Genomic DNA, 115343 nt, shown 5'->3' on the forward strand with positions numbered 1-115343 from the left:
AGTCTTCAGGAAGAGTTACTGACAGAACTAGAACAATTAGCGGACGAAGCACCTGAAATATGGCGATTAGATGCGATTGCATATGTGTATGGAGCGATGGATGAAATAGATAAAGAACAAGCACAGATTGAAGAGGCACTTCAATTAGATAGTGAGCATATAGAAGTTCTATATCATTATGCCAAAGTGTTAGTGAAAAAAAGAGATGAAAAAGCAATTGAAATTGCAATGAAAGTTATACAAAAAGATGCAAATAATGAACGAATATTTGATGTGTATGTAAAAGCGATAGAACAACATAAGAAATTGTCTAACATACGAGATTTTCTTCATACATTAAAGGTGAAGAAGGCAGAAAGAAGTATGGCATTTATGTATGCTGCATCTGCGGTGACGGAAAGATGGATTGAACGTCAACAAAATGAACAGCCGAAGAAATCCATAATTACGAGAGCTTTTTATCGTATGAAAAACCGTGCGAAAGAAATTTCGATTATTACTACAATCATTGATTTGTATGAAATTTCGTTAAAGTTAAATCAAAAAAATAGTATGGCAGCGCAGCGATTTTCACTATTTTACGAGAATGTGGCGATGTATAAAGAGGCGAAAGATGTATTGCAAACATCGTTAGAAAATAAATGGGATTACGATGTAGCGAAGCAACTTGTAAATCTTTTCATAGCGTGTGAGGAAGAAGATATGTTACGGGATGCTTCAGAAATAACGAAGCAAATGGTTCGAGAGTTACCAGATGATTATGATACGCTTCTTTTACAAGCGCAAGTATTCTTTAAAATAGGAGAAGAAAGAAAAGCAGAAAAGATTACCTTACAATTAACGGAGCAAACACCGTTTGTAAGTAGAGCGTTTCTTGCTTTAGGAGAAATGTATCAAAGTCAAGAAAGGTTTGAAGAGGCAATTCATATACTAGAAAATGCTTCTATACATCATCCAAATGAAGCAGCAATTCTTCTTTCTTTAGCATCTTCATATCATGATACCGGCCAAACACTAAAGGCAGAAAAAATAACAAATGATGTATTAACAATAGATGCGAGTGATTTGTTAGCAAGATACGATCGCGCTTGTTATTTAGCACAGTTAAACAGAATTGAAGAGGCGAAGGAAGAGCTTGAAATTGTTCTTCGTGAGGATGAATCAGGATTCTTTGCTGAGCTTATTGAAGAAGATGAAGATTTAGCTGGAATACAAGAATTTGAGAAATAATTGTATAGGAATAGTGAAAAAAGGATATAAATAAATATATATTTCGAATTAGTTGACAATTCATTGCCCAATGGCATAAAATAGCTTTTAATAAAGTATACAAATCTGAAGACGAGAACGAGTAAAATAATGAATTGTTCCCCAGAGAGCCGGTGTATAGCTGAAAGCCGGTGTGCAGACATTATTTGAAAATCATCTCCGAGGAGCCGAGGCTGAAAATAAGTAAGCCCGGACGGATGTCTACCGTTACAAAGAACACGTATGATAGTACGTTGCTAAGTGCTATTAGCGAAGAGCTAATAGAATTAGGGTGGTAACGCGGTTAAACCCGTCCCTACTTCATAGGGACGGGTTTTTTGTGTGCTTTTAAACATTCAAAGGAGTGATTGTAGATGAAGAAAGTAGATGTAAAAGAGTCAGCTGTAGGGAGAGAAACACGTATTCGTAAGCAGTGGAACGAGCAAAGTATTTTCGAGCAATCAATTCAGAATCGAGAAGGCGCACAGTCTTTCGTATTTTATGAAGGACCACCAACGGCGAATGGATTACCGCATGTAGGTCATGCGCTTGGACGGACAATTAAAGATGTAGTAGCAAGATATAAAACGATGGCTGGTTATAAAGTGCTACGAAAAGCGGGATGGGATACACACGGTTTACCTGTAGAATTAGGTGTTGAGAAGCAACTCGGTATTTCTGGTAAACATGAAATCGAAGAGTATGGAATTGAGCCATTTATTCAGAAGTGTAAAGAAAGTGTATTCACATATGAGAAGCAGTGGCGTGAATTCACTGAAAGCATCGGTTATTGGGTAGATATGGATGATCCATACGTTACGTTAGAGAATCCATATATCGAAAGTGTATGGCATATTTTAGGAACGATTCATGAAAAAGGATTATTGTATAAGGGACATAGAGTTTCACCATATTGCCCAAGTTGTCAAACTTCACTAAGTTCACATGAAGTTGCACAAGGGTATAAAACAGTAAAAGATTTAAGTGCAACAGTTAAGTTTAAAGTGAAAGATAGTGAAAATGAATATTTCCTAGGTTGGACAACAACACCTTGGACACTTCCAGCAAATGTTGCGCTCGCTATACATCCAAATATGGAATACGTGAAAGTGAAACAAGAAGGTCATGTATACATTGTTGCGAAAGAACGTGTAGAAGATGTATTAAAAGAAAACTATGAAGTATTATCTGTTCATAAAGGTGAAGAATTAGTAAACACATCTTATATGCCGCCATTTCCAATGAAGGAAGTTACAAATGGCTATCGAGTTATCGCAGCCGATTTTGTCACGGCAGATAGTGGTACAGGACTCGTTCATATCGCTCCAGCATATGGGGAGGACGATTATAGAGTCGTTCAAAGTGAAGGATTGTCATTCTTGCATGTTGTAGATGAGAAAGGTGAATATACAGAAGCAGTACCATTTTTGAAAGGGAAATTTGTAAAAGATTGTGACGTGGATATCGTTCGTTATTTAGCGAAGGAAGGCTTACTATACCATAAAGAAAAGTATGAACATAGCTACCCACATTGTTGGCGTTGTGATTCACCACTTCTTTATTACGCAGGAGAGAGTTGGTTAATCCGAACAACTGCAATTAAAGATACATTTTTACAAAATAACGATTCTGTTACTTGGTATCCAGACCATATGAAACATGGACGATTTGGTAAGTTTTTAGAAAATATGGTGGACTGGAATATTAGCCGAAATAGATATTGGGGAACACCATTAAACGTATGGGAATGTGAAAGTTGCGATCATCAATTCGCGCCGAAAAGCATTGCTGACTTAAGAGAGCATAGTACGAAAGAAACACCTGAAGATTTGGAATTGCATAAGCCGTATGTAGATGAAGTGCAAGTTTGCTGCGAAAAATGCGGAAGTACAATGAATCGTACACCAGAAGTAATTGATGTTTGGTTTGATAGTGGTTCCATGCCATTTGCGCAATATCATTATCCATTTGAAAATAAAGAGTTATTTGAAGAACAGTTTCCAGCGGATGTTATTGCAGAAGGCATTGATCAAACACGCGGCTGGTTTTATAGCTTATTAGCAGTATCAGCACTATATACAGGAAAAGCTCCATATAAACGAGTGTTATCACTAGGGCATGTATTAGACGAAGAAGGACAGAAAATGTCTAAAAGTAAAGGGAATGCACTAGATCCAGTTGATTTAGTAAATCAGTTTGGTGCAGATGCATTAAGATGGGCGCTACTCGTGGACAGTGCTCCGTGGAATGCGAAACGTTTCTCGGAAAGAACAGTACTGGAAGCAAAATCTAAATTTGTAGATACATTAGTCAATGTGTATAGCTTCTACGTCTTATATGCAAATTTAGATGAGTATAACCCGAATGAAACGTATGATGTAAAGCGAACGAAATTGGATGAATGGGTATTATCAAGATTGCATAGCACAACGAAAAAAGTGAGAACAGCACTTGATGATTATCAATTTACGAATGCGGCTCGTGAAATCGCGGCGCTTGTAGATGAAGTAAGTAACTGGTATGTAAGACGATCACGTAATCGTTTCTGGGAATCTGGTATGAATGCTGAAAAAGCAGCTGCATATGAGACACTACATGAAGTACTTGTAACAATTAGTAAATTAATCGCACCATTTACACCGTTTGTCGCTGAAGATATTCATTTGAATTTAACTGGAAGTAGCGTTCATTTAGAGGATTATCCAGTTGTAAATGAATCACTACTTCAGCCGGAATTAGAAGTGGAAATGGATGCCGTTTTACAAGTTGTTGAACTTGGAAGAAGTAACCGTAATCAACATTCTTTAAAAGTAAAACAGCCGTTAGCAGAACTTGTATTACTAGCGCATAATGAAAATGATATGGATTGGGAATCTTATCGTGATATCGTCATGGATGAGCTAAATGTCAAAGCATTTCATGTTGAACTCGATGAAACGAAATATACGTCCTATCAATTAAAGCTGAATTTTAAAACAGCTGGGCCGAAGTTTGGTAAAAATGTGAATGCATTAAATGGATGGTTAAAACAATTATCAAAAGAAGAAGTACAACACTTTGTATCTACAGAAAGAGCAGTTTACGAAGCAGCATCAGGAGAAGAAGTAGTTGTAACAGCTGAAGATGTAGTAGTAGAGAAAGTCGCGAAATCAGGATTTTCTAATACGACAAACGGACAATATACAGTTATGTTAGATACGAATGTAACAGAAGAGTTGTTACAAGAAGGAGTGGCGCGTGAATTTATTCGAGCGGTTCAAGAATATCGTAAGCAGTTGAATTTACCGGTTAATTTACGAGTCGATGTTATTCTTGATGCAGAGGAAGAACTAAAGCGAACATTAACGAACCATAAAGATTTATTGGAAGAAAATTTACTCGTTAAGCAATTTACATTTGATCACTTAACGAATGAAGACGATGAACTATCTTTAGGTGAAGCGAAAGTTCGAATTAAATTAAGCGCGGCTCATTAAAGCAAAAAGGAAGTTGGAATCATTCCAACTTCCTTTTTGTATGATGGAAATTTATCCGGCTAATTTTCTCATAATCCATTCGATAGGGCCTCTAGAAAATTTCTTTCTAAAGTATTGTTTTTACTTTACACATAAATATTGAGAAAATTTCACTCACCCTAAATGGAAAGGTAATAGAATTGTTTATAGAGAATTACTCGTAGATTCAATTTTTATCCTCCCATTTTGTGGGAAATGATTACCTAGTGGTAATGGGATAAGGTTGAGCTACTTAATTAGGGGGAGTGGTTCTATGTTTAATAAAAAAATGGTGGCAATGGCAATGACTGTGCCGTTAGTAATGGGGACGATTTCTACGGTTTCGGCATTGGAAAAACAGCAGCAAGTAAAGCTAGAAGCTTATTCGCCGCAGAAAAAAGCAACTGAATATTTAAAAGAAAATGCTGCGCAGTATGGATTGAAAACAGACCTTTCAGACTTGCAATATATTTCTACAACAGAAACGTCAGTAGCTTCATATGTTAGATTCCAACAAGTTGTTAATGGTGCGCCTGTATTTTCAAAACAAATTACAGTTACTCTTAACGGAGAGGGAAAGGGAGTACTTGCTGTATCTGATTATCAATCCGTTAAAGGTGTTAAGGAAGTAACGACAAAAATTAGTGAAAAAGATGCAATTCAAAAATCAATGGCGTATGTAGGAGAAGCAAGTGAGCAAAACTTATGGGCACCTACAGAGAAAGAATTCGGATATATTGTGGAAGAGGGAATTGCTCGTCCAGTATATAAAGTTGTAGTCCACGCTAATAATCCATTTGGTGCATGGGAAACATTTATTGATGCAGAAAATGGGAAGTTAATTAAAAAAGTTGATATAAACCGAAAAGCTGAAGGGACAGGAAAAGTATTTTTACCTAACCCAGTCGTATCTAGCGGTAGTAAAGTAGGCTTGAAAGATAATAACGATGCAGATTCAACGGCGTTAACGAATCAATTGAAGGCTGTTACGTTAAAAGGTTTAGATGGGACAGGATTTTTAATTGGAGAGTATGTAACGATTTCTTCAAAAGCAAATACAAAATCTACAAACTTACAATTTAACTATACACGTGCAAATGATAGCTTTGAAGATGTTATGTCGTATTATCATATCGATACAATACAACGTTACATTCAAGGGTTAGGTTTTAAAAATATTAATAATCGCTCTATTAAAGTGAATGTAAATGGAACGACGGCGGATAACTCATTTTATTCTCCGACAACGAAAGCTTTAACTTTTGGTACTGGCGGAGTAGATGATGCAGAAGATGCTGGTATTATCGCACATGAATACGGGCATTCGATTCAAGATAACCAAGTTCCTGGCTTTGGTAGTTCAGCAGAAGGCGGAGCGATGGGAGAAGGGTTTGGCGACTTCTTAGGTGCTACGTATGAAGATGCAGTATCGACAACAGGGTACGGAAAAGCATGTGTTGGAGAATGGGATGCGGCTGCTTATTCTAGTTCAGATCCGACGTGCTTGCGCCGATTAGATACGAATAAAGTGTATCCGAAAGATATTACAAATGAGGTACATGATGATGGGGAAATTTGGGCACAAGGCCAATACGAAATGGCACAAGCTTTTGGACGTGATGTAGCAACGAAAATTATTTTACAATCGCACTGGTCATTAACACCAAACTCTAAATTCAGTGATGGAGCAAAAGCGATTAAGCAAGCGGATGCTCTTTTATATGGCGGACAACATGCTGCAGATATCGATCGTATTTGGGCAGCAAGAGGAATTAGTACGAATTAATATAAAAAGTCGTGGCATTTATAAGCCACGACTTTTAAATTTGCTTAAGCACTGGTACTAGTAAAGGTAGCTAAATGAATGATAGTGTGAATTTATCCGCATTCTATTTATTTTTTTCATCTTTAAAAACAAAATGCTCTTTAAATTTTCTAGACTCAACTTTTTGACCGTTTCTCATGGAGCGGAAAGGGTGTTCTTGCCAAGTAATGATTACATCAACTTCATCTGCTTTTGTAGCAACTGGAAAATTAGCATGTTCAAATCCAGTTTTTCCACTTGCTAAGCGACTTTCCTTTCGTGAGAAAAGTTCATATTTCGTTTTCGTTTTTGGCTCGTTGCGGAATACTTCGACTTGTACGTTATATACTTCACTGTTACCAACATTTTTTACTGAAAATTGATATGTTTTAAATTCATCTTCTTTAGCTTGAAGCATATTTTTATCTATGTTCTTCGGTTCATCAATATTCACTTTCCATTGATCAGAGTTTTGGGAGATTGGTAAAGATTTTGGTGAATAGGCGTATGTTTCATTCACTGCAATTAGGCATAACAACAGAAGAAAGAAACTAATCGCTTTTTTCATATAAACACCTCGCTATAAAATTTTTATCCCGCATTAACGGGCAGTAAGACCCTCCACCTCAAAATTCAGGGAAAGCAAAGAAGTTAGGTGGGGGATCAACTGCCCGTAAAAGCCCGATTGGTGAGGGCTGATAATCAGTGGGGAGGAACAAAATCCCCACTGATTAAAGTTTCACTTTATCAATATGCGTAAATGAAACGGAAATTATGTAATAAAATGGAAAAATGTGATAGTTTGATTCAAATGAATTTGAAAAAACTTGAAGAAGTAGTAGGTGGTGAAGGGTTACAAGAATCGTTTCATCACATAGAGATACATGGTGTCTGCATAGATTCCAAAAGCATGAAAGAAGGAAATTTATTTGTTCCAATCATTAGGGTGAAAGATGGACATGATTATGTGAAAGAGGCATCCGATAATGGAGCTGTCGCTTCCTTATGGAAAAAGTCTTACGGCACTCCGCCAAAAGGGATGCCAATTATATTTGTTGATGACACTTTGTTTGCTTTGCAACAATTGGCACAATTTTATCGAAAAGAGCTAAATGTAAAAGTAATTGGAATTACAGGTAGTAATGGTAAGACAACGGTAAAAGATATAATAAGCACGATTTTAAGTACAACTCATCGTGTGCATAAAACAAAGGGCAATTTTAATAGTCAAATCGGTTTACCATTAACAATTTTAGAGATGAAACGAGATACAGAGTTTTTAATTCTTGAAATGGGGATGAGTGAAAAAGGACAAATTCGAAACTTATCAATAATAGCACAGCCAGATGTAGTGATCATTACAATGATTGGACATTCTCACTTAGAGACGCTTGGATCAAAAGAAGAGATTGCGAAGGCTAAATTAGAAATTATTGACGGGTTAAAAGGAAATGGTTTGTTTTTATATAACGGTGATGAACCATTGCTTTTGCAAAATAAAAATCTATCGAGTATAAATTGTAAGACATTTGGTGAAAAGTATACAAATGATTTGTTTCCAACAAACGTGCAATTAGATGAATATGGTGTTCATTTTAAATTAAATGATTCAAAAATACAGTACGATGTTCCCTTGCATGGAAAACATAATATTTTAAATACGATTGTCGGAATCGCTGTAGGTCAATATTATAATGTCCCTACAGAAAAAATACAGGAAGCATTACGACAAGTAAATATTACCCATATGCGCTTTCAATTTTTAACTGCTAAAACAGGATTTACGGTTATTAACGATGCATGGAATGCCAGTCCTTCTTCAATGAAGGTTGCAATTGAGACGTTACAGAAATTAAATGCCTATGAGAAAAAAATGATAGTGATTGGGGATATGTTGGAGTTAGGAAAGAAAGCTGAAACATATCATAGAGAAATTGGCAAAATGTTAAATGAAGAGAGCATTCAATATGTATTTACCTATGGAGAGTTAGCTGAAATTGTAGCGGAAGAAGCAAGAAAGAAATATGATACAGGAAAAGTACAGTCATTTAATAATAAGACCAAGATAGCAGAGGAAATATTGAAAATTATTTCGAAAAAGGATGTTGTATTACTGAAAGGCTCACGTGGTATGGCTTTAGAGGAGATTGTACAAAATTGGATTTGAAAAATCAAAATATATTTAAAAAGGCTTGCGTTTTATAATACGAAGAGATAGAATACTCTGTAAATATAAAAAGTGAGGATCAGGAAAAGTACATGATGCAAAGGTCTACAGAGAGCAATCGGTTGCTGAGAAGATTGCGATACCGCATGATGGAAAGACACCTGTGAGTGTTGCTTTGAACGTGATAATTAGTAAAAGCAAACGGTACCTACCGTTATCAGGGCTAAGATGGTCATTATGACAATTTGGGTGGTACCGCGGAAAAATCCGTCCCTATTTATAGGGGCGGATTTTTGTATTCTTTGAAAGGAGGTGAGTGACCGTGGATGATGACGATGACAACAATAACGTAAATAAATATAAAATTACTGGAGGGAAAAATAATGGAGTTAATAATGAAGCGTTCACTCACAAAAGAATGTACGGTACAAAGCGGAAAGGTTGTATTACTTCAAGGATGGGTAAAAAAGATTCGTCATCTAGGTAATGTTAGCTTTTTATTAATAAGGGATCGATCAGGAGTTATGCAATGTGTATTAGAAAATGAGTTAGCTGGATATAAGGTAGATGTGGAAAGTGTCGTTCAAGTCGTTGGTGAAATTGTAGAGACTTCGAAAACAGAGTTAGGGGTCGAAGTGCTTGCTCACGAAGTGAAAATATTAAATGGCGCAGAACCACTTCCATTTGAAATAAATAAAAAGAAATTACAAGTTGGCTTAGATCAACTACTGAATGAACGGGTATTATCATTAAGACATGAGCGAACCGCGGCGATATTTAAAGTGAAATCTACGCTCGTTCAGAGCTTTAGTGAATTTCTTATAGAGAACGATTTTACACGTGTATTTACTCCGAAAATTGTTTCACAAGGGGCAGAAGGAGGAGCGAATGTTTTTAAACTTCCATACTTTCAAAAAGAAGCTTATTTAGCACAATCACCACAGTTTTATAAACAGATGATGGTAGCTGGAGGGTTAGAACGTGTTTTTGAAGTTGCACCTGTTTACAGAGCGGAACATCATAATTCTTCCCGTCATTTGAATGAATATATATCGTTAGACGTAGAACTTGGATTTATTCATGATTTTCATGAGGTAATGCAATTAGAAACGGATGTTTTACGATATATGTTTCAACAAGTAGCAAAAAACTGTGAAAAAGAACTAAAACTATTACAAATAGAAGTACCTGTTATTACAGAAATACCGAAAATTACATTGTTAGAAGCGCAAGAAATTTTGAAAAATAAATACCGGAAAGAGTCGCCAATTGGGGATTTAGATACAGAAGGTGAAAAGCTACTAGGGAAATATGTGAAGGAAACATATAAGAGTGAGTTAGTTTTCATTACACATTATCCGAAAGAAGCTAGGCCGATGTATACGATGCCGAATAATGAGAATCCGTCTATTACTGATTCGTTCGACTTACTATATAAAGGATTAGAAATAACATCAGGGGCACAGCGAATTCATGATTATGAAATGTTACTTGCTTCTTTTAAAGAAAAAGGGTTACATCCAGATACATTTCAATCTTATTTAAATACATTCCGATACGGTTGTCCCCCACATGGTGGTTTTGGAATTGGATTAGAGAGAGTTGTATACAAACTATTAGAATTAACAAATGTACGAGAGGCGAGTGCCTTTCCGAGAGATTGTATGCGTCTTATACCGTAATAATAAACCCCTTCTATAGTATGAAGGGGTTTATTCCTTTCAACATATGTTAAAAGGAATAAATTTTTTGTGTGAAAATATGTAAATTATATTAAGAACATTTTATAATGAATTGAGAAAAAGAAAATTCATAAGTTATAATGAAATATGAATATAAAAAAAGTTCATATAATAATGTATGGAAGGGTATGAAACATGTTATATCAAACTCAAGCAACACAGCAAACACCAGCTTATATAATTTATCTTCTTGATGTAAGCGCATCAATGAACCAAATGATGGATGCAGGCGGAGAAGAAAAAAGAAGAATTGATATTGTAACGGATGCTCTTTCTTTAGCGATTCGCCAAATGGTATTTCGTTCAACAAAAGGTAGTCGCTTGCTTCCGAGATATAAGTTATCTATTTTAGCCTATAGCGATCATGTTTTTGATTTATTGGGTGGTGTGAAAACAATAGATGAGGTAGCAAGACTTCGCCCACTAGAAAAAATCCAAACGCATCGTTTAACTGATACAGCAAAAGCTTTCTCTGTAGTGGAGAAGTTATTGCAAAAGGAACTACCAAATTTACAAGACGGGCCAGCTCCTATTGTCTGTCATATGACAGATGGGGCATCAACTGGTGAAGATCCAGAATTAATTGTACGAAGAATTATGAATATGTCTGTACCTGATGGAAACGTACTAATTGAAAATATTTTTATTTCAGATGAAATTATGCAAGAACAAATTTCTAATATAAAGAAGTGGGAAGGAATTATGCCAAATACAGAGATTACAGATGAATATGGTGCAAAGTTGCAAAGACTTTCATCGCCTATCCCTCAAAGCTATCGTGAGATGATGATGGAACATGGGTTTCATATTGCAGATGGTGCTGTGATGATGTTTCCTGGGACAAATGCGGACTTAGTATCACTTGGATTTCAAATGTCTGCTGCAACGCCGGTTCGATAGGAGAGAAGTATGATGAAATATATTCTATCTCAAGAGAAAGAAACGGTATTGCAAGAAAAGGAAACGAAACATTTTACTTATCGATATAGCTATGTAAGAGCAAAAGAAACGCAGGATTTAAACGAGAGTGGAGAAGACTTTCTAGTATTTCTAGATAATGGAACTAGCTTCATATTTGCGTTATGTGATGGTGTAGGGCTGTCTTTTCATGGTGAAATTGCTGCAAAATTTCTTGGTATGAAGTTAGTAAACTTGTTTGAAACATGTCAAGAAAGTGGACTGGATATTGCTACATTATTAAATGAACAGTTAAAAAATTGGATAGAAGAAGCTTCAGAGGAAGTGAGTGCATTTCGATTGCCAGAAGAAACACCGTGGTTACTACGCGATGTTTTGGAAGAAAAGCGAAAACAAGGTAGTGAAACGATGTTTATTGGAGGGAAAATAGAACTTATTTCAAATCAAGATAAAGCAAAGATAACGATAGTTACACATGGCGATTCATTTGTACAGTTGTTTCAAGATAAGGAGAATTGTTCGAATGTAATGAAGTTTAAGAGAAATATAGAGAAAAGATGGTCTACACAGCGAGGCATTATTGGTGGGGAATTGGCGGTTTTTTCAAAGACATTATCAAGACAAGAAGCTAATCGGATAGTTATTCACTCAGACGGACTTGTACCGCTTAAGCAGTATAACTTTGAGGAAGTGTTAAAAGAAATTGAGAGGGCACAGAACTCTCCGACAAGCGATGATATTTCATTTTTAGATGTTTCTTGGTAACAAACATGATGGAAAAAAGGTGAATAAACGTGGAAGAGATTATTGTGACATACATAAAACAGTCAAATGAAGAAATTGATATTGCAATTCCAAATGACGTGAAAGCGGTACAAATTATTGAAGCAATTTTACATCATGAAAAAATAGATGAAGCATTAAGCGGGATCTATGAAATTAGAGTGGCAAAAGATAAAGAAGAGTGGCATTCTATTCGAAATGATGAAACGTTGCGCGATAATGATGTGTGGGATGGACAATATGTAATACTACATAAAAAAGGGACAATTATCCCTTCTTTTGAAATGATGCCGGCAGAAGAAGTTTATAATGAACCTGTTAAACAAGGTATGTCTTCTAGTGAAGAAGATTATGTATGGAAAATCATTGAGTAATAGTTTTTGGATGGGGAAGGAGAAATGTTTTGTGCAAAAATCACCGTATTTTCAACGCTCTCCGCGTGTGAAAGTAGATATACCGACAGGGGATGTTATTATTCATGATCCACCGAATATACCGGAGGAGCCGAAGTTTTCAATTGAAACAATGTTACTGCCTGCAATGATGACGGTTTTAACATTGGTATTATATTTTGTAATGATGAAATTTATGAAGATGAATTCAAGTTATATGCCATTAATGATGGTTTCAAGTATTCCGATGTTGGGGTCATATATAATTACAACGATGGGGCATTTCCGTAAAAAGAAAGAACATCGTCAAATGGTTGAACAATTACAAACAAGGTACTTAGAGCAAATTCAAAAGCATCGAGTGGAATTAGATACGTTAAAGGTTGAACAAGCAAAATATTTAATTACACAAAACCCAAGCCCATTAAAAAGTGTACAAAGAATTGAAAATCGGGAAAGTAATTTATGGGAGCGTACACCTGAAAGTCCAGACTTTTTAGATATTCGTATTGGTACAGGAGAAAGACCATTCCTTGTAGAATTGAAGGTGCCTGAGCAGAAAGGTTATGAAGAAAATCCATTAGTTACAGAAGCGCAAAATGTGAAAAGGGATTTCAATACGATACCAAATGGACACATTTCAATTTCTTTGAAAAAAAACGATGTAATTGGTGTAGTTGGAAATAAAGAAGATAGACTAAACTTTATTCGAATTGTAACGACACAAATTATGACGCATCATGCACCAAATGAAGTGAAAATAGCAGCATTTTATCATGAAAAGGAAAAAAAACAATGGGATTGGATGAGGTGGCTTCCTCACGTATGGGATGAACAGAGAAGTATGCGCTTTTTATCTGAAAATCAACAAGATGCACAGAAACTAGCAGAAGTATTATTTACTCCACTTAATATGCGCAGAATATATAATTCTTCTGCGCAAGCGGATGCAAAAGTTCCTTTAATTCCGATGTATGTCTTTTTCTTATCAGCGAGAGAATTTTTAGAGGATGATCCTTTAACTCCAATGTTACTTAGAGAAGGTGAAAGTGTAGGAGCTTCTACATTTATTTTTGCAGAACAAAGGGAAAGGTTACCGATGGAATGTGATCTTGTAATAAGTTTAAATGGAGAAAATGGAGAGTTAGTAGAAACGTTTTCAAGTTCAGCTGAAAACAATGGAACAACGCGTGCGAGTTTTAAAGTAGATCGACTTTCATTCGAACGATGTGAGCTAGGAGCGCGAAACATTGCTCCAATTCGAATGAAAAGTTCTACAGCAGCCAACATTCCGAAAGTATTAACATTTTTAGACCTGTTTCAAGCTAAAAACATGGAAGAGTTACAAGTGCTAGAGAGATGGAAAGAAAATCGGTATCCGACTTCATTACCGGTTCCAATTGGTGTAAGAGAAGGAAGTAAACCTGTTTTTCTAAATATTCACGATAAAATAGAGAAAAAAGGGCATGGCCCGCACGGTCTAATGGCTGGTACAACTGGATCAGGAAAAAGTGAAGTGATTCAGTCTATAATAGCCGCGTTAGCGGCAACCTATCATCCTCATGAGATGGCATTTATGCTTATCGACTATAAAGGTGGTGGAATGTCAAACACATTTGCGGGATTACCGCATATTATTGCATCTATTACGAACTTAGAAGATCCAAACTTAATTGAGCGTGCCAGAATTTCATTAAAGGCAGAATTAGAGCGGAGACAAAAATTATTCATTCAGGCTGGAAATGTTCAGCATCTAGATGAATATTATGAAACAAGCTGGCGTGAAAAAGAACCTTTACCACATTTATTTATTGTTATTGATGAGTTTGCTCAAATGAAAAAGGAACAACCAGACTTTATGGACGAGCTAATTAGTGTCGCTGCAATAGGAAGGACGTTAGGAGTTCATTTATTATTAGCAACTCAAAAACCTTCAGGGGTTGTAAATGACAAGATTTGGAGTAACTCGCGTTTTCGAATTTGTTTACGTGTACAAGATGATGCGGATAGTCGTGAAATGTTAAAGATTCCAGATGCATCTAAAATTAATGTACCAGGACGAGGGTATCTCCAAGTTGGTAGCAATGAAGTATTGGAATTATTCCAGTCTGCATGGAGTGGAGCACCTTATAATCCAGATGAAGAGAAAGTTCTTGATATTGTTGATTTTACAGAAGTTAAGCTCTCGGGTGAAAGAATAAAAGTGAAAAAGCGTCCAAAACCAATGACAAATAGTCCGAAACAATTACAAGCTTTTATTCAATATGTACAGAGCGTATCAGAAAAAGAAAATATTAAAGCATTACCAGGACCTTGGCTGGATCCATTACCGGAAAAATTATTGTTAAAAGAATTTTATGCTATGGAAGATTGGACAATTGGTGAGTGGAATAAACCGAAAGAATATTTACAAGTAACAGTTGGATTAATTGATGATGTTGCAAAACAAGCACAATTTCCGCTGAAGTTAGATTTACAAGAAGGGCATTTAAATATTTATGGTATGCCAGGTACAGGAAAAACAACGATGTTGCAAACTATTATTATGTCTCTAGCTGTATCTCACACACCAGAAGAAGTGAATTTCTATGTTATTGATTTTGGTCGTATGTTTTTAGATTTTAGAGATTTACCTCATATTGGTGGGATTATACAAGAAGGCGAAAATGAGAAAATGAAACGTCTATTCGGATTTTTAAAGAAGGAAATCACGCTTAGAAAAGAGAGCTTTTCTAATATCGGTGCAAAGTCATTCTCTATGTATAACCGAATGGTAGAAAAGAAAATACCAGCTATAGTAGTAATGGTAGATGGTTATATAAGGTTCAAAAATGAATTCGAGAAAGAAAATGAAGTATTAGAATTATTATTGCGTGAATCAAGTACATACGGTGTATATTTCTATTTCTCTCTGAATCAAACAATTGATATGTTTGATCGTGTTCGTAATAATATACCGATGGCACTTACATTTGAATTACAAGATGGAACAGAATATCATAACTTAGTTGGCAGACCTAAATTCCCATTAATTGAAGTTCCTGTTGGCCGTGGGTTAATGAAAGGACAACCGCCGGAATTATTCCAAGCAGCATTGCCGTTTATTGGTGAAAGTGAACTTGAGTACTCTCAACAATTAAAAACAATTATTCGAAAAATGAATGGAGAATGGGATGGTGAAAAAGCAAAAGCCATTCCAATGGTACCTAAAGAAATATTTGTAGAGCATATGGTTGAAAAATTGGAAACAGCCCAAATTTCAGCAGGTATGGAAACAGAGGATATTCAATTACAAAGTATTTCTTTAGATGAAATGAGTCATATATTTGTTGGGGGAAGAATAGAAGGTGGAAAAACATCGCTTTTACAAACACTTCTGTTCACTACTACATACCAATACTCTCCTGAAAAGGTTGAGCTATACTTAGTAGACCTTGGTGAAAGGCCTACAGGCATATTAGCTCTTGGAGATTTACCTCATGTGAAGAAGAAAGTTACAGATGGTATGCAATTAAAAGAAATGTTAGATGAATTGTTAGAGCTAATAAATAATAGAGAACCAATAATGCCTTCTATAGATCCAAACGCAACAGTGGAGATTCCATATAAGAGAATAATCATTGCGATTGATGATATCGATCAAATGTTAACTATATTATCTACTGATTATGAAGCAAAAAACAAAATGGAACTAATTGTCCAAAACTGTAAAAATAAAGGGATTCACTTTATGACAGCTGCTACAACTTCTAGCTTAAATAGCTATTCTCATGAAAAATGGTTTGCGGAAATTAGAAAGAGAAGTATTGGATATTTATTGGGAACGACACAAAATAATGATGTGTATTTCTTTAATATGAAACTGCCACATACTGAAATGGATCAAGAATTATTAAGTGGGGATGGGTATTGCATACGTAGAAAGCCAATAAAAATAAAATGTGCATATACACCATTACATTTACTTCGCACGATGACAGATAAAATTAGTGTGAAATGGTCTGAATTAAAAGTGAAATAATATTAAAATAGGGTTAAATTACTAGAAAATAGAATATTTTTGTAATTAAACCCTTTAAAAATTGTATGAATATAGTTTATAATCTAATTGTTGTATTATTTATGATTTGAAAGGGGAAATTATTAAGATGGCAGAAATTAAAATCACACCAGAAGAACTTGAAAGAATCGCAGGAAACTTTAAAAACGCAGCAGGAGAAGCACAAAGTCAAATTAATAGACTTGAAGGCGATATTAATAGTTTAGAAGGACAATGGGCTGGGGCAACACAAGCAAAATTCCGTGGAGAATTTATGCAATCTAAACAAGCAATGCAACAATACATTCCAATTTTAGAAGGTATTTCAACAGATTTAAAACGTATCGCTGATAAATTCCGTAATACAGATAACGCATACTAAGAATAGAACAATTGCAAAAGACCAGGAGCTATTGTTCCTGGTCTTTTTTTGAAAAATTGTTATACGAGAGTAAGGGGATAAAATGGGATTCCGACCAGAAGTAGGAGAAAAAATTAGCCTTAATAAAGATGTTTATCGTTTTGAGAAACACCCAGCTGTAATTGGTATTGAGATGCCCTATGGTCAAGAGGGAAGACAAGGAACGGTTTATCAATTACAACAGGAAAATGGTGTTGAACGAATTGCATTAAAAGTTTTTAAGGAACGCTATCGCGAAGAAAAACATCAACTAGCATTTTTGAAACCACTATCTTCCTTAGTGGGTCTGAAAGTATGTTCACGTTATATCGTTACTAAAGAAGAACATACATCTGCTATCGAAAAATCAGAAGATCTTGCTAATAGTATTGTAATGCCTTGGATTGAAGGTCCAACATGGGCTGATATAATACAAGAACAAAGAATGTTATCAAAAGAACAATGTTTCTTTATTGCAGAAGCATTTCTTACAACACTTAAAATGATGGAAGAAAATGAAGTTGCTCATAATGATTTATCGTCTAGCAACGTACTCGTACCTTTCTTAAGTGAAAATCTAATTGAAGGTCAACACAATATCGAACTTGTTGATGTTGAGCAAATGTATGGCCCGAAAACGAAAAGACCTTCATTATTGCCAGCAGGTTCAGCGGGCTACGCACCGATGTATTTAAAAAGTGGAGTATGGCAAAAAGAAGCCGATCGATTTGCAGGTGCTATTTTATTAGGAGAAATATTAAGTTGGTGTAGTGAGGAAGTTCGAAATAAAAAATGGACGGATGCAAGTTACTTTAAAACGGAAGAAATGCAGACAGAATGTGAAAGATATACGTTACTTCAGCAAGTATTACATAATCAATGGAACGGGGAGATTGCAAAATTATTTAGGCAGGCATGGAGTAGTAACTCTTTCGCAGAATGCCCAAGCTTTGCGCAGTGGTACGATGTCTTTAATAGCGCGAGAGAAAGAATGAAAATTGATGCGGAAAGGCAGTCAACAGAAGAACACTCTCTTTTTGTATCAAAATGTTTGGAAATTGCAAGATTATTAGAAGAGAGAGGATTTAAACAAGCGGCATTATATGAATATAAAATAATTTTCAATTCACTCAATCCATCAACAGCTCTGCAAAAAGAACTCGCATATATCATTCAAACTATGGAGAGTCAAGAGCCTGAAATAAATAATAAAATGGTCCTACAACATTATTTGGAATTAGCTACTGAATTGGAACGAGAAAACAATGCAGCATTTGCTTGTTTCGTCTATTCACGAATCGTACAATTTCCAAACATTGACCAGGCGTTAAAACAGGAAATTGAAAGCATTATTGAAGAGATAAAAGAAGAGCAAGGAACACAGTCGCAGCAAGAAGTAGCAGCTACAATTACAGTGCCAACTAGCATTCTACAGAGCCGGAAACAAACGAAAAAACAAGTGGAATATGATGTAGATGATGAGATTTTAAATGCAAAAGCATCAAATCAACCACTTACAATAACGCATGAGCAAAGTGAACCGTCGGCCTTTTCTAAATGGTGGAAAAAGAATAAAAAACGGATTTTGATTATTGGCTCAACTGTAGTTGTTGTTATAGGTGGTTCAACGTTATTTTATTTCTACACAACAAACGCTAAATATCAAAAGTTTATGGAACAAGCACGACAAGCCTATCATGATAAAAAATATACAAAAGCTGAAGAAGCTGTTGAACATGCAATTGCTGTAAAGGGTAAAGACGAGGCTTATCTTCAATTAGCAACGATTTACGTTGCTGAAGGAAAAAATAAAATTGCAATCGATTATATTACAAAACTAATAAAAGATAGAGAAATCGATAAAGAAAATAATGAAGCTGCTTATCTATTAGCTTCAGCAAATTTCCGCATTGGAAAATATCAAGAAGCAGTGCAAAATTTTGAACAAGCGTTAGCGAATAATGCAAAAGGAATTGAACCATACAAAAAAGATGCAATGCGAGATTTAGCTGTATGTCATATGAAAATGAAAGAATTTGAAAAAGCGGAAGATGTTATTGTCAAAATGAGTACGAAGACAAATGAAGATAAAGCAATTGTTTCGTATTTAAAAGGTCAATTATCAACCGCAACGGTACAGTTAGACAAAGCAGAATCTTTCTTTAAAGAAGCTATTATGCAAGATTCAAAGAATGCCATATATACAATTGAACTTTCAAATCTATATGTGCTTTGGAATAAAACAAATCTAATTGATAGTGCGAAGAAAGAAATGAATTATCAACAAGCATCTCACATTTTACAAGTAGCGATTCAAAAAGATATGAAAAATATTGAGTTGTTAAATCAACTAGGAATTGTGTATTACGAAGCGGGTCAATTTTATGAAACGCGAGATGGTGCAAAGAGTACTGCCGCATATCAGCAAGCGTTAGAAGCTTATAATAGAGTTGTCAGCAGTGGAACACGCGACATAAATACGCTTGTAAATATAGGGATTTTATACGATAAAGTGGGACAAGGAAATGAAGCAGAGAAGCTTTTCACAGAAGCATACTCACAAAACGATGAAAATCCACATGTGAATTTTGCATTCGGGATGTTTAAAATTAAACAGAAAAAATACGAGGAAGCAAGTCGTTTCTTAAGAAAAACAGTTCAAGCAAATGAAAATGAATCCGAAGTAAGAGCTGCGCAAGAAAAATTAACAGAAATGAAAACAAACGGTTGGATTCAATAAAGATAGGAAAAGGGGAAAAGGACATGGAGGAAAACAATAATAACTTAGGGAAAAAAGTCGCTATATCAGTAATGTCGGTAGCATTACTAGGAACATCAGGATATCTTGTGTATGACAAAGGCTTTAAGACAGCAGGAAAAGAACAAGTAAAACTAGCAAGTAATACAGAAGAGAAAAAAGATGATCGTATTACAGGGGGCGATTTACAGTCTATGTTCCCAAATTTAGTCGCTGATCCTGCAAAAAAAGATGAAAAACCTGGCGAAAAACCAACTATTAATTTAGCGGACTTAATTGGAAATAATAAATCACCAATTACGCCAGTAACGTATAAACCTGATGAAGTATCGGTCGAAAAGAAAGATCCACAAATCAAATTATCAGATGCACCAACTCCGCAAAAGCTAGATTTGCCAACGAATATGGGGGGGCCTGTGGTGGAACCGAGTAAAAATTTTCCGGATAGTTTGGTGGACCCGGGGAAAACATCAGGTGGTGATAAGGAACTAGAAAAACCAAAACCGGATGGCGATAAAGAACCAGAAAAACCAAAACCGGATGGCGATAAAGAACCAGAAAAACCAAAACCGGATGGCGATAAAGAACCAGAAAAACCAAAACCGGATGGTGATAAAGAGCCGGAAAAACCAAAACCAGATGGTGATAAAGAACCAGAAAAACCAAAACCGGATGGTGATAAAGAGCCGGAAAAACCAAAACCGGATGGTGATAAAGAACCAGAAAAACCAAAACCACCAGTGCCACACGATCAAATTACAGTATCACCAATAACGGGAGATATTTTAGTTGAGTGGTATGCTGGAAATGGAGAGAAATATTCATCTGTATTCTTTAATGAGTATTACGGGAAAGAGCAAGACTCTAATAAATTAGATATGTTAGCTGAATATTCCGAGGAACTGAAAGATTTGACACTTATATCTCAATTAAATAAGGAGTCAAATGCAAAAACGTTGGCTAATCATAGATTAACATTGGAAAATTTGGGGGAAATTTTAGCTAATAAGGATAATCATTCCAATCAAAGTGCATTATTCTATTTACGTAATCAAATGAATACACTTAAGGAAAAAGTTACAACACAACAAGAGTTACAAAAGTATTTAAATGAAAACCAGAAAGAGTATATTCAATTTGTTGGAAAGTTAACATATGATAAAGCTGTGTATGAGGAAGGGATTTGGTTGGAAGATCCGTATAATCCGGAGAATCTAGTCTATTTAGAACAAGCTTTAAGTAAATATTATTTAGTCACATCAGTGCTCGAAAGTGTGGATCCCAAAATAGTAGAATCTGCAAATCAACGTGTAGAGAAGATTTTTTACAAACTATTAGAAGAAGAATTAAAGAATATTAACATCGACAAACCGGTAGTGACATCTAATAATGATACCAAGGAAAACGTAGGTACAGAGGAAGCACTTGTAACTAGTAGTAATGGAGAAAAAGCGGTTAAAGAAGATAATAAGGTTGAAATTGAGGCGTCAGAAATAGCTAGTGAAAAAGATAAAAAAGATCAATTAATTGAAAGTGAAAAAAGCAATATAGAAAACAAGGAAAAAATAGAGCATAAAAATAAAGATAGCAAAGATACAGTTGATCAAATGAAACCGGAAAAATCAGAAAAAGAAAAAAGAATTGATCAAGCAATTGAGCAAATCGAAACATATTTAAATTCTGAAAATCCACAATATGAAAAGACATTAATATTAGTAAATGAATCGATTGCTGATGCAAACAATCAACAAAAAGAAAAATTAGATCAGCAATTTAGTATGGCTGTAGAGGGACTTCAAGGACAAATAAACGCTCCTACTACTTCAGTGGAAGTTGCTCTAAATAAAGCAAATTTATTAGCAAATACAGCAAAGGTTGAAAAATCCGTTCAAGATGAAGCTAAAAAATTATTAATGCCACTTATGTTTGAAAGAAAAGCAATTGAGGCTGCGAATATGGGAGAGTATTATACAGCTGTATTGAATATTGCGAATGCAATTCGCACAAAACACCCATTAGAACGTTCAAGAGAAGAAATGGTTAATTATTCGAATAAATTATGGGTAAAGACAGAAAATGAATGGAATGAAATGAATGGAACAACAGGGTGGCAAAATAAGGTAGAAAAAACAGTGCTACCATCATACACATTACTGGCACAATTAAAGGATATCGATAAGACTATTGGCCAAATTAACGGAATGGGTATGATTGATAGTGCGTCAAGAAAGATGGAGGGAATTCAGCTAATACAAATAGCGAGTGCAAAAGCGAATGAGCCAGGAAAACTTTTTGATGCTTTACATTACTTCGGACAAGCTTCAAATCGCGGGGTAGACGATGAAAAAGGATTCACTAAAGTTGCAAATGAAGTATTATATGCAGCGGAGCAAGCGGAAAAAAGTAATTATTTATCAGCATTAGAAATTTATCAAATTCTTTATAAGACGCCAGGTATTGAACTGACTGGAATGAAAGATAAAGCCAAAGCTGCCATTGAATATTTAAGTGCATTTGATGCTGCAAATAAAAGGGCTAATCATGTAAGCACTATTGAAGATTTAGCATCAGTAATTGAATTAACACATCAATCAATCATGCTAGGGTATCAGCAGGAGCCTGTAAATAAATTTATGAAGGCTGTTTCTGAAGAAATGTTAGAGACAGGTGAAAAGTATTTAAAGAAAAATGATAGTAATAATGCATATAAATGTTTCGAGTTTTTAACTCGACCAATATATTCAGCTACAATTGATGGAGAATTGCGCCAAAAAGCAATGAAACAATTAAACGAAATTAAAGCTATAAACGTTCAAAAATAATTAGATTTAACATTCGCCATCTTACTTTGCGTAAGATGGCGAAATTATTTCACATAAGGAGTGAAGTTCAATGAGTTTACTAGAAATTTGTCCATTAGATGGGGCGCTAGTGGAAGCTTTACAGAATGAAGAAAAAAGATTTCGTTTTTATGAGATATTACAGAAATCAAATTTGTACGTTGTTGCTTCTGTAGAGGGAGATACAAATGTAGATGAAGAAGGGAATTTGATTTCAACTGAAAATACACAATTGCAAATTCATTATTTTGAAATGGAAGAAGGATTAATGTTACCACTGTATTCTGATTTGAAACATTTAGAAATGGTTATTCCAGAAGAATGTCCATATGTCTCTATGAATGCGATTGAATTATTAAAGACGATAGATTTAGAAGCAAATGTAATATTAAACCCAGGAACAAAATTTCAAAAATTATTTGTGAAGGAAGAAATTGAAGCGATTTGTGATAACAGTATTTTTGATGTTTTTTCTAAAGGGAACAAGTAAAAATTGATGCAGTTTTATTTCTTTTTGGTATAAAATAGAGGAAGGTGGGAGAGGGTTTGGAGATCAAGGTCAAACCTGAACAACTCGAACAAATTGCCAAAAACATATCAGAGATGCAAACACACAGCCAGAACATACAACAAAATCTCAATCAATCTATGTTTAGTATTCAAATGCAATGGCAAGGAGCAACGAGTCAGCATTTTTATGGGGAATATATGAGATCAATGAGACTCATGGAATCTTACATACGTAACTTACAAGTTACAGAAAAAGAATTACGGCGTATCGCTCAAAAGTTTCGTCAAGCAGATGAAGAATATCAAAAGAAACAAAATGAAAAATTGAAAGAAACCCATAAAACAGAAAAGAAACATGTAAAATCATGGTGGGAAAAGGGAGTAGAAGGAGCAGCTGAATTCATTGGAATAAATGATGCAATTCGTGCAGTTACCGGTAAAGACCCTATTACAGGAAAAGAATTATCATCAAAAGAAAGACTCATCGCCGCAGGATGGACGCTCCTAAACTTTGTTCCTGTTGGAAAAGTGGCAAGTCTTGCTGGAAAAGGAATAAAGTATGTCGCTTCTAGCTTTGGGAAGACAATTGTAAAAGCAGGAAAAAGACTAGGCGAAGGCGTAACAATGGTAGCCGGAAAAGCTGGAAAAGCAGCTGTTGATGGCATAAAAACAGCCAGCCACAAAGTAACAGAAGGTGTAAACTTTGTAGCCTCGACAGCAAAAGGCTTTGCCGATAAAATCGGAAGCCTATGGAACAAAGGTGCCACAACCGTAAAAACAACTTTCTTGCAGGGAAATGAAAAGATCCAGCACGCAGTAAAAACATTGCTGGAGTACAAATGGATCCCAGGTGAGGGAAAAGGCTTCGCCATGGCTGGAGTAGGAAATGTCTCAGGGGGAGGACAGTATTCTCTGAAAGAGGCTTATCAGTATATGGAGAGTAAGGTTGTTAAGGGTACGGGTAAAATTGATTACGATTTAGCTAAAGATTATATTAGAGATGTAGAGTCAAAAACAGGATTGAAGCTTCATAAAAACCAAGTAGAACAATTAAAGGCTGCTCTAAGGGAACATAAGTATGAAAAAATGACGCCATTAGAAACGTTAAAACACAGAAATAAATTTAACAGTGTGAAAAACAAATTGATAAGTGAATGGGAAGAAAAAACAGGGCAAACATGGCCAAGATATACTGAGGAAGTTTATGATAAAAAAGGTAGAGTAGTAAGGGATATTGGGCAACCCTATGATGCACATCATATTATAGAGAATAATTTTGGTGGGCCTCATGAATGGTGGAATATACATCCTGCTAAATTTCCTGATGAACATCAGGCAGGAATTCATGGTAAAGGGTCACCATCAAATAAATTATTTCCAAGGAGGTAGTTTTAATGGCTGCATTTGATTTTATAAAAAATAGTCATCATAAGTTTTTTAAATTACAAGAAAATGAACTTATAGTGGCAGAAAAGAGACTTGGATTTGCGTTTCCTAATGAACTTAGAAATTTTTACTTAGAAGTTGGCTATGGTTTTATAAAAGGAAATAATGTGGATGCAATAAATAGAATAATGGATCCAGATACTATAGCAGATATTACATTGAGAGAAGGTATTTACGAGTTTGATCCAGATTTAGAGGGGATATACGAGGAAGAAGATAAATTGGTTTTTTATGAAGTAAACGAGGGTGTATATTTAACACTTGATTTGAATACTCCTCAACAAACTCCTGTATATTTTTTTGAGACTCAAATAGCTGATTCATTGGAGGAATTTATACGGAAAATTAATCAGGATACTGAATACTTTGTGAATATGGTTGATTAATACTCTAGTATAGATTAAAAGTCTACAGTAATGAGTAAACAAACGAGAATGAAGAAGTTCGTGGTGCTAAAGTTAAATATACACTGACACATAAGACAAGCAAACGAAAAAGCACTTATTTTTGAAGTGGACAGAAAAAGAATAGGCTGTTAGAAAGTACGTACTTCATGATGGTTGGACCATCATGGGGTACTGTGTGCAATGATAGAATAGAAAACAAAGTACGAGCTTAGGCGAGATGACATTTTACCGGGCGATAAATATAAACACATGGAATGGACATTAAACTAACGAACTCGTACAAACTCGTAAGTTTTAACGTAGTAGTTGTCATGACATGTAAAAGGTGTCATACTGTTACTAAAAAACTTACAAATTTATGCTACTTAAAACATATGAACTTAAAGCGCTTGATTGTCTCTGAAAGGCAACAAGTGCTTTTTTCGTCTTAGTATAGAAATAAGATATAATAAAAAAGTTAATATTTTGTTAGATTGAGAAAATAAAAAGTATCTACTAAAAAGCAGCCGTCGATGGTATAAAAACAGCTAGCCACAAAGTAACAGAAGGTGTAAACTTTGTAGCCTCGACAGCAAAAGGCTTTGCCGATAAAATCGGAAGCCTATGGAACAAAGTTGCCACAATCGTAAAAACAACCTTCTTGCAGGGGAATGAAAAGATTCAGCACGCAGTAAAAACATTGCTGGAGTACAAATGGATCCCAGGTGAGGGAAAAGGCTTCGCCATGGCTGGAGTAGGAAATGTCTCAGGGGGAGGACAGTATTCTCTGAAAGAGGCTTATCAGTATATGGAGAGTAAGGTTGTTAAGGGTACGGGTAATAGAGAGGCTGAAGTTCCACCTGCTTTTAGACAAACTGATTTTGCTAGTTCTTATGAAGCAAGGTATAATCAGACACCTTCACCAATTAATTCGAAGGTTGAATTTGAAGGAATCAGAGGAGAATCTTTAAGTACGCTTAAACCACCACCAGACCCTAAATTGAAACGTATATTAGATGAAGCTGGCATTAAAGGTATTCAATATAAAAACGGAGTTCCTGATTTTTCGCCAGTATTAAAGGCTCAAATTGAAATTGACTATATGCTTGGAGGAAAAGGAAATTATGGTACAAAGGCTAGGACATACAATTTTGCTCAAGCAGACCAAAAGTTAGCAGATAAGCTAAATGACTCAGGTGAACTAGCTCGCCAATTTGGAATGGAACCTGGTGGGATTACCGCGAAAGACATAGACAAATATCGAACAAAAAATCAATTAACATGGCATGAAGTAAATGATGTGAAAATAATGCAACTTGTACCGACAGAGATAAATAAAAGATTTGGGCATCTTGGTGGAGTAGGTGAGATAAACGCAGGGGCGTTTGAGCCAGGAGGATTTGCTAAAAAATAAAAAGGAGAAGTAAGATGAAAATAAATGATGCGGTTTTTGGTGAGCTTGAATATGATTTTGTGTGGTCTAAGGATACTAGCATTAACTTTTTGGGAAATGAAGTCGAGATAGCACTAATAGTAAAAGGTGATGAGGATGGTAAGTTTGATGAAGAACAATATGTAGCATATACTTCACTTATGCAAAATTGGGAACAATTACAACAAAGCTTTTTGCAATCAATATTAGACTATTACAAACAAGAGCGTCAGGAACTAGGTTATGATATTGAAGTAAATGAAAACTATCCATTAGTTGAAACAACTAATGAAATATTAGAAATGATAAGTTTAGATGGGATTGTTGTTCCCTATGCAGGTATTTTTGACGGTCGGGATATTGGAATTACATTTAATTGTACATGGGATACAGAAAATGGGCTAGGGATTCGTTTGTTAAATGAAAAAGTAACTGAAGTAGGTTATCAAGACGTTGCAATTTAAAATAGGCTGTTAAAAAGTACATACTTCATGATGGTTGTACCATCATAGAGTGTTATGTGCAATGATAGAATAGAAAACGAGGTACGAGCTTAGGCGAGATGACATTTTACTGGGCGATGATGATAAACACATGGAATGTATATTAAACTAACGAACTCGTACAAACTCGTAAGTTTTAACGTAGTAGTTGTCACGACATATAAAAGGTGTCATACTGTTACAATAAAACTTACAAAATTAATGCTACTTAAAGCACTTGATTGTCGACTAAAGGCAACGAGTGCTTTTTTGTGTTTTAACGTGAAAGTTTAAAAGAGGATTATAATTTTATAAGTGCATTAATTGTTAAATTTTATAGATTGTAATGGCTTTGTACAGTATACGACGATAGTAGAAGAAAAAATAAAGGGTTGTATTATGTTTTGAAGTCATCGTAAAGTACGTTTTAACGGATTTAAGTTATGGACACGTTATCCGCAAAGAACAGGTAAACGTTACAGGGACTAAAATTACTGTAACGGGAGGGAATTTATAATGGGAGAGAAAGTAGTTGGTTACGTACGAGCTTCAACGGAAGGACAAGTACGTAATTGGTATAGTTTAGCGTATCAAGTAGAAGAGATTGAACGTTACTGTAACGAAAATAATTTAGAACTACTTCGTGTGTATGAAGATAAAGGAATCAGCGGAGCGACAGTAGATGAAGATGGATTAACAGTTGAACGTGATGGGCTACAAGAGCTATTGTCTGATATGGCGTATAAACAAGTAAGCTATGTTGTTGTGTTGAATACATCACGATTGTGGCGCTCTGATATGGCGAAAGTATTGATACAATGAGAACTAAAGAAACACGAAGTAGATGTGAAGACAATTGCTTGTTGAGTACAGGAAACGCGAAATCATACAAGTATTGTCCCGTAATAGAGAAATAAAATTGAATAAAGAGTAAAGGAATAAATCCGTTGTACTATTTCATAGTACAACGGATTTTTTAGATCACAAAACTCAGCACTTTCTCACCAAATTTTAATGTAAGCTTAATTGTGCTCTCTTTTTTCACCTTTAGTATAAGCCTTAGAAACGAAAGAGATATACAAGGTGAAGGGAGAAATATTACATGCGTATTTTAGTTGTACCATCAGGATTTAAAGAAAGTTTAGGGGCGAAGGAAGCTGCTGATATAATGAAAGAGGGGATTTTAAAAGTCATGCCGTTAGCTACTGTAGAGACTTTACCAATGGTTGATGGCGGGGAAGGTTTTACAGAGGCAATTATAAATATTACTGATGGAACAATGTATAAAGTACAAGTAACGGGACCTGTTGGAGAAAAGATACAATCTTATTTTGGAGTTTTTGAAACGAGAAATGGTGAGCGTACAGCTGTTATTGAAATGGCTGCTGCTGCGGGGCTACGACTTGTACCGAGAGATTTACGTGATCCTAGAAAAACGACTACTCATGGTGTTGGGGAGTTAATAGAATTAGCCTTAAATAAAGGGGTAGATCGTATATTAATTGGATGTGGTGATTCAGGAACATCTGATGGAGGAGCTGGTATGGCTGAAGCTTTAGGTGTAAAGTTTTTAAATGAAGCTGGAAAGGAAATACAAATTCATGGTGGAACCTCTTTATTACAAGTTTCAAAAATAGATACATCACAAGTAGATCCTAGATTAAGGCATGTTCAAATCGATGTTGCCTGTAATTGGTTTAATCAATTATGCGGCGAACAAGGAGTAGCGCGAGTATTCGGTCCGCAAAAAGGTGCTAACAAAGCACAAGTAATAGAACTAGAAAAAGCACTGGAGCGCTATGCTTCTGTTATAAAAAAAGATATGGGTATAGATGTACATCATACACCAGGAAGCGGTGCATCTGGTGGGCTTGGTGCTGGATTACAAGCTTTAATTGGTGCAACGCTTCATCCGAGATACAATATTATTATGAAGTATATGGATTTAAATAAACTATTGTTAGCGTGTGATCTTGTATTTACTGCGGAAGGAAGTATAGATTTTCAAACACCACGTGGGAAAATTCCAGCTGAGGTGGCTAAATGTGCAAAAAAATATGGATTACCAGTAATCGCATTAGTAGGGACAGTCGGTAAAGGTGCACGTATCAATTACGATTATGGAATTGATGCATATACAAGTATATTGCCAATGCCATCTTCATTAGAAAATGCATTTTCTAATGCGGAGAAATGGCTTCGTGATTGCACAGAGAGTACGATGCGTACAGTTTTAGTCGGTTATCAAATCGCTTCTCGGTTGAATAACAGTGGGTACGTATCATGATTGAAAAAAATGTAGTGGAATTACATGTGAATAGTACCGATAATCCGAAAACTAAGCCATCTTGGGTTTTGCCCGTAGCACTTATAGTAATGGTAGAAATAGTTCTTTTGCTTCCATCGTCATTAACGATGGAAGCAAAATGGAGTTTGTTTGGATTTTGCTGTGCAATTATTTTATGGACAACAACAACGATAAATTCGGCCTATATCGCACTAGGGTCTGTCTTATTTCTAATTATTTCAGGAACAGCAAAGCAAGATCTTTTATTCGATTCGTTAGCTTCAGATGTTATTTGGCTGATGATCGGTTCCTTTATTTTAGGAAGGGCACTTCAAGTTACCGGTTTAGCTGAGAAAATGACGTACTTTGTTGTAAATCGTGCTCGGAATATAGCCGGTTTGTGCGGGATTTTGACAATGATTATTCAAATACTCGCCTTTTTTATTCCATCAACATCTGGACGCGCAGCGGTTGTATTACCTGTTTTTCAAGCTATCTCAAAAGAAATTGGGAGTAGAAGAATTACGAAAGCATTAGCAATTTTAATGCCTACTGTTATTTTAGTATCAACAAGTTCTACAATTATTGGGGCAGGCTCACATTTAATCGCCCTAGATATGTTAAAAGAATTTAATAATAAAACCATTACATTTGTAGAGTGGTTAATATGGGGGTTCCCATTTGGAGTCATAATGAGCTGTATAAGTTGTCGCGTAATATTATTTTTATTTTTAGACAAAGAGGAAGTAAAAACAAAACTGAAACAGAAAAAAATTAAGTTTGAATTATCGCGAAATGAGAAGTATACAATTAGTATTTTAATAGCGATGGTAGCTTTTTGGTTAACAGAGTCGCTACATGGTTTGGAAATTGCAACTGTTACGATAATCGGAGTATTTTTATTAACTTTACCAAAACTCGGCGTGATGCAGTGGAAAGAAAGTTTAAAAGGTGTCTCGTGGAACTTAATTCTATTTGTTGGAGCAGCAATTGCATTAGGGAAATCTTTAATGGAGAGTGGTGCAGCGCAATGGATTATGCAAAAGTTATTTTTAGTAACAGAACTAATTAATAAGCAATCCATTTTTATCGTGTTACTCGTAATTGTTATTCTTTCAGTCACATCACATTTATATATTACATCTCACACGACGAGAGCGGTAATTTTTATTCCGCCATTACTATATTTTGCTAGTAGTCTACAGCTTAATGAAGTAGCTGTACTATTTTTAGGGATTGTTGGCATGAATTATTGTTTAACCTTTCCAGTCAGTTCTAAAGCTTTACTTTTATTTCAAGAAAGTGATAGAGAAACTTTTCAATCGCAGGATTTATTAAAGTTAAGTAGCTATTTAAGTGTTATATATATGCTTCTAATGGTCTTATTTTACTATGCATATTGGCAATGGGTTGGATTGTCTCTCTAACAATCAGGAATATATTTCGTTCCTCATTTTTTTCATTAAGTCGGACAGAATACTGGGCATTATTTCTTTTTGAGGAAAGTATTACTTGTTATACTGGAATGGTATGAAAAGATTATATAATGCGGGAGGCTTTTATGGGAGAAAGGATTTTAATTGTTGAGGATGAAGAAAAAATTGCGCGTGTCGTACAGTTAGAACTAGAATTTGAAGGATATGAAAGTGAAATTGCTAAAACAGGAACAGAGGCAATGGAAAAGTTTCACGATAGTAAATGGGATTTAATTTTACTTGATGTAATGCTTCCAAACATAAGTGGATTAGAAGTACTTCGAAGGATACGTTTGAAAAATGCTGTAATACCTATTATTTTATTAACCGCTCGTGACTCAGTTGTTGATAAAGTAAGTGGCTTAGATCAAGGAGCAAGTGATTATATTACAAAGCCATTTCAAATAGAAGAACTTTTAGCGAGAATTCGTGCATGTTTAAGAATTTCAAACGTAAGAAAAGAAGAGGAAAATAGTAGTTATCAAATTGCAGATTTATATTTAGACGAGAAAACACGAGAAGTGAAAAGAGGGAATCATTTAGTGGAATTAACACCACGAGAGTTTGATTTATTACTATTTTTAATGAAGCATGAAAATCAAGTGTTAAATCGAGAACAAATCGTAACGAATGTTTGGGGATTTGATTATTATGGTGATACAAATGTTGTCGATGTATATATTCGATATATACGTAAAAAAGTAGATTGTAATGTGGACGTACCACTTATTCACACTGTTAGAGGTGTTGGGTATGTCTTAAAGGTATAGTATATGAAAATTAAAAATAAAATATATTTATTCTCTACAGTATGGTTACTACTTATTTTGTTACTTATTAATAGTTCTATATACTTTTTGTTTTATAAAGTTACAACGAACGGAGAGTTAGAACGTTTAAAACGTGAGGCAGTACATATTATAGAAGGAATGAATGCTGAATCAGCAAAAGAAATAGACGCAGTAAATCTACTACAGCCATACTTACCTTCAAACGGTATGATTAGAGTTATTAATGAAAATTCAAAGGTAATGATTAGACAAGAAGTGGATAGTGCAAAACCAATCCCAGCAGTAAATACGAAATTTGAAAGAAAAGAATCGGCGGGAATTTATGAGAAGAATGGTGGGAAATTCGCTTATATAAAAATGCCAATTATTTGGAATGATGGGAAAATCGTATCATTAGAAATGACAGAACGTTTAGATAGTTTGCAAGAGAATTTAAATATGTTAAAAAATGTATTAGTTATTGCGTCGCTTTTCGTTTTAATTCCGTCTTTTTTTGCGGGGAGAATGTTAAGTAAACTCATTTTAAAACCTGTAAATTCTTTAATACAAACAATGGAGCATATACAAGATAGAGGGATATTCAAAAAAATACCACTTGAGAAAAAATCAAAAGATGAATTGCATAAAATGGGGACAACATTTAATAAAATGATAGATTTATTACATCAAAACTTTGAAAAGCAGCAGCAGTTCGTTTCAGATGCTTCACATGAATTGAGAACACCGTTAACAGTTATTGAAAGTTATGCAAAATTATTAAAAAGATGGGGAATGAAAAAACAAGATGTTTTAGAAGAATCTGTAGAAGCGATATACTCCGAGGCAATAAGAATGAAAGGCATGACAAATCAAATGTTACTGCTTGCCAACAGTAGTGCAGAGTGGAAGTTGGAAACGAAAGAATCAGATTTAGTTCGGTTATGTAAGATGACTGCGGAACAACTAGAAAAAACATATAATCGGGATTTTCGTGTTATTACAGAGGAAGAAAAGATTGTTGTAAATATTGATGAACAAAAAATAAAACAAGTATTAGTAGTATTATTGGATAATGCAATGAAATACAGTAAAGATTCAATCGATTTGATAGTAGGAATACAAAAGGAAAGAATCTTTTTTTCTATTCAAGATTACGGTATGGGAATTCCTAAGGAAGATATACAGAAAGTGTTTGATCGCTATTTTCGAGTTGATAAAGCGAGGAGTAGGGAAACAGGAGGAACAGGTCTAGGATTGTCGATTGCGAAACAGATTATTGATGCTCATGAAGGAAATATACAACTGGAAAGTGAAGAGGGAGAATGGACGAAAGTTACCGTATATTTGCCTCGTTTTTTATAAAGAGATAGGAGTTTGAAAATGAAAAAGAAATGGAAGGTTGCATTGTTACTTTGTTTTGTGCTTGTAAGTGTAGCTTTTGTATCACAACGTATTGTTTCTAAGCAAGGAGAAAAAATATTATCTGAAAAACAAATTCAGAATATTGTGTCTGAACAGTATCCTGGAAAAATAAAAAATATGAAATTAGTAAACAAAGGGGAACAAGATGTATATAAGGTAAATCTTTTAAATGAAAAAGGCTCATATGAAATAATAGTAGATGCTCAAAGTGGTAACATAAAACGTGCAAAAGAAATATCATTAAAAAGTAATACAATAACGAAAGAAAAAGCGGAAGAAATGGCACTTCAGAAAGTACAGGGGATCATTAAACAAACTATATTAGAAAAAAGAAAGGGGATAGAGGTATTTGTAATATCGGTAGAAACAAATGCTACTCAAAGTACAATAGTTGAGATTGAAAAAACTACCGGGAAAATTCAATTGTTACAGAAACAAACGACAAAAGTTACAGAGCAGCAAGCAAAAGAGATTGCAGTGCAGCAAGTACAAGGGAATGTGAAAGGGATAAGACTAGAGAAAAAGAACGAAAAAAATGTATATGTAATAGAGATAGAGAAAAGTGCAAATGAGAATGTAATGGTAGAAATTGAAGAAGCGACGGGTGCTTTTATTGGTACTTCACAAATACAAAAAGTCGTTACAGAAGAGCAGGCGAAAGAAGTTGCGTTACAAAAAGTACCAGGCGGTTTTATCGAGAAGGTAAGTGTAGTCGATATAAATGGTATGTCTACCTACCAAATTATAATAAAAAAACAAACAGAAACGGTTGATGTAAGAGTACATACAATAACAGGTGAAGTCATGTCTACTACAGCGGTAAATAATGCTATTCAGCAAAAGGAGTCATCTCAACAACAAGATGACGATGATCAAGAAGAAGGTACTGATGATCACGGTGATGATGATGAAGGATAATGAAAAATAAAAGGGGTTTCTCATCAAATTTTAATATAGCCCTTGACAGTTATAAATATAACCGATATACTTCATATTAATTTCAAAAGAAAATATATTCTAAATATTAAAATGTGTTGAATAGGAGTAGTAAGGTCGTATATTTGTACAGAGAGCTATGGGTTGGTGTGACATAGTCAAATGACATCCTGAACTCGCCTAGGAGCAGTAAGGTGGAACGGAATCACATTCTTAGTAAATCTTAACGGTTAACCTTCGATATTAGGTTTGTAATCAAACGATTACTACTAAGGTGGATTCATAATGGAATCAATAAGGGTGGTACCGCGTTAAGTAAATGGCTTAGCGTCTCTTTATATAGAGACGTTGAGCCATTTTTTTATTTTATGGAAATAGAAATGGAGGGTTTATTCGGATTGGTTTAAAAAATTTAATTATTTATATAAAGTAATTTAACTAGGAGGAAAATAAGATGAAACAGACGGAGCAATGGACTTCGAAATTAGGTTTTATAATGGCTGCAGCAGGATCAGCAATTGGACTAGGCGCAATATGGAAGTTTCCTTATATCGCTGGGAAGAGCGGGGGAGGAGCATTCTTTTTAATCTTTATATTATTTACGGTATTAATTGGACTACCACTACTTATAGCTGAATTTATGATTGGGCGCAGTACACAGAAACAAGCAGCTGGAGCATTTAAAAGTATCGCACCTAATACAGGATGGCACTGGATTGGACGCCTTGGCGTTGGAACATGTTTTATACTACTTTCGTTTTATAGTGTTGTAGGTGGATGGGTGTTAATTTATTTATTCAGAGGAGTAACGGGACAACTTATTACTCCGGGACAAAATTATGGAGCATTATTTACTGAAACAATTGGAAATCCCGCTTGGGCGATTATGGGACATTTCGCTTTTATGTTCATTACGATTTGGGTTGTATCAAAAGGTGTACAAAATGGAATTGAGAAAGCAAGTAAATATATGTTGCCAGCATTGTTCGTATTATTTGTTGCTCTTATTGTTCGCTCACTAACACTTGATAACGCAATGAAAGGTGTGAAGTTTTTCTTACAACCAGATTTCTCAAAGATTACTTCAGAAAGTATTTTGTTCGCAATGGGCCAATCATTTTTTGCGATTAGTATCGGGATTTCGATTATGGTCACGTATAGTTCCTATTTAAATAAAAAAGAAAGTTTACCAAAATCAGCAATAACAATTGTTGGATTGAATTTATTTGTTTCATTATTTGCGGGTCTTGCTATTTTTCCGGCCGTATTTTCATTAGGAATGGAACCAACAGAAGGGCCTGGGTTACTATTTATCGTATTACCATCTGTATTTAGTCAAATTCCATTCGGTGGGTTGTTCTTAACGGTATTTCTTGCACTATTTACATTTGCGACATTAACATCGGCATTTTCTCTACTAGAGACAGTTGTTTCAGCATTAGTAAATGGTGAACAAGAAAAGAGAACGAAATTATCATGGATGATCGGTTTCGGCATTTTCTTAGTAGGTATACCATCAGCATTATCATTTGGAGTATGGGGTGATATTACGATTTTCGGAAAGAATATTTTTGATGCAGTAGACTTCTTATCTAGTAATATATTAATGCCACTTGGAGCACTATTTATTAGTATTTTCGTTTCATTCAAAATGGAAAAGAAGGTGCTAGAAGCAGAGTTTTTTGTAGGTGGAAATTATGGAAAGAAAGTATTTATTTGTTGGGCGTTTTTACTTCGATTTGTAGCACCACTTGCAATAATCGTTGTCTTTTTAAATGTAATAGGGATTATTTAACAGAAAATGTTATAATATTCAGTAAAAAAAGAAGGTGATGATTATAAAGACGAATTTGATAGAAGTAGGGAAACACATGAACATTAGAGGGAAAAAGCTATACGTTGAAACGCATGGAAATCCTAAAAATAAACCGGTCTTATACTTGCATGGTGGACCAGGAGAAAGTTGCTATGATTTTTCATTTTATCAAGCGGAACGTTTAAAAGATTCTTTATATGTAATAATGATAGATAAAAGAGGTGTTTGTCGCTCAGAAGAAATTACTGAGGACGAAGCTTTTGGATTAAATGATTTGATTGAAGACTGTGAGGAACTAAAAAAAGTATTACAAATTGAGAAATGGTCTGTCATTGGACATTCTTTCGGTGGATATGTAGCATTGTTATATGCGTCGATATATCCAAGTTCAATAGAGAAAATCATATTTGAAGGGCCAACTTTCGATTTTGCGTTAACAAGTAGAGCTTTGTTACAAAAGACAGGGAATTTATTACAAAAGTATGAAAAAGAAGAAGTAGCAGAGGAGTCCCTTACTTATTCAGCTAGCGATGCTACTTCAGAAGAGTTGCTAGAAGCCTATACAAGATTAAGCGATGAATTAAAAGAAAAAAGAATGGAGATTTACAATTATAAGGAAGATGTGACAGATGAGAGTTTATATAGTGATGATGAGTGGGAAGTATTTTCAAATCGTTCCAAAATTCATTTTGATAGATTGAAATTAGAAGGAGTATTCCACACTTCATTATTACCTAAGATACAAGATATACAAAATCCAATGTTATTAATTGTAGGAAAACATGATGTAGTAACGTGTGAAAAACAAATTGAAACATTTAATAAAGATGCTCAAAATGGGGATTATATTGTATTTGAAGAGAGTGGTCATACACCGCATTATGAAGAAGCAGATCGATTTGCTGAAATAGTCATTCAGTTTTTGAAATAAAGTAGAAAAGGAGCTTCGTGTAATGCGAAGCTCCTTTTCTTACATTTTGGGATAAGTGATTGTAATATTAGGCCATTTGTTTTGCCAGTTCTTTTTATTAACTCTAGTGTTGTATATATGTAATCGTTCTTTTGTTTCAAGAAAAGGAGCTGTTGGTCTCACTTGTAAGGAAAGAACATCTTCAATACCACATGGGGCTGTTAATATAACTTTGTTTTTTTCGTCTAATGTAACCCCTAAAGCGGTTGCTGTTTCAGGAAATTTAGAAATAGCATCAACAGAAGAAGAGTACGGTGGCATATTATTCACCACATGCATACGAGCTTGATTCTTTACCGACCAAGGGATAGTAGCATCAATATTCTTTAATTTCGTTTCTAATGATTGTTCGTATATCTCATCTTTATGTAGACTATTATAATAAATTACATCAACATCAGGCATAGTTGTTCTAGCTTCATAGTTATGTAAAGTATCCCAAATTTTAGAGCGAACAAATCCGGCGCAAATCCACCAATCAGGTAACTCTAGTGATTTTGCCATTTGTAATACGTTCATCATCCATTCGTCGTTTTCTATTAAGCGAATTATATCTTGCTCTGTTTGTATAGTCATTTGTTATCCCACCTACTATTTTTATAGAGGACTAATTCATCAGTTTAATAATCCATGTGATCCAGTAAGCACCTGGTATGAATAATAGTTGTGCTAATAACGTACCAAAAAGTCTAGAAATCATTAGCCAACCATACATTTTACTCATTGCTTCTGCACCTTCTTCTGATTGAAGAGCTCGCTCTGTTAAAAGAGCGATACGTGGATCAAGCAGCACTGTTAATAAAATAGTAGCAAACCCATTAATAAGGCCAGAAGCTGTAGTAGCTTTTGTTGCGTAATCTGGAAGTAAAAAGGAAGCGTATAGGGCTGAAAGAACACCAGCTGTATAAATAGCAGTAGCAAACATGTTAATAAGCATAATACGTTTTGGAATACCACCAATGCGTAGTCTATGAATCATTTCTAATTTTGGGAAGCGTACATATTTTTTTGTGTACTTTAATTTTTGAATGTTATTTGTTCTCATCATTCGAATGAAAGAACCGTCTGTTTCAAAGTTTTGAATGACATATCCAAATAGTTTGGTTAAAGTTGGATACAGTATAATCGCAATCAATGTACCGACAGAGGCGGATAATAGAACGAGCCGTATAATATGTTCTAAATTAATGGATGCGTCTCGTTTTGCCTCATCGACAAACCCACTGATTAAAAAGGCTTGTAGCATGTTAGATGTTCTTGAAATGAGTAACACCATGCCTACGACAGACAAAGCAACAGCAATTCTCTTTAAACGCACTCCAGCTAATCGAATACTATAAGAGCTTGTTTCAACCGCATGAATAACAATTGTGAAAGCCATTATAACAATTAACGTAATTGACATTAGATTCACCAGTTTCTATTAAAATAATTGTAACTTTTTTACTTTATCATATGTATTACATTTTGTAACTGAAAGTATGTGACATAGAAGAAAAAATTTCGAAAAGATAAATAATGATAGTATAGTAAAAGGTGGCCATGAAAAAGCCTTCCATATAATATGTAAAGTAAATAGGAGCGGGGGATTAAATGTGTATACAACATTTCTATTTGATTTAGATGGAACATTGACGGATCCGAAAGAAGGAATTGTAAATTCAGTATTGTATGCATTAAAAAAGCTTGGAATTGAAGAATTACATGTAAATGAGTTAGACTCATTTATCGGTCCGCCCATCCAACAATCATTCGTAGAGAGGTACAATATGAATGAAGGGGAAGTTGAAAGAGCTGTTTTTTATTTCAGAGAGTATGTAAAGCAACGTGGATTGTTAGAAAATAATGTGTACGATGGTATTCGAAATCTTTTAAAACAATTAAAAGATACCGGAAATCGTTTATTTATAGCAACTTCCAAGCCTACTATATTTGCTGAACAAGTACTAGATCATTTTCAACTAACGAATTATTTCGAAAGTATCATTGGAAGTAACTTAGATGGTACGAGAATAAAAAAAGAAGAAATCATTGCTCATATTTTACAAACAAATGAAGATTTTAATAAAGAAGAGATTGTTATGATTGGAGATAGAAAACACGATATAATCGGTGCGAATTATAATGGAATTTCCTCAATAGGCGTTTTATATGGCTATGGTAGTGAAACAGAATTGACTGAAGTTGGTGCGACTTATATAGTAAATGATGTAAAAGAACTACGGCATTTTTGTGCAGAAAATAGTTTGGTAAAGAAGTAAATATAGAGACTAACAATCCCTTTATAACGTATGACGATGAAATCGTTTATGTTTAAAGGGATTTTTCATATGTAATCGAATACTTATAATTAGACATTTTTAGCATGAAAAATTTGTATGAATAAGAGGAGGGATGTCAAAATCAAAAGATTAGTAGAATTATATTTATAAAAGTTTGAATTTTCTGTTTAAATGGAGGGGTATAATTGGAGCTAGTTATTATATTATTAGCACTTAGTTTACTAATGTTTGTAGCATATAGAGGGTTTTCTGTTATTTTATTTGCACCGATTTTTGCTTTATTTGCGGTATTTTTGACAGAACCTAGTTTTGTATTACCTTTCTTTTCGAATATCTTTATGGAGAAAATGGTAGGTTTTATTAAACTATATTTTCCTGTATTTTTACTTGGTGCAATATTTGGTAAAGTAGTAGAAATGTCAGGAATTGCGGACTCGATTGCAAAAACAATTATAGAGTTAGTTGGTGAAAAACGTACGATTTTAGCGATTGTATTAATGGGTGCTATTTTAACGTATAGTGGTGTTAGTGTGTATGTAGTAGTGTTTGCTGTATATCCGTTCGCAGCTAAGTTGTTTCGCCAAGCGAATATTCCAAAGCGTTTAATCCCTGGAACAATTGTTCTTGGAGCAGTTACGTTTACAATGGATGCGCTACCTGGATCACCACAAATTCAAAATGTAATACCTACAACCTTTTTTAAAACGGACATTTATGCTGCGCCGATACTTGGTATTGTAGGGGCAATTTTTGTACTCACGTTAGGTTTACTATATTTAGAGAGTAGACGTAAGAAGGCGAAGGTAGCAGGAGAAGGGTATTTTGGTTTTAACGATGGGAATACTGAAATGGCAGCTTCTTTGCAAGTAGAACAAAAAGATATGCCGATGCTTAAAAGTATTGAAATTACAAGAGTACAGCAAGTGATTGCTTTTATACCACTTATTTTAGTAGGTGTAATGAATAAAGTTTTTACTATTATGATACCGAAGTGGTATCCGAATGGTTTTGATTTTTCTGCAATTGGTATGAGAGCATTTGGAAAAGTAGAATTAAGTGCAGTAGTTGGAATTTGGTCAGTAGAATTAGCACTTATTATAGGTATTGTAACAACGTTATTATTATATTGGAAACGAGTAGTAACAGGATTTCAAGCTGGATTGAATACAAGTATTGGTGGAGCGTTACTTGCAACGATGAATACAGGTGCTGAGTTTGGATTCGGTGGGGTAATTGCAGCACTTCCAGGTTTCGCGATTATGAGAGACGGCATTTCTGCCACATTCACGAATCCTTTAGTGAATGGAGCAGTAACGACGAATATTTTAGCTGGAATTACAGGCTCTGCATCAGGAGGAATGGGAATTGTTTTAAGTGCGATGGGAGATAAGTTTATTGCAGCGGCCAATCAATTTGATATTCCATTAGAAGTAATGCATCGTATCGTGTCAATGGCATCGGGAGGAATGGATACATTACCACATAACGGGGCTATTATTACTATTCTTACAGTCACAGGTTTAACACATAAACAGTCGTATAAAGATATTTTTGCTATTACAATTTTGAAAACGGTTGCTGTATTTTTAGTAATTGCATTCTATACTGCAACAGGAATTTATTAAGTCGATATTTTATAAACTAAAATATAAATTAGGGTAAGAAGGGGTGGAGTACTTGCAAGATGTTGCTGAGTTTCGTATGCCGAAGTCTGTATTATATGGAAGAAATTCGCTTGAAAAGCTGGGGGAACAATCTAAGAAGTTGGGGAAAAGAGCGTTTATAGTTACGGATACAATTATGGAGGATTTAGGATATGTTGAGAGGTGTATACAACAATTAAATACGAAAGGTATAACTGTTATTACATATAATAAAGTAAATGCTGAGCCTACAAATATACACGTGTTAGAAGCGTTAACACTTTGTAAAGAAGGAAAGTGTGATTTTATTATCGGTATTGGTGGTGGAAGTTGTATTGATGCTGCGAAAGCAGTTGCGGTGTTATATACAAATGGTGGAGAAGTGGAAGATTACGTCCAAAAAGATATGGAAATAGAAAACGATCCGCTACCACTAATTGCAATCCCAACAACTTCTGGTACTGGATCGGAAGTAACAAGTGTAGCAGTAATTACGAATAAACGAACAGATGTAAAAATGATGATGAAGCATCCGAGTTTTACCCCACAAGTAGCGATTATTGACCCAATTTTAACGCGTTCGGTACCACCTCATATTACAGCAGCAACAGGGATAGATGCATTATGTCATGCAGTCGAAGCATATATATCTAAAGTTTCACAATCGCTTACCGATGTACTTGCACTTTCCGCTATTGAAAGTATTATGAAATATTTACGTATTGCATATGAAGATAGAGAGAATATGGAGGCAAGAGAAGCGATGATGATTGCTTCCTTACAAGCTGGAATCGCATTTTCAAATGCATCTGTTACGTTAGTTCATGGAATGTCAAGGCCGGTAGGAGCGTTATTTCATGTACCACATGGTATATCGAATGCAATACTATTACCTACAGTTTTAGAATATACAAAAGTTAGTGCAGTAAAAAGACTAGCAGAAATTGGACGTTGTATAAATAAAGATTTGTATTCCTATTGTGATGAAGAAGTAGCCGACTACACGCTGAGGGAAATAAAAAAACTTTGTTTTGATCTTCGTATCCCAAATTTAAAAGAATACGGAATTGGTGAAGTTGAATTTGAAACAGCTATTTCTAAAATGGCATTGGATGCAATTGAAAGTGGAAGTCCAGCAAATAATCCACGTGTGCCATCATATGATGAAATTAAACAGTTGTATCGAGAATGTTTTCATTATCAATATGAAGATTCTATAAAAACATCCAATAATTAATTTCGGAATATTCTTATAAAATTTCCTTGGAAATAGTTAAAACAAGACTTTATATTATAAACGTAAAGTCTTGTTTTATTATGTATAATATACATAATAAAATGTTGTGATTAGTTTTATAAAACAGTATAAGGTGGGTTTGTTGTAATGAAAACAATAGGTTTAATTGGTGGTATGAGTTGGGAATCAACTTCTGAATATTATCGAATCATAAATGAAGAAATAAAAGAGAGATTGGGAGGGTTACATTCAGCAAAATGTATGATTAATAGTGTGGACTTTGAAGAGATTGAGCGATTCCAGTCTAACGGAGATTGGAATGGAGCAGGAGAAATATTAGGAAATGCAGCATATTCGTTACAGAGGGGAGGAGCAGATTTTATAATTATTTGCACAAATACAATGCATAAAGTAGTTGAGAAAATAAAGAAGAATATTCATATTCCAGTCTTACATATCGCTGATGCAACTGTGAAAGAAATTAAAAGGAAAGATATTCAAAAGGTTGGTTTGCTTGGAACTAAATATACAATGGAGCAAGATTTTTATAAGTTACGCATAGAAGAGAATCATATAAAAGTAATGGTTCCATCAGAAAAGGATAGAGATAAAATAAATGAAGTAATATATAAAGAATTGTGTTTAGGAAAGATAACATCCCAATCTAGAGAGTATTATAAAAGAGTTATAGAAGAGCTAGTAAAAGAAGGGGCACAAGGAATCATATTAGGTTGTACAGAAATAGGGTTATTAATAAAACAGGAAGACATATCCATTCCGGTATTCGACACAACTTATATACATGCAGTTGAAGCAGTTAATTTCGCTTTACGAACTAGATCATAATTATATTATGTAATCTAGTTCGTGTTTGTGGAAAACATTCTGAAAATACTTTATAATGTAAGTGGTTACATTTAAGGAGGAATGCGTATGTTTTCAGTTCAACCAATCGCATTTGTACATAATAAAAGAAAGGAAATAAAAGATGATGAGTGGGGAGAAGTAAGATCCTATATTACTTTAACTGAAATATATACAGAGGAAAGTATACAAGGGATTGAAGATTTTTCTCATATTGAAGTTGTTTTTTATTTTCATAAAGTAACTGATGAACAAATTCAATATTTTGCTAGACATCCTAGAAATAATAATGATTATCCTAAAGTAGGCATTTTTGCACAGCGCGGGAAAAATCGTCCGAATCGCATAGGAACCACAATTGTAAAGGTGATCAAAAGAGAAGGTAAATCAATTATTGTTGAGGGATTAGATGCTATTGATGGCACCCCTATATTGGATATAAAGCCGATAATGAAAGAGTTTATGCCCAAAGAAGAAATTGTACAGCCTAAATGGGCAACAGATATAATGAGAGAGTATTGGAAGGGGAATGGAGTAAAATGAGAATATATGAGGCAACAATTGCAGATTTAGATGGACTAGCATCAGTTTTTAATAACTATCGTATGTTTTATAGACAAGATTCCGATTTAGAAGGAGCAAAAGTATTTTTGCGAAATCGAATAGAGAGAAAAGAATCCGTTATTTTTGTAGCAGTTGAAGACGGTGAATATATAGGCTTCACACAATTATATCCATCATTTTCTTCCATTTCGATGAAAGAATTATGGATATTAAATGATTTATTTGTACAAGCCACTAAGCGCGGAGCAGGAACAGGTAAAAAATTACTAGAAGCTGCTAAAGAATTTGCATTAGAAAATGGTGCAAAAGGTGTAAAATTACAAACGGAGATTGATAATTTATCAGCACAGCGATTATATGCTGAAAATGGTTATTTGAGAGATAATCGTTATTTCCATTATGAATTAACGTTTTAAAAAAATATAAGATTAAAAGAGATGCTTTCATTGTGAAAACGTCTCTTTTAATTTGTATTATTGTTGATTTAAAATCCAATTTGTAGCATCTTCAAAGTTTTCTGCAATGTAGTTTGGTTCAATATGTGCCCATTTGTCTCGGTACGTATGTAAAGCATCATATCCAGCGCCTGTTCGAACTAATATCGTTGTCGCATGTACTGTTGCTCCTGCAACGATATCAGTCCAGCGATCACCAATTACAGCGCATTTTGTTAAATTAAGCCCGTGTTTTTCAGCCGCTTGCAGCAGCATACCTGTACTTGGTTTACGGCATTCACAACCATCACCGTGTTTATGAGGACATACGTATATATCATCAAAACCGAAGCCTTCTAATTCTTGTACAAAATCAGCTACAGTCGCTATCCCATCTGCGATACCTGGTTGATTTGTGAAAGAGAAAATTTTTATATTTTGAGCTTTTAGTTTTTGCAGAGCTGCTTTTGTGAAAGGAAATAATGTAAAAGAGCCTGGATAATGTATTGTAGTGTCACCGCCAATTGTACCGTCACGATCAATAAAAATAGCTTCGATGTTTGTCATAGTTTTAGTCCTTTCCATTTATAAGTAGTTTAAAAATGTTTTACAAATCGATATCCATTTACTTCATATCCTAATTTTTTGTAAAAAGGATGTGCTTCTACTCTTTTTGTTCCACTGACTAGCCATGTGCCGATACAATTATGTGTCTTTGCTAATTGTTCTGCATAATCCATTAATACTTGTCCAATGCCTTTCCATCGTATTGTAGAATTAACGCTAATAATTGAAATCTCCCCATAACGAGTTATATCTTCTAAATTTTCACGTATACGAAACCCAAGTAATCCACATATGGTTTCTTCTTCCTCATAAACATATAAAAAATCAAAAGGACTCATTTGTACGAATTGCAATCGGTTGTTCATATCTTCATAGGAAATAGAAGAACCTTTTAATTCTTTCGCTAAAGAACAAAGTGCATCTATATCGTCTATTGTAGCTTCGCGAATTTGAAAAGACATATAATCCACTCCAATAAAATGTAATCAAACATTAAATATTCTGTTAAAAAGTATGTATTCCTGCTATGAAAATAAATATTTTATAATGATATATAGATAGTTATATGTTATTCTTTTCCTTGATTTTATTGGAAATGGAAAGAAGGGGAATGTATGTTAGACGTGAATATTCGCTCTGCCGGATATGATATAGGGGAAAAGACAATTCATGATATTGCCTTTTCAATTGAAAAAGGTGAATTAGTTGCACTTATTGGTGCGAATGGTGCTGGGAAGAGTACGACGATTAAAACGATGCTCGGTTTACTTGTAAATATGAATGGTGAAATATCATTTGGTGAAAAGAAAAATCCTTATGCATACGTGCCGGAACACCCGACATATTATGATTATTTGACGCTTTGGGAACATATCGAACTATTAATGGATGCTCGCGAGAACGAAGTAGGAAGCTGGGAAAGAAAAGCAGAAGAGTTATTACATATGTTTCGAATGGATAAACATAAACATGAGTATTTATCAAAGTTTTCAAAAGGTATGAAACAAAAATCGATGCTCATTTTGGCATTTTTAACTGAACCAGATTTTTATATCATTGATGAACCTTTTATCGGTTTAGATCCAGTAGCTACGAAAGAGTTTTTAAGTTATTTATATAAAGAAAAAGAACGTGGCGCAGGTATTTTACTTTGTACGCACGTATTAGACACAGCTGAAAGAATTTGTGAGAGATTTTTACTCATTTCACAAGGTACATTAGTCGCAGATGGAAATCTAGAATCTATCCAAGCGTTAGCAGAAATGCCAGGGAGTTCATTATTAGACTGCTTTGATGTAATAGTAAGGCGTGAACAGCATGATTAAACAACAATTTTATAAAAGATTGCGCCATGAACTGGGGCGTAAATGGAAGTCCATACGTTCTATAACGGATTGGACGGTTGCACTATATATTATTATTCCTGCACTTATATTTATAGGGATTTATTATCGTTCACTATGGATGGAAGAATTATCGATGGGAGAGACAGTTTATTTCGGATTAGGTTTACTCGCATTTTATGTGATTACATATTCTAGAGGAGTTCGCTCATTTTTTGAACAAGCGGATAGTTTATTTTTAATTTCTTATCCCGCTCACATGCAAAAGTTAATCCAGTATGGCATGACATATACGTTAATTCGAATAGCGATAACGAATGTAGTGGTAGTAGTTGCTATGTTACCAGTGTTGATGAAAAGTATTGGAGTGGCGCAGGTACAAATCATATTATTTTGGCTATTTTTTACTGCATTTCGATTTATGTTGTCGTTGTTAACGAGATTTATTCATATACGTGTGGGGAAACGATGGCTACTATGGATTGTAAAAAATGTGATATTTTCTATAAGTCTATCCTTTTTTGGATTGAGTCTGTTTCTTATTTATAAAAATTCCTTTTATTCTATACTATGTATCGGTCTAGCAGTTTTATTAATTATCGTATTGATAAAAGAAAAACTAAATTATAAAAATTGCTTTTTTAAAGAAGTTGAGAAAGAGAAAGAAGAAAGTATGCGCTGGACGAGTGGGATTATGCAAGTTGGTGGTCATGCGGCTAAACCGAGTAGTTCGAATAAAAAGCCGTGGATGTTTCCATGTTCTAAAAAGTTTTTAGGGAAGAAAAAAGATTCTCGTATTGTTGAATCCTTTTTAAAAGAATTTTTCCGTACAAGTAGTGCACGAATATTTTATATTCAAATTGTATGTATAAGTACTGTAAGTATTATCATGAGTCCGAGGTGGATTGTAGCTATTATTCTTGTATTTTCTTTAGTTGCAATTTCTCGTTATGCGCGCGATTATTGGAATGAATTTACGAAAAAAATGTTTCTTCATTTATATTGTGATGAAGGAAAATTACTACTGTTAAGATGGAAGGCAGATCGCTATTTATTACTTCCAGTACTGCTTTTGTATGGAATAGTTATACTTTCTCATTTTTATTTATTACCTGCTGTAATTGCCGGGATTATTTTTATAGTATGGATTGGTTGGATTGTATTTTTACCATAGAAAAAGAGCCGGAAAATGGCTCTTTTTTTAATCTGTTACACATTGATAAAGGAAATATACTAAAACGAGTATGCTTGCGGCGGAATACATGACATCTAAAGTCATCTGATTGCCTCCTCATTGTTGTTGTACTTATATTGTATGAAATCTTACAATTTCATATTCAAGTGAAAAATATGTGAACGTTAACAAAATTGTAAAGTGCAAAAATTACAATCATTTTGTATAATAGAAGAAACAACCGTTATATAAAATATAATGAGTGAAAGGGAGGGAACATAAATGCCAAATTGGTTTAGAAAAACCTTAGTCGCATTAATTACCGTATTTACATTTGGTTTAGTGACGCCTCCTTCCATATTGCTTGATAATGCCAAAGCTGCGGACAAGCCTACGAGTACAGCTGGGCAACAAAATTTGGAGAGTACGTCCTATACATATGAAGAAACGAATGACAGGTTAACCACCGATACTTTTATTACTTATGCAATGCTAGAAGCAGAGAAGCAGTCGATGCAAAAGTTTGGCACTAAAATTGGTCCAGTAATTGAAGATGAGTTTAAAGATGTAATATTACCGAAAATTGAAGAGGCAATTGCTCAGCTTGCCAATGATGTACCAGAAGATTCGCTGCAATCATTAGCGATTTCTCAAAGGCCAGCTGGCGGAAATAATGAAAAGATTTTTCATGTGTATGACACGAAATCAGGAAATGACTTATTGCGATTTCATGTAAGAAGAGATCATCCACCGCAAGATGGTTACTATTTTAATTTCCACTATCATCGATTTGATGATGGGTACTCAGGACACCATGAGTTAGGAAATATTTATTGGAATACGAATGTACCGCCAAAATGGCTTTCTTAAAAAGAACAAGAGAAAATCTTGTTCTTTTTTATGCTTATAGAAGGGTAAGACAACTATATTGTTGAATAAAATAGGTTTAGGAAAAAAGAAGTAAGGGAGTATGGGAATGCAAAAATATATTGTTTTTGACTTTGATGGCACATTAGTAGATTCACAAAATATATTTGTACCAATTTATAACCAGCTTGCTGAAAAGCATGGATATAAAACCGTAAGGGAAGAAGAAATTGAGTATTTACGTAAATTAACGATGCCGGAGAGATGTAAACAACTCGATGTACCACTGTATAAACTACCGATATTAGCATTAGAGTTTTATAAATTGTATCAACCTGCTATAAAAGATCTCATTTTGTTCCATGGGATGAAGGATGTATTAGATGAACTACATAAGAAAGGCTACGGAATTGCAGTCATATCATCGAACTCAGAAGAGCATATTCGAGCATTTTTACACAATAATGATATAGAAAATATTCAAGAAGTGTATTGTTCAAAAAATTTGTTCGGAAAAGATAAAATGATAAAACGGTTTTTAAAATCCAAAAAGATAACAGAGAAAGATATGTTATATGTTGGTGACGAACAGCGAGACGTAGCAGCATGTAAAAAGGCTGGGGTAAATGTAATTTGGGTATCTTGGGGATATGATGTCATTGAAACAGTGAAAAAAGATGCACCAGATTATATGGTCAATACACCGATGGAAATTGTACAAGTAGTACAAGGGGCGTATTCTTAATATGAATACACTTCGAGCAGGTATTCATCATATTGAATTTTGGGTAGCAAATTAGAGGAGCCCATTTCTTTTTACGATCCGAATGGTTTTATAATAGAAGTAGCGTATACACCAAATGTAGAAATGTAAGGGGAATATATATGAAGACAATTACAGCATGGCAAAACAATATACAAATAGTAAAGGATGCAGTTAATATTGAAGAAATCTCCAAAGGTTTCTCACCAGATAAGAAATATATAATTACGTGTGCGAATAACGAAAAATATTTATTGCGGACAGGCGATATGAAAGAGTATGAAAGAAAGAAAATAGAGTTTCAAATTTTAAATGAAATGCAAAACCGTAGTGTGCAAGCACAAAAACCAATTGAAATGGGTTTGTTGGCAGAAAAAGGTTTATGCTATGGCATTTTTTCATATTTAGAAGGGGAAGATGCGAAGAAGCTATTGCCTACGTATTCACCAAAAGAACAATATGAAATTGGTATAGAGGCAGGAAAAGATTTAGCAAAAATGCATACATATGAAGCTCCTAAGGATATCCTTCCATGGTATGAAAGAGCAATGAAAAAACATCGAAAATATGTAGAGGCATATAAAACATGTGGAATAAGAATAAAAAAAGATGATAAAATCATTAAGTTTATAGATGAAAATGAAATATATTTACAAAACCGCCCAAATCGATTTCAACACGATGATTTTCATTTAGAAAATATAATTGTACGTGATGCGAAATATGTAGGTGTTGTTGATTTTAATGGCTACGATTGGGGCGACCCACTTCATGATTTCGTAAAAATTGCACTATTTGCAAGGGACATTAGTATTCCGTATTCAATCGGACAAATAGAAGGATACTTTAACGGGAGAATACCAGAGGAGTTTTGGAAATTATATGCGGTTTACGTTGGCATGACGGTTTTCTCTTCAGTTGTCTGGAGTTTACGAGCAGCACCGCACATGTTAGATGATACGTTAGGGCGTCTTACTATAGTTTTAGAAGATCATAAAGACTTTGAGTCATTAAAGCCAATTTGGTTTCAACCAGAAAAATTAATATGAAATAGAAAAGGTAGGTGTGATTCACATCTACCTTTATTTTTTTACCATTCTTCGTTTTGAAGCAGTTGTAATGCTAATTTTAAATCAACATCTTCTTGTAGATGTTCCGGAGTCCACGGGATATGTATATGCGGCTGTATACCAATTCCGGACATTCCTTCGCCTTTATCTATAATAGAGAGCCGTGAAGTAGGGTAGTAAAGTGCAAATGTATCAGCCCATTCCATTACCGCTAAATTAGAATAATCATTTAAACCAGCAGTAGGACGACCAATTACTTTTACTTTCAATGATTTTTTTGCTACTTCTACAAAAGAATCACCAGAACTTCCACATGTAACATCTGTTAATATAACTACTCTACAAGGTGATTTTCGTCCGTGTATTTTTAATGATTGAAGTTCTTTTGGTAACTCAGAAGTATCAAATGTAACGAATCCTTTTTTATAATTCTTTTTTAAATTTTGAATAAATATATCTGTGAATATTTTGGAAAGTTCGTCTAAAGAATCATAATCTTCCATTTCGATGTCTTTCATGCGTAAATGAAAGTTTCGTTCTGTATGATTTAATTGCATTGTATCTGAAGAATCTAAAAGGGAAATCTCTTTGTCTTCGAATAAGTAAGGAAGTAATTTAAAAAATGCATCATCACTCCCGCCACGATTCAATCGCACATCTATTATTAAGTTCGGAAAAGTATTAAGCTCATCTTTATGTAAGTCTAATAATTTATTAATAGCATCAGTATTTGCGAAATCCGTCAAAGTAATTAAGAGTGTATCTTTATTCTGCTGTTTAAATGAATAAATAGGCGTATATTCGCTTTGTTTATACTTTTGTAAAGTAATGGTTTCGGTTACGCCATTTTCATCTATAAGTGTACAATTTGATGATTTTAATAAAACATAATCCCATTTTTCACGTTCATATGTATTCTCATTTAAATACTTCTTATATTTTATTAATAACTCTGGAATTTTCATATTATCTAATGCTAGAATAGTCTGTCCTTTTTTCACTCTTATTTCTTGTGAATTGGATGTAATATATAGGCGGTCTTCGTATCTTTTCACCTGGAAGCCAACACTGTTAAGAGGTTGATTTTTAGAGTGCATTTTGAAAAACATATGATTATCTTTAAAGTCTAGTAAGTAATCACGTACAATTTCAGTAAATTGTACTGGTGTTAGTTCTCCTTGTCTCTCTAGTTTTTCAACTGTCTGTAAATAAGTAGCAGGATCGTCCCATCCTTCCTTATCTATACAACCTGAATAATCGTGATGAGTAATCGAAACAATTTCTTTGGAAATTTCTGTGTACACAGCTTTTCCTCCTGGTAATTTAATTAGTTGAATAATAGAATTCTGTATCCTTTACGTATTATCCTTTTTTTTGGATGGATAATTTAAAGGGAAATAGAGGGAAGTGTTATCTTCCCTCTATTAAAATATTTATTTAATTTTCTTAAATGCAAGCGGCTGCGTGCTTAACATAGTTGGTACATGTAACTGAAGGGATGGGAATTCACCACTAACACTCATTTCATAAGCCAATAATAAACTCATTTTCATTTGGAATAAGTCAACTTTTGCAGAGAAGATGTCGTAATGATGATGCGCTAATTGAATGTCCATCTCCATAAATTTTACAAATAACGACTCATCTCGTTTGTATACTTGTAATGTTCCATATGCAGGATGCTCGAAAGTACCGGTATAATCTTCTAACTTGTGAGAAGGTGTAGTCCCTTTAATTTGTTCAGGAATGGATTCAGTTGCTTCTTTCATCATTTCCTTCATTTTTTCAGTATCTTCTACAGCACGTTTATGCCAATCAATGGATTCTAATTCAAGTAGTTCGTCATAAATTTGATTAGCGAGATAAGTAGGTAGTAATGTACCTCCAGCATTCGTTAAAATGACAAGGCCTATGTTTTCTGTTGGTATGAATGAAACAAGCGCTGAAAATCCATCAATATTACCACCATGATGAATCACCTTATTACCACGATAAGCGCTAATAAACCAACCAAGGCCGTAACTATTTAATGGAGATTCAGGTAGTGATAAAACCGGTTGATCTGGAATTGAATTGTGCGGTGTATACATTTGTTGTAATAATTCAGGAGAAATTAATTCATGCTCTCCAAATTTCCCTTGTTTTAAGTGAAGAAGGACCCAATTGGCCATATCTTCAATTGTAGAATTAATACAACCAGCAGCGCCAACCGTATCAATATTGCGGAATGGAACTTCTTTTATTTCACCTTCATTTTCAATGTAAGGTAAAGCATAATCATCTGTAGTTTGTGAATCTGTAACAGAGAAATTTGTATGTCTCATATTTAAAGGTTCTAAAATATGTTCTGTAGCGTATTGCTCCCACGTTTGATTTGTAATGTTTTCAACAATGTAGCTAATTGTTGCATACATTAAGTTGTTATAAAGAAATGCTGTGCGGAACGGTGCATCAAGTTGTAAATGTTTTATTTTTTCAACGAGATCTTTTCGAGATAAGGAAGAGCTGTACCAAAGAGCCTCATGACGGCTTACACCAGTTCGATGAGAAGCTAAATCTCGTCCGGTAACTTGTGAGCTAGCAAGTAGTTCAGATAAAGAGAAGTTAGGTATATAAGACTGGACAGGAGTATCCCAATTAAACTTATTTTGTTGTGCTAACAAGCTTAATGAAAGTGTACCAAAAGCTTTCGTTGAGGAACCGATTGCGAACCGAGTATTCGGTGTAACAGTGTCTTTTGTCCCTAAATTTCGATAGCCAAATCCTTCTGAAATAATAACTTCACCGTCTTTTATAACAGCTACAGCAGCTCCAGGAACATTTAAATCCTTCATCATTTTTTCAACCGTTGTTTGTAAAGAAGTCATAACAGGAGTTTCAATTTTAGACATACTTCTAACCTCCAAATATAAATTTTGTTCTACCGCACTATACTTTCGGTAATAGAAAATGAAAACCTTTATAAATTTGGAAAGTTAATAATTTTGTAAGAATGAATGAAATTATTATTTGTTTAGAATTTTATTTTTATTATAATTAATTTAAATTAAGATATAGAAAAGATGGTGAAGAAGTGTGCTAACAATAAAGAGAGTACTTTGCGATAATAAAAAAAATCCGATAGGTATAGATTCAAAAGTTGTTAAAATGAGTTGGCTGCTTGAGTCGAGTAACCGAAATGTAAAACAACTTGCTTATCAATTGCAGGTTGCGAAGGATAGAGATTTTGAAATTATAATGTTTGATTCGCGAAAAGTAGAAACAGATCAAAGTTTACATATACCAATCAATTCATTTTCATACAGAGCGGAAACGCGTTATTTTTACCGGGTAAAGGTATGGGATAATTACGGAGAAGAATCATCTTGGTCAGAAGTAGCATTTTGGGAGACTGGATTACAAGGGCAAGATAACTGGAGCGGGAACTGGATTGCTGCGAAAAAAGAACGAACGCAAGTTATGTCTTTTAATAAATTTTTTTCTATTACAAAAGTAGTTAAAAAAGCGCGTTTATATATCACAAGTTTAGGATTATACGAGGCTTCTATAAATGGAGAGCGCATTGGAGATTGTTATTTTACCCCTGGATGGACAAGTTATGATAAGAGAGTACTGTATCAAACGTATGATATAACGCATTTATTAAAGGTTGAGCAGAATACTATTTCGGTTCTGGTAGGTAATGGCTGGTATAAGGGACCACTTACCATGCATCATGTACGTAATTATTACGGGAGAAGACGAGCAATAATTGCTCAATTACATATAACGTATGAAGATGGAACGAAAGAAAAAATTGTAACGGATGAAACATGGAAAGTAACTCCAAGCCCTATTTTGTATTCGGAAATTTATGAAGGTGAGGTTTATGACGCTAGGCTAGAAGAAAGTGGGCAAGAGCTAGAAGGTGTTGAAGTAACTGAGCATTCTAAACAAATAATTGTTGCACAAGAAAATGAATCAATTCGTAAAATGAAAATTATAAAACCGATTTCTATTTCAAAACTACCGAATCACGAATGGCTCATTGATATGGGGCAAAATATGGTAGGGTGGGTTCGATTTATAGTCCGTCATGTTTATATTGGGCAAAAGATAGAATTGCATCATGCTGAAATATTAAATAAAGATGGTAGTTTTTATACTGGAAATCTCCGAAAGGCAAAACAAAAAATAGTGTATATAGCAAAAGGAGAAGAAGAGGAAACGTTTGAACCACATTTTACATATCAAGGCTTTAGGTATGTGAAAATAAGTGGATTAACCCAGCCACCTCAAATAACAGATTTTGAAGGGATTGTATTACATACGGATATGGAAAAAGCGACTGAATTTGAAACGTCTAATCCATTAATCAATCAACTTCATCATAATGTGGAATGGTCTCAAAGAGGGAACTTTTTTGATGTGCCAACAGATTGTCCGCAGCGAGATGATCGACTTGGATGGACCGGAGATGCACAAATGTTCATTGGGACAGCTACGCAAATTATGAATGTACAATTGTTCTTTAAAAAGTGGCTCCAAGATTTATCATTAGATCAAAATGTTAATGGAGCTGTGCCTTTAGTTATTCCAGATGCTTTTGGGAAAAGAGCGGATTTTGATTTACATACTTCTGGTGGTTGGGGCGATGCAGCAATTATATGCCCGTGGGTTCATTATTTACATTACGGAGATGTATCGATTTTAAAAGAACAATATAACAGTATGAAGAAGTATATAGATTACATACGTTCACAAGGTGAGAACGAGTATTTATGGGATACAGGCTATCATTTAGGAGATTGGCTTGCATTAGATACGAAACCAGATGTATATGAAGGCGGAACAGACAAGCATTTTATTGCGACAGCTTATTATGCGTATTCTACATCGCTTTTACGAAGAATTGCTGAGATTTTAGATGAAACTACAGATGCTAAGTTTTATGCAGAGTTACATGGAAATATTGTTCAAGCGTTTCAAAATGAATTCGTTACACCGAATGGAAGGTTAATTTCAAATACCCAAACAGCCCACATATTAGTACTTCTTTTTGAACTAGTGAAAGATGATGTGAAGGAGAAAGTATTTAATCGCTTAATTGAGCTATTAAAAGAAAATAAAAATCATTTAACAACAGGTTTTTTAGGAACACCGTATTTGAATTTAATATTAAGCAAGTTTAACAGGCATGACCTTGCTTGTAAGCTTCTATTTTATGAAGATTATCCATCATGGTTATACCAAGTGAAAAAAGGTGCCACAACGATTTGGGAACATTGGGATGGCGTGAAAGAGGATGGAACACTTTGGAATGATAGTATGAATTCTTATAATCATTACGCATATGGCTCTATCGTTGAATGGATATACCGATATATTATTGGATTAGAAATGGATGAGACAAAACCTGCATATAAACATTTTTATGTACAACCACATTTTGATTCGAATTTAGAATGGATTAGAGTAAAACGTGAGACAGCTTATGGAGAAATTAAGATTGAGTGGCGTGTAGAAAATGAACAAGCCTTTCTCAAGATTTCTGTACCACCAAATACAAGCACTACATTGCGGATAGACGAAACGAATTGGAAAGCAGAACATAACATTGAAAAGGATTTAGGATCAGGCGATTATAAATTTACCTTTTGTAAAAATATAAAGGGGTAGAATTCTGTTAATATAGAAATATTTTTTATTGATTAGGATGATTAAATTTACTATTTTTCATGTTATGATAAATTTCATACACGATTGAAAGAAGGTTTTACTACATATGAAACATGCTGAAAATGAATACTTAAATTTATGCCGCCATGTAATGGAGCATGGTACGAAGAAAGAAGATCGTACAGGGACAGGCACTGTATCTGTATTTGGATATCAAATGCGTTTTGATCTAAGTAAAGGTTTTCCTTTATTAACGACAAAGAGAGTGCCGTTTCGCCTTGTAGCAAGTGAACTGCTTTGGTTTATGAAAGGTGATACAAATATTCGTTATTTATTGCAGCATAATAATAATATTTGGAATGAATGGGCATTTAAGAGCTGGGTAGAAAGCGATGAGTATACTGGTCCTGATATGACTGATTTCGGTCTTCGCTCACAACAAGATGAGGAATTTAAAGTGCAGTACGATGAGCAAATGGAATTGTTTAAAAAGAAAGTTTTAGAAGATGATGATTTCTCAAATAAATATGGTTATTTAGGAGACGTATACGGTAAGCAGTGGCGTGCTTGGAAAACGACAGCTGGTGAGACACTTGATCAATTAAAAGATGTAATTGAAATGATTAAAAAAACGCCAGACTCACGTCGCCTAATTGTTTCTGCTTGGAATCCTGAAGATGTACCAAGTATGGCATTACCGCCTTGTCATACGCTATTCCAATTTTATGTAGCGGATGGCAAACTTTCTTGTCAGCTATATCAAAGAAGTGGAGATATATTCCTTGGAATTCCATTTAACATTGCAAGTTACTCATTACTAACACATTTAATCGCACATGAATGTGGTCTTGAAGTGGGAGAATTTGTTCATACAATTGGAGATGCACACATTTATACGAATCATTTTGAACAAGTAGAAAAGCAATTGGCACGTAAACCACGTCCATTCCCGGAACTTACATTAAATCCAGATGTGAAATCTGTGTTTGATTTTGAAATGGAAGATTTAACGATTGAAGGATATGATCCACACCCAGCAATTAAAGCACCGGTTGCAGTATAATTGTAGAGGAGATGAAAAAATGATTGTTTCATTTATGGTCGCAATGGACGAGAATAGAGTAATTGGCAAAGATAATAATTTACCTTGGCGTTTACCGAGTGAATTACAGTATGTAAAAAAAACAACGATGGGCCATTCACTTATTATGGGCAGAAAGAACTACGAAGCGATTGGTAGACCACTGCCTGGAAGACGTAATATTATTGTAACTCGTAATGAAGGGTATCATGTTGAAGGTTGTGAAGTAGCACATTCTGTAGAAGAAGTGTTTGAACTATGCAAAAATGAAGAGGAAATCTTTATTTTCGGCGGAGCACAAATTTATGATCTCTTTTTACCTTACGTAGACAAGTTATATATAACAAAAATCCATCATGCATTTGAAGGAGATACATTCTTCCCAGAAATGGATATGACAAATTGGAAAGAAGTTTTTGTTGAAAAAGGTTTAACGGATGAAAAGAATCCGTATACGTACTATTATCATGTATATGAGAAGCAACAATAATAATAAGGATTGATGTGAAATTCACATCAATCTTTTTATTTGTATTCGTTAATATAAGTTTATAGATGATATTCAATAGTGCTATAATGAAATCTAGCATGTAAAAATGCTGAAATTTTCAAAAGTATTCATATAGAAAGAGGAGGAGAATCGATTGAGAAAGATATGGGGGATTCTTTTTCTTTGCTTAACGTTCATGTTAGTTGGATGTGGTAAAGAAGAAAAACCACAAGAAGCGTTTGATACATATACAAAAGCATGGAATAAACAAAAATTTGCAGAAATGTATGATCAATTATCCGAAAAGGCAAAAAAAGATATTTCAAAGAAAGAGTTCACTGAGAAATATGAAAAAATTTATTCTGGCATTGAAGTGAAAAACTTAAAAGTAGAAGTAGGAGAACTAAAAGAAGATAAAAAAGATGAAGGTCCTGTTCCTTTTAAAGTAAGTATGGATACAGTTGGTGGTAAAATCACTTTTGGTCATGAAGCAAAAATGGTGAAAGAAAAAGATGGAGATAAAGAATCTTGGAAAATAGATTGGACTCCTGATTTTATATTCCCAGGTATGACAAAAGATAGTAAAGTGCGTATGCAAACAACACAACCAAAACGTGGTGAAATATACGATCGTAATGGAAAAGGTCTTGCGACGAATGGGAAAGCTTCTGAGATTGGAATTGTTCCAGAAAAATTAGATGAAACTGCTCCGCAAACGAAAGAAGCAGTAGCGAAGTTGTTAAATATGTCTGTAGAAGAGATTGATCAAAAACTAGCTGCGAAATGGGTAAAACCAGGGTATCTCGTACCAATTGGAATTTTGCCTGAGGGAGCAACGCAAAATACGTACATCAATTTACCAGGTGTTGCAGCAAAACCTGTAAATGTTCGTACATATCCGTTAGGGGAAGCAGCAGCGCATCTTACTGGTTATATCGGAAAAGTAAATGCTGAAGATTTAAAAACGCTTCAAAAGAAAGGCTATCAAGCCGATGAGCCAGTTGGTAAGGCTGGATTAGAGCAAGTATTGGAAGAACAGCTACGCGGGAAAAAAGGTGGCCGTGTCTTCATGGAAGATGCACAGGGAAAAGAAATTAAAAATTTAGCGAAGACAGATGCTGTTGATGGAGAAAATGTAACTTTAACTATCGATAGTGTTGTTCAAGAAAAAACGTATAATGAAATGAAGGGAGAAGCTGGTTCAAGTGCGGCAATTAATCCGAAAAGTGGAGAAACTATTGCTCTTGTAAGTAGTCCAGCTTATAATCCTAATTTAATTGCACGAGGAACATCAAAAGCACAACGCGAGGCTTGGAATAATGATCCGAAAAAACCGATGACGAATCGATTTACACAATTATCGGTACCAGGTTCTGTATTTAAGCCGATTACAGGTGCAATTGGTCTTGAAACGAAAACAATCGATCCAAAAGAAGAATTGAAAATTGAAGGACTGAAATGGACGAAAGATTCTTCTTGGGGCAATTATTACGTAACACGTGTAAAAGATGCGAATCCGATTGATTTTGATAAGGCAATGAAATACTCGGATAATATTTATTTCGCACAAGAAGCTTTGAAAATTGGAAAAGATAAATTTATGGCTGAGGCGAAAAAATTCGGATTTGATGAGAAATTACCAATTGAATACGGATTCCCAGCTTCTAAAATCGCAAATGATGGAATTAAAAATGATATTCAAATGGCAGACACAGGTTATGGACAAGGGCAAGTATTAATGACGCCACTCCATCTAGCGTTAACGTACGCACCAATTGTTAATGATGGAAACATACCTTCTCCATATATTATTAAAACAGATAAGCAACCAAAAGTTTGGAAAGAGAATGTAATTTCAAAAGGCAATCAGGATATATTAAAGACTGCTATGACGAAAGTAATTAATGATCCAGATGGTACTGGAAAAATTGCTAAAATTGATGGTAAGACGCTTGCTGGAAAAACAGGTACAGCGGAATTGAAAGTATCAAAAGAGGCCGAAGGAAAAGAACTAGGCTGGTTCGCTGCATTTGATTTAAATTCACCAGATATGGTCATTACAATGATGATTGAAGATGTAAAAGGTAGAGGCGGAAGTAATATTCCGGCTGAAAAAGTGAAACATGTGTTTCAAAAATAACATGTAATAAAAGGCTATCTCTATAATTTGTAGAGATAGCCTTTTTGTATGAAAAAATTCTTAATATCTATATACTGAATTTTAAAGAAACAAAATAAATCATTAACTTACGAAAAAAAAGTAGCTATTTTTTATTGACATCACACACGACTTTTTGTATTATACTTACATAAGGTAAGTTATTTACTTTCGAATTATAAATCTCAAATTAAAGATAAAGTGTGTAAAAGGGAGAGAATACAATGACAAAAGTACTATTTATTACAGCAAATCCAAATTCAGCAGAAGGTTCTTTCGGAGTGGCAGTAGGGGAAGCTTTCATCGAAGCTTATAAAAACGAACATCCACAAGACGAAGTTGTAACAATTGATTTATTCAACACTACAGTACCAGCAATCGATGCAGATGTATTCGCTGCTTGGGGTAAATTTGCAGCAGGTGAAGGCTTTGAAACTTTAACTGAAGTTCAACAACAAAAAGTTGCAGCAATGAACACAAACTTAGAAACATTTATGCATGCGGATCGTTATGTATTCGTAACTCCAATGTGGAACTTTAGCTATCCACCAGTAGTAAAAGCATACTTAGATAACTTAGCAATCGCAGGTAAAACATTCAAATATACTGAAAATGGACCAGTTGGCTTATTAGAAGGCAAAAAAGCACTTCACATTCAAGCAACAGGTGGCATTTATTCTGAAGGAGCGTACGCAGCTGTAGACTTCGGCCGCAATCACTTAAAAACAGTATTAGGATTTATCGGTGTAAATGAAACTGAATATATTGCAGTTGAAGGTATGAATGCAAACCCTGAAAAAGCACCAGAAATTAAAGAAGCAGCAATTGCTAATGCTCGTGAATTAGCAAAACGTTTCTAATATAGAATACTTAAAAATGTCCAAGCACTTGTTGTTTGGACATTTTTTCTTCTTTTTCCTTCGTTTGTCTAGTATAATGAAGGTCGGAATGATAATAGGTGGGGGTTCTGTATGATTCAAACGTTTTTTAAAATCTTTTATTTAATTTTAATCGTAATTGCGATTACACCGAGAATGTGGCGTCTGAAAAAACAAGTAAATACGATGTCGCCACAAGAAAAAGATAATGTTGTGTATAAAACGACAAATTGGTTTGGTAAGAAAATGGTACGTGTAGCTGGTGGGGCAGTTGAAGTAAAGGGACTTGAAAATGTTCCTAAAGATAAGCCGGTACTAGTTGTAAGTAATCATCAAAGTAATATGGATATTCCCGTATTATTAGGTTACTTAAATAAGCCAATTGGATTCGTTTCAAAAGCAGAGATTAAGAAGTTTCCAGTTGTACCAACTTGGATGGAACTTATGAATTGTGTATTTATGGTTCGTAATAATCGTCGTCAATCTCTTCAAGCGATTAAAGATGGAATTGAACTATTAAAGAATGGACATTCTATCGTAATTTTCCCAGAAGGGACGAGAAGTAAGGGTGGCGAAATCGGAGAGTTTAAGGCTGGGAGTTTTCACCTTGCAGTAAAATCTGGTGTAGCAATCTTACCTGTAACATTAGATGGGACATATAAAATGTTTGAAGCGAATGGCAACCGTATGAAACCAGCTCATGCAACAGTAACAATTTCTAAGCCGATTACACCTGAAGAGTATGCGAATATGGATATTAAAGAGTTAACGAAACATACACAGGACGTTATCGCATCACAATTACATAAGTAATAAAAAAGGTTTCAGCTTACATTAAGCTGAAACCTTTTTATTACGCTGTAGGTAAGACATAAAAGAGTACGCAGAAGAACATCATCGCACTACCACCTAAAACGAAAAGATGCCAAATGGCATGATTGAAAGGTAATTTTTCCCAAAGGAAGAATATAGCCCCTACAGAATATAAAATTCCGCCTGCTAAAAGTAGTGAAAAACCATGTCCAGTTAGATTTTCATAAAGTGGTTTAATAGCAACGATTATGAGCCATCCCATTATGATATAACATAATGTTGATGCTTTAATAAAGCGACGTACAAAGAAAATTTTGAAGATGATACCCCCGATTGCTAGTGTCCATATAATAGCGAGTAACGTCCAGCCTAATGGTCCACGAAGTGTAATCAGTAAAAAAGGAGTATATGTGCCAGCGATTAATAAATAAATGGCTGAGTGATCTAGTATAGTAAATAATTTTTCTACTTTTGGATGGTGAATGCTATGTAACAATGTAGAAAACAAGTACAGTAAGAACATGCTTACACCATAAACCGTAAATGCAAATACAGCAGATGCAGTACCATGCTTAGAGGCATGAATAATTAATATAATTAAGGCAGGGATGCTTAAAATGGCACCGATACCATGTGTAATTGCATTTGCAATTTCTTCTTTCACAAATTGCGTCATTCGTGTCATTTTTTCAGTCATAATGCAAATCCTTTCTACTATCATAAAATAATATGTCGTTTCCCTTACCATATCATACACAAGGGCAATAGAAAATGAAATTTGTATAATTGATTATATTTTTGAATTTTTTTGACAAAAGGCAATGGATTTGTTGACGTTTTCAAACTTTTTTGACAAAATAAAATTATGCAATAGTAGGACAAGGAATCTACTAATAAAGGGGATGGAGAAATGTTTTCAAATATTGGCTTTCCAGGATTAATTTTAATTTTAGTAGCTGTACTTATTTTGTTTGGGCCGAAAAAATTGCCGGAAATCGGAAAGGCTTTAGGGGAAACGTTAAAAGAATTCAAGAAATCAACGAAAGAATTGACTGATGATGCATTTCAAGACAAGGAAAAGAAAGAAAAAATGTAATGGATTTTCCTCGAAATGGATAAATAAAGTGTGGTGAACGAGATGGAAGATCGGGAAATGAGCGTAGTAGAACATATTGTTGAGCTTCGCAAACGAGTAATATATACAGTGCTATCCTTTGTCCTATTTTTAATTATCGGATTTACTTTTACGAAGGATATTTATTTTTGGCTAGTAAAAGATTTACCAATGAAATTAACAGTTCTCGGTCCAAGTGATGTATTATGGATTTTTTTCTCGATTGCTACAGTATTTGCTATCGTTTGTACAATTCCTTTTGCTGCTATACAAATTTGGTTATTTGTAAAACCGGGTTTACATCCAAATGAACAAAAAATGACAGTAATGTATATACCGGTATTGTCTATATTATTTATTGCAGGTTTATGTTTTGGATATTTCGTTGTAATGCCGTTTTTATTTCATTTTTTAACTACGATAGGTAATGAAATGTTTAATACGATGTTTACGACAGAAAAGTATTTTCATTTTGTACTTAATTTAACAGTTCCATTTGCTGTGATTTTTGAATTACCTGTAGTTGTCATGTTTTTAACGAGTATTGGACTGTTAACGGCGGAATTTCTAATAAAAATAAGAAGGTATGCTTACGTAGCATTGATTATCATTGCATCGTGTATATCACCGCCTGATTTTTTATCTCATAGTTTAGTAGCGGTACCGCTTATTTGTATTTATGAAATTAGTATCGCTTTATCAAAGATTGTTAATAAGCGAAAAAAGAAAAGAGAAGAAGAAATACAGTCGAAAAGTGCCTCGTTATAAAGGCACTTTTTTTATTTATTTGTTATACTTTAGATGTAAACGTATACAATATATAGAAGAAAAAAATTATAGAATCTCCAAAATTTAGACAAACTTTGCGCTTTGCTAAGTTTATACTAAAATTATTAAGCAATATACGGATAACGGGATTCCTGTCTTATCGGATATTTAGGACGGAGGATGAATAGAGTATAAATCTTCTAACCAAAAGGACTACAGGGATTGACTAAGGATACTTTTGTATTCATAGAAGTCTCCACTTTAAACAACGTGTTACAGCGTAAAGTAGAGGAAGTTCAAAAATCCAATGAAAAAGAGGATTGATATTGTGATTACGAAAAGTTTTTATTTCACTCATTCAACAGGGGATTGTATTAAAATATTCGAAATCCCTGTCCTACAGGCACAGCATCCATTATCGTTTCTAATTCAGTCTCGTCTTCAATTATTTATTGCAAAAATTCAAAAACAAAAGCACCCAAGATTTTCGTATTCTTTCCGTGAATATTTGCAAAATTGTTTGAAGTGGAATGATTATTTAAATGTATATAAAACAAATACCCTTGAAAAAAATGCATGATACAGAGTATGGACAGGGTTAGTAAACTCTGTCTTTTTCATTTTAGGTATAAAAATATAATTAATTTGGTGAAATTTGTTCGAAATTGTTGAAAGCACAGGGAATGCTAGTATAATAACAAGGAGAGCGTATTGGAAAGGGAAGAATATAATATGCAAAAAATTAAAATTGTAACAGATTCAACTGCGGATTTAACGCAGGATGTAATCGAAAAGTATGGCATTCATGTGCTACCATTATCAATCTCTGTAAATGGACAAACATATTTAGATCGCGTTGATTTACAACCTGATGAATTTATTGAAGAAATGATTAAATCAGAGGAATTACCAAAAACATCACAACCGGCAATGGGTACATTTGTAGAAATGTATGACAAGTTAGGTGAAGATGGAAGTGAAGTACTTTCCATTCATATGACAAGTGGAATGAGTGGTACTGTGGCAACTGCCAATAGTGCTGCATCAATGACCGACACAAAAGTAACAGTTGTTGATTCTCAATTTATTACACATGCTTTAGCATATCAAGTAATAGAAGCTGCGAAAATGGCAAATGAAGGACGCTCACTAGAAGAAATTTTAAAACGTGTAGATGAAGTGAGAAAGAATACTCGTTTATATGTAGTAGTAGATACATTAGAAAATTTAGTGAAGGGTGGGCGTATCGGTAAAGGAAAAGCGTTTATCGGTTCGCTACTTAATATAAAGCCAATTGCTAGCCTTGAAGATGGTGTTTATAACCCTGTTACGAAAGTGCGTAGCCAAGGTCAAATTGTAAAAACGTTAGCTAAGTTATTTGAGGAAGATACAGCTGGAAAAGTTGTAAAAGCTGTTGCAATTCCACACGCGAAAGCAATTCCTTTAGCTGAAAATGTAAAAGCGGCTGTTGAAAAAGTGAGTGGATTTGCTCAATCAGAAATTTTCTTTACAACGCCTATTATTAGTACTCATACAGGTCCGGGTGCGATCGGATTTATGTATTTAGCAGAGTAATAAAAAAGCTACTTGAAATGAATTTTCAAGTAGCTTTTTTATGTGAATAGAAAGTAAGAAATAAGAAGGGTTATACAGGCACTCCCGCTAATGATATAGCGAGTCTGTAAATATTCATTCATAGAAAACACCCACTGATTAAAGTTTTACTTTATGATTTTCTATAGTATATGTTGGATATAGAAAATAAGTAGTTACGTTATACGTGTAATGTTTCAATTTTTTCATTTACTTGCTTATCGTTTGTTGCGCTATTATAAGTAAAAGTTTGGCCTAAAAAGAGTACATGCAGTTGTTCCCACGGTAACATACGTAAATTCCAATTATTTCGGAGCTTTGTTACTGCCTCGCGGGGTGTTTCATCGGCGAGGGCAAAGGCTCCGTAATGCATCGGTATAAAGTGTGTAGCGTTTAAATCTAAATAAGCTTGCACTGCCTCTTCAGGTGAAACATGAGATACTTTCATAAACCATTCTGGTTCATAAGCGCCAATTGGCATAAGGGCAATATCAATTGAAAAGCGTTTGCCAATTTCTTTGAAACCTTGGAAATATCCACTGTCACCACAAAAATAAATGGTTTCTTTCGTTGTTTCATTGCTAATAATCCATCCACCCCAGTGAGATGTATTCATATCAAATAAGGATCTTCTCGTCCAGTGTTGAGCCGGTACGAAGTGAAAGGAAACATCATTAATGATTGTATTTTCCCACCAATTATGCTCTTCCACACGAGTAAATTTTTTGCGAGTAAATAGTTTTTTCAGTCCAATAGGTACAAGGTATAAAACATCATCATTTAGCTGGCGAAGCGTTGAAAAATCTAAATGATCATAATGACCGTGTGAAATGAGGACAATATCAATTTTAGGTAGTTCTTGTATAGAAAGACCAGGTTCAGTAAGTCTTGGAACTAATTTTAATTTAGTAGCCCATACTGGATCTGTTAATATATTTAGCCCATTCGTTTGGATAAGGAATGTGGAATGACCAATCCAAGTTACAGTCGTCTTTTCAAAGTTGTTTTGTAGGAATTTACTTTGTTTAACAGGTGATTGTTCTACTAAAAAAGAAAAATCCTTTTTATTTTGTTTTCGTTCTTTTCGCCAACGTATAAAGGAACGAATTGATTTTTTTGTACTCACATTATCCATGTTTTCATAACGTTTTGTCATGAACATCACCTCATTTAAAATCGTTGTAATTGTATTGTACCGAAATGTTGTTAAGGAATACAGTGTATAACATGGATGAATGTTTAAGGAATTGTTAAAAAATAGGGGGATGCGTTTACAAAAGTAACAATAAAATTAGTTTTGCAACTTCTATTTAGAGAAATAATAGTAAAAAAATAAATTTTGTCTAGTAATTAGCTTGAAATAAAGAAGTAACATACGTAAATTCGTACGATTTCGTGAACAAATGTAGTAAACAATTTTCTCGTAGTGTTAACTTTTGTTATGATAAACATAACCTATTTAAATTTAGGATAGAGAAAAGAGGTTTATAAATGAAGCGTTATCAAAAAATAATTGGTCTTATGGTTGTATTTTGTCTCTTTGTACTTGCTGGATGTAGTGGATCGGGTTCAAAGCTTCGTAAACCATTGAATTGGGATTTAGAAACTTTCCAATTTACAAATCAAGATGGAAAGTCATTTGGTACAAAAGATTTAAAAGGGAAAGTTTGGGTTGCTGATTTTATGTTCACAAATTGCCAAACAGTTTGTCCGCCAATGACTGCTAATATGGCAAAACTGCAAAAAATGGCAAAAGAAGAGAAATTAGACGTTCAGTTTGTTTCGTTTAGTGTAGATCCAGACCTTGATAAGCCGGAGAATTTGAAGGCTTTCATTCAAAAGTTTACAGAGGATACTAGTAACTGGAATTTATTAACGGGTTATTCATTAGAAGATATTACAAAGTTTTCAAAAGATAATTTCCAATCACTTGTAGATAAACCTGAGGATGGTCAAGTTATACATGGTACATCATTTTATTTAATTGATCAAAACGGAAAAGTAATGAAAAAGTATAGTGGTATTAGTAATACGCCGTACGAAGACATTATACGTGATATGAAGAGATTAGTGGATTAAAAAGAAGGGTGCACAGCACCCTTCTTTTTTTACATTAGTCTATGGATAAAATGTCATGTTGTTGTGGAAGTTTTGGTGCCCGAATTTCTAACACGCCGTTTTGATACGAAGCTTTCGCTGCTTTTTTATTAATTGAGTACGGTAATTTAATCAATCTTGATGCTTCTGAAATGGAACGTTCTCGGCGATAATAGTTATGAGATGTTTCTTCCTCGACCTCTTCAAGTATCTCTTCTTTTACAGAGACTTTTAAGTATTCACTTTGTATTTCAATTTGAATTTGTTCTTTTTGTATACCTGGTAGCTCAGCTGTAACAACGAGTTCTTCACCAACTTCATATAAATCTACGGGGAATGTTAATAAACGATTTCCTTTTTGGAAAAAATGATTTAAATCAGCGATTACATTGCGAAGTGGTGTTTGCTCGAAGAAATCATCAATTTGCTTTAAATAATTGCGAACCGGTGGGCGAGAAGAGTCTTTTTTTTCTTCACTCATGGTATTCCCTCCTAGAAATCAATTTGCAATATCATATGACAAAAGCGGAGAAAGGTGATTGCCTAGTTTTCATGTTTTCATAAAAAATTGTTAAAAATGTGAAATGGAGTGATTTTTTTATAGTTTTTGGTCGCCATATTCAATTGATTATGCTAGTATAAATAGGGTTGATATAGTAGTATATAGACAGAATGAAAACTGAAAGAGGGTAAGAAGTATGTGTGGTTTTGTAGGATGTTTATGTGAAAACCCTAGAGAGTTTTCAGAAACAGAAAAACATCAATTTGAAAATATGAACACGATGATTTTCCACCGCGGTCCAGATGACGAAGGATATTTTCGTGATGAACATGTACAATTTGGCTTCCGCCGTTTAAGCATCATTGACTTAGAGGCAGGACATCAGCCGCTAACTTATGAAAATGATCGATATGTAATTATTTTTAATGGTGAAATTTACAATTATGTAGAATTACGTGAAATGTTACTTGAAAAAGGTGCAACGTTTGCAACACAATCAGATACAGAAGTTATCATTGCATTGTATGCACATATGAAAGAAAAATGTGTAGACTATCTTCGTGGTATGTTTGCATTTATGATTTGGGATCGTGAAGAGAAGAAACTTTTCGGTGCACGTGACCACTTCGGTATTAAACCTTTATACGTCGCACAACAAGGTGATACTACATTCTTCGCATCTGAGAAGAAAAGTATTATGCATGTGATGGAAGATAAAGGCGTTAATCCAACGTCACTACAACATTACTTTACGTACCAATATGGTCCAGAGCCAGAAACATTAACAATTGATGTTAATAAAATCGAGCCTGGTCATTATTTCGTAAAAGAAATCGGTAAAGAGATGAAAATCCATCGCTACTGGAAACCTTATTTCAATGCTTCAAGCGCAACGAAAGAGGAGCATATCCAAGCAATTCGTGATGTGTTATATGATTCAGTAAAAGTGCATATGCGCAGTGATGTACCAGTAGGTTCATTCTTATCTGGTGGTATCGATTCATCTATTATCGCTTCTATCGCAAGAGAAATGAATCCAAATCTTTTAACATTCTCTATTGGTTTTGAACAACGTGGTTTCAGTGAAGTTGATGTTGCCAAAGAAACTGCTGAGAAATTAGGCGTTAAAAACCATAACGTATTCATTTCAGCGAAAGAGTTTATGGATGAGTTCCCAAAAATCATTTGGCATATGGATGATCCTTTAGCAGATCCAGCAGCTGTACCATTGTACTTCGTTGCAAAAGAAGCACGTAAGCATGTAACAGTTGTTCTTTCAGGTGAAGGTGCAGACGAGCTATTTGGCGGTTATAACATTTATCGTGAGCCAAACTCACTAAAAATGTTCTCTTACATTCCTAGCCCAGGTAAGAGCGTTCTAAAAGCATTAAGTGGTGCTCTTAAAGAAGGCTTTAAAGGAAAGAGCTTCCTAGAGCGTGGATGTACGCCGATTGAAGAGCGTTACTATGGAAACGCGAAAATCTTCCGTGAAGAAGAGAAAGTTGAATTAATGAAGTATTACAATGAAAGTGTTAACTATATGGATATCACGAAACCATTGTATAACGAAATTAAAGATTATGATGATGTAAGCAAAATGCAGTACATTGACATGTTCACATGGTTACGCGGTGACATTTTATTAAAAGCTGATAAAATGACAATGGCAAACTCATTAGAACTTCGTGTACCGTTCTTAGATAAAGAAGTATTCGATGTTGCATCTAAAATTCCAACTGAATTTAAGATTGCTAACGGAACTACGAAAGCTATTTTACGTGAAGCAGCACGCGGAATCGTTCCAGATCACGTATTAGATCGTAAAAAACTTGGATTCCCAGTACCAATTCGTCACTGGTTAAAAGACGAAATGCATGATTGGGCTATCAATATTATAAACGAGAGTAAAACAGAGCATTTAATCGACAAACAGTATGTATTAAACTTACTGGAAGCACATTGTGCAGATAAAGGCGATTATAGCCGTAAAATTTGGACTGTACTTGCGTTTATGGTATGGCATCAAATTTATGTTGAGCATAAATACGATACGAATAAGTTCCACGAAGAAACGAAACGTGCGTATAGCTTAGTTTAATTAGAAAAACCTTAAGATCGCATTTGATCTTAAGGTTTTTTTCATAAATGGAACGAATTATTGATACAATAATAGTAAAAGGATGGACAACATATGATTACGTTTGAAAAAGTAAATGTAGAAAATGAAAACGTTGTTAAAGAAATGTTTCGCTCACATAGTTTAAGTGAGAATCAGGTACAGTATTGTGTGAAAGTTGATGATACATATATTGGTGTAATAGATTATCTTGTTCAAGAGGAGAGTGCGGTTTTATCTCAGTTAATTATTCACTTTGATTATCAAAGTTACGGTTATGGGACAAATACGTATTTTACATTTGAAGCAATGATGAAAGAAAGAAATGTGAAAGAGATAAAGGTACTGCAAACGGAATTAACAGAACAAGCAAAATCTTTCATAGAGAGCTTTGGTTTTAATGAAGAAGATGGAATATATGTGAAGAAAATATAACGATGAGTAGTTATGCAGGATAAATATAAGGCAGGTGGATGTATGACGATGACTTCTGGTCTTTTATTAATTGGAGGGTGTTTTCTAGTAGCAGAGCTAATCCATATGTTCATTCGAAAAAGAATGAATAAGAAGAGAAAGCCGTATGAATTACAATATGCCCCTGTGTTTTTCCTTTTATTTTGTATGCTTATTACATTACAAAACATAACGAACTTTCCGCCACTTTTAAATGTTTTTTTAAAGTTCGGTTTGCTGTATAGTAGCACTGGAATAGCCCTTTTATTTCTTTTATTTTGCATACGTTATATTCACTATCAATCGTATATATTTATTTTAAATTGGTTAAAGCACAATGATAGAAACCGCCTTACATAAGGCGGTTTTTTTATTTGTAATTGTAATGGCCTTATGTGTTACTTATACATAATGATGGGCACGGGCTTTGAAAGTTATATTTTTCTAATTGTAGTTCCATATATCAATAACACACACAAATACGAAGTGCGATGGATGCAATCTGAAATGAAATATAAGTAATGGGATAACAAGATGTATATGTTTTTGTATATAAAGCTCAAAATCCCACTAGAATTTATAAAAATGATTAGATGATTTAACATATTATCTATTATTAGTATGTGATACTATATATTCTTGATCTATAACGTAAGTAGGTGAATAAACTTGAAATGTGAATCAACTAGTTTATCTTAAGTGCTAACAAATAGTAGAAGGTGTTTTTTAGGAGGTATCGTTTTTGTATGTTTAATATTGATATGTTATTTCTTGAGTGGATGACCAGTCTGGAGGGAAGTGTGCCTACAACATTTTTTAAACTTGTATCTAGTATTGCAAATGAGACGTTGTATTTAGTTATTATTTCGATTTTATATTGGTGCGTTTCTAAAAGAAAAGCGTTTCATATGATTGTTATGCTTTGCTTCTCTGGTTATATGGGGATAGTGGTAAAGGAGTTCATGAAAATCCCACGACCGTATACATACGAGGGAATTCAAGCTTTATATGAAAAATCAGCAGCAGGTTATTCTTTTCCAAGTACACACGTCCAGTTAGCTGCAACATTTTGGAGCTCATTCATGATTTTATGTAAAAAGAAAATCATTTGGGTCATTGGAATTATTTTTATAATATTGGTTGCTACTTCCCGTCTATATTTACGTGTACATTGGCTCAGTGATATAATAAGTGCCGTTTTAATTAGTGTCATAGTTGTTTATTTATATACGAAAGTAACAGGGGAATTAAGTGATAGGAAATTTATATTGTTACAACGAATTGTATTGGCAGTTTCACTCATTATGTATTTTATAACAGACCAAATAGATAATTTAAAGTTACTTGGAGTTGTGACAGGTTCTACGATTGGTATAATATTAGAAAATCATTTTATTAAAATAAATGAAAATGATAATTTAAAAATGCAAGTGATAAAAACAGTATTAGGCCTTAGTGTCATGCTAATAATGCAGTTTATACTAAAAAAAGTAATACCTGATATGTATTATGTACGTTATGCATTGATTGGAATTACAATTACTTTCTTATGTCCATTTATTTTTTATATGGTACGGTTAAAAAATGTGAGTAGCAAATAAGTAAAGAAGTATTTTGAATAAAGATGAGGTCTGAATTATATATATTAAAAAAGTTTTCTGATATATCTATTGACAATGTATGAGATATACATTACTCTTTAAAATGTAAATGATAATCAATTTCAACTAGGAGGACTTATGACACGCACTAAAAATATGTTTATATTTTGCATTATGTTACTAACGATCATAATTGCAGGATGTAGTAAAGAAGAGAAGAAAGAAAATGATACATCAGCTAAAGCAAAAGATTCATATACGATAAAACATGCAATGGGCGAAACGACAGTAAATGGTACGCCAAAAAGAGTTGTTGTTTTAACAAATGAGGGTGCTGAGGCACTTTTAAGTGTTGGAGTAACGCCAGTTGGAACTACAAAACCACGAGCTGGTGATGAATGGTATTCTCATTTAGCGAAAGAGTTAAAAAATACGAAAGTAGTAGGAACAGAGCGTGACATTAATTTAGAGGCAGTAATGAAGCTTAAGCCGGATTTAATTATCGGAAATAAAATGCGTCACGAAAAAATATACGAGCAGTTAAAAGAAATCGCGCCAACAGTATATGCTGAAACATTGCGCGGTGATTGGAAAGAAAACTTTACGCTTTATACAAAAGCTGTAAATAAAGAAAAAGAAGGACAAAATGCTCTTAATGATTATAAAAAGCGTATTGCAGGAATAAAAGAACAATTAGGTGATAAAATTAACTCTAAAGTTTCAATTATTCGCTTCGTCCCAGGTGATGTTCGTATTTATCAAAAAAATTCATTCTCAGGCGTTGTATTAAATGATATTGGATTTAAACGACCACCACTACAAGATAAAGATGAATTTGCGATAAAAGGAATTACAAAAGAACAAATTCCAAATATGGACGGGGACTATTTATTCTATTTCACATCTGATAAAGATGCGGATAAGAATAATGAAGGAAACACGTTAGCGAAAGAATGGATAGAAGATCCGCTCTTTAAGCAGTTACAGGCTTCTAAAGATAATAAAGTATTCCAAGTAGATGAAGTGATTTGGAATACAGCAGGTGGTATTGTAGCTGCAAACCTTATGTTAGATGATATTGAAAAATATTTTCTAAAGTAAATAAATGGTCAAGTACATCACTGTAAATGAGTGATGTACTTTTTTATTATAAAATACAGAAAATTCCTTCTTTTGAGCGTGGATAAGTTGTACAATTAAACCAATTCTGGAATAAAGGAGTGGGAATGAATGAAAGCTACTCATAAAGATTGGATTTTGTTTAATGGAAGAATTGTAAATACGAAGGAAGAACAGCCGATGATTCCATTGGAGGAGAGAGGCTTTCAATTTGGTGATGGTATATACGAGGTATTCAGACTATATGATGGGAAGCCACATTTATTAGATCTACATTTGGAACGATTCTTTAATTCTATGGAAGAAATAAAACTAATTCCACCTTTTACTAAGAAGGAGTTAGTGGAAGAGTTGCATCAAATGATTGAAAAAAATCAATTTCAAGAAGATGGGAATGTATATTTGCAAATATCAAGAGGTGCTCAAGCACGTAATCATGTATATGAGTCAAATATGCAACCAACATATTTTGCAAATATTGTTTCGTTTCCAAGACCAATTGCTGCTATGGAACGAGGAGTAAAAGTTACTGTAGAAGAGGATATAAGATGGAAGTTCTGTCATATAAAATCTTTAAATCTGCTACCTAATATTATGATTAAAAATAAAATAAACGAACAAGGCTATCAAGAAGCGATATTAGTACGAGATGGAATTGTAACTGAAGGGTGTCATTCAAATTTCTTTATGGTGAAGAATAATAAATTGATTACACATCCGGCTGACAATTTCATTCTACACGGCATTACACGTCACTTCGTTATTACATTAGCGAAAGAGTTACATATTGAAGTAGAAGAACGAGAATTTTCACTACAAGAAGTATATGAGGCTGATGAGTGCTTCTTTACAGCGACACCACTTGAAATATTCCCAGTCGTTCAAATAGGTGATGAACAGTTTAGAACCGGCGAAAGAGGATCGATTACAAAGAAACTCCAAGTTGCATATGAAGAAAGTATTCGTTTGTTTAAAGTTACGAACTAATATTGAAGAAAAAAGCTGGTATTCCTCCAGCTTTTTTTCATGATATAATTCAAGCATAGGACCAGATTTGAAAACGCTGTAAAAAGGGGATTTAATGTATGAATTATGAAGATTTTAAAGAAGTAATTCACGGTAGACGAAGTGTTAGGAAGTTCACAGAACAAGAAGTATCCACTAGTGATATAAAAGAAATCATTGATTGTGCTCGTTATGCACCGAGTGATACAAACTCACAAACTTGGGAATTCTTGGTCATTATGAACCGAGAGAAAATTAAAGAAATTGAACAAATGACATGGGATGCATTACATAAACTTGCGGCAAAAGCGGCAGAAAACGGAGAAGAGAAAGCAGGGAAATTACTTACACGTTCTTTCGGACCATATGCAACAGCTTTCTCGGAGGCGCCAGTATTAATCGTATGTTTGGCAACACCATATGAATCAAAGTTTCGTGAAAAGATTTTTGATCCAATTGCTTTTGTTCCAGATTCAGTTTGGGAAGAAGAAGGAATTAAGAGTAGCTGTTTAGCGGCACAAAACTTAATGTTGGCTGCATATGCGAAGGGGCTTGGTACTTGCCCGATGACAGGACCGGTATTGTTAGCTCAAGATGAACTACGACAATATTTACAAATTGAGCCTGAAAAACAAATAAATATGGTTATTTCACTCGGTTTTCCAAAAGATAAGCCGAAGAAACTTCCAAGGAAAGAAGTAGATGAGATTACAACATTTGTTTTTTAAAGCCCAAAATAAAAAGACATTGAATGAACAATGTCTTTTTATTTTGGACAGGTATGTAATTCATCTGTTGGGCTAAAATGATAGATAAGAGGGAATTACTATTTATTTCATAAAAAAAATTAATGTTCTATTAAGGAAAGTATGATACATTAATCGTGAGCAATATTCTATTTGTTCATGAAAGTGTAAAAAGTAGTCTTAAAATTTAAAAGTTATTTTTGTATAATAAATTATAATGAAATGACAGGGGGGATGAATTTTGAAAAAATTCATAATCACTGGATTGTCTGTATTGTTATTAGTTGGTTGCGGTGCTCCGCAGGAAAAAGAGGGTACACAACCAAAGCAGGAAGAAAAAGTTGTAAACGCAAGTAATGAGAATATAGTTGTATTTCCTGAAGGAGCAGTGCCAGTCGGAGAAGGAAAAGTAAAAGTCATTACACCAGATGGCACTTCTGAGAATGGTAATATACCGGCTGTATTCATCAAAAAGGATACTTTAATTCAGCAAGTTGAATTAGAGCTTTCTAATTTTCAAAACGATAAAGAAACATTTATATTTGTAGACCAAGTGTATGCAGATAAACATCAAGTCACTAGTACAACACAGACAACAGTACAATTAAAAGAAAAGACGCTTGAGACAGGTAGTCATACGATTACTGCAGTTCAGTATGAAAACAATGACCCAAAAGGAAAGGTTATTAGTTTAAATCAAGCAACATTTGAAACAAAACCAGCGTCATAAGAAGAATAAAAAGTACATTACTCAAAAAGTAGTGTACTTTTTTGTTTATATTAGAGGATGTCATAGTAAATCACTTGTTTCTACTATGACAGAGAAAGAGGCTGAAGATGTGAATCGGTGTATTTGTATCGTCTTTATTCGTATAACGATGTCATTAATTTGGTTTACGATACAAGAAGTAATTCAAATTACGCTCAATTAACAAATTCATGATTTGTTAAAAGGAGCTATTTGTTTTACCATTGTTTATCTATCATATGATAAACTCAGATTAAAGTAAGTTTTGAGGGAAATATGTAGGTGTTTCATTTGAAATGTCGAATAGTACATACGATGTCGTAATAACAAATTTTCTATTGTTTACTGTGAAACAGAAGAAGGGGAGATAGTAGTTATGAAACGAGCGCTTATTAATATTGATTATACATATGATTTTGTAGCTGAAAAAGGTGCTTTAACATGCGGGAAACCAGGACAAGAAATTGAGAAGGAAATTGTCCATATAACGAAGCAATATATTGAAAATGGAGATTACGTTGTCTTTGCGATTGATAAACACGAAGAAAACGATGTATACCATCCAGAATCAAAGTTATTCCCGCCTCATAACATAGCTGGTACAAATGGGAGAGATTTGTTTGGTGAATTACAAGAAGTGTACGAAACATATAAAAATGCAGAGAATGTATATTATATGGATAAAACACGATATAGTGCATTTGCAGGAACAGACTTAGAAATGAAGTTACGAGAAAGAGGAATAGAAGAAGTTCATCTTGTAGGTGTTTGTACTGATATTTGTGTTCTTCACACAGCAGTAGACGCTTATAATAAAGGATTTAAAATCGTAGTTTATAAAAAGGCAGTTGCATCTTTTAATGCGCAAGGACATGAATTTGCACTTGGACATTTTAAGTCATGCTTACATGCAGAAGTGAAGTGAAAAAAAGAGGCCTTTAAAAAGGTCTCTTTTTTCGTTTAAATTGTGACGACGTTTTGCTCGATTAGTTTTTTTATGAATGGACTAATTTTTTCTGGTAATCCATTTAAATTAAAAAATTGTACATGCAATGATTCAAACCCATCAGCTTTTAACGTACCACCTGTAATATTTTTGCAAAGGTATGCGATTGTTATAGGGTAAAATTCATCTCCGTTCGGTAATTTCACAAAAAATTCTTTTCCGGAAAATACATGTATTAACTGTAAAGTTCCTATTTTAATCCCTGTTTCTTCAAGAACTTCACGTCTTCCGGCTTCTTCTGTTGATTCACCAAGTTCAACAAATCCACCGGGAACACCCCAAACACCATTTCGCCTTTGTTGTAGTAATATTTGTCCTTGTTCATTGAAAACAGCTACAGCAACGCCAGCTAGATTGAGTGGTCTTGATCCAATAATTTCTCTTAGTTCTTCGATATAGCCCATTGTTAGTTAACCTCCGCGAGTCAAAATATTTTCAAATGAACAATTCGGCGTTGTGTTAATATTCCCCTTTTTGTTTAGGTAAGTATTGAGGTCTTAACATAAAGGCATTTATAAAAAATTCTATTGTTATCTCCCTTTAGATAATAAAAAAGGGTATATTTATAGAAGAAAGTGTAACAAGTTTTAAGGAAATCAAAAGGTATGACAATAAATTAGTTTTTCATGAAATTTTCATTAGTTAAGGGTGTGGATGGATGAGTGTATTAACGTATACTGAAGAATTTTTTAATTATGTAAGAGAGTTTTTACTTTTAAGATTTTTACTATTTGCTTTAGTTTTAATCATTATCTCTTTTGTAATCAACCGAATTATTGATTGGTTTTTTAGGAAATCAAGTTTTTTTGATGAAGAGGTAGAGCAAACGATTCAAAGTGTGATTCGATCTATTTTTAGATATATCATTATCATCAGTCTAATCATATATTTAATTAGCCAATTTGTAGATATAAAAAGTATCATTGCAGGTGCAGGGATAGCGGGAGTTGTTATTGGTTTTGCTGCACAACAGATGTTAAAAGATGTTATATTAGGCTTTGCGAGATTAGCGGACAAAGAGTTTCGTGTTGGCGATTTTGTTACTTTTAACGGAACAAATTCAGGAACAATTGAGGAAATTAGTATTCGTTTTATGCAAATTCGTGAATGGTCAGGAAAACTCCTTACGATACCACACGGAGAGATTAGGACGATACAAAATTTTAATAAAGGATGGATGCGCGTAATTGAACGGATTACGGTAAGCTATCAGGAAGACCCTACAAGAGTTAAGGAATTGTTAGAAGAAGTTTGTGTTAACTGCAATGAAAAATTCGCTCCAAATCTTTATAAAGTAGAAGATGAAGCTGTGGAACCGTTTAAATACGTTGGTGTTACAGATTTAAATCCGAATCTTAAATACGTTGGATATGAATTTTGTATTACAGGTTTAATAAAGCCGGAAGATTATTTTGAAATTTCTAGACAAGTAAGATTTGAATTAATGTCTATGTTCCATAAGAATCAAGTGCAAATGCCATCAGCAAATATGTTCATTACTACTGAAAGTATACAGCATGCCCATGGTGGACAATCTTTATCGGACAGCTAAAATAGAATAGTTTGTTAACAAAAATCTAGCTTCCAACATTGGATAGAAAAACAATAATAAAATGATTAAAATAAAGAAAGAACTGAAGGAATTCAGTTCTTTCTTTATTTGTAGAATTTAGAAATTTCTTAATGTTATAATGATAGATGGTGATGAAAATGAACTTTGAAGAAAAAGAGATGTATCGTTTAGAAGCATTAAAAGCAATTGCAGAATTATTAAATGAAGCAACAGACTTACAAGACATGTTAGAAAAAGTGTTACATACATTGTTACAAGTTATGAATTTACAAACAGGGTGGATTTTTTTTATTGATGAAAGTGGAAAGCACCGTATGCTTGTAGATGAAAACTTACCGCCAGCTCTTACGTGGCAAGAGAAGAAGCCAATGTGTGAAGGAGACTGTTGGTGTGTAGAGCGCTTTGTGAATGGCAGATTGGAAAAAGCGACAAATATTATTGAATGTAAGCGAATAGAGGATGCGATTGAATGTAATTGGGGGGAGACCGAAGATGTTACGCATCATGCGACAATTCCCCTTAGGTCTGGATCGGAGAAATTTGGTCTATTAAATGTGGCCTCGCCTCAAAAAACACATTTTTCAGAGGAAGAATTAGCATTATTAGAATCGATTGCATTTCAAATAGGAACGACAATACAACGTATTCAGTTAGTGGAGAAAGAACGTAAATATGTAGTGGTAGCTGAAAGAAATCGATTAGCTCGTGATTTACATGATTCAGTAAAACAATTGTTATTTTCTATTATGCTAACAGCAAAAGGTACTTTAAATATGACGCAAGATAGAGACTTGCAAGAGATGTTGAGCTATATTGGAGAATTATCACAGGAAGCATTACAAGAAATGACACTTTTAATTTGGCAATTAAGACCGGAAGGATTAGAGAAAGGTTTAGCAGAGGCGATTAAAAATTATGGTAAGTTGTTAGGGATTCACGTGGAAGTTCGAATTGATGGAATGGTTTCAATTGGAGATGAAATAGAAGAAGTTTTATGGCGTATTAGTCAAGAAGCAATACATAATTGTAAAAAACACGCTTTATGTGAAAAAGTAAATATTCTTTTGAAAATAGAAAATAATCAGTTGTATTTTTACATAGAGGATAACGGAATAGGATTTATACAAGATCACGTAAGAGAGTCAGCGCTCGGTTTAAAAAGTATGAAGGAACGTATTCAGTTAATGAGGGGATCATTTCAAATAAAAACTGAGCTGAAAAAGGGTACGAAAATTGAAATTCAATTGCCGGTTTAAAGGGGAGAAGAAGATTGAAGATTAAATTACTACTAGTTGAGGATCATCATATCGTTCGAAGAGGACTTGTATTCTTTTTAAAAACGAGAGAAGAATTTGAAATAGTTGGGGAAGCAGAAAATGGTGAAGAGGCATTAACATTCATTCAAACGGAAAGACCAGATGTAGTATTAATGGATCTATCAATGCCGAAGATGGATGGTATAGAAGCAACAAAACGGATAAAAAAATATGATGAAACAATAAAGATACTTATATTAAGCAGTTTTTCAGAACAAGACTATGTTTTACCAGCACTGGAAGCTGGAGCAGATGGTTATCAATTAAAAGAAGTACAACCTGAGCAACTTGTTGCTTCTATCATTGCAGTACATCAAGGAAATGCGAATTTTCATCCGAAAGTAACACCGGCACTATTAGGACGGTCAGCAGAAAAGAAAGAAAAAGAAAACCCTTTTTCCATGTTAACGAAAAGAGAGCAAGAAGTACTTCGTGAAATCGCGAAAGGGCGAAGTAATAAAGAAATTGCAGCAGAGCTTCATATTACAGAACAGACTGTGAAAACACATGTTTCAAATGTTTTAGCTAAATTGGAAGTAGATGATCGTACGCAAGCTGCATTATATGCGGTGAAGCATGGAGGAAATAATAAATATGAATAATTATGTACCATGTAACGACAGAATACATAGGAGTATTTAAAATTTATCAAGCTATTTGCGGGCTTATAATCAGTGGGAGATGTACAATACTCTCACTGATTAAAGTTTCAATTTATAGTAGTGCCAAATAAAGGTTTTTCTTCTTTCGATAATTAGGTACAATAAAGCTACGATGGAAGGGGAAGATATGCTATGCCAGGTACAAGAAGTGGGATTGGTAAGATTCAGGCTTCGTTAAACGGTTTATCACCGAAATTGCGAAGTATTGCCGAACATATATTGAAACATCCACAAGATGTTGTACATAAATCTATTACAGAATTAGCTGAAGTTACGAATAGTTCTGAAGCTACGATATTCCGCTTATGTAAGCACCTTGGTTTTCAAGGTTTTCAAGATTTAAAGATTACATTAGCTCGTGAAATTGTACATACTCCGATGCAAAATATTCATGAAGAAGTATCGGCGGAAGATAGTATGGTAACTGTTGCTAAAAAAGTTTTTCATTCGCATATTACAGGACTGCAAGATACATTACATTTGCTAAATGATACAGCGCTAGAGCAAGCCGTAAAGGTATTACAAGACGCAAGTCGTATTGAGTTTTATGGAAATGGTGGTTCTGGTATTATTGCGATGGATGCATATCATAAATTTATGAGAACGGGTATTTCTTGTATTGCTCATACAGATTCACATTTTCAAATTATGGGTGCGGGTTTACTTACTAAAGAAGCAGTGGTCATTGCAATTTCTCATTCTGGTAGCAATAAAGGGTTACTGGAAGCGTTAGAAGTAGCAAAAGCAAGGGGTGCTAGCATTATTGCAATTACGAGCTATCAGAAATCAGCATTAAGTCAACTTGCTGATATTACATTATATACTTCAACACGTGAGACGGAATTCCGCACAGAAGCAAGTTCATCAAGATTAGCACAGTTAAGTTTATTAGATACTTTGTACGTTGGGTTATCGTTACAACGCCAAGAAGAGACGTTGCAAAATTTACAAAGTATACGTGAAACAATTTCGATGAAACGAATATAAAAAGTCCTTCAGTTGAAGGGCTTTTTATATTGGCCAATAGTCTTTTGTGAAAATTTGATGATTATAATTTCCTGTTTTAAAAAATCTTTATTAATTGAGTCTCATACTCCGCACATTGAATTCTAATAAGCTTATATATGGATGAAATTTCAGTTTTCCTTCAAATATAGTAAGAAAACATTTGGTTAATAATTCAAATATTGTTCAATATTTAACAATAGGCTTTTAAAATTACATGTTATGATGAACATGTAATGATGATTGAACACTTAAATTTGGCATAATGATTAGCCGAACCAGTGAAGACAGAAGTTGTGAGATGAACTCATTAAAATTCTAAAACACTAAAGGGGAGATCACATATGAAAGCAGTAGTAGTTAATAAAAATAGTAAAGCAAACATTGAAGTTATTGAAAAGGAATTACGTCCGTTACACTCAGGTGAAGCGCTAGTAGATGTAGAGTATTGTGGGGTTTGTCATACTGATTTACACGTTGCAAATCATGATTTTGGAAACACAGATGGCCGTATTCTTGGTCATGAGGGTGTAGGTATTGTTACGAAAATTGCTGATGATGTAACTTCACTAAAGGTAGGTGACCGTGTAAGTATTGCATGGATGTTCCAATCTTGTGGACGTTGTGAATATTGCGTAACAGGTAGAGAAACATTTTGCCGTGAAGTTAAGAACGCTGGTTATTCAGTAGATGGTGGTATGGCAGAACAATGTATCGTTACAGCTGATTATGCGGTGAAAGTACCAGAAGGATTAGATCCTGCTCAAGCATCATCAATCACATGTGCGGGCGTAACTACATATAAAGCGATAAAAGTATCAGACATTAAACCTGGTCAACCTATCGTCATCTATGGTTGTGGTGGATTAGGTAACCTAGCTATCCAATATGCTAAAAACGTATTTGGTGCAAAGGTAATTGCAGTAGATATTAATGACGATAAATTAGCGTTAGCAAAAGAGGTTGGTGCGGATATGACTATCAATCCAATTTCTCAAGGTCCTGCTGATAAGATTGTTCAAGATGAGTTTGGTGGTGCTTATGCTGCTGTAGTAACAGCCGTTTCTAAAGTAGCATTCAACTCAGCAGTTGATGCAGTACGTGCTTGTGGTAAAGTCGTTGCAGTAGGTTTACCAGTAGAAACTATGGATTTAAACATTCCGCGACTTGTACTAGATGGAATTGAAGTAGTTGGTTCTCTAGTCGGTACTCGTAAAGACTTAGAAGAGGCATTCATGTTCGGTGCAGAAGGAAAAGTAGTGCCGGTTGTTCAAACTTGTTCTCTAGATAAAGTACAAAATGTATTCGAAGAAATGGAAGAAGGTAGAATTCAAGGACGTATGGTAATCGATTTTAAACAGCATAATTGTGATTGCAAATAATTCACTTTAAATATAAAAAGCATGAGTCTAGCTAAAGACATGTAAAAAAGTTAGACAGCAGAAAGAAGATGATCCCTGCATTCAACAGGAATCATCTTCTTTTCATTCCACTACTATCAATGTCGACTAACGAGAAAGGATTAAAGGTTCACTTTATCTACAAACGAAAAAGAATCTTTACTTTTAACAAATTTTTTATGATTTGGAACGGTTTGAATTGCTACAACTTGCGAATCTCTTGCTTTCAGTGCATCTTGAATCCCGATTGTCATAAGCTTAATAAATAGAATCGTAATAAAGAATGAAACGAGAGTATACAAAATAATCCACCATGAAATATTCATTTCATAACGATTTAATCCAATAAGGCCTGCCCAATCATTCGATAGAGAAACAGGTTTGAGTACTCCGTCATAGAGTTCACGCATTTGTATCCCACCAATTATAATATCAAGCAACGCTAAATGGATAACGAGTATGAGAGTTTGGACGATATGTTCCATAAATAAAACAAATAAGCGGTCAAGTAATAAGACTCGTAAGTGTTTTTTGATAATATGAAAACGGCTAGCACCCAGTAATTGTGAACTTAAAATATAATCTTGTTTCATAAATTCATCAACCTCTGAGGATATATATAAAGAAAGTGTAGGCAGAGCGACGAAAATAAGTACAAGTACTTGATAAAATGCAAATGAAATATTTGGATCTAATCTATCAGCATTTGATATGATTACAATATTAACGGGCGTGATGAGTATAAATGCGATAAATAAAGTAGGAATATAGTAAAACACTTCTGAGCATGCCTGGAAAAATCTCTTGAATTTTGGAGCATATAAACTTAAGAGAATTCCTATACATGTTCCGAATAAAATTCGAAAGAAGCTAATTGCCACAGCTAATAAGATAGTGAATTTTGCTCCTTCTATAATTTGTAAGAAAACAGACTCTCCAAAACGATCAGATCCAAAAGGCGGTATTAACGATGGTGGAAAGGGGGCCTTTCCAAGTAATTCGTTATTGTCATTGTAAAGTAACTGAGGAGGTTTTGGGATGTTATCTTTAAAGAACCAACTATAAATAAAACTAGCTGAAACAAGTATGAATAAATAAGTAAAGCCGATTAAAAAGCGTTTTGATTTCCAAATAGATTTCATAAAGCTGCTCCTTTCAATTGCTTTTGCCATCTATTCATCATGAAAGAGATTATTTGAAAAATGGCATAAAACGGTAAGATAATCATGACAAGTATGATAAATGCAGCTGGAGGTGAAATAAACGCCTTTTTAAATAAAAATTGAATAATGCCTTGCATATTAAAAACAAATTCTAAAATAAATAAGTTAGAAAGTAAGAAAACAAAAATCGTTTTTAAATGGTGGAAGAAGTGGATAGATATATTTTTGAATAAATGAATGCATAGTATATAACTTGATGAAAACCCTTTTCCATATGCAACCTCTACGTAATGTTTTCCATGTTCTTCTTTTATGTATAACACCATCATCCGAAACATTTGTAATGTAGGTAAGACAGCTAAAGATAAAATAGGGAGTAAATAAGCTCGATTTTCATTAAAAGAAATAATAGTGACAGGTAATTCCCCGAATTTCCGCAGTAACCATATGAAAAATATTTGTAAACAAATCATCATCATCATATCAGGGACAGCTTCTAATATGAACACAATTCGGTTTATCCATTTTTTTATATAATCTTTTGCTAAAAAATAAAAAAATGCCATGCTAGATGAGATAAAGAGCGCAAGCAAAAAGGCTACAAATAATATAATAAACGAATATAGGTAAGGTTCTAAAACAGTTGGAAATAATGGTGTTGTTTTTAAATGACCAAACTTTGGGTCTGATCCTATAACCAACAATGATTCAGGTGAGAAAACCTGTTTTAACATAGTAACGATCTGGTTAAAAAAATAAATTGGTTGAAAGGTGAATCCTTGTTGAGTGATAAATAAATAAGGTAAATTTAATAATAGTAACAGTGATAAAAGAATGGATGAAAGCTTAATTGTGAATTGAGATATTTTATGTAACATTAAATCCCTCCGACATCTTTTTACAACATTATACAATAATGTCTAAAATATTGTTTTATTTTTCTGAAAAATATAAATACTATTTGATTTTATAGCATGGAACATATATTTACAAGTTAATAAAGTGATAGTAGGATACGCGCTCTAAGACTATTAAGAGAAAAGTACGAGAGAACTTAATACAATAAAAACGAGCAAAATGCACAAAGTTTCCATTGAGGAGGTAGTTGCTGTACAACTCCTTTTTCATGCAAATAAGTAGAATGTATGGAAGGAGTATATATGTGTTGTTAATGAAAGAAAAAGAGTGTGTTGCGCAACGAATAGAACGCAACTTTACCGCAGGGAAAAGCTAAATTTAGTATGTAAGTGAAATGGAATGAGGGGATTTATTTTTTGTGATGAAAAAAATTTTCTTTTTAAAACTTGATTAATGAAAAAATATTTTATATACTAATTCATGTAAACGGTTTACTAGTTCGTATTTTACTAGAAACGAAGGGAAGATTCGCATGGAAACAAGGGGGAGAGTAATCGGGATTGATATCGGTACCACAAGTACAAAAACGGTTGTGTTCACAGAAAAAGGAAAAGTCGTTGCATCACATGCAGTTGATTATCCAATTATTCAACCGAACGTCGGATGGGCTGAGCAAGATCCTGATGTAATATGTGCTGCTGTATACAAAACTGTAAGCGTTGCCATTGAGAAAGGTAACGTGTTACCAGAAGATATTTCGTCAATCGGTATTAGTACAGCGATGCACTCATTAATTGCAGTAGATGAAAACAGTACGCCATTAACGCGTTCTATCATTTGGGCAGATAATCGAAGTACGAAGCAATCAGAAAAATTATTACAACATATGAATGGGCATGAAATTTATAGACGAACGGGTACACCAGTTCATCCGATGTCGCCGCTTTCTAAATTATTGTGGATGAAAGAGGAAGAGCCAGAATTATATAGGAGCGCTTATAAATTTATTTCCATTAAAGAATATGTTATTTATCAATTATTTTCACGCTACGTAGTGGATTATTCAATTGCATCTGCTACTGGGTTATTTAATTTAGAAACATTAAACTGGGATGAAGATGTTTTAACGATGTTACATATGTCACCAGAACAATTATCAACACCTGTGCCAACTACATATATTTTATCGGGTATGAAACCTGAATTAGCACAGAAGATGGGCATTCGTGAAGATACGCCAGTTGTTATTGGTGCAAGTGATGGTGTTCTTGCGAATGTAGGCGTTGGGGCAATATCGCCTGGCTCAGCTGCAATTACAATTGGTACAAGTGGTGCAGTTCGAACAATTTCATCAAGTGTTAATACAGATGAAAAAGGAAGAACGTTTTGTTATGCATTAACAGACGAGCACTGGGTGATTGGCGGACCAACGAATAACGGCGGAATATTACTGAGATGGTTACGTGATGAATTTGGTAGCCCGGAACAAGAAGTTGCAAGGAAGCTTGGCATTGATCCGTATGATTTATTAATTAAGTATGCGGAAAGTGTACCAGCTGGAGCGGGTGGATTGCTATTTTTACCGTTTCTATCTGGAGAACGTGCACCTTACTGGAATGCAAATGCTCGTGGTACATTCTTTGGAATAAACCTTCAGCATAAACGAGAACATTTTATACGTGCAGTCATGGAAGGTGTTTGTATGAGCGTATATTCTGTTGCACTCGCAATCAGGGATTGTACAGGGCCACTTACTGAAATACGCGTTTCAGGAGGTTTTGCGAAATCTGCATTTTGGAGACAAATGTTATCCGATATGATGGGAAAAGAATTGCTTGTTCCTGAAAGTCATGAAGCATCTGCGCTTGGGGCAGCGGCAGTTGCTTTATATGCTGTAGGAAAAATTGATTCTCTTGAAGAGGTAAAGGATTGGATTGATATTGTTCATCATCATGTACCGAATAAAGAAAATACGGCTATATATTTAGAAATGTTTTATATGTATGAACGACTTTACAATCGCTTGAAAGAAGAATTTGATTGTATAGCTGCTTTCCAACGTAAACAATAGGGGGATTGGGAGAAATGGTAGTTGGAATCGTACTAGCGGCAGTTGTCATACTACTTTTACTTATTACGGTAGTAAAATGGCATCCGTTTGTCGCGTTAATATTAACAGCAATTGGTGTAGGGCTAGCAATGGGAATGCCATTGATTGGAACTTCACCCAAAGATCCAGGGATTATCGATTCTATTAAACTAGGGCTTGGTAATACGTTAGGGTTTTTAGCGATAGTTTTAGCATTAGGAACGATGCTTGGAAAAATGATGGCCGAATCTGGCGGTGCTGAACGAATTGCTACCACATTAATAGATCGTTTTGGGAAGAAACGTGTTCACTGGGCGATGATGTTCGTTGCATTTTTAGTAGGGATTCCAGTATTTTTCCAAGTTGGATTTGTACTACTAATTCCATTAGTATTTACAATTGCGTTAGAAACAGGGGTATCGCTTATTACAATTGGTATTCCACTAGTAGCAGGACTATCTGTTGTACACGGACTCGTTCCACCGCATCCGGCAGCGATGGCAGCGGTAGGTATTTTTAAAGCAGATGTAGGGAAAACAATTTTATATGCATTAATTGTCGGACTTCCAACTGCAATCATTTCAGGTCCGCTTTACGGGAAATGGATCGGTGCTCGTATACATAAAGAAGTACCATTAGATATAGCGGAGCAATTTATTGAAAGAGATAAGAAGAAGGAACTTCCTAGTTTCGGAAATACATTGTTTACTATTTTACTTCCAGTATTTCTTATGCTAGGTGCATCGATTGCGGAAGTAGGGCTAAGCAAAACAAGTCAACTTGCACAAGTATTGCACTTCATTGGAGATCCAATAGTCGCGTTATTAATTGCAACGATATATTCTTTCTTTAGTCTTGGTTATGCAAAAGGTTTCTCAAAAGATAAAGTATTACAATTTACAAATGATTGTTTAGGGCCAATTGCGAACATACTGTTAGTTATTGGTGCAGGCGGTGCGTTTAATAAAGTATTATTAGATTCTGGAATTGGAACGACAATCGCAGAAATGGCGAAAGAATCTCATATTTCACCGATATTATTAGGTTGGGGAATTGCGGCACTTATCCGAATTGCGACTGGATCTGCTACAGTTTCTATGATGACAGCAGCTGGAATTGTAGCACCGATTGCAGCAAGTACACCAGGTGTAAATGTTGAACTACTAGCACTTGCAACAGGTGCAGGTTCATTAATTTTATCACATGTAAATGATTCTGGGTTTTGGATGATTAAAGAGTATTTCGGAATGACTGTGAAAGAAACATTATTAACATGGACTGCAATGGAGACAATATTATCTGTTGTAGCACTTGGGCTAATTTCATTATTAAATATATTTGTATAGAATGGGAGATTGATTAATATGAAACTAGGTTTAATTGGATTAGGAAAAATGGGATTCCCATTAGCAGAACATTTATATGAAGACAAGCATGAAGTAGTTGTATATGACGTTAATAAAGAACTTGTTGAAAAAGCAGGGGCTTTAGGGATTACTGCTCGTCATACATTAAAAGAAATGATTGCTGAACTAGAAGCTCCTCGTACAATTTGGGTAATGGTACCTGCGGGAGAAGTTGTAGAGTCAGTATTAAAAGATGTATATCCATTATTAGAGGAAGGCGATATCGTTATTGAAGGCGGAAATTCATTCTATAAAGATACGTTACGCCGTGCGGAAGAAGCGAAAAGATTTGGTTTACATTACGTAGATATCGGAACATCAGGAGGTGTAGAAGGAGCTAGATACGGTGCTTGCTTAATGGTTGGTGGAGAAAAAGAAATTTACGATCAATTAGAACCTTTATTTAAAGATTTAGCAGTAGAAAATGGGTATTCTTATGCAGGCCGCGTCGGAAGTGGTCATTTCTTAAAAATGGTTCATAACGGTATTGAATACGGTATGATGCAAGCAATTGCTGAAGGCTTTGAAGTGTTAGATAAAAGTGATTTTGATTTCAATTATGAAGATGTTGCAAAAGTATGGGCAAACGGATCGGTTATCCGCGGTTGGTTAATGGACTTAACTGAAAAGGCATTTGCAGATGATCCAAAACTAGATGGCATAAAAGGTGTGATGAACTCTTCAGGAGAAGGGAAATGGACTGTGGAAACGGCACTTGAACTTCAAGCGGCAGCGCCGGTAATTGCAATGTCATTATTTATGCGCTACCGTTCTCAAGAAGATGATACATTCCACGGAAAAGTAGTTTCAGCTCTTCGTAATCAGTTCGGTGGACATGAAGTTGTGAAAAAATAGGAAATGATTTTTGAAAGAAACTTGTGCAAAGGCGCAAGTTTCTTTTTTATAGTGTAAGAAATTTCTAAATTGAAAATACCAATCAATCATTATTTATTTGTACTGGATGTATCAAATATATAGTGAAGCATGAAAGATGTCCCAATATAAAAATAAGAATAAATAAAATGAAATTTTCATAAATAGTAAAAGGATGATTATGTCATCAATGTAGCTATGAAGTGGTGTTACATATGAAAAGAGCGTGTTAATAAAATATGAGGTGGTTAAATGGGAAATGAGCAAGTGAAGAATGCAGGGAAAGAAAAAAAGTTATGTCTTTGTATGATTGTTAAAAACGAGTCTAGAATTATGGAAAGATGTTTAAATGCTACAAAATCAATTGTAGACTTTGTTTCTATTTGTGATACGGGATCAACTGATCATACACCCGAAATTATTGAAAATTGGTGTAAAGAAAATGAAATCCCAGGAACAGTTCATCATGAACCATTTAAAAATTTTGGTTATAACAGAAGTTTAGCTGTTTCATTGGCACAAAAAACATATCCAGAAGCAGATTATTTATTAATATTAGATGCAGATATGATATTAGAAGTTGATCCTGAGTTTGATAAGACTAGTTTAACGGAAGACCATTATCTTACATTGCAATATGATATTCATATTAAGTATTGGCTTACACGCCTTTTGAAAGCTTCTTTACCATGGAAATCTGTCGGTGTTACTCATGAGTATTGGGATATAGATCGTTCCAAAGTTGGTGCGAATTACAATACGAGAGTAGCAAGGTTAGAGACGCTTGTCGTTAACGACCCTGGTGATGGTGGTAGTAAAGCTGATAAATTTGAGAGAGATGAGAGATTATTGTTAGAAGGGATTAATGATCCAGAAACAACGCCTGATTTGCATATAAGATATTTATTTTATTTAGCCCAAACTTATTTTCATTTAAGTCAATTTGAAGATTCGATTAAATGGTACAAAAAAAGAGTGGAAGCAGGGGGATGGGTTGAAGAAGTTTTCTATTCGTTATTGCGAATAGGATTTTGTTATGAACAATTAGCAAACCGTTCGGCAAATCAGCAACATGAAGTAACAGAAGCGGAAGAAAAAGAAACTATGAAGAAGCAAGAAGAACAATATACAGCATTAGCAATTCTTTATTTTCAAAAAGCGTGGGAATACCGACCAACTAGAGCTGAACCATTATACCAACTTGCAAGAATGTATCGATTAAAATCTCAAAATAATATTGCTTTGATGTATGCCTTGCAAGGGAAGGAAGTTCCTTTTCCGAATAATGATCTTCTATTTGTAGATTACCATGTGTATGATTACTTATTTGACTATGAGATTTCTATAAGTGCTTTTTATATACCGCATAAAAAACATTTAGGTGCAGTGTCACAAAAATTTTTGGAATCGAAAAAAGAAGAGTTACCGTTGCATATAGCAAATATGGTAGAAAGTAATGCGAAATTTTATTAAATACAATTTCGGTTAAAGGAGTAGTGGAGTAATAATGGAATTAATACGATGGGCGCTAGAACTAGGAGAATCTGTGCATGGAAATACGTATGAAGAATTGATGCCACTACTAGATTATTATTATGATCGTGATCATTTAAAAGCGTATTGTATTGCAAATCTGCTTTTAGACATGGACGTAGCAGATGAGCATCGGCAAAGGATTGAATTAAGAAGGTGCATTGCTGCTTATTATGCTGGATTATATAAAGTAGCAAAAAAACATGCAAATGAGCTTTTACTTAAATATCCGGATGTGGATTTGTATAAAAATAATTTAAGGCTAATGGAAGCTTATTTGAATAAAGAATATGATTATTGTCTTTTTATATGCCCAAAGACGTATGGTAGTTTCATAGATGTCGCGCGAGCTTTGAAATGGCGATTGGAGCAGGAGGGAAATACAGCAATTATTTCAGAAACAATACTAGAAAATGTGAAAAATACAATTGTTTTTGGAGCGCATACATATGCACATAACCCGAATCTACTTCCGAAAAATGCAATTATTTATAATTTAGAACAGCTATATGAAGGAAGCCCTTATGCGCACCCCCTTTATTTAATGTTATTAAAAGATAAGGAAATTTGGGATTATAGTAAACAAAATATAGCATGGTTAAAACAAAAAGGTGTAGGAAAAGAAATAAGACATATAGGAATGAACTATGCCCCAACTTTGGAAATAAAAAAAGATGCATTTGAAGATGAGGTAACTGAAGACATCGATATACTGTTTATAGGTGCTCTTAATCCGAGGCGGCAAGCTATTTTAGATCAATTAAAAGCAGTTGCCCCCAATTTAAATATTGTTTTTAAAAATAATGCGTGGGGAATTGTTAGAAATGAGTTGATCGCTAGGTCTAAAATTATATTAAATATTCATTTTTACTTATCAGGAATTCTTGAAACACCTCGAGTTTCTTATGCGGTGGCAAATAAGAAATTTATTATTTCGGAAAATAGTAATCCAGAGGACGAGATAGAGTGGCCAGGAATTGTGTTTACTCCATACGAAAAAATAATAGAAAATATTATGAAATATGTAGCTTTACCAGAAGAGCGTATTAAATTAGCAGAAAAAGCGTATAACCATTTTGAAGCGAAAGGAAACATTGGCATACTGTGTCATAAAGAGGAGGAAAAGTAATTGTGAAGAACTCATACTTTCGTATGAGTTCTTTTTTTCGTCTATCATACTATTTTATCAAGCTAGTTCCCTCTTTATATTGTGTTTTGTATAGAAATTTCTGATAATATATAAGTATAACTGAAAAACAAAGGAGAGAAATAATTATGAAACTAGTCGTTATTAACGGTACTCCAAGAAAATTCGGTAGAACTCGTGTGGTGGCGAAATATATTGCTGATCAATTTGAAGGGGAGTTATACGATTTATCAGTAGAGGAACTGCCTTTATATAACGGGGAAGAATCACAACGTGAATTAGAAGCGGTAAAAAAATTAAAGGCATTAGTGAAAACTGCAGACGCTGTAGTACTATGTACACCTGAATATCATAATGCAATGAGTGGGGCGTTGAAAAATTCGTTAGATTACTTAAGCAGTAGTGAATTTGTTCATAAACCTGTCGCATTACTTGCAGTTGCTGGAGGCGGTAAAGGTGGCATTAACGCATTAAACAATATGCGTATTGTTGCTAGAGGGGTGTACGCAAATGCAATCCCAAAACAAGTTGTGCTTGATGGACTTCATGTACAAGACGGTGAACTTGGAGAAGATGCAAAACCATTAATTCATGATTTAGTTAAAGAATTAAAAGCATATATGAGCGTATATAAAGAGGTGAAAAAACAACTAGGAGTTGAGTGATATGTCATCTCTGTATAAAGATTCACGCTTGTATTTCATTCTAGGGGCCAATAGTCTATCAGCTATTGGCTCCGGTATTGTTATGATAACGATTCCGTGGTTGTTAATTAAAGAGAATGGAGGAGAGACAACGTTTGGTTATGTCTCCATCATCGCAACTCTTATTATGTTTTTATTAACACCGTTTATCGGGCAGAGTATTGATCGTTTTTCAAGAAAATCTTTATTATTATGTAATGAAGGTATTGGGATAGTCATTATAGGGATGATGGCTATATGGGGATTTACTGGGCAACCTTATCATTCTATTCACTATATTCTTATATATATAGCAGGGTCATTTTACTATTTATTATTTTATCCTACAATATTTGCGTTTAACCAAGAGATATTTCAAGCAGAACATTATAAAAATTTAAGTGGAACAATGGAAATACAAGGACAGTTAACTCAAGTTATTTCAGGAGCGGCTGCTAGCTTCCTTATTGAAATCATTTCTTTAAAATGGATTTTGTTAGTAGATATGTTAACTTTTGTAGGAGCATTTTTCCTTTTCTTATGTATACCGTACGTAAAGAAAAAGGAAGTAAAAAGGAAAGTAACATTTAAGAAGCAATTGTCCGAAGGGATTCACTTTATGCAAAAGCGTCCGAAGTTCTTTTGGTTTTTACTGGCGACTTATATGCCGTTTATCGGTGTCATGATGGCAAATTATTTAATCCCGGTATATATTTCAGATCTATTAAAAGCCAGTGCCTCAGTATACGCAATAGAAGGTATGATGTACGGCGTCGGAGCGGTTCTTGCGGGAATAGGTATTCCAATTATGATGAAATATATAAAGATAGAAGTTTCAATCGTCATGACGATGCTCATTTATGTAATTTCAATTACCGCAATGATTATTGAACCTTCCGTAATGTTGTTATATGGACTTGCAATTTTTCATGCAATTGGCAATGCAGGTACAAGAGTGGCAAGAAATGTATTGATGATGGAGGAAATTCCAAACGAAGTAATGGGACGTGTAGACAGCGTATTTCGATTAATTGGTACAGGAATACGAATTGTATTATTAATGCTGTTTACAGCTGGTGTATCTAAAACTGGGGTAATGCTCCCTTTTTACGTATTAAGCTGCATATTGATTTTTTCATTAGGAATCGCAATTTATTATGTACTTTCACAACGTAAAGTAGGGACGAACGTTTCAAATAAATCAATCGTATAAAGTGAAACTTTATACCGTGGGGGTTCTGTTCACCCCTCACCAATCGGGCTTTTACGGGCAGCCCGAATCCCACCTAACTTCTTTGCTTTCGCTGAATTTTGAGTTGGGGGTCTTACTGCCCAGCAAATAGCGGGATAAAAAATACTTCTGCCTCCCTATCTTTTTCTATATAATAAAAAGAAAGGGAGTGCAAACTTATTTATGAACAAATGGATATTGCTTATAATCTTATTACTACCGCCACTATACATTCTTTATATGACGTTTCGAATGAAGAAAGTTGCTCGTGAAAAATTGAGTAATCACTCTCCATACGTTCTTATATTAGGCGCAAAGTTATTTGGAGATAGACCGTCTTTATCTCTTCAAAACCGTTTGGATGTAGCGTTGGAATATTTATATTCCCATCCTGAAGCGAAAGTAATTGTTTCAGGTGGTCAAGGGGAAGATGAAGATATACCGGAAGCTCATAGTATGAGAAACTATTTAATGGTACATGGTATAGATGAGAATCGTATTTTAATAGAAGATCAATCTACAAATACGTATGAGAATGTAAAGTTTAGTATGGATTTATATGATGTGAAACATGCGGTAGTTGTAAGTAATACGTATCATTTATATAGAACGAAAATAATCGCAAAGCGTTTAGGCATGAAGATGGAGGCACTAGCTGCTGAAACACCAATGCGCTCTAAGAAAAAAATGTATGTACGTGAATATGCTGCAATAATGAAAACAATATTGTTCGACCGTTAGAGCTCAAATGTGGGCTCTTTTTTAATTATAAAGCGTATCATTTGAAATGAATGCCGTATTCCATCAAAATAAAGGAAACAACATTAAAGGAGCTGTATTTGTGATTCAATTTAATCATGTGTCAAAAGCGTATGAAGATGGCACGAAAGCAGTGGATTCATTGCATTTAGAAATTAATAAGGGAGAATTTTTTGTTCTCATTGGTCCGAGTGGTTGCGGGAAAACAACGACAATGAAAATGATTAACCGTTTAATTGAAACGACTGAAGGATCTATTTTAATCGATGGAAAAGATATTCAACAATATAATATTAATGAATTGCGTTGGAATATAGGATACGTATTGCAGCAAATCGCTTTGTTTCCGCATATGACAATTGCAGAAAACATTGCAGTTGTTCCTGAAATGAGAAAATGGAGCAAAGAAAAAATAAAAGCTCGTGTCGATGAGTTGCTACAGATGGTCGGGCTAGATCCAGACGTATATCGCGATCGTATGCCTGATGAATTGTCAGGAGGGCAAAAGCAGCGCGTTGGTGTCGTAAGGGCATTAGCCGCAAACCCGAAAATCGTTCTTATGGATGAACCGTTTAGTGCGTTAGATCCATTAAGTAGGGAACAGCTTCAGAAGGATATCGTACAATTGCAAAAAAAGATTCAAAAAACAATTGTGTTCGTAACACATGATATGCAAGAAGCGTTATCGCTTGGAGATCGTATTTGTATTATGAAAGAAGGAAAAGTTGTTCAATTAGATACACCAGAAGGTATTATACATAATCCGAAAAATGAGTTTGTAGAGGAGTTCATTGGAAATCGTGGACGACCTTGGTATGAGGGGAAAAGTATAGAAGATGTATTACCACTTGATAAAAGTATGCGGATAGAAGGGGATGCACTATCATTGCATTCTTCTTTACAAGAAGCATTAATTCGTGTACGAGCTGACGAAGTCGTTCCAGTTGAAGAAAATGGTCAATATGTTGGAGCTTTAACAAGTCGTCATATTGTTAATTACATTGTTGAACAAATGAAGGAAAGAGGCTAAACAGTGACTGATTTTATACAAACGTTCCAAGAGCGAAAAATAGAATTACTAACTGCATTAAGTGAGCATTTACAAATATCGCTTATTTCACTATTTTTTGCAGTAATTATTGCGGTGCCACTTGGCATTTTATTAACGAGAAAACAACGAATGGCTGAATTTATAATAGGAACTTCTGCAGTTATGCAGACTGTCCCATCACTGGCATTACTCGGACTTTTAATTCCGTTAGTAGGAATTGGAAAACTTCCTGCCATTATTGCATTAGTTGTGTATGCACTATTACCTATTTTACGAAACACATATACAGGAATAAGGGAGTTAGATGAATCTTTAATCGAGGCAGCGAGAGCTATGGGGATGAATAGCTGGAGAAGACTGTGGAAGGTAGAACTTCCTCTTGCTTTACCAATTATTATGGCCGGTATTCGTACGGCGATGGTATTAATTGTTGGAACAGCTACATTAGCAGCTCTTATAGGTGCTGGTGGGCTCGGAAAACTCATATTACTTGGTATCGATCGAAATGATCATGCGCTTATCATTTTAGGGGCCGTACCAGCCGCGTTACTCGCTTTATTTTTTGATGTAGTACTTAGAGTGCTTGAGAGTCCAAAACGCTCCTCTAAGCGTATTATATTGACGATATGTATTACTTGTATAATGATTGCTTCTCCCTTTCTTTGGAACACACAAAAGAAAGATATTGTTATTGCCGGCAAACTTGGATCAGAACCTGAAATTTTAATTCAAATGTATAAGCAACTTATCGAACAAGATACCGATTTACACGTAGAATTAAAACCAGGTCTTGGAAAAACAGCATTTGTATTTGAAGCATTGAAATCAGGAGAAGTAGATATATACCCTGAATTTTCAGGAACAGCTTTATCTACTTTCGTGAAAGAAGAGCCAAAAAGTACAAATCGGGATGAAGTATATGAGCAGGCTCGCATTGGAATGGAAAAGAAATATAATATGGTTATGTTGAAGCCGATGGAGTATAACAATACATATGCACTAGCTATGCCGAAAAAAATAGCAGATCAAAATAATATAAATACAATTTCTGATTTAGGAAAAATGGCACAGGATGCTAAAGTAGGATTCACATTAGAATTTGCTGATCGTGAAGACGGTTATAAAGGAATGCAAAAATTATATAACTATAAGTTTTTAAATGTGAAAACGATGGAACCGAAACTACGTTATAGTGCAATTCAATCAGGGGATGTTAACGTAATCGATGCATATTCAACTGATAGTGAACTTGAGCAGTATGGACTGAAAGTGCTACAAGATGATAAAGGGTTATTCCCACCGTACCAAGGTGCACCATTATTAAGAAAAGAGACGTTACAGAAATATCCTGAACTTGAAAAAGTATTAAATACATTATCTGGGAAGATTACAGATGAAGAAATGCGAAAAATGAATTATGAAGTAAATGTGAATGGAAAAAGTAGTGAAGAAGTTGCGAAACAATTTTTACAAAAAGAGAATTTACTTCGTTAATTTTACAAGAAATATACAAATTTATATGTATGAAATGACCGTTCATTACAAAATGAACGGTTTTTTTGTGCATACTTATACATTTTTTCAAAAAAGTATTCCATTTTTCTTCATTTTCTTTTAGAATAAGTAATGTTTTCCTGAAAAAATATAAGAGAAACGTCTATTAGAGAAAAAGGTGACTTTAATAGTTGAACGAACATAACACCTAGAATGACAGATGGGGTGGTACAAATAGAAAAGAAGTTAGGTTTTTTTCCATTAATTGCATTAGTAGTCGGAACGATGGTTGGTGGCGGTGTTTTTAGTTTACCGCATGATTTAGCAGTAGGAGCGAATAGCGGCTCTATAATAATTGGTTGGTGTATTACAGCGATGGGAATGATTCCACTCGCGCTCGTATATCAAACGTTAGCAAGACAAAAACCGGAGCTTGAGGGCGGAATTTATAGTTATGCACGTGCTGGTTTCGGAGAATATATCGGATTTAACAGTGCTTGGGGATATTGGCTAGCAGGAATTTTAGGAAACGTTGCAACAATCATGTTACTGTTTAGTACATTAGGTTATTTCTTCCCCATTTTTAAAGGTGGAAATAATGTTGCGTCTATTGTTGGAGCGTCACTTTTATTATGGACACTTCATTTTCTAATTTTATTTGGAATTCGTGAAGCATCTATTATGAATGTTATTGCAACGATAGGGAAATTAGTTCCAATCGTATTATTTATTGTTGTAATGGTAACAGCATTTCGCTGGGATACGTTTACACATGATTTTTGGGGAGAAGGAACTATATCAGTTTCCTCTATACTTGGTCAAGTGAAAAATACAATGCTTGTAACTCTTTGGGTTTTCATTGGGGTTGAAGGAGCGGTTGTATTATCTGGTAGAGCGAAAAATAGCCGAGATGTTGGTAAAGCGACAGTACTTGGACTTATTTTAGTAATGTCTATTTATATTTTAATTTCTGTCTTGTCTATGGGAGCGATGACAAGAGGAGAGCTTTCCGTGTTAGAAACCCCATCAATGGGACATGTATTAGAACATGTTGTTGGGACATGGGGCGCAGTTGCGATTAACATTGGGTTAGTTGCTTCACTTGTAGGTACATTAATAGGCTGGTTTTTACTTGTTTCTGAAATTTCCCACGTAGCAGGAAAAGATGGCGTGTTTCCGAAAGTCTTTACGAAAACAAATAAAAAACAAACGCCACATATGGCATTATGGATTTCAAATTGCGTTGCCCAAATTATATTTATAATCGTTCTGTTTTCAGAATCAACATATCAAATTATGTATTTCATAGCTTCAACATCAATTTTAGTACCATATTTATTATCAGCGTTATTCCAATTCAAATTAGTTATTACAAACGAACTAAAAGATGCAAAAGTAAAAAACGGCTCGTTAGCTTTAATTGCTTCTATTTATTCTGTATGGCTTCTATATGCAGCAGGTTTGAAAAATTTATTACTTGTTTCAATCGTGTATGGAATCGGGATTATTGTTTACATGTATGCAAGAAAAGAAAAAGGAAATCGTTGTTTTAAAGGTATTGAGAGATATGTAATGTGGGCAATTGTTATCGCAGCTATCACATCACTTTATATGCTATTAACTGGAAATATAAAAATGTAAAAGTCCTTTTAAATAAAGGGCTTTTTTCTTTGTCTAGAGAATATTTAATACATAAGATATTCAGGAGGGATGAAAATGGAAGAAAAAAAACAGTTAACCAGAATTGTTGATTTAGCGAGTGAAGTAAGGAAAGTATTAGTGCAAGAATCCTTTTTTAATCATCATCCTGAACTACGAGGAGTGATTGAAAATTTAGCGAGTGCTGTAGAGAATTTGGCGGAATTACAGCAAAATACAGATGAAAACGCTGAAGATCGATTACGATATGTACTTGCTAAAATGAAAATTGCTCATAATGCCATTTTACAAGAGAAAAAAGCATTTCCATCTCATTAATATACGTTTTTATTTTGAACCTGGCGGATAACGTCAGGTTTTTTGTTTCTAGTTTTTCATTTCTTTCATACACTAAGAATAGTATGAAAAAAAGAAGGTGACGAAGGTGAAATTACATAAAGCTCTTCAGCCAAGTTTTATAAAAAGAATGTACTATATGAGGTTTATCGGAAAGTTTACAAAAGCAGAGAGAGAGAAGAATGGAGAGAATTTTTTTGTGCAATGCCTATCGCCAATACCATTCACGTTACAAGAGCAATTAAAAAATGAACCATACGTATTTGAAGGTTTATGTAGCAATAAAAAGAATGAAAAAGTCTTTTCGGAATTAAAGAAAAGAAAATTAGAAAAGCAATTGGTTATGTTTCGTCTCTATTATGAAAGAGGACATATATACGTGGAGTTAATTTGTGCGGAAGAACCACGAGAAATGGCCAATGGCTATAAAATGATTCCAGTACCTAAAGTTTCCGAATACAAAAAAGGAGAGTCTTTAGAAAGAAAACTTGGAAATGGCTATTTGTCATTTCTAATGCCAAAATATCCGAAAGACTTTGAGCCTCCCGAATTATTGTGGCACGATGGAAGGTTATATGGAAATATATCTTTAAAGTCATCATCAATTAGTTCAATCGCCTATTTTGAACAGCAGCGGGAATGTAAGTATATAGACTTAAATGACTGGATGAAGTATGTGGAAATAGCGGTAGAAGATCAATTGTATTTTGTAAGCAATCACATGTATGAGCAATTAAAAAAACGAATGACTGAAGAAGGTAAGCATGTAGAAGTAGAGGAAATAAAAGTGCACAAGGATGAATGGGAATGGGATGAGCGTGAATCCGTCTTTTTACAGTATGTAAAAAGTTTTGTACGTAATAAAGGGCTATATTTGGATGAAACGGACATTTATAATTTCCATATAAGTGCGAAAACAAATATGTTGACGATTCTAGGTGGTATACCAGGCGCTGGGAAATCCCGATTTGTGCAAGCTTATGCAGAAGCACTTGGATTACAGTATGGGGAAGAATTGGTTTGGATTCCGATTTCACCATCGTATCAAGAACCACATGATTTACTTGGTTACCTTCACCCAAATGGTACTTTTATTGAAAGTGAAACAAAATTAGTTAGGGCGTTAATGAAGGCAAAAGAAAATCAAAATCAACTATATATAATCGTTTTTGATGAAATGAATATGTCGCATATTGAGCATTGGTTTACTCCATTTCTATCTGTTCTTCAACTTGAAAAGCAAAACCGTATTCTAAATTTGTATGAAGGTGTACAAGAAAAAGAAAATCCAATTCCATCAACAATTGAAATTGGTGAAAATATTATATTTGTAGGTACAGTAAATTTTGATGAAACAACGAAAGAACTCTCAGATCGATTATTAGATCGGACGAATTTAATAACGTTACAAAAGATTCCGTTTTGTGAGATGTGTATGGAACAAGAGAAAATTGTATTACAACCACCTCTGAAAGTAACTGCAGGAGAATTTCGTATAAGCTGGGTCAGGAATAAAGCGATGATTGAGGTGTTTTCTGAAGAAGAGTTAGAACTATTAGATAAGTTACATGTTGTATTGTCATCACATGATATGTCAAAGGGAATTTCATTTCGATGTGCAAACGCAATCGCTACTTACTTGCAAAATATACCGTTCCAAAATAATCATTCCTATATGATCAGTAGAGAAGAGGGATTTGATTTACAAATCAAGCAACGTGTATTGACGAAAATAAGAGGGACTGAAATGATGGTTGGGTCTTTACTTTCTGAAGACGTAAAAAGGGGGACAACATTACTACCTCTTTTGCAATCGCCACTTGCAAACAGGGTATCTACATTTGAACACTCTTTAGCATATATAAGAGAAAAGCGTAGAGAACTGGAGCTGTATGGCTATGCAAAATGAAGGGCGATATGAAACAGAAATCGTTGATACGAAAGAAACGCTCCCTTTTGTATTAAAGTTAATCATTGGAACTGAGGCAAAAGGGGAATATATTTTATTAAATCGTCTTTGTACATCTACTACAGAATTAGTTCAATGTATTTATAAAGTACAAGAATTAAAACCAATTAGATTGCATTACCATTATGAAAGTCCAATGAATATTACTTTTATATGGAATAAAGTATATGAGGGACAGAAAAATATAAAAGAGTCAAAATATGAAATAAATGAAAAAAAACAAAAGGTATTAATATATGAACATGGAAAAACGGAATTCTTTTATCCATGGCGTTGTGGATTATATCATTTTGAAGTGAATATAGAAGATAGAACGTATTATGGCGCATTTCAAATCGTTCCCAAAAATTTTTTTGATGATCAATTTGAAATGATTCAAAACTATGTAAAGTCAATTTTGAATGAGTTGATTTTAGATAGAGGTTATTATAAAAAGACTTTCTCTGCACTTAGTGATATTGAAGATTCTTCTTATTTAGTGTTACTTAGAAAGTTGCCGCAAAAAATGAAAAAGATAAAGCAAATTTTCAAGAAAATAGAATCGAGTTCAAAATTTATACATGAATATAAATGGGAAGAAAAGGAGCGGAAAGCGACGAGAAAAGGAGCCATAGTGGCGGAAAGAAAACCGTATGCAAAATATTATAATCGTAAGTTGATAGAACAAAAAAATAGTAAGGAAAATGCATTTCTTAAATTTAAAGCGATGCAATTTTATCTCTATTTACTTGAAGCGGAAAGTTTTTTGCGCCAAACAATTGAAATATTAGAAAGAGCAAAAAGGAAGAAATCAGAAGAATTTCAAGCTGTAAAAACGATTATACAAACAATTGAGCGTAATGGATCAGTGACCGATAGAGAGAAACAAAAATATAAAAATATACATTTACTAAAAGAGGCGGATTTGCGAAAAAGCTCTATGAAGATACAAGAATATAAAATATTAGCGCATTTTGTACATGAAAGTGTACAATACTTTCAAACTTTAATGCATTCTCCATTTTGGAGAGAAGTTTCCGAAACTGGTAACATGCACTCACATAATTTACCGATACCACATCAACAACTACTACAGCATTTAGATTTACTTCCACAATATACAGAACAATCTCCATCTTTATTATTTGTTTATAAACCAACATTTTTAGTGTATGAATATTACGCTTTTTTTATCGTTATTTCCATGTTAGAGCAAATTGGTTTTGAGGCTAGAAATTCCATTCGTGAACAAATTCAAGAACATTTTTATGTAGATGGATTACAGGATGGAACGACAGTAGTTTTACAACGAGATGATATTAGAGTACAAGTCGCATTTAATGATTTAATTGAAACTCATCCTCTTATTGCATTAAGTAAAGGGAGTAATTTTTATAATGGAGAAGATACGAAGAAGCCAGACATTCGCTTAGACTGTTATGTAAAGGAAGAAGGGAAATACGTATATCAATCTTCTATTATTATCGAAGTGAAGTATAGCCCCATGTACAATATTTTTCAGCACGTTGGAAATACGAAGGCAACTGAGCAAATGTATAAGTACTGGTCTATAAAATATGTAGAAGAACAGGATGGAAAGAGAGTCTATTATCGAAGGGCCATTTATGAAGTTATTTGTGTATATCCAGGAAGTCATATGCATAGTAAAAAAATTGAGTCTGGATGTGGTGTGTTCTTGCAATTATATCCATATAAAACGAAACAAGGGGAAGAGAAATTAGCCGGAAAACATGGAATGGTACAAATTTTTGAGAAGTGGTTAAAAAGCATGAAGAAGTAAAAAAATCCTTTTTTATAAAGGATTTTTTTAGATTAAGAAGAAATATATGCTGTATGGAAGGCAGCTTTATACGATTTGAATTTGAAAGTAATATAAATATATTGTTAGAAGAACGGTACATGAGGGATAAAAGACAATTAAGATGGAATTTAATTCATTTTGCAGAATATAATAAGTCATAAATATTTTTAGTTGCATACGAAGATTTGTTCTTATATGATAGATAGTGAAAGCGTTATCAAAAACAGAGCGGCGATGGGAAAGGCGGGTAAATATGTTCCAGCGTGTTCAAACAAAAGAAGAACATTTTTGGTTCGAGCAACTATGGGGAGATTTTTGTGAAGAAAGAAACTTAATGTTCGTAGAACGTAATTTAAATCCATCACGATTTTTATTAATAGAAGATGAACATCATATTGGTACAGTAGAATGTATTAAGTATACGGAACCAGAGCAATCGAATTCTGAGTTTTTCTATCCGTTTTCTAAAAATGATTTAGTGAAAGATTTGAAAAATGTGTATGAAATAGGCAAGTTAAGTATTGCGAAAACGTCTCGTGGGAGAGGACACTTCAAAAGACTAACAGCTATTTTATTTATGCATGCATTAGAAACGAAAGCAGAATGGTATATTGCAGCAGTGACAAAAAGAATGTATATGTATTTATTAACACTCGGTTTCCCAATTGAACCGGTAGATAAGCCATTTCAGTTTCATGATACTTTACAAGGTGTACCAGTGCGAATTCATGCCCGAAAAGGGGCTACGCATTTGTATTCTTTAAAAGAATTTCGAGATGTGATTCAAGGGAATGCTCATGCACAGGCATTAATCGCAGAATACAGTAAAAATATTATGTTAACAAAATAAAGCGAAATGAATATATATAATAAAGAGAATGCTATTTTAATATGAAGTCTTTCTTCATGAAAAAAGACCCTTATTATTTTAATAAGGGTCTAAAAATTATAATCCAAATATACTAAAAATCATTTTGCGGCGCTTCGGCTTCTTTTCTCGTTCATATGTTGGTTTTGAATCGGGAGTAATATATATTGGTTCTTCTTTCTTGAGGGAAGCTTCTAGCTTTTGAATCCGCTCTAACATTTCCTCCATTTCACGGCGATGTTGTAAAAGTTGGTACGTAACAACATCATTTGCCTTATCTTGCATTTGTTCTTCCATTCGATCTAGCCTTCTCGTAATAGTGTTTAATTGAGCTGCTAATTGCTCAAATTCATGTGATGATTTGTTTTGAACAATTGTATTTACTTGAGTTTTTAATTCTTCAACATCATTTGATGATGTTTTTTGAGTAGGGTGAGAGTTTTGAGACTGCTCTATTTGTAAAAGATGGAATTCTAACATTTGATCTAAATCTTCTTGTGTGAAAATAAAGTGACCATATTTATTTTTTTCTATCGTAAGATTTAATTGTTGTGCAATCCGGACAACAGCCTTTGGGCTAACACCTAATTTTTTTGCGATAAATGGTGTTTTATATTCCAAAATAATCCCTCCTATATATATCCTGTTGAATGATTTCGATCTATGAAGGAAGTTCCCTTCTAGTGTGACAAAAGAAGTGTGGAATCGGCAAAGAAAGTGTTTTTTCACGAAATGAAGCTGTGAAGAATATATCGTTTATATAAAATCTTTTATCTTAAGATTTAGAACTATTTGACTAAGGGAAATGAATTAGATTATCATAATGATAAATATCTTTTTTATGTATGCATATAATATATAAAAAGGTGGTTGCTAATGTAGAATTTTGTTAGAGTATTAGAATGCTTACTTCACTTGAATAAAATTAAGTAGGAGGTGGCTTCCTTGCTTACAATGTAAGTAAGGAGAAGTATTTGGACATATATAGTATAAGTATAGTGATTGTTTTAATTGCCTTAACGGCATTTTTCGTTGCAGCAGAATTTGCAATTGTTAAAGTGCGAAGTTCACGAATTGACTATTTAATTGCAGAAGGAAATAATCGCGCAACATCTGTCAAAACAGTCATTACAAACTTAGACGAATATTTATCTGCTTGTCAGCTAGGAATAACAGTTACAGCTCTGGGGATTGGGTGGTTTGGTAAACCGGCGTTAAAGCAAATGTTTGACACGCTTTTTGCAAATTTGAACATTTCTACTCAACTAGCAGACATGTTTGCTGTAATTTTAGTGTTTTTGTTTATTACATTTTTACATGTTGTAATAGGGGAATTGGCCCCAAAAACATTCGCGATTCAAAAAGCTGAACAAGTGAGTTTGTTTGTTGCTAAACCATTAATTTTCTTTTATCGTATGGCGTTTCCATTTATTTGGCTATTAAATGGATCAGCCCGCATTATTACGAAGTTGTTAGGGCTGAAACCACCGAAAGGGCACGATGAGGTTCATTCAGAAGAAGAATTACGGTTATTAGTTTCAGAAAGTTACAAAAATGGAGAGATTAATCAGTCTGAATATAAATATGTAAATAAAATTTTTGAATTTGATGATCGTATAGCGAAAGAAATAATGGTACCCCGAACTGAGATGCATATTATAAGTAAAGAAATGCCTGCTGAAGAAGCTTTGCAAAAAATGTCTCGGGAAAAATATACGAGATATCCAGTTGTAGATGGGGACAAAGATCACGTAATAGGCTTTGTAAACTTTAAAGATATTTTCACAGATTTTGTGCAGCATAATGCAGTAAGTAATAAGAAAGTAGAGCAATATATTAGGCCAATCATTTTAGTTATCGACTCTATCCCAATACACGACTTATTTTTAAAAATGCAAAAAGAAAGAACACATATTGCTATATTGATAGATGAATATGGTGGTACGTCTGGACTTGTTACAGTTGAAGACATTTTAGAAGAAATAGTGGGAGATATTCAAGATGAGTTTGATACGGATGAACAGCCAGAAATTCAAAAAGTTAGTGAAACGAAAACAATACTAGAGGGAAAAGTGCTTGTTAGTGAAGTGAATACGTTATTAGGTTTAACGATTGATGATAATGGTGTTGATACAATTGGTGGTTGGATTTTAACGAAGAATATAGAAATTGCTGAAGAGGATTTCATTGAAATTGAAAATTATAAGTTTTGTGTAAAAGAATTAGATGGACACTATATAAAGAGATTAGAAGTAACAAAAACTGTAGAATCAATTGTTATTTTAGAAGATGAAAAACAAATTCCATTTCAAGAACAAATTAGTTCGTAGACTCTGCTATATGGCAGGGTTTTTTTGAGCATAATGTTTTTGGCAGAATAAGTGCTATGATACAATGACATAAGTCAGACCTTTCACTAGGTGAAATATTGTTGTAAACATATATTTGGAAGGGGAAGAATTATGAAAAAGCATTTATATATAAATGGAGATTGGAAGCCTGTAAACACTTATAAACCATTATACGCACCATATTCTGAAGAAACGTTAGCGGAAATTGCACAAGGAACGGAAGAAGATGTACAAGAGGCTGTTACTGCTGCAAAAAATGCAATGAAAAAAATGAATACATTATCTGCATATGATCGTGCGACTATTTTAGAGAAGGTTGCACAAAAAATGGATGAAAGAAGAGAAGAATTTGCAGAGATTATTGCAAAAGAGGCTGCAAAACCAATTCGTGCTGCGAGGGGAGAAGTAGATCGTACCGTTCAGACATACAAATTTGCAGCGGAAGAAGCGAAGCGTATATACGGTGAGACACTGCCACTTGATGCAGCACCTGGTGCAGATGGGCGTATTGCATACACAATACGTAAACCGATTGGGGTTATAGGAGCTATTACACCATTTAATTTCCCATTAAATTTAGTGGCGCATAAAGTCGGCCCTGCAATTGCTGCCGGAAACACAGTTGTGTTAAAACCAGCTGATCAAACGCCATTATCGTCTTACGCATTAGTTGAATTATTTGAAGAGGCAGGATTGCCAAAAGGAGCTTTAAATATTATTTCTGGTCCCGGTTCAACTGTAGGTGAGGCGATAGTTACAAATGATGATGTTGCTTCCATTACTTTTACGGGAAGTCCGAAAGTTGGAATTGGAATTAAGGCAAAGGCTGGGTTAAAGCGAGTTACATTGGAACTAGGATCAAATGCTGCTGTAATTATTGATGAAGATGTAGAATTAGCAGATGAATTAATTGAACGTGTAAAATGGGGAGCATTTGTAAACAATGGACAAGTTTGTATTTCGGTACAACGTGTTTTTGTACATGAAAAGAGAATGGATGAATTTCTTTCAAAGCTAAAGAAAGCGATGGAAACAGTTGTTGTTGGGGATCCATTGCTGGAAGAAACGGATGTATCGGCTTTAATTTCGAAAAAAGATGTAGAGCGAATAGAAATGTGGGTGCAAGAAGCTATTAAGGAAGGGGCAGCTGTTTTATACGGTGGTAAGAAACGTGATGCAAGGATTTTTGAACCAACTGTATTAACAAATGTTCCAGAGTATGTATCTGTTCAGTGCCAAGAAGTATTTGGTCCACTCATGACAGTAAATACATTTAAAGAATTTGATGAAGCGATAGAGCAAGTAAATCATTCACGTTACGGCCTACAAGCAGGTGTGTTTACAAATAATTTGTTTAAAGCAATGCGTGCAATTGATGAGCTTGAAGTTGGTGGTGTCATGATAAATGATATTCCAACGTTTAGGGTAGATCATATGCCTTACGGTGGTGTGAAAGAAAGCGGTACGGGGCGTGAAGGAATTAAATATGCAATAGAAGAAATGACAGAAATGAAATTAGTGTGTATTAAAAAATAAAGTAGATTAAGCTTAAACAAAACAATAAAAAACGAGAAGGAAATGTTTACGATTCCATACTCGTTTTTTATTGTTTGTTTTACGTTTTTCAGAACGATTTCATTTAATCAAGTGTACCTTTTATTTCATTTCTTGTTTGAAAATAGCATCTTCTACATAAATTTGTTCTTTGTCAATAGCGGTGCTATGAGATAATACTAAACCGATTGGTGTTTCTATGCCTTTATTTTGAACAATTGTAAAAGGAACATTTTTTTCATTTGCTAATTTAATGTATTTTGATAAATGTGGGTAAGCAATGCCACCATTTAGGAATATTTGTAATGATTGAGAAGAGCGCATGCTACTAGCTACTTCAGAATATACATTACTTTGCATTACTTGACCGATAGTTAAAGCGATTTCTACACGCTCACGTAATGTAGTTAAATACATATTACGTTCTTCTGGTTTGTTCTGCTTTTGGCCGTAAATGCCTTCTTGGAGATAATCTTCCACATTTTTATTTACCATATTTTTCACACCTTTCATTTTCTATTGTACGAAAGAATGAAGCAGGATGCAAAAAAAGTCGCATCGAATGTAAAAAAATTTGAATGAAAGGAAGGAAAATGGAATGTATCAATTTAAACTTTTAATAAAGACATTAAAAATTTTATCAACACATATTAACAAAATGTGACAATAATCTATTAACGAATCGCATTTTTTGTGTTAATATTCAAAATATAAAGGGTATTCGTCGCATGGAAATGGAGGGAATGGGGGTTTTTCCAATCGATAAGGATATTAAAGAAGTATTTTGTTCGCACTTGAAAAACAACAGGCACCAATTCGTTGAGAACTGGAAAAACAAAATGATAATTTCCGATAAAGATCCATATAAACTAGAAGCAGTTCAAAATGGAGAGGATTTATTAGAGTTAATTATCGAACTTACTATGGAAGAAAAAGATATAGATTATCTTCAGCCATTATGCGAGAAAATTGCTATTGAACGTGCAGGGGCAGATGCGAATATTGGAGATTTTGTTTATAATGCAAATGTGGGAAGAAATGAACTTTTCGAAGCGATGTGTGAATTAGATGTTAGCGCACGTGAATTGAAACCGATTATGGCCCAAATACATACTTGTTTTGATAAATTAATTTATTATACTGTTTTAAAATACTCGGAAATTATATCAAAAAATTTAGAGGAAAAACAGCAATATATTAACGAAACACATAAAGAAAGGCTGACGATTTTAGGGCAAATGTCAGCAAGTTTTGTACATGAATTCCGTAACCCACTCACTTCAATTATGGGATTTGTTAAATTATTAAAAGCAGATCATCCAAGTTTATCGTATTTAGATATTATTTCGCATGAATTAGACCAGTTAAATTTTCGTATTTCGCAATTTTTACTCGTATCGAAAAAAGAAATGTGGAATGAATCAGAACGATTTTGGCTTAACGATTTGTTTCAAGATATTATACAGTTCTTATATCCGAGTTTGGTCAATGCAAATGTTTCGATTGAAAAGAATTTACCGTATCAAATTCCACTTGTTGGCTATCGGAGTGAAGTGAGACAAGTATTTTTAAATATATTAATGAACTCAATTGACGCTCTAGAATCAATGAAAGAAGAACGGAAAATTATCATTGATGTATTTGAAGAAGATCAATCGATTCGAATTGTGATAAAAAATAATGGGCCAATGATTCCAGCTGAAAGTGTAGAAACGATTTTTGAACCATTTGTAACTACTAAAAAGTTAGGAACTGGTATTGGATTATTTGTATGTAAACAAATTGTAGAAAAACATAATGGGTCCATCATGTGCCGTTCAGATAACGAATGGACAGAATTTCAAATTGTATTTCAAAAATAAACAGTCTACACCAAATGAATGGTGTAGACTGTTTTAATTTGTAAGTATAACGGCTTCTAATTTAGGATCTTTCGCTGAATAACCTAAAAGTGAAATTGTATATATGATGTTCGGTTCGACTTTGAAATTCGGTATAGTTAGTAAGACGCTGGGATTATCGGCGAGTGAAACTTCAATATCTGCTGTACCAGGACTAACTTCTAAAAAATCTGTTATTTGTTTAAAGAGTACATTTTCAAATAAATGATCTCCACCTTTTAAATCTACATTTACAACAGGGGTATCTGGAGAAAAATGTGCAAAACGCATTTTTGCTTGACCAGCTGGTAAATGTGTATTATCAAGCATAGGTTGTAATTGTAGATGATTGTCACTATTTATTGCAGCAAAAGTATAAGTGTGATTCCCCATTATTGGTACTAAAGCTGAAAAGATGGGAGTTTCATTTCCAACTGGGACAATATCTATACGGTATTTACCTTGCACTAATGTTAAATAGGGACTAAATTGTTTGAAAGAAATATTTTTAATAACCTTTTGCCCGTTTACTAAAATGTCAACCGCAGGTGTATTTGAAGCAGAGTGAAAAAAACGTATGTGTGACGGTAAAGCAGCTTCTTGTGAATCTCTTTTTTCATACGCCTGTACAAGTTTCGTAAGCGCATCGTAATATTTCATATATAGTTCTACATATTTTTTCGGATTATTAAATTGATAGTAACGAGCGAGCTGTTCGTAACGTGCAGCTTCTTGTCCATATTTTTCAATTTCAGATTGAGACATGAACATTCCTCCTTTGTCATCATTAAAACTATATGCTTAACAAGAAAGAAGTTATGCGAGAAAATTGTTTTTTGAAGGAGAAAAGTTAAAAATTAATAAAGAGTATTGCTTATGGATAAGTGTATTTTAGGTGAAAGTGCCTTATAATTTTCTAGAGTAAACAGCAATATATCATCTATGTTGGGTGATGATGTACCGATTACAATGTATATTTCGAAATAAAAAACCTTAAGAGCGTATGAAGTAACATATCGAAAACATGTCCAAAAATCCTTAGGAAACTAGGGATTTTTTTAATAATGGGCAAATACACATACAAAGTGATAATTGTCCTACATAAATTATAAAGGAAAGGTAGTTCAAATATAAGGAAAGGAATGAAATATTGGGATGGGGATATCCCAAAAGGAATTATGAATGGCGTTATGGACGATTTTGTGCTTTAGGATGTAGGATGAATTTTGAATTTGTAACATTATTTTTTCTATTTACGTTAGCAAGTGGCAGTATTAACCGATAAAAGAGCGTCGTGCCGAACTGATTAATGTGGTTAATCGGTTCTTTTTTTATTGTATAAAACGGAGGAGAATGTATGTGAAATATTGGTTTCTATAAAAATAATTGCTATGCATTTAGTGGGATTAATTGTCGATATTTGTTTGAAAATATGCAATATAAAGTAGGAGAATAGGAAGGAGTTTAAAGGGAGTTTCGTCGAAGTTTACACAATGTCGGCAATTGAGGGCAGCTGATATTATGTTGAGAAAGTATGTAGTGAAGCGTTTATTTTATATAAAGGAGGGTTATTTGAGCGTATAGATAAGGGTTGGTCTTCGTTTTTAAGTTCTGAATTTTCTGTTTTTCGAATTAATATTTAGCACTCATTTGTATATTTTATAATAGTTTTTTGATAAAATCACTGCTTTCGCAGAGGGTTCTTTTTTATGAAAGAAACGTCAATTTTCTTCATATATATATACAAATTGGAGAAATGGGGGAGCGCTATGCGCGATTACTTAATTAAACCACTTGTTGGTCAGCCGTATCCAATGATTTCACATGGAAAAGGTGTGTATTTGTATGATCAAAACGGAAATAAATATTTTGATGGCTCGTCAGGGGCAATTACGGCAGGTATTGGGCATGGCGTAAAGGAGATTGCAGATGTTATAAAAAAGCAAGCAGAGGAGATTGCTTTCGTTTATAGATCACAGTTTACGAGTGAACCAGCTGAAAAATTAGCGAAGAAATTAAGCGATTTAAGTGTAGGAGATTTGAACTGGAGCTTTTTTGTGAATAGTGGTACGGAAGCAAATGAAACAGCTATGAAAATTGCAATCCAGCATTTTCAAGAGCGAGGTATTCAAGGGAAGCATAAAATTTTGTCACGATGGATGAGTTATCACGGTATTACGATGGGAGCCTTATCAATGTCTGGGCATCCACTGCGCAGACAACGTTTCGTGTCAATTTTAGAAGATTATCCAACTATTCCAGCTCCATATTGTTTTAGATGTCCAGTGCAAAAGGTATATCCAACTTGTCAGCTTGCTTGCGCGACTGAACTAGAAAGATCAATTGAAAGAATTGGTGCAGAACATATCGCAGCTTTTATCGCTGAACCGATTATCGGAGCAGCTGGAGGCGCAGTCGTTCCGCCGAAAGAATATTATAAAGTCATTAAAGATATTTGTAGTCATTACGATATTTTATTTATTGCTGATGAAGTAATGACAGGGCTTGGTCGTACTGGCGCATGGTTTGCGATGGAGCATTGGGGGGTAGAACCGGATATTATGACTCTTGGTAAAGGTTTAGGAGCTGGATATACACCGATGGCAGCGACGATTGTAAGTGACCGTGTTATGGAGCCAATTTTACGTGGATCGCGTTCTGTAATGAGTGGGCATACGTTAAGTGCAAATCCATTATCTGCAGCAACAGCTCTAGCTGTTATTGAATATATGGAGAAACATAATCTACCTGAAAAAACTGCAGAAAAGGGAGAGTATTTAATAAAAGGACTACAGAAAGTTCAGCAACAATCGACAATCATTGCTGATGTGCGCGGAAAAGGGTTGCTGATTGGAGTAGAATTGCAACCGTTTACAAAAGCGTCGGAACTTATTTCGGTTGCAGCTAAAAATGGTCTTCTTTTATACCAAGCTGTTTCAGGGCAAGCAGGAAAAGAAGATAGTGCACTGCTTGTAGCACCGCCGATGACAACTACATATTCCGAGTTAGATGAATTACTTTCGATTTTTGCAAAAAGTGTAGAAGAAATGATGCAAAAAGGAGGGCATAGTATCGCATGACAACTATTACGAATACATTCGATAAATTAAAAGAGATAGAGGAAGTAATTTCTTTGTTCCACGATGATATGACATTAATGTTTGGAGGATTTGGGGGGATCGGATCTCCCCCATCTTTAATACAGGCGATTTTAGAAAAAGGAGTTACAAATTTAAATTTAATAGGAAATGACACGGGATTTCCTGATGTAGGAATCGGTCGTCTTGTTACGAATGAAAGAGTAAAATCATTAATTACTTCACATATTGGTTCAAATCCAAATGCAGGAAGACAGCTCAACGAAGGAAGGTTACAAATCGAGTTTTCTCCTCAAGGAACATTAGCAGAGCGTATTCGCGCTGGTGGTGTAGGACTTGGAGGTGTATTAGTTGATGTAGGTGTTGATACGATTGTAGAAGAGGGAAAACGTACAGTTGAAATGAATGGCAAGACATATTTAGTTGAAACAGCATTAACTGCTGAGGTTGCAATTGTATATGCAAAAAAAGCGGATCCGTTTGGTAATCTTGTGTTTGATAAAAGTGCTCGAAATATGAATCCTCACGTTGCTATGGCAGGGGATATAACAATTGTAGAAGCAGAAGAAATCGTTCCACTTGGAAGTTTAGATCCAGAAGAAATTGTTGTCCCAGGAGTATTTGTAAATTATATCGTACCGTCGGAAGGAGTGAATTGGAAATGGGTATGGGCGTAGAAGTGAGAGATAAGATTGCTAGGCGCGCGGCAAAAGAAATACAAAATGGTATGATTGTAAATTTAGGTATTGGTATACCATCGCTTGTACCGAATCATCTTTCTGACGATATAAACGTTATGTTTCATGCGGAAAATGGAATTGTAGGTATGGGACCTACGCCAAGAAAAGGGAATGAAGACGAAAATTTATGTAATGCAGCAGGTTTACCGACTTCTCTTATTACAGGAGCGAGTTATTTTGATAGTTGCACAGCGTTTGGGATGATTCGAAAAGGTTTATTAGACATAACGATTCTTGGTTCATTACAAGTAAGTGAGAATGGTGATTTAGCGAACTGGATTGTACCAGGAAAACGCGTTCCAGGTATTGGGGGAGCGATGGATTTGGCACAAAAAGCGAAGCGGGTCGTTGTTGTGATGAATCATGTCGATAAATACGGAAATGCAAAAATTGTTTCGGAGTGTACATTACCATTAACTTCAAAGAAATGTGTAGATTTAATTATTACGGATATGGCAGTTATGGAAGTGACGCAGGATGGACTCGTTTTACAAGAATTAATGAGTCCATACACAGTGGAAGATATAAAACAACATACAGAAGCTGATTTTAAAATTGGCTCTAACTTACTAGTAATCGAATGAGGGGAGATGTAATATATGGAGCAATTAAAAAAGAAAATTTGTGATTATATCGAGAGTCATGAAGAGGAAAGCGTAAAATTTTTAAAACGATTAATTCAAGAAAAAAGCGTATCTGGTGATGAAAGTGGTGCGCAGGCAATTGTAATTGAAAAATTACGTGAGCTAGGTTTAGATCTTGATATTTGGGAACCTTCATTTTCTAAAATGAAAGATCATCCTTATTTTGTATCACCGCGTACAAGTTTTTCGGATAGCCCGAACATAGTGGCAACTTTAAAAGGAAGTGGCGACGGGAAATCTATGATATTAAATGGACATATTGATGTCGTACCAGAAGGAGATGTGAATCAGTGGGACCATCACCCTTATAGTGGTGAGCAAATAGGGAATCGTATATATGGTCGTGGAACAACGGATATGAAAGGCGGCAATGTCGCACTGATGCTTGCGATGGAAGCCATTATTGAATCTGGTATTGAATTAAAAGGAGATATTTATTTTCAAAGTGTAATTGAAGAAGAAAGCGGCGGGGCAGGAACATTAGCGACTATATTACGAGGATATAAAGCAGATGGTGTTATTATTCCAGAACCGACAAATATGAAGTTTTTCCCGAAACAACAAGGGTCCATGTGGTTTCGTCTACATGTGAAAGGCAAAGCAGCACACGGTGGAACGCGTTATGAAGGAGTAAGTGCAATTGAAAAAAGTATGTTTGTTGTAGATCATTTGAGAAAATTGGAAGTTAAGAGAAATGACCGAATTACAGACCCGTTATTTAAAGGAATCCCGATTCCAATTCCAATTAATATTGGGAAAATTGAAGGTGGGAGCTGGCCAAGTTCTGTTCCTGATTCGTTAAATTTAGAAGGAAGATGTGGTATTGCGCCGAATGAGACTATAGAGGCAGCAAAAGAAGAGTTTGAGAATTGGATCGCTGAATTAAATGATGTGGACAATTGGTTTGTTGAAAATCCTGTAGAAGTAGAGTGGTTTGGAGCGAGGTGGGTTCCTGGTGAACTAGAAGAAAATCATGAGTTAATTACGACACTAGAGCATAACTTTGTTGAAATCGAAGGGAACAAACCAATTATTGAAGCATCTCCGTGGGGGACTGATGGAGGTTTATTTACACAAATCGCTAACGTACCAACGATAGTATTTGGTCCAGGAGAGACGAAAGTAGCACATTATCCAAACGAATATATAGAAGTTGATAAAATGATAGCTGCCGCAAAAATTATTGCATGTACATTACTAGATTGGTGTGAGGTGAAAAAATGAAATACTATGAATCTTTTAGAGAACAGACGAATGGCTATACAGTAGAAGGCGTTTTAGACTATTTTAATAAACGTATTCGAGTAGACCACTACACAGGAAATATTGAGAGGATTATCCAAACAATTGACGAATTAGCAGAGAAGCATTCTTTCACTAAATGTATTATTAAAGGAAAGGGAGAGCATGTTTCTACATGGCTCTCTTTCGGTTTTTTATTGGAAGCAACAATACCGCATTATTTTCAAGGTCACGATGCATACTTCTTCGTGAAATTTATTAATGATGAAAGGCGAAATAGTATTCATTGGGCTGAGGAAGATACCATTTTAAGCGGTGTTAAAGCAAAAGAAGTAAAGGAAAAAATAGTCCCAGAGAAATTTTTATTAAGAAAAGCGACAGAAGAGGATGCGGAAGAATTAGCAGCTGTCTTTGGAGAAGTATTTGAAGTTTATCCGACGCCTTTAAACGAAGCGAGTTATGTAAAACAAACGATGAAAGAAGACGATACAATATACTATGTGTATGAATTTGAGGGGAAAATAATTAGTACAGCCTCTGCAGAAATGAATATAAAAGAAGGAAATGCAGAATTAACGAATTGTGCTACTTTACCCGAATATCGTAAACATGGGTTTATGAAAAGTTTACTAATTAAGTTAGAAGAAGAACTGCAAGAAAAATCGATTTTCTGCTCCTATACAATTGCTCGATCGCTTTCTTTCGGAATGAATGCGGCTTTTCATCAGTTAGGTTATACGTATACAGGAAGACTGGCGAACAATTGCTACATTTTCGATAAGCTGGAAGATATGAATATATGGGTGAAAGATTTGTCTAAATAGTACGGTATAAAAAATAGAACGGAATCGTCATGCTTATAATCGCATATAGGTATGCCAGAAATTCGGCATGTTATTGCTGGATTTTCGGCAAAAGGGGGGATGACATTGCTAGCAGTTTCGACACAAGAAGTCATTGAAGCGATTTTGGGCAGTATTGATGAGGCTATACACGCAGTAGATGAAAATGGTATTACAATTTTTTATAATACTGTAGCTGCAAAACACGATGGATCAAAAATTGAAAAAGTGTTAGGAAAACATTTGTTAGAAGCGTTTCCTTCTTTATCTAGGGAAACAAGTACGTTAATGAAAGTGTTAGATACAAAAAAACCAATCGTTCATCAAGTTCAGCATTATCAAAATTTAAATGGGGAAGACATTTGTACAGTAAATACGACGTTACCTATTTTTATAGATGGAAATATTGCTGGAGCTGTTGAAATTGCAAAGGACTATTCTACAGTTCAAAAACTTACGGATACAATTGTAGATTTGCAGTCAAAAATAAAGCGGTCATCTAGAAAAAAAGCAATTAAAAAGCATGTTGCATTTGAGACGATCGTGACGGATGATGCTCGATTTAAACAGACGAAAGAATTAGCACAAAAAGTAGCGCCAACTGATGCGAATGTTTTAATATATGGGGAAACAGGAACAGGGAAAGAGTTATTTGTACAAGCGATTCATGAAGATTCTAAACGGAAGAACAAGCCATTTATTGCACAAAACTGCGCAGCTTTGCCAGAGTCGCTATTAGAAAGTTTATTGTTCGGAACGACAAAAGGTAGCTATACCGGGGCAATTGAACGAGCGGGGTTATTTGAACTTGTAGATGGTGGGACATTGTTTTTAGACGAACTGAA

100 protein-coding genes, 3 pseudogenes and 3 other annotated features (2 of these 106 cut by a window edge) are annotated in these 115343 nt (G+C 34.3%); of the genes and pseudogenes, 87 read left to right on the plus strand and 16 right to left on the minus strand.

The window, feature by feature from the left end; genetic code table 11:
* The 3 genes from ILS93_RS18860 to ILS93_RS18870 all read left to right on the plus strand — a co-directional run.
* On the plus strand, window positions 1-1230 hold the final stretch of the coding sequence (locus ILS93_RS18860; RefSeq protein WP_222661105.1) for a bacteriocin-processing peptidase family protein. The gene continues 2973 nt to the left of window position 1, outside the view; the window shows 1230 of its 4203 coding nt (coding positions 2974-4203); the start codon falls outside the window, past its left edge; its stop codon occupies window positions 1228-1230.
* Between the two features lie 99 nt (window positions 1231-1329).
* Window positions 1330-1569 (plus strand) — a binding site (T-box leader).
* A gap of 53 nt (window positions 1570-1622) precedes the next feature.
* Window positions 1623-4724 carry an isoleucine--tRNA ligase gene (gene ileS, locus ILS93_RS18865; RefSeq protein WP_222661107.1) on the plus strand — a complete coding sequence of 1034 codons (3102 nt, stop codon included), beginning with the start codon at window positions 1623-1625 and terminating at the stop codon, window positions 4722-4724.
* Window positions 4725-5016: 292 nt separating this feature from the next.
* Window positions 5017-6528, plus strand: coding sequence for a M36 family metallopeptidase (locus ILS93_RS18870; protein WP_098111903.1), 1512 nt, complete (start codon window positions 5017-5019; stop codon window positions 6526-6528).
* Window positions 6529-6631: 103 nt separating this feature from the next.
* Here ILS93_RS18870 and ILS93_RS18875 read toward each other — a convergent pair whose 3' ends face one another.
* A complete protein-coding gene (locus ILS93_RS18875; protein WP_103655006.1) occupies window positions 6632-7114 on the minus strand; it encodes a hypothetical protein in 483 nt (160 codons plus the stop codon).
* Between the two features lie 216 nt (window positions 7115-7330).
* Between ILS93_RS18875 and ILS93_RS18880 the strand changes: the two genes are divergently transcribed.
* From ILS93_RS18880 to ILS93_RS18985, 22 genes and pseudogenes are all read left to right on the plus strand, one after another.
* Window positions 7331-8713 (plus strand): UDP-N-acetylmuramoyl-tripeptide--D-alanyl-D-alanine ligase, encoded by a 1383-nt coding sequence (locus ILS93_RS18880; protein WP_222661109.1) that lies wholly within the window; start codon window positions 7331-7333, stop codon window positions 8711-8713.
* 66 nt (window positions 8714-8779) lie between these two features.
* Window positions 8780-8991: a binding site (T-box leader), on the plus strand.
* Between the two features lie 105 nt (window positions 8992-9096).
* The gene (aspS, locus tag ILS93_RS18885; RefSeq protein ID WP_103655007.1) at window positions 9097-10395 is read left to right on the plus strand and encodes an aspartate--tRNA(Asn) ligase; all 1299 of its coding nucleotides are present in this window, start codon (window positions 9097-9099) and stop codon (window positions 10393-10395) included.
* Between the two features lie 195 nt (window positions 10396-10590).
* Window positions 10591-11355 carry a vWA domain-containing protein gene (locus ILS93_RS18890; protein ID WP_064473939.1) on the plus strand — a complete coding sequence of 255 codons (765 nt, stop codon included), beginning with the start codon at window positions 10591-10593 and terminating at the stop codon, window positions 11353-11355.
* A 9-nt stretch (window positions 11356-11364) separates the two neighbouring features.
* A complete protein-coding gene (locus tag ILS93_RS18895) occupies window positions 11365-12138 on the plus strand; it encodes a hypothetical protein (protein ID WP_222661111.1) in 774 nt (257 codons plus the stop codon).
* 29 nt (window positions 12139-12167) lie between these two features.
* Window positions 12168-12530, plus strand: a complete 363-nt coding sequence (locus ILS93_RS18900; RefSeq protein WP_064473937.1) for a ubiquitin family protein — start codon at window positions 12168-12170, stop codon at window positions 12528-12530.
* A 31-nt stretch (window positions 12531-12561) separates the two neighbouring features.
* Window positions 12562-16569 carry a type VII secretion protein EssC gene (essC, locus tag ILS93_RS18905; protein WP_142289300.1) on the plus strand — a complete coding sequence of 1336 codons (4008 nt, stop codon included), beginning with the start codon at window positions 12562-12564 and terminating at the stop codon, window positions 16567-16569.
* A 127-nt stretch (window positions 16570-16696) separates the two neighbouring features.
* Window positions 16697-16969, plus strand: a complete 273-nt coding sequence (locus ILS93_RS18910) for a WXG100 family type VII secretion target (protein ID WP_064473935.1) — start codon at window positions 16697-16699, stop codon at window positions 16967-16969.
* 82 nt (window positions 16970-17051) lie between these two features.
* Entirely contained in the window at window positions 17052-19727 is a 2676-nt protein-coding gene (locus ILS93_RS18915; protein WP_098111905.1) for a tetratricopeptide repeat protein, read from the plus strand.
* A gap of 23 nt (window positions 19728-19750) precedes the next feature.
* Complete coding sequence (locus tag ILS93_RS18920; RefSeq protein ID WP_222655359.1) at window positions 19751-22567, plus strand: hypothetical protein; 2817 nt, start codon at window positions 19751-19753, stop codon at window positions 22565-22567.
* Window positions 22568-22637: 70 nt separating this feature from the next.
* Window positions 22638-23075 carry an SseB family protein gene (locus ILS93_RS18925; RefSeq protein ID WP_222655358.1) on the plus strand — a complete coding sequence of 146 codons (438 nt, stop codon included), beginning with the start codon at window positions 22638-22640 and terminating at the stop codon, window positions 23073-23075.
* Window positions 23076-23131: 56 nt separating this feature from the next.
* The gene (locus ILS93_RS18930) at window positions 23132-24484 is read left to right on the plus strand and encodes a WXG100 family type VII secretion target (protein WP_222661114.1); all 1353 of its coding nucleotides are present in this window, start codon (window positions 23132-23134) and stop codon (window positions 24482-24484) included.
* Between the two features lie 5 nt (window positions 24485-24489).
* Window positions 24490-24927 carry an SMI1/KNR4 family protein gene (locus ILS93_RS18935; protein ID WP_064477386.1) on the plus strand — a complete coding sequence of 146 codons (438 nt, stop codon included), beginning with the start codon at window positions 24490-24492 and terminating at the stop codon, window positions 24925-24927.
* An 808-nt stretch (window positions 24928-25735) separates the two neighbouring features.
* The gene (locus ILS93_RS18940) at window positions 25736-26341 is read left to right on the plus strand and encodes an HNH endonuclease (protein WP_222661178.1); all 606 of its coding nucleotides are present in this window, start codon (window positions 25736-25738) and stop codon (window positions 26339-26341) included.
* Window positions 26342-26355: 14 nt separating this feature from the next.
* A complete protein-coding gene (locus tag ILS93_RS18945; RefSeq protein ID WP_002141600.1) occupies window positions 26356-26823 on the plus strand; it encodes a DUF2004 domain-containing protein in 468 nt (155 codons plus the stop codon).
* A 534-nt stretch (window positions 26824-27357) separates the two neighbouring features.
* Window positions 27358-27660, plus strand: a pseudogene (locus ILS93_RS18950) (recombinase family protein); the annotation flags it as partial.
* A 283-nt stretch (window positions 27661-27943) separates the two neighbouring features.
* Complete coding sequence (locus ILS93_RS18955; protein WP_098103314.1) at window positions 27944-29128, plus strand: glycerate kinase family protein; 1185 nt, start codon at window positions 27944-27946, stop codon at window positions 29126-29128.
* Window positions 29125-30555 (plus strand): SLC13 family permease, encoded by a 1431-nt coding sequence (locus tag ILS93_RS18960; protein ID WP_098111642.1) that lies wholly within the window; start codon window positions 29125-29127, stop codon window positions 30553-30555. Before ILS93_RS18955 ends, ILS93_RS18960 begins: the two co-directional genes overlap by 4 nt.
* Before the next feature lie 134 nt (window positions 30556-30689).
* Window positions 30690-31373, plus strand: coding sequence for a response regulator transcription factor (locus ILS93_RS18965; RefSeq protein WP_064477383.1), 684 nt, complete (start codon window positions 30690-30692; stop codon window positions 31371-31373).
* A 3-nt stretch (window positions 31374-31376) separates the two neighbouring features.
* Window positions 31377-32735 (plus strand): HAMP domain-containing sensor histidine kinase, encoded by a 1359-nt coding sequence (locus ILS93_RS18970; protein WP_098111644.1) that lies wholly within the window; start codon window positions 31377-31379, stop codon window positions 32733-32735.
* Window positions 32736-32753: 18 nt separating this feature from the next.
* Window positions 32754-33713, plus strand: coding sequence for a PepSY domain-containing protein (locus ILS93_RS18975; RefSeq protein ID WP_088046790.1), 960 nt, complete (start codon window positions 32754-32756; stop codon window positions 33711-33713).
* A gap of 107 nt (window positions 33714-33820) precedes the next feature.
* Window positions 33821-34069 (plus strand) — a binding site (T-box leader).
* A gap of 116 nt (window positions 34070-34185) precedes the next feature.
* Window positions 34186-35526, plus strand: a complete 1341-nt coding sequence (locus tag ILS93_RS18980; protein ID WP_222661116.1) for a sodium-dependent transporter — start codon at window positions 34186-34188, stop codon at window positions 35524-35526.
* Window positions 35527-35563: 37 nt separating this feature from the next.
* Window positions 35564-36478: an alpha/beta fold hydrolase gene (locus ILS93_RS18985; RefSeq protein ID WP_222661118.1), complete on the plus strand. Its 915-nt coding sequence runs from the start codon at window positions 35564-35566 to the stop codon at window positions 36476-36478.
* 39 nt (window positions 36479-36517) lie between these two features.
* On the opposite strand, the gene ILS93_RS18990 is transcribed toward ILS93_RS18985, so the two are convergent.
* Window positions 36518-37093 carry a nucleotidyltransferase family protein gene (locus tag ILS93_RS18990; protein ID WP_000155288.1) on the minus strand — a complete coding sequence of 192 codons (576 nt, stop codon included), beginning with the start codon at window positions 37091-37093 and terminating at the stop codon, window positions 36518-36520.
* 31 nt (window positions 37094-37124) lie between these two features.
* Complete coding sequence (locus tag ILS93_RS18995) at window positions 37125-37922, minus strand: lipid II flippase Amj family protein (RefSeq protein ID WP_000028920.1); 798 nt, start codon at window positions 37920-37922, stop codon at window positions 37125-37127.
* A gap of 190 nt (window positions 37923-38112) precedes the next feature.
* Between ILS93_RS18995 and ILS93_RS19000 the strand changes: the two genes are divergently transcribed.
* The 6 genes from ILS93_RS19000 (at window position 38113) to ILS93_RS19025 (ending at window position 43523) form a co-directional block, all read left to right on the plus strand.
* Window positions 38113-38778, plus strand: a complete 666-nt coding sequence (locus tag ILS93_RS19000; protein WP_064477379.1) for an HAD family hydrolase — start codon at window positions 38113-38115, stop codon at window positions 38776-38778.
* A 206-nt stretch (window positions 38779-38984) separates the two neighbouring features.
* Entirely contained in the window at window positions 38985-40424 is a 1440-nt protein-coding gene (locus ILS93_RS19005; RefSeq protein ID WP_064477378.1) for a GntP family permease, read from the plus strand.
* A gap of 52 nt (window positions 40425-40476) precedes the next feature.
* Window positions 40477-41679 carry an alcohol dehydrogenase EutG gene (gene eutG, locus ILS93_RS19010; RefSeq protein WP_064477377.1) on the plus strand — a complete coding sequence of 401 codons (1203 nt, stop codon included), beginning with the start codon at window positions 40477-40479 and terminating at the stop codon, window positions 41677-41679.
* A 147-nt stretch (window positions 41680-41826) separates the two neighbouring features.
* Window positions 41827-42525: an aspartate/glutamate racemase family protein gene (locus ILS93_RS19015; RefSeq protein ID WP_222661120.1), complete on the plus strand. Its 699-nt coding sequence runs from the start codon at window positions 41827-41829 to the stop codon at window positions 42523-42525.
* An 87-nt stretch (window positions 42526-42612) separates the two neighbouring features.
* On the plus strand, window positions 42613-43086 hold the full coding sequence (locus ILS93_RS19020) for an SAM-dependent methyltransferase (RefSeq protein WP_064477375.1): 474 nt from the start codon (window positions 42613-42615) through the stop codon (window positions 43084-43086).
* Window positions 43083-43523 (plus strand): GNAT family N-acetyltransferase, encoded by a 441-nt coding sequence (locus ILS93_RS19025; protein WP_061679521.1) that lies wholly within the window; start codon window positions 43083-43085, stop codon window positions 43521-43523. Before ILS93_RS19020 ends, ILS93_RS19025 begins: the two co-directional genes overlap by 4 nt.
* Window positions 43524-43580: 57 nt before the next feature.
* Here ILS93_RS19025 and ILS93_RS19030 read toward each other — a convergent pair whose 3' ends face one another.
* On the minus strand, window positions 43581-44108 hold the full coding sequence (locus ILS93_RS19030) for an HAD-IIIA family hydrolase (protein WP_064477374.1): 528 nt from the start codon (window positions 44106-44108) through the stop codon (window positions 43581-43583).
* A 29-nt stretch (window positions 44109-44137) separates the two neighbouring features.
* Window positions 44138-44569, minus strand: coding sequence for a GNAT family N-acetyltransferase (locus tag ILS93_RS19035; protein WP_222661122.1), 432 nt, complete (start codon window positions 44567-44569; stop codon window positions 44138-44140).
* Window positions 44570-44722: 153 nt separating this feature from the next.
* Here ILS93_RS19035 and ILS93_RS19040 point away from each other — a divergent pair, with 153 nt between their 5' ends.
* The 6 genes and pseudogenes from ILS93_RS19040 to ILS93_RS19065 all read left to right on the plus strand — a co-directional run bounded on the left by ILS93_RS19040 (window position 44723) and on the right by ILS93_RS19065 (window position 49304).
* Window positions 44723-45433 (plus strand): ABC transporter ATP-binding protein, encoded by a 711-nt coding sequence (locus ILS93_RS19040; protein ID WP_000887839.1) that lies wholly within the window; start codon window positions 44723-44725, stop codon window positions 45431-45433.
* Window positions 45426-46625: an ABC transporter permease gene (locus ILS93_RS19045; protein WP_098103305.1), complete on the plus strand. Its 1200-nt coding sequence runs from the start codon at window positions 45426-45428 to the stop codon at window positions 46623-46625. Before ILS93_RS19040 ends, ILS93_RS19045 begins: the two co-directional genes overlap by 8 nt.
* 282 nt (window positions 46626-46907) lie before the next feature.
* Complete coding sequence (locus ILS93_RS19050) at window positions 46908-47495, plus strand: YpjP family protein (RefSeq protein ID WP_064477370.1); 588 nt, start codon at window positions 46908-46910, stop codon at window positions 47493-47495.
* Window positions 47496-47601: 106 nt separating this feature from the next.
* Window positions 47602-48237: an HAD family hydrolase gene (locus ILS93_RS19055; protein ID WP_001174998.1), complete on the plus strand. Its 636-nt coding sequence runs from the start codon at window positions 47602-47604 to the stop codon at window positions 48235-48237.
* A gap of 1 nt (window position 48238) precedes the next feature.
* Window positions 48239-48348 (plus strand): annotated as a pseudogene (locus tag ILS93_RS29115) (aminoglycoside phosphotransferase); the annotation flags it as partial.
* A gap of 29 nt (window positions 48349-48377) precedes the next feature.
* The gene (locus tag ILS93_RS19065) at window positions 48378-49304 is read left to right on the plus strand and encodes an aminoglycoside phosphotransferase family protein (protein ID WP_064477369.1); all 927 of its coding nucleotides are present in this window, start codon (window positions 48378-48380) and stop codon (window positions 49302-49304) included.
* Window positions 49305-49345: 41 nt separating this feature from the next.
* Here ILS93_RS19065 and ILS93_RS19070 read toward each other — a convergent pair whose 3' ends face one another.
* On the minus strand, window positions 49346-50629 hold the full coding sequence (locus ILS93_RS19070; RefSeq protein ID WP_088046796.1) for a S41 family peptidase: 1284 nt from the start codon (window positions 50627-50629) through the stop codon (window positions 49346-49348).
* 129 nt (window positions 50630-50758) lie between these two features.
* Window positions 50759-52216 carry a serine hydrolase gene (locus tag ILS93_RS19075; RefSeq protein ID WP_222661125.1) on the minus strand — a complete coding sequence of 486 codons (1458 nt, stop codon included), beginning with the start codon at window positions 52214-52216 and terminating at the stop codon, window positions 50759-50761.
* 184 nt (window positions 52217-52400) lie between these two features.
* Here ILS93_RS19075 and ILS93_RS19080 point away from each other — a divergent pair, with 184 nt between their 5' ends.
* The 6 genes from ILS93_RS19080 to ILS93_RS19105 all read left to right on the plus strand — a co-directional run bounded on the left by ILS93_RS19080 (window position 52401) and on the right by ILS93_RS19105 (window position 60403).
* Entirely contained in the window at window positions 52401-54983 is a 2583-nt protein-coding gene (locus ILS93_RS19080; RefSeq protein ID WP_098103301.1) for an alpha-L-rhamnosidase, read from the plus strand.
* Between the two features lie 106 nt (window positions 54984-55089).
* Window positions 55090-56046 (plus strand): thymidylate synthase, encoded by a 957-nt coding sequence (locus ILS93_RS19085; RefSeq protein ID WP_222655347.1) that lies wholly within the window; start codon window positions 55090-55092, stop codon window positions 56044-56046.
* Between the two features lie 19 nt (window positions 56047-56065).
* Window positions 56066-56554 (plus strand): dihydrofolate reductase, encoded by a 489-nt coding sequence (locus ILS93_RS19090; RefSeq protein ID WP_000637214.1) that lies wholly within the window; start codon window positions 56066-56068, stop codon window positions 56552-56554.
* A 154-nt stretch (window positions 56555-56708) separates the two neighbouring features.
* On the plus strand, window positions 56709-58694 hold the full coding sequence (gene pbpC, locus ILS93_RS19095) for a penicillin-binding protein 3 (RefSeq protein WP_064477366.1): 1986 nt from the start codon (window positions 56709-56711) through the stop codon (window positions 58692-58694).
* A gap of 242 nt (window positions 58695-58936) precedes the next feature.
* Complete coding sequence (locus ILS93_RS19100) at window positions 58937-59572, plus strand: FMN-dependent NADH-azoreductase (RefSeq protein WP_064477365.1); 636 nt, start codon at window positions 58937-58939, stop codon at window positions 59570-59572.
* A gap of 111 nt (window positions 59573-59683) precedes the next feature.
* Window positions 59684-60403 carry a lysophospholipid acyltransferase family protein gene (locus tag ILS93_RS19105; RefSeq protein WP_222661127.1) on the plus strand — a complete coding sequence of 240 codons (720 nt, stop codon included), beginning with the start codon at window positions 59684-59686 and terminating at the stop codon, window positions 60401-60403.
* A gap of 40 nt (window positions 60404-60443) precedes the next feature.
* Here the strand turns inward: ILS93_RS19105 and trhA are convergent, their stop codons facing one another.
* Window positions 60444-61100, minus strand: a complete 657-nt coding sequence (trhA, locus tag ILS93_RS19110) for a PAQR family membrane homeostasis protein TrhA (RefSeq protein WP_064477363.1) — start codon at window positions 61098-61100, stop codon at window positions 60444-60446.
* Between the two features lie 213 nt (window positions 61101-61313).
* Between trhA and ILS93_RS19115 the strand changes: the two genes are divergently transcribed.
* The 4 genes from ILS93_RS19115 to ILS93_RS19130 all read left to right on the plus strand — a co-directional run bounded on the left by ILS93_RS19115 (window position 61314) and on the right by ILS93_RS19130 (window position 63860).
* Window positions 61314-61499 carry a twin-arginine translocase TatA/TatE family subunit gene (locus ILS93_RS19115; RefSeq protein WP_064477362.1) on the plus strand — a complete coding sequence of 62 codons (186 nt, stop codon included), beginning with the start codon at window positions 61314-61316 and terminating at the stop codon, window positions 61497-61499.
* 42 nt (window positions 61500-61541) lie between these two features.
* The gene (gene tatC / locus ILS93_RS19120) at window positions 61542-62285 is read left to right on the plus strand and encodes a twin-arginine translocase subunit TatC (protein ID WP_000390124.1); all 744 of its coding nucleotides are present in this window, start codon (window positions 61542-61544) and stop codon (window positions 62283-62285) included.
* 328 nt (window positions 62286-62613) lie between these two features.
* Window positions 62614-62865: a DUF2535 family protein gene (locus ILS93_RS19125; RefSeq protein WP_000629012.1), complete on the plus strand. Its 252-nt coding sequence runs from the start codon at window positions 62614-62616 to the stop codon at window positions 62863-62865.
* A 152-nt stretch (window positions 62866-63017) separates the two neighbouring features.
* Window positions 63018-63860 carry a DegV family protein gene (locus ILS93_RS19130; RefSeq protein ID WP_033657798.1) on the plus strand — a complete coding sequence of 281 codons (843 nt, stop codon included), beginning with the start codon at window positions 63018-63020 and terminating at the stop codon, window positions 63858-63860.
* 199 nt (window positions 63861-64059) lie between these two features.
* On the opposite strand, the gene ILS93_RS19135 is transcribed toward ILS93_RS19130, so the two are convergent.
* Complete coding sequence (locus ILS93_RS19135) at window positions 64060-65034, minus strand: MBL fold metallo-hydrolase (RefSeq protein WP_088046797.1); 975 nt, start codon at window positions 65032-65034, stop codon at window positions 64060-64062.
* 335 nt (window positions 65035-65369) lie between these two features.
* On the opposite strand from ILS93_RS19135, the gene ILS93_RS19140 reads away from it, so the two are divergent.
* Window positions 65370-65957 (plus strand): SCO family protein, encoded by a 588-nt coding sequence (locus ILS93_RS19140; protein ID WP_046959312.1) that lies wholly within the window; start codon window positions 65370-65372, stop codon window positions 65955-65957.
* 34 nt (window positions 65958-65991) lie between these two features.
* On the opposite strand, the gene ILS93_RS19145 is transcribed toward ILS93_RS19140, so the two are convergent.
* Window positions 65992-66456 (minus strand): Hsp20/alpha crystallin family protein, encoded by a 465-nt coding sequence (locus ILS93_RS19145; RefSeq protein ID WP_001288088.1) that lies wholly within the window; start codon window positions 66454-66456, stop codon window positions 65992-65994.
* A 217-nt stretch (window positions 66457-66673) separates the two neighbouring features.
* Between ILS93_RS19145 and asnB the strand changes: the two genes are divergently transcribed.
* The 10 genes and pseudogenes from asnB to ILS93_RS19195 all read left to right on the plus strand — a co-directional run bounded on the left by asnB (window position 66674) and on the right by ILS93_RS19195 (window position 75190).
* Window positions 66674-68575, plus strand: a complete 1902-nt coding sequence (asnB, locus tag ILS93_RS19150; protein ID WP_064477360.1) for an asparagine synthase (glutamine-hydrolyzing) — start codon at window positions 66674-66676, stop codon at window positions 68573-68575.
* Window positions 68576-68668: 93 nt separating this feature from the next.
* Window positions 68669-69028: a GNAT family N-acetyltransferase gene (locus ILS93_RS19155; protein ID WP_098102799.1), complete on the plus strand. Its 360-nt coding sequence runs from the start codon at window positions 68669-68671 to the stop codon at window positions 69026-69028.
* A 48-nt stretch (window positions 69029-69076) separates the two neighbouring features.
* The gene (locus ILS93_RS19160) at window positions 69077-69406 is read left to right on the plus strand and encodes a hypothetical protein (RefSeq protein ID WP_064477358.1); all 330 of its coding nucleotides are present in this window, start codon (window positions 69077-69079) and stop codon (window positions 69404-69406) included.
* Between the two features lie 386 nt (window positions 69407-69792).
* Complete coding sequence (locus tag ILS93_RS19165) at window positions 69793-70647, plus strand: phosphatase PAP2 family protein (protein ID WP_222661129.1); 855 nt, start codon at window positions 69793-69795, stop codon at window positions 70645-70647.
* A gap of 138 nt (window positions 70648-70785) precedes the next feature.
* Window positions 70786-71748, plus strand: a complete 963-nt coding sequence (locus ILS93_RS19170) for an ABC transporter substrate-binding protein (protein ID WP_064477357.1) — start codon at window positions 70786-70788, stop codon at window positions 71746-71748.
* Between the two features lie 129 nt (window positions 71749-71877).
* Window positions 71878-72753 carry a D-amino-acid transaminase gene (dat, locus tag ILS93_RS19175; RefSeq protein ID WP_064477356.1) on the plus strand — a complete coding sequence of 292 codons (876 nt, stop codon included), beginning with the start codon at window positions 71878-71880 and terminating at the stop codon, window positions 72751-72753.
* 98 nt (window positions 72754-72851) lie between these two features.
* The gene (locus tag ILS93_RS19180) at window positions 72852-73499 is read left to right on the plus strand and encodes a nitroreductase family protein (protein ID WP_064477355.1); all 648 of its coding nucleotides are present in this window, start codon (window positions 72852-72854) and stop codon (window positions 73497-73499) included.
* 259 nt (window positions 73500-73758) lie between these two features.
* Complete coding sequence (locus ILS93_RS19185) at window positions 73759-74247, plus strand: hypothetical protein (protein ID WP_064477354.1); 489 nt, start codon at window positions 73759-73761, stop codon at window positions 74245-74247.
* A gap of 85 nt (window positions 74248-74332) precedes the next feature.
* Window positions 74333-74527: pseudogene (locus ILS93_RS19190) on the plus strand (hypothetical protein).
* 114 nt (window positions 74528-74641) lie between these two features.
* On the plus strand, window positions 74642-75190 hold the full coding sequence (locus tag ILS93_RS19195) for a cysteine hydrolase family protein (protein WP_098102801.1): 549 nt from the start codon (window positions 74642-74644) through the stop codon (window positions 75188-75190).
* A gap of 35 nt (window positions 75191-75225) precedes the next feature.
* Here ILS93_RS19195 and ILS93_RS19200 read toward each other — a convergent pair whose 3' ends face one another.
* The gene (locus ILS93_RS19200) at window positions 75226-75675 is read right to left on the minus strand and encodes an NUDIX hydrolase (protein ID WP_098102802.1); all 450 of its coding nucleotides are present in this window, start codon (window positions 75673-75675) and stop codon (window positions 75226-75228) included.
* A 254-nt stretch (window positions 75676-75929) separates the two neighbouring features.
* On the opposite strand from ILS93_RS19200, the gene ILS93_RS19205 reads away from it, so the two are divergent.
* From ILS93_RS19205 to adhP, 5 genes are all read left to right on the plus strand, one after another.
* A complete protein-coding gene (locus ILS93_RS19205) occupies window positions 75930-76823 on the plus strand; it encodes a mechanosensitive ion channel family protein (protein WP_064477351.1) in 894 nt (297 codons plus the stop codon).
* A 158-nt stretch (window positions 76824-76981) separates the two neighbouring features.
* Window positions 76982-78100, plus strand: coding sequence for a GAF domain-containing sensor histidine kinase (locus ILS93_RS19210; protein ID WP_064477350.1), 1119 nt, complete (start codon window positions 76982-76984; stop codon window positions 78098-78100).
* A 14-nt stretch (window positions 78101-78114) separates the two neighbouring features.
* Window positions 78115-78762 (plus strand): response regulator, encoded by a 648-nt coding sequence (locus ILS93_RS19215; protein WP_064477349.1) that lies wholly within the window; start codon window positions 78115-78117, stop codon window positions 78760-78762.
* A 192-nt stretch (window positions 78763-78954) separates the two neighbouring features.
* Window positions 78955-79809: a MurR/RpiR family transcriptional regulator gene (locus tag ILS93_RS19220; protein WP_048563126.1), complete on the plus strand. Its 855-nt coding sequence runs from the start codon at window positions 78955-78957 to the stop codon at window positions 79807-79809.
* Window positions 79810-80171: 362 nt separating this feature from the next.
* A complete protein-coding gene (gene adhP / locus ILS93_RS19225; protein ID WP_064477348.1) occupies window positions 80172-81209 on the plus strand; it encodes an alcohol dehydrogenase AdhP in 1038 nt (345 codons plus the stop codon).
* A 140-nt stretch (window positions 81210-81349) separates the two neighbouring features.
* On the opposite strand, the gene ILS93_RS19230 is transcribed toward adhP, so the two are convergent.
* The gene (locus ILS93_RS19230; RefSeq protein WP_000836586.1) at window positions 81350-82369 is read right to left on the minus strand and encodes an ABC transporter permease; all 1020 of its coding nucleotides are present in this window, start codon (window positions 82367-82369) and stop codon (window positions 81350-81352) included.
* On the minus strand, window positions 82366-83268 hold the full coding sequence (locus ILS93_RS19235) for an ABC transporter permease subunit (protein WP_000902494.1): 903 nt from the start codon (window positions 83266-83268) through the stop codon (window positions 82366-82368). Before ILS93_RS19235 ends, ILS93_RS19230 begins: the two co-directional genes overlap by 4 nt.
* Window positions 83269-83780: 512 nt before the next feature.
* Here ILS93_RS19235 and gntK point away from each other — a divergent pair.
* The 15 genes from gntK to ILS93_RS19310 all read left to right on the plus strand — a co-directional run bounded on the left by gntK (window position 83781) and on the right by ILS93_RS19310 (window position 102129).
* Window positions 83781-85319: a gluconokinase gene (gene gntK, locus ILS93_RS19240; RefSeq protein ID WP_088046801.1), complete on the plus strand. Its 1539-nt coding sequence runs from the start codon at window positions 83781-83783 to the stop codon at window positions 85317-85319.
* 14 nt (window positions 85320-85333) lie between these two features.
* Entirely contained in the window at window positions 85334-86683 is a 1350-nt protein-coding gene (locus tag ILS93_RS19245; RefSeq protein ID WP_064477346.1) for a GntP family permease, read from the plus strand.
* An 18-nt stretch (window positions 86684-86701) separates the two neighbouring features.
* Window positions 86702-87598, plus strand: coding sequence for a phosphogluconate dehydrogenase (NAD(+)-dependent, decarboxylating) (gnd, locus tag ILS93_RS19250; RefSeq protein WP_088058370.1), 897 nt, complete (start codon window positions 86702-86704; stop codon window positions 87596-87598).
* A gap of 270 nt (window positions 87599-87868) precedes the next feature.
* Window positions 87869-89089, plus strand: a complete 1221-nt coding sequence (locus tag ILS93_RS19255; RefSeq protein ID WP_098102803.1) for a tetratricopeptide repeat-containing glycosyltransferase — start codon at window positions 87869-87871, stop codon at window positions 89087-89089.
* Window positions 89090-89123: 34 nt separating this feature from the next.
* Window positions 89124-90278 carry a CgeB family protein gene (locus ILS93_RS19260; protein ID WP_064477343.1) on the plus strand — a complete coding sequence of 385 codons (1155 nt, stop codon included), beginning with the start codon at window positions 89124-89126 and terminating at the stop codon, window positions 90276-90278.
* Window positions 90279-90424: 146 nt separating this feature from the next.
* The gene (locus ILS93_RS19265; protein ID WP_098102804.1) at window positions 90425-90961 is read left to right on the plus strand and encodes an NADPH-dependent FMN reductase; all 537 of its coding nucleotides are present in this window, start codon (window positions 90425-90427) and stop codon (window positions 90959-90961) included.
* A 1-nt stretch (window position 90962) separates the two neighbouring features.
* Window positions 90963-92192 carry an MFS transporter gene (locus tag ILS93_RS19270; protein WP_222661131.1) on the plus strand — a complete coding sequence of 410 codons (1230 nt, stop codon included), beginning with the start codon at window positions 90963-90965 and terminating at the stop codon, window positions 92190-92192.
* Window positions 92193-92393: 201 nt separating this feature from the next.
* On the plus strand, window positions 92394-92951 hold the full coding sequence (locus tag ILS93_RS19275) for a YdcF family protein (RefSeq protein ID WP_064477341.1): 558 nt from the start codon (window positions 92394-92396) through the stop codon (window positions 92949-92951).
* A 100-nt stretch (window positions 92952-93051) separates the two neighbouring features.
* Window positions 93052-93999: an ABC transporter ATP-binding protein gene (locus ILS93_RS19280; protein WP_064477340.1), complete on the plus strand. Its 948-nt coding sequence runs from the start codon at window positions 93052-93054 to the stop codon at window positions 93997-93999.
* A 3-nt stretch (window positions 94000-94002) separates the two neighbouring features.
* Window positions 94003-95514 (plus strand): ABC transporter permease/substrate-binding protein, encoded by a 1512-nt coding sequence (locus ILS93_RS19285; protein ID WP_048563114.1) that lies wholly within the window; start codon window positions 94003-94005, stop codon window positions 95512-95514.
* 213 nt (window positions 95515-95727) lie between these two features.
* Window positions 95728-97155 (plus strand): basic amino acid/polyamine antiporter, encoded by a 1428-nt coding sequence (locus ILS93_RS19290; protein ID WP_000129472.1) that lies wholly within the window; start codon window positions 95728-95730, stop codon window positions 97153-97155.
* Between the two features lie 75 nt (window positions 97156-97230).
* Complete coding sequence (locus ILS93_RS19295) at window positions 97231-97491, plus strand: hypothetical protein (RefSeq protein WP_064477339.1); 261 nt, start codon at window positions 97231-97233, stop codon at window positions 97489-97491.
* 106 nt (window positions 97492-97597) lie between these two features.
* The gene (locus ILS93_RS19300) at window positions 97598-99418 is read left to right on the plus strand and encodes an AAA family ATPase (protein ID WP_142315053.1); all 1821 of its coding nucleotides are present in this window, start codon (window positions 97598-97600) and stop codon (window positions 99416-99418) included.
* On the plus strand, window positions 99408-101258 hold the full coding sequence (locus ILS93_RS19305; RefSeq protein WP_064477337.1) for a hypothetical protein: 1851 nt from the start codon (window positions 99408-99410) through the stop codon (window positions 101256-101258). Before ILS93_RS19300 ends, ILS93_RS19305 begins: the two co-directional genes overlap by 11 nt.
* A gap of 274 nt (window positions 101259-101532) precedes the next feature.
* A complete protein-coding gene (locus ILS93_RS19310) occupies window positions 101533-102129 on the plus strand; it encodes a hypothetical protein (RefSeq protein ID WP_000487799.1) in 597 nt (198 codons plus the stop codon).
* Window positions 102130-102225: 96 nt separating this feature from the next.
* On the opposite strand, the gene racA is transcribed toward ILS93_RS19310, so the two are convergent.
* On the minus strand, window positions 102226-102768 hold the full coding sequence (gene racA, locus ILS93_RS19315) for a chromosome-anchoring protein RacA (protein ID WP_064477336.1): 543 nt from the start codon (window positions 102766-102768) through the stop codon (window positions 102226-102228).
* 353 nt (window positions 102769-103121) lie between these two features.
* On the opposite strand from racA, the gene ILS93_RS19320 reads away from it, so the two are divergent.
* Together ILS93_RS19320 and ILS93_RS19325 are read left to right on the plus strand one after the other, a co-directional pair.
* Window positions 103122-104477 (plus strand): hemolysin family protein, encoded by a 1356-nt coding sequence (locus ILS93_RS19320; protein ID WP_064477335.1) that lies wholly within the window; start codon window positions 103122-103124, stop codon window positions 104475-104477.
* A gap of 132 nt (window positions 104478-104609) precedes the next feature.
* Entirely contained in the window at window positions 104610-106034 is a 1425-nt protein-coding gene (locus tag ILS93_RS19325; protein ID WP_064477334.1) for an aldehyde dehydrogenase family protein, read from the plus strand.
* A 120-nt stretch (window positions 106035-106154) separates the two neighbouring features.
* Here the strand turns inward: ILS93_RS19325 and ILS93_RS19330 are convergent, their stop codons facing one another.
* Window positions 106155-106547: a YueI family protein gene (locus ILS93_RS19330; RefSeq protein ID WP_064477333.1), complete on the minus strand. Its 393-nt coding sequence runs from the start codon at window positions 106545-106547 to the stop codon at window positions 106155-106157.
* Between the two features lie 233 nt (window positions 106548-106780).
* Here ILS93_RS19330 and ILS93_RS19335 point away from each other — a divergent pair, with 233 nt between their 5' ends.
* Window positions 106781-107914 (plus strand): BA2291 family sporulation histidine kinase, encoded by a 1134-nt coding sequence (locus ILS93_RS19335; RefSeq protein WP_081257457.1) that lies wholly within the window; start codon window positions 106781-106783, stop codon window positions 107912-107914.
* 33 nt (window positions 107915-107947) lie between these two features.
* Here the strand turns inward: ILS93_RS19335 and ILS93_RS19340 are convergent, their stop codons facing one another.
* A complete protein-coding gene (locus ILS93_RS19340) occupies window positions 107948-108697 on the minus strand; it encodes a DUF4397 domain-containing protein (protein ID WP_064477332.1) in 750 nt (249 codons plus the stop codon).
* A gap of 1004 nt (window positions 108698-109701) precedes the next feature.
* Here ILS93_RS19340 and ILS93_RS19345 point away from each other — a divergent pair.
* The 6 genes from ILS93_RS19345 to rocR all read left to right on the plus strand — a co-directional run.
* Window positions 109702-111012 (plus strand): aspartate aminotransferase family protein, encoded by a 1311-nt coding sequence (locus tag ILS93_RS19345; protein ID WP_001205889.1) that lies wholly within the window; start codon window positions 109702-109704, stop codon window positions 111010-111012.
* A complete protein-coding gene (atoD, locus tag ILS93_RS19350) occupies window positions 111009-111707 on the plus strand; it encodes an acetate CoA-transferase subunit alpha (RefSeq protein WP_000208097.1) in 699 nt (232 codons plus the stop codon). The genes ILS93_RS19345 and atoD overlap by 4 nt, the downstream gene beginning before the upstream one ends.
* Window positions 111692-112354, plus strand: coding sequence for a CoA transferase subunit B (locus tag ILS93_RS19355; RefSeq protein ID WP_064477331.1), 663 nt, complete (start codon window positions 111692-111694; stop codon window positions 112352-112354). The genes atoD and ILS93_RS19355 overlap by 16 nt, the downstream gene beginning before the upstream one ends.
* A gap of 15 nt (window positions 112355-112369) precedes the next feature.
* Window positions 112370-113638 carry a peptidase gene (locus ILS93_RS19360; RefSeq protein ID WP_064477330.1) on the plus strand — a complete coding sequence of 423 codons (1269 nt, stop codon included), beginning with the start codon at window positions 112370-112372 and terminating at the stop codon, window positions 113636-113638.
* Window positions 113635-114480 carry a putative beta-lysine N-acetyltransferase gene (gene ablB, locus ILS93_RS19365; protein ID WP_064477329.1) on the plus strand — a complete coding sequence of 282 codons (846 nt, stop codon included), beginning with the start codon at window positions 113635-113637 and terminating at the stop codon, window positions 114478-114480. Before ILS93_RS19360 ends, ablB begins: the two co-directional genes overlap by 4 nt.
* A 99-nt stretch (window positions 114481-114579) precedes the next feature.
* A protein-coding gene (gene rocR / locus ILS93_RS19370; protein WP_081257456.1) for an arginine utilization transcriptional regulator RocR crosses the window boundary here: on the plus strand, window positions 114580-115343 show its 5' portion. Its footprint extends 622 nt past the window's final position; the window shows 764 of its 1386 coding nt (coding positions 1-764); its start codon is at window positions 114580-114582; its stop codon lies off the right edge, out of view.

The sequence above is a fragment of the Bacillus sp. 16GRE42 genome (assembly GCF_019837435.1).
GTDB lineage: Bacteria > Bacillota > Bacilli > Bacillales > Bacillaceae_G > Bacillus_A > Bacillus_A wiedmannii.

What these genes read in the sequence shown, in the direction of transcription:
- ileS (WP_222661107.1), top strand. Translation starts at nt 1,623, where the DNA reads ATGAAGAAAGTAGATGTAAAAGAGTCAGCTGTAGGGAGAGAAACACGT.
- ILS93_RS18870 (WP_098111903.1), top strand. Translation starts at nt 5,017, where the DNA reads ATGTTTAATAAAAAAATGGTGGCAATGGCAATGACTGTGCCGTTAGTA.
- ILS93_RS18875 (WP_103655006.1), bottom strand. Translation starts at nt 7,114, where the DNA reads ATGAAAAAAGCGATTAGTTTCTTTCTTCTGTTGTTATGCCTAATTGCA.
- ILS93_RS18880 (WP_222661109.1), top strand. Translation starts at nt 7,331, where the DNA reads ATGGAAAAATGTGATAGTTTGATTCAAATGAATTTGAAAAAACTTGAA.
- aspS (WP_103655007.1), top strand. Translation starts at nt 9,097, where the DNA reads ATGGAGTTAATAATGAAGCGTTCACTCACAAAAGAATGTACGGTACAA.
- ILS93_RS18890 (WP_064473939.1), top strand. Translation starts at nt 10,591, where the DNA reads ATGTTATATCAAACTCAAGCAACACAGCAAACACCAGCTTATATAATT.
- ILS93_RS18895 (WP_222661111.1), top strand. Translation starts at nt 11,365, where the DNA reads ATGATGAAATATATTCTATCTCAAGAGAAAGAAACGGTATTGCAAGAA.
- ILS93_RS18910 (WP_064473935.1), top strand. Translation starts at nt 16,697, where the DNA reads ATGGCAGAAATTAAAATCACACCAGAAGAACTTGAAAGAATCGCAGGA.
- ILS93_RS18915 (WP_098111905.1), top strand. Translation starts at nt 17,052, where the DNA reads ATGGGATTCCGACCAGAAGTAGGAGAAAAAATTAGCCTTAATAAAGAT.
- ILS93_RS18920 (WP_222655359.1), top strand. Translation starts at nt 19,751, where the DNA reads ATGGAGGAAAACAATAATAACTTAGGGAAAAAAGTCGCTATATCAGTA.
- ILS93_RS18925 (WP_222655358.1), top strand. Translation starts at nt 22,638, where the DNA reads ATGAGTTTACTAGAAATTTGTCCATTAGATGGGGCGCTAGTGGAAGCT.
- ILS93_RS18935 (WP_064477386.1), top strand. Translation starts at nt 24,490, where the DNA reads ATGGCTGCATTTGATTTTATAAAAAATAGTCATCATAAGTTTTTTAAA.
- ILS93_RS18940 (WP_222661178.1), top strand. Translation starts at nt 25,736, where the DNA reads ATGGAGAGTAAGGTTGTTAAGGGTACGGGTAATAGAGAGGCTGAAGTT.
- ILS93_RS18945 (WP_002141600.1), top strand. Translation starts at nt 26,356, where the DNA reads ATGAAAATAAATGATGCGGTTTTTGGTGAGCTTGAATATGATTTTGTG.
- ILS93_RS18955 (WP_098103314.1), top strand. Translation starts at nt 27,944, where the DNA reads ATGCGTATTTTAGTTGTACCATCAGGATTTAAAGAAAGTTTAGGGGCG.
- ILS93_RS18960 (WP_098111642.1), top strand. Translation starts at nt 29,125, where the DNA reads ATGATTGAAAAAAATGTAGTGGAATTACATGTGAATAGTACCGATAAT.
- ILS93_RS18965 (WP_064477383.1), top strand. Translation starts at nt 30,690, where the DNA reads ATGGGAGAAAGGATTTTAATTGTTGAGGATGAAGAAAAAATTGCGCGT.
- ILS93_RS18970 (WP_098111644.1), top strand. Translation starts at nt 31,377, where the DNA reads ATGAAAATTAAAAATAAAATATATTTATTCTCTACAGTATGGTTACTA.
- ILS93_RS18975 (WP_088046790.1), top strand. Translation starts at nt 32,754, where the DNA reads ATGAAAAAGAAATGGAAGGTTGCATTGTTACTTTGTTTTGTGCTTGTA.
- ILS93_RS18980 (WP_222661116.1), top strand. Translation starts at nt 34,186, where the DNA reads ATGAAACAGACGGAGCAATGGACTTCGAAATTAGGTTTTATAATGGCT.
- ILS93_RS18985 (WP_222661118.1), top strand. Translation starts at nt 35,564, where the DNA reads ATGATTATAAAGACGAATTTGATAGAAGTAGGGAAACACATGAACATT.
- ILS93_RS18990 (WP_000155288.1), bottom strand. Translation starts at nt 37,093, where the DNA reads ATGACTATACAAACAGAGCAAGATATAATTCGCTTAATAGAAAACGAC.
- ILS93_RS18995 (WP_000028920.1), bottom strand. Translation starts at nt 37,922, where the DNA reads ATGTCAATTACGTTAATTGTTATAATGGCTTTCACAATTGTTATTCAT.
- ILS93_RS19015 (WP_222661120.1), top strand. Translation starts at nt 41,827, where the DNA reads ATGAAAACAATAGGTTTAATTGGTGGTATGAGTTGGGAATCAACTTCT.
- ILS93_RS19020 (WP_064477375.1), top strand. Translation starts at nt 42,613, where the DNA reads ATGTTTTCAGTTCAACCAATCGCATTTGTACATAATAAAAGAAAGGAA.
- ILS93_RS19025 (WP_061679521.1), top strand. Translation starts at nt 43,083, where the DNA reads ATGAGAATATATGAGGCAACAATTGCAGATTTAGATGGACTAGCATCA.
- ILS93_RS19030 (WP_064477374.1), bottom strand. Translation starts at nt 44,108, where the DNA reads ATGACAAACATCGAAGCTATTTTTATTGATCGTGACGGTACAATTGGC.
- ILS93_RS19035 (WP_222661122.1), bottom strand. Translation starts at nt 44,569, where the DNA reads ATGTCTTTTCAAATTCGCGAAGCTACAATAGACGATATAGATGCACTT.
- ILS93_RS19040 (WP_000887839.1), top strand. Translation starts at nt 44,723, where the DNA reads ATGTTAGACGTGAATATTCGCTCTGCCGGATATGATATAGGGGAAAAG.
- ILS93_RS19045 (WP_098103305.1), top strand. Translation starts at nt 45,426, where the DNA reads ATGATTAAACAACAATTTTATAAAAGATTGCGCCATGAACTGGGGCGT.
- ILS93_RS19050 (WP_064477370.1), top strand. Translation starts at nt 46,908, where the DNA reads ATGCCAAATTGGTTTAGAAAAACCTTAGTCGCATTAATTACCGTATTT.
- ILS93_RS19055 (WP_001174998.1), top strand. Translation starts at nt 47,602, where the DNA reads ATGCAAAAATATATTGTTTTTGACTTTGATGGCACATTAGTAGATTCA.
- ILS93_RS19065 (WP_064477369.1), top strand. Translation starts at nt 48,378, where the DNA reads ATGAAGACAATTACAGCATGGCAAAACAATATACAAATAGTAAAGGAT.
- ILS93_RS19075 (WP_222661125.1), bottom strand. Translation starts at nt 52,216, where the DNA reads ATGTCTAAAATTGAAACTCCTGTTATGACTTCTTTACAAACAACGGTT.
- ILS93_RS19085 (WP_222655347.1), top strand. Translation starts at nt 55,090, where the DNA reads ATGAAACATGCTGAAAATGAATACTTAAATTTATGCCGCCATGTAATG.
- ILS93_RS19090 (WP_000637214.1), top strand. Translation starts at nt 56,066, where the DNA reads ATGATTGTTTCATTTATGGTCGCAATGGACGAGAATAGAGTAATTGGC.
- ILS93_RS19100 (WP_064477365.1), top strand. Translation starts at nt 58,937, where the DNA reads ATGACAAAAGTACTATTTATTACAGCAAATCCAAATTCAGCAGAAGGT.
- ILS93_RS19105 (WP_222661127.1), top strand. Translation starts at nt 59,684, where the DNA reads ATGATTCAAACGTTTTTTAAAATCTTTTATTTAATTTTAATCGTAATT.
- trhA (WP_064477363.1), bottom strand. Translation starts at nt 61,100, where the DNA reads ATGACTGAAAAAATGACACGAATGACGCAATTTGTGAAAGAAGAAATT.
- ILS93_RS19115 (WP_064477362.1), top strand. Translation starts at nt 61,314, where the DNA reads ATGTTTTCAAATATTGGCTTTCCAGGATTAATTTTAATTTTAGTAGCT.
- tatC (WP_000390124.1), top strand. Translation starts at nt 61,542, where the DNA reads ATGGAAGATCGGGAAATGAGCGTAGTAGAACATATTGTTGAGCTTCGC.
- ILS93_RS19130 (WP_033657798.1), top strand. Translation starts at nt 63,018, where the DNA reads ATGCAAAAAATTAAAATTGTAACAGATTCAACTGCGGATTTAACGCAG.
- ILS93_RS19135 (WP_088046797.1), bottom strand. Translation starts at nt 65,034, where the DNA reads ATGACAAAACGTTATGAAAACATGGATAATGTGAGTACAAAAAAATCA.
- ILS93_RS19140 (WP_046959312.1), top strand. Translation starts at nt 65,370, where the DNA reads ATGAAGCGTTATCAAAAAATAATTGGTCTTATGGTTGTATTTTGTCTC.
- ILS93_RS19145 (WP_001288088.1), bottom strand. Translation starts at nt 66,456, where the DNA reads ATGAGTGAAGAAAAAAAAGACTCTTCTCGCCCACCGGTTCGCAATTAT.
- asnB (WP_064477360.1), top strand. Translation starts at nt 66,674, where the DNA reads ATGTGTGGTTTTGTAGGATGTTTATGTGAAAACCCTAGAGAGTTTTCA.
- ILS93_RS19155 (WP_098102799.1), top strand. Translation starts at nt 68,669, where the DNA reads ATGATTACGTTTGAAAAAGTAAATGTAGAAAATGAAAACGTTGTTAAA.
- ILS93_RS19160 (WP_064477358.1), top strand. Translation starts at nt 69,077, where the DNA reads ATGACTTCTGGTCTTTTATTAATTGGAGGGTGTTTTCTAGTAGCAGAG.
- ILS93_RS19165 (WP_222661129.1), top strand. Translation starts at nt 69,793, where the DNA reads ATGTTTAATATTGATATGTTATTTCTTGAGTGGATGACCAGTCTGGAG.
- ILS93_RS19170 (WP_064477357.1), top strand. Translation starts at nt 70,786, where the DNA reads ATGACACGCACTAAAAATATGTTTATATTTTGCATTATGTTACTAACG.
- dat (WP_064477356.1), top strand. Translation starts at nt 71,878, where the DNA reads ATGAAAGCTACTCATAAAGATTGGATTTTGTTTAATGGAAGAATTGTA.
- ILS93_RS19180 (WP_064477355.1), top strand. Translation starts at nt 72,852, where the DNA reads ATGAATTATGAAGATTTTAAAGAAGTAATTCACGGTAGACGAAGTGTT.
- ILS93_RS19195 (WP_098102801.1), top strand. Translation starts at nt 74,642, where the DNA reads ATGAAACGAGCGCTTATTAATATTGATTATACATATGATTTTGTAGCT.
- ILS93_RS19200 (WP_098102802.1), bottom strand. Translation starts at nt 75,675, where the DNA reads ATGGGCTATATCGAAGAACTAAGAGAAATTATTGGATCAAGACCACTC.
- ILS93_RS19205 (WP_064477351.1), top strand. Translation starts at nt 75,930, where the DNA reads ATGAGTGTATTAACGTATACTGAAGAATTTTTTAATTATGTAAGAGAG.
- ILS93_RS19210 (WP_064477350.1), top strand. Translation starts at nt 76,982, where the DNA reads ATGAACTTTGAAGAAAAAGAGATGTATCGTTTAGAAGCATTAAAAGCA.
- ILS93_RS19220 (WP_048563126.1), top strand. Translation starts at nt 78,955, where the DNA reads ATGCCAGGTACAAGAAGTGGGATTGGTAAGATTCAGGCTTCGTTAAAC.
- adhP (WP_064477348.1), top strand. Translation starts at nt 80,172, where the DNA reads ATGAAAGCAGTAGTAGTTAATAAAAATAGTAAAGCAAACATTGAAGTT.
- ILS93_RS19230 (WP_000836586.1), bottom strand. Translation starts at nt 82,369, where the DNA reads ATGAAATCTATTTGGAAATCAAAACGCTTTTTAATCGGCTTTACTTAT.
- ILS93_RS19235 (WP_000902494.1), bottom strand. Translation starts at nt 83,268, where the DNA reads ATGTTACATAAAATATCTCAATTCACAATTAAGCTTTCATCCATTCTT.
- gntK (WP_088046801.1), top strand. Translation starts at nt 83,781, where the DNA reads ATGGAAACAAGGGGGAGAGTAATCGGGATTGATATCGGTACCACAAGT.
- ILS93_RS19245 (WP_064477346.1), top strand. Translation starts at nt 85,334, where the DNA reads ATGGTAGTTGGAATCGTACTAGCGGCAGTTGTCATACTACTTTTACTT.
- gnd (WP_088058370.1), top strand. Translation starts at nt 86,702, where the DNA reads ATGAAACTAGGTTTAATTGGATTAGGAAAAATGGGATTCCCATTAGCA.
- ILS93_RS19255 (WP_098102803.1), top strand. Translation starts at nt 87,869, where the DNA reads ATGGGAAATGAGCAAGTGAAGAATGCAGGGAAAGAAAAAAAGTTATGT.
- ILS93_RS19260 (WP_064477343.1), top strand. Translation starts at nt 89,124, where the DNA reads ATGGAATTAATACGATGGGCGCTAGAACTAGGAGAATCTGTGCATGGA.
- ILS93_RS19265 (WP_098102804.1), top strand. Translation starts at nt 90,425, where the DNA reads ATGAAACTAGTCGTTATTAACGGTACTCCAAGAAAATTCGGTAGAACT.
- ILS93_RS19270 (WP_222661131.1), top strand. Translation starts at nt 90,963, where the DNA reads ATGTCATCTCTGTATAAAGATTCACGCTTGTATTTCATTCTAGGGGCC.
- ILS93_RS19275 (WP_064477341.1), top strand. Translation starts at nt 92,394, where the DNA reads ATGAACAAATGGATATTGCTTATAATCTTATTACTACCGCCACTATAC.
- ILS93_RS19290 (WP_000129472.1), top strand. Translation starts at nt 95,728, where the DNA reads ATGACAGATGGGGTGGTACAAATAGAAAAGAAGTTAGGTTTTTTTCCA.
- ILS93_RS19295 (WP_064477339.1), top strand. Translation starts at nt 97,231, where the DNA reads ATGGAAGAAAAAAAACAGTTAACCAGAATTGTTGATTTAGCGAGTGAA.
- ILS93_RS19305 (WP_064477337.1), top strand. Translation starts at nt 99,408, where the DNA reads ATGCAAAATGAAGGGCGATATGAAACAGAAATCGTTGATACGAAAGAA.
- ILS93_RS19310 (WP_000487799.1), top strand. Translation starts at nt 101,533, where the DNA reads ATGTTCCAGCGTGTTCAAACAAAAGAAGAACATTTTTGGTTCGAGCAA.
- ILS93_RS19325 (WP_064477334.1), top strand. Translation starts at nt 104,610, where the DNA reads ATGAAAAAGCATTTATATATAAATGGAGATTGGAAGCCTGTAAACACT.
- ILS93_RS19330 (WP_064477333.1), bottom strand. Translation starts at nt 106,547, where the DNA reads ATGGTAAATAAAAATGTGGAAGATTATCTCCAAGAAGGCATTTACGGC.
- ILS93_RS19335 (WP_081257457.1), top strand. Translation starts at nt 106,781, where the DNA reads ATGGAAATGGAGGGAATGGGGGTTTTTCCAATCGATAAGGATATTAAA.
- ILS93_RS19340 (WP_064477332.1), bottom strand. Translation starts at nt 108,697, where the DNA reads ATGTCTCAATCTGAAATTGAAAAATATGGACAAGAAGCTGCACGTTAC.
- ILS93_RS19345 (WP_001205889.1), top strand. Translation starts at nt 109,702, where the DNA reads ATGCGCGATTACTTAATTAAACCACTTGTTGGTCAGCCGTATCCAATG.
- atoD (WP_000208097.1), top strand. Translation starts at nt 111,009, where the DNA reads ATGACAACTATTACGAATACATTCGATAAATTAAAAGAGATAGAGGAA.
- ILS93_RS19355 (WP_064477331.1), top strand. Translation starts at nt 111,692, where the DNA reads ATGGGTATGGGCGTAGAAGTGAGAGATAAGATTGCTAGGCGCGCGGCA.
- ILS93_RS19360 (WP_064477330.1), top strand. Translation starts at nt 112,370, where the DNA reads ATGGAGCAATTAAAAAAGAAAATTTGTGATTATATCGAGAGTCATGAA.
- ablB (WP_064477329.1), top strand. Translation starts at nt 113,635, where the DNA reads ATGAAATACTATGAATCTTTTAGAGAACAGACGAATGGCTATACAGTA.